The organism is Sphingopyxis indica (assembly GCF_900188185.1).
Classification (GTDB): Bacteria; Pseudomonadota; Alphaproteobacteria; order Sphingomonadales; family Sphingomonadaceae; genus Sphingopyxis; species Sphingopyxis indica.
Window position 1 is genome coordinate 57,672 of record NZ_FZPA01000005.1, and the last position, 113,245, is coordinate 170,916.

Here is a 113,245-nt window from a genome sequence, read left to right on the forward strand (position 1 = left end):
GCCGCTGAGCTGATAATTGGCCGAGGTCAGCGTCGCAGCAGTGGTGCCGTCATAGGTCTTGGTCGGATTGCCGATGATCGCCGCGGTGAGCAAGGCCTGCGCAATCGTGCCCAGCCCGGTGGCGCTCGTAGGCAGGATATAGTTGCTGAGCAACGTGCCGCTGCCCGCGGCGAAATCGCCGCTGTCGAGCGTCGCTGTGACAAGCCGCGGCCCGGCATTGGCCGCGGCATAGGTGCCCGCCGTCTCGGTCACGGTCGCGCTCTCGCCCGCCACGAAGCCGGTGAGGCGGTAATTGGCGCTGGTCAGCGTCGCGGCGGTCGTGCCGTCATAGGTCTTCGTCGGATTGCCGACGATCGCGGCGGTCAGTTGCGCCCGGTCGATCGTCCCGAGCCCGCTCGCGCTCGTCGGCAGAATGTAGTTCGAAAGCAGCGTGCCGCTGTCGGCGGTGAAATCGCCGCCCGTCAGCGTCGCGGTCACGGTGCGGGTGCCGGCGTTGGCGCTGCCGTAGAGGCCCATCGTTTCGGTCACGCTTGCGCCTTCGCCCGCGACGAAGCCGCTGAGCTGATAGTTGGCGCTCGTCAGCGTCGCGGCGGTCGTGCCGTCATAGGTCTTGGTCGGATTGCCGATGATCGCAGCGGTCAGCTCCGCCTGATCTATCGTCCCGAGCCCGCTCGCGCTCGTCGGCAGGACATAGTTGCTGAGCAAGGTGCCGCCGGTCGCCGTGAAATCACTGCCGGTCAGCGTTGCCGTGACCGTGCGGACGCCGGCGTTGGCGCTGCCATAGAGACCCGCCGTCTCGGTAACGGTCGCGCCTTCGCCCGCGACGAAGCCGGAGAGCTGATAGTTGGCGCTCGTCAGCATCGCGGCCGTGGTGCCGTCATAGGTTTTGGTCGGGTTGCCGATGATCGCCGCAGTGAGCAGCGCCTGCGCGATCGTCCCCGCGCCGCTGGCACTCGTCGGCAGGACATAGTTGGCGAGCAAGGTGCCGCTGTCGGCGGTGAAGTCGCCCGCCCCCAGCGTCGCTGTCACTGTCCGGCTTCCGGCATTGGCGCTGTCGTAGAGCCCCATCGTCTCGGTCACCGTCGCGCCCTCGCCCGCGACGAAGCCGCTGAGCTGATAGTTGGCGCCGGTGAGCGTCGCGGCGGCCGTCCCGTCATAGGTCTTGGTCGGATTGCCGATGATCGCTGCTGTCAGGGTCGCCTGCGTGATCGTTCCCGCGCCGGTTGCGCTGGTCGGGAGGATATAGTTGGTGAGCAAGGTGCCGCTGTCGGCGGTGAAATCGGCGCTGCCAAGGCTCGCGGTCACCGTGCGGCTTCCGGCATTGGCGCTGTCGTAGAGCCCCATCGTCTCGGTTACCGTCGCGCCCTGACCGGCGACGAAGCCGCTGAGGCTGTAATTGGCGCTGCCGAGCGTCGCCACGGTCGTCCCGTCATAGGTCTTCGTCGGGTTGCCGATGATCGCCGCGGTGAGCTGCGCGCGTTCGATCAGTCCGGCCCCGGTCGCTTCGGTCGGCAGCACATAGTTGGCGAGCAAAGTCCCGCTGTCGGCAGTGAAATCGCCCGCCGCGAGCATCGCGGTGATCTGACGGATGCCGGCGTTGGGATCGTCGAACAGGCCCGCGGTCTGGGTGATCGTCGCACCTTCGCCGCTGACGAAGCCGGTCAGCTGATAGTCGCCGGGCGCCAGCGTGATCGCGCTGTTGGCGTCATAGACTTTGGTCGGGATGCCGACAATGCTGGCGGTGAGCACGGCCTGGTCGATCGTCCCCGCGCCGCTGGCGCTCGTCGGCAGCACATAGTTGGCGAGCAGCGTGCCGCTGTCCGCGGTGAAGTCGCCGACCCCGAGCGCCGCGGTCACGGTGCGCGACCCGGCATTGGCGCTGTCGTAGAGCCCGGCGGTCTCGGTCACCGTCGCGCCCTCGCCCGCGACGAAGCCGGAAAGCTGATAATTGCCGCTGGTGAGCGTCGCCGCCGTCGTGCCGTCATAGGTCTTGGTCGGATCGCCAATGATCGCCGCGGTGAGCAGCGCCTGGTCGATCGTCCCCGCGCCGCTGGCGCTCGTCGGAAGAATATAGTTGCTGAGCAGCGTTCCACCATTGGCGGTGAAGTCGCCGCCCGTCAGCGTCGCGGTCACCGTGCGGCTGCCCGCATTGGCGCTGTCGTAAAGGCCCATCGTCTCGGTCACCGTCGCGCCTTCGCCCGCAACGAAGCCCGTCAGGCTGTAATTGGCGCTGGTCAGCGTCGCGGCGCTGTTTCCGTCATAGGTCTTCGTCGGGTCGCCGATGATCGCGATCGTCAGCGCCGCCTGGTCGATCGTGCCGGCGCCGCTGGCGGTGGTGGGGAGCACATAATTGGCGAGCAGGGTGCCGCTGTCGGCGGTGAAGTCGCCGCCGGTCAGCGTCGCGGTCACCGTGCGGCTGCCCGCATTGGCGCTGTCATAGAGGCCCGCCGTCTCGGTCACCGTCGCGCCTTCGCCCGCAACGAAACCCGTCAGCTGATAATTGGCGCTGGTTAGCGTCGCGGCGCTGTTTCCGTCATAGGTCTTGGTCGGATCGCCGATAATCGCCGCGGTGAGCAGCGCCTGGTCGATCATTCCCGCGCCGCTCGCGCTCGTCGGCAGCACATAGTTGGACAGCAACGTACCGCCATTGGCGGTAAAGTCCCCGCCGGTCAGCGTCGCGGTGACCGTGCGGCTGCCGGCGTTGGCACTGTCATAGACGCCCGCGGTCTCGGTCACGCTCGCGCCCTCGCCGGCGACGAAGCCGGTCAGGCTGTAGTTCGCGCCGGTCAGCGTCGCGGCGGTCGTCCCGTCATAGGTCTTGGTCGGATCGCCGACGATCGCCGCGGTCAGCGCCGCCGGGTCGATCGTCCCCGCGCCGGTGGCGCTCGTCGGCAGGATATAATTGTTGAGGTCGGTGCCGGAATCGGCGGTGAAATCGCCCGCGCCGAGCGTCGCGGTGACGCTGTTCGCCTCGACGACATTGGCCGAATTATACAGGCCCGCGGTCTGGCCGACGGTCGCGCCCTCGCTGAGCACGAAACCGCTGAGCTGATAATTGGCGCTGGTCAGTGTCGCGGCGGTGTTGCCGTCATAGGTCTTGGTGGGATCGCCGATGATCGTGGCGGTCAGCATCGCCGGAGTGATCGTCCCGATCGCCTCGTCGGTGATCGACGAAACGATCGAATAATTGCCCGCGTCCGCGCCGGTGAGCCCGAGATTGCCGATCGTGACGAGAATGCCCGTGCCCACATTCTTGTCGGCATAGCTGCCGCTTGCTGCCGCCGCCGCGGCATCGACCGTCACCGCATCGCCCGCAACGATCCCGCTCAGCGTATAGGCGGCCGCGTCGGTCGGCAGCGTCGTGAGGCCGTTATAGACGCGGCTGACCTCGGTCAGGGTCAGCAGCGCGGCGGTGATGTCGGCGCTGAGCCCCTGCGGCTGCTGGAGCACATAGTTGCCGAACGGATTGTTATCGAGCGTATAGCCCGACGCGGTGACCGCGATGTTCGTGCCGACGTCGGCCTGCGCGAAGACCCCCGTCGCGCCGCTGCTGTTGAGCGACACCGTATCGCCGGACACGACATTGTTGAGCGACGCGCCGGCGCTGTTCAGCGTCGCGGCGGTGGTGCCGTCATAGACCTTGTCGTTCGCGAGCACGCCCGACACGGTCAGCAACCGGGGGTCGATCGTCCCCGCGCCGCTCGCGCTCGTCGGCAGGACGTAATTGGCAAGGTCGGTGCCGCCATCGGCGACGATGAAGCCGGTGATGTCGGCGGTGACGCTGGCCGCATCGACGTTCGGCGAATCATAGGTGCCGGCAGTCTGCGTCACCGTCGCGCCCTCGCTCAGCACGAAGCCCGAAAGCTGGTAGTTCGCCGATGTCAGCGTCGCTGTGGCGTCGCCGTCATAGGTCTTGGTCGGATTGCCGATGATCGAGGCGGTGAGCGTCGCCTGCGTGATCGTGCCGATCGTGTCGGTGATGCTCGAGCTGATGAAATAATTGCCGCCCTGCGCGCCGGTGAGCGTCAGATTGTTCACCGTCACGGGCTTCGACGTGCCGACATTCTTGCTGTCGTCATACTGCCCGGTCACGCCCGCGGTCTGGGCGATCACCGTGTCTCCGCTCAGCACCCCGGTGAAGCTATAGCCGGTCGATGCGGTCGGCAGCGCAGTGGTGCCATCGTAAACCTTGGTCACCGAGGCGAGGAAAATCTCGAGCGGGTCGATCGTCGCGGTCAGCCCCTGCGGCTGGACGAGATTGTAATTGCCCGCATCGGCGCCCGAGACCGTGTATCCGGCAGTCTCGACGGTCCAGGTGCCGGCGTTGGCGGTCGGGTTGCCCGACCCGTCGACGAAGGTGCCGCTGCTTCCCGCCACCGACAGGGTGACGTCGTCGGTGCCGAGCGGCCCGGTCAGCACGCCGTCGAGCGCGGCGCCGCTGTTGTCGAGCGCCGCGACCGAGCTCTGGTCGTAGGTCTTGTCGAGCGCGAGCACGCCGAGGATGTTGAGCGTCGCCGGGGTGATGATGCCGATCGGCCCGTCGGTCACCGTCGCCGCGATCGTGTAATTGCTCGCGTCCGCCCCGGTGATCGCAACATTCTGGAGGTCGACGAGGATATTGCTGCCGACATTCTTGCTCGCATAGGCGCCGGTGATGCCCGACGCGTCGACACTCACCGTATCGCCCGCGACCACGCCCGACAGCGTGTAGGCGCTGCCGACCGTCGGCACGTCGAAATCGGCATTATAGACCTTGGTCACCGACGCGATCTGCAACGTCGCCTCGGTGATGTCGGCCATCAGCCCGAAGGGTTGCAGCACCGTGTAATTACCCGCGTCGGCACCCGAAATCGCATAGCCCGTCGCGGTCACCGGAATGTCGGTGCCGACATTCTTCGTCGCGAAAGCACCGCTCGCCCCGCCCGAAACGAGCGTCACCGTGTCGCCGCCGAATACGCCGGTCAGGCCGCCGCCACTGCTGTCGAGCGTCGCCGCGGTGGTGCCGTCATAGACCTTGTCGTTCGCGAGGATGCCGACGACCTGCACTTCGGCGGGGGTGATCGTGCCCGCGCCGCTCGCGCTCGTCGGCAACACATAGTTGGAAAGGTTGGTGCCGCCGCCGGCGGCGAAATCGCCCGCGCCCAGCGCCGCAGTCACGGTGCGGCTGCCGACATTCTTCTGGTCATAGGCGCCGACCGTCTCGGTGACCGTCGCGCTTTCGCCCGCGACGAAGCCCTGGAGCTGATAATTGGCGCTGGTCAGCGCTGCGGCGGTCGTGCTGTCATAGACCTTCGTCGGGTTGCCGACGATCGCGGCGATCAGCTGCGCCTGATTGATCGTCCCCGCGCCCGAGATCGACGTCGGCAGCACATAGTTCGACAGAAGCGTGCCCGGATCGGCGACGAAGTCCGACACCGCCAGATTCGCGGTCACCGTCCGCGCGCCGGCGTCAGGGCTGTCATAGGCGGCGCCCGCCGACTGGGTGATCGACCCGCCTTCGCCCGCGATGAAGCCGCCGAGCGAATAATTCGCGGCGGTCAGCGAGACGCTGGTCGTCCCGTCATAGGTCTTGGTCGGATTGCCGACGATCGCGCCGGTCAGCGCCAGCGGATTGATGTCGGCGGTGAGCCCGCCCGGCTGCGACAGCGAATAATTGCCCGCCTGCGCACCCGACAGCGCAAAACCGTCCGCCAGCACGCGCAGGTCGGTGCCGACATTCTTTTGCAGGAACTGCGCGCTCGATCCGCTGTCGTCGAGATCGACGTCGTCGCCCGCGAGCACGCCCGACAGGCTCGCGCTGCCGAGGTCGAGCGTCGCGGCGGTCGTGCCGTCGTAGAATTTGTCGAGCGCGAGGAGGTCGACGATGGTCAGCCCGCGCGGCGTGATGTTGGCGCTGAGGCCATCGGGCTGGAACAGCTGGTAATTGCCCGCGTCGGTGCCCGAAATATCATAGCCGGTCACCGTGACGGCAATGCCGTTTCCGACATCGGGCGTCGCGAAGGCGCCCGCGGCCGAACCGCCTTCGAGCACGACCGTGTCGCCCGCGACGACCCCGAACAGGCTAGCCGACCCCGTCAGCGTCGCGAGGGTGGTCTGGTCATAGACCTTGTTCTGCGCGCTGACCCCGAGCACGAGCAGCGGCGCGGGGGTGATCGTTCCCGGCCCGGTCGCGCTGGTCGGCAGCATATAATTCGACAGCAAGGTGCCGGTGCCCGCGACGAAGTTCGAATTGGCGGTGAAATTGGCGGTGACGATACGCGCGCCCGCGTCGGCGCTGCCATAGTTGGCGACCACACCCGGCGCGACGGTGATGCTCTCGCCTGCGATCACGCCCGTGATGCTGTAGTTCGCCGGCCCGGCCACCGCACGCGTCGTGCCATTATAGACCTTCGTCGGATTGCCGATGATCGCCGCGGTCAGCGCCTTCTGGAAGATGGTGCCGATCCCCGTCGCCTGTGTCGGAAGCGTATAATTGTCGAGGTTGGTGCCCGGATCGGGGTCGAAATCGGTCGGATCGAGCAGGACGAGCACGGCGCGCGAGCCCGCATCCTTCGAATCATATTCGCCGACCGTCTCGGTGATCGTCGCGCCTTCGCCCGGAATGAAGCCGCCCAGCGTATAGTCGTCGGGGGTCAGCGTCGCGACCGTGGTGCCGTCATAGGTTTTCGAGGGGTTGCCGGTAATGTCGACCGTCACCACGCCCGGTCCCAGCGGGATGCGCGTGATCGTTCCGGGGCCATAGACGGGCGTGGGGATGATGTAGTTCGACATCATCGTTCCGGGGTCGGTATCGAAATCGCCCTCGTCGAGCGAAGCGCTCACCGTCCAGGTGCCGGCATCGGACGAGGCATATTGGCCGCTCGTCTGCGTCACCGTAGCGCCTTCGCCCGCGACGAAGCCGTCGACGGCGAAATTGTTCGGCCCGAGCGAGGCATTGGCATTGCCGTCATAGGGCTTGGTCGGGTCGTTGACGATCACGATCGTCAGCGGCGCCGGGGTGATTTCGCCCTGCACCGTCACCGAGGTCGGCAGCACATAGTTGGCGAGCAAGGTGCCCGGCCCCGCCTGATAGTCGGCGGGCGTCAGCGTGCCGGTGATGTCCCAGATGCCGACATTCTTCGACGCATAGTCGATCCCCGCCGCCTGCGAGATGGTCACGCTCTCGCCCGCGACGACATTGTCGAGCGTCACGCCGCCGCCGGGAACCACCGCATTGGTCGTCCCGTCATAGACTTTGGTCGGCATCGCCGAGACGTCGATCGTCAACTGGCGCTGCAATATGTCGGCGACCAGCGCGCCCGAATAGGACAGATTATAATTGCCCGCGTCCGCGCCGGTCAGCGTTGCACCGCTGATCGTCACCGAAATGTCGGTGCCGGCATTCTTCGTTGCGAAATTCACTTCGGGATCGGCGCCGCCCAACGCCACATCGTCGCCCGCGATCAGACCGGTAAATTGCACGCCCGCGGAATTGAGTGCCGCCGTCGTGGTGCCGTCATAGATTTTGTCGTTCGCGACGAGGCCCGAGACGACCAGCGAGGCGGGGGTGATGTTCGCGGCGAGATCGGACGGCTGGCCCGCGACATAGTTGGCGGCGTCGGCGCCCGACAACACGAATCCGCTCGCGGTCACCGCGATCGCAGTCCCGACATTTTCGGTCGCGAAGCTGCCCGTCGCGCCGCTGGCATCGAGCGTCACCGTGTCGCCCCCGACCACGCCGAAGATCGACGCGCCCCCGGTGTTCAGCGTCGCGTCGGTGGTGCCGTCGTAAACCTTGTCGTTCGCGGTGATACCGTTGATGATCAGGGTCGCGGGGTTGATCAGCCCGGCGCCGCTCGCGCTCGTCGGCAGGATATAGTTGGTGAGCAATGTGCCCGACCCGGCGGTGAAGCTGGAGGTTTGCAGCGTCGCATCGACCGTGCGGCTCCCTGCATCGGCGCTGTCATAGGCCGATGTCGCGGCGCTATTGACGGTGATCGTCTCGCCTGCGGCGAGCCCGGTCAGCTGGAAATTCGCCGAGGTCAGCGCGACCGCGGTGGTCGCATTATAGGTCTTGGTCGGCGTGCCGACGATCGCCGCGGTCAGCGTCGCGCGGTTGATCGTCCCCACAGCATCGGTGACGCTCGGCGTCGTGACGTCATAGCCGAACACCGGAATGCCGCCGCGGTTCGCCTCGAAATTGGTCGCGGTCACGTCGATCCCGGTGCCGGCATCCTTCGTCGCATAGCTGCCGTCGAGCGTGAAATCGTCGCCGTTGATCAGCCCGCTGACATTGACGTTGCTGTCGTCGAGCAGCGCGTCGGTGGTGCCGTCATAATCCTTGACCACCGGCCCGAGCGTGAAGCTGGCGCTGGGCGCGGTGCGATAGGCGCGGCCGTTGCCCGCGGCGGGCGCTCCGCCGGCATTGTCATAATCATATTGATACCAGTCGGGGGTCAGTCCGCCGTCGCTGTCGTTCGCCGCGTCGTCGGAGGCGATCAACCACACGCCCCCCGACGAACTGACCGCGCCGGCGCCGCCCTGATTGGTGAAGATGCCGGTTTCGATCGTGACGTCGCCGGTGCCCGCGAGCGATCCCGCCGCGCCGATCGCCGTCGTGCCCACGGCCTGCGCCAGAAGCTGCGCGCCCGACACCGCCGCGTCGATCGCAATGTCGCCCTGGGCGGTGAGCGTGACGTTGCCGCCGCCCGAAATCTCCGCCTCGACCGCGATGTTGCGAAAGGCGTCGAGCGTCAGATCGCCCGCCGTGTTCGTCCAGACGATCGGCGCGGCGACGGTGATGTCGCCGACCCCGCCGGTGCCGCCGGCGGTGGTCTGCTGCGTGACGTCGGTGCCCGCATCGAGCGAGCCGGCGATCGTCGCCGCGGCGGCGCTGTCGATCAATATGTCGTCGGGGTCGAGCAGCCACGCGCCGCCCGCGCCCGCCGCGATCGTCGCTGCGCCGAGGTCGAACGTCCGGCCCGAGGTTTCGATCCGTCCGCCGCCGCCGGGGCCGCCGGCCGCAATCGCCGCGCCGCTGGCGATCGTCGTGCGGTCCGCCAGATCGGCGCCGGTCGCATAGCCGCTCGTGCCGATCAGCACTTCGCCGCCGCGTGTGCCCGTCGCCGAAATGACGGCGCTCGATGCCAGCGCGACATCGCGGCCGTTGACGGCGACGCGTCCGCCGCTGCCGTCGGCGTTGGTCGCGGCGAGCTTGCCCGCGACTTCGACCCTGCCCTCGGGCGCTGTCAGCCACAGTTCGCCGTCGATCACGGCGGTCCCCGTCGCCTGAACCAGCCCGTCGCGATTGCCCGCGAGCGCAAAGATATTGCCCTTCGCCGCGCGCAGCGCAACCGCCGCCGCCTCGATTTGCCCCGCCTGGATGATGTCGCCGCCGCCCGATCCCGGTGAGACATAGACCCGATCAGCCTTGCCGTCGGTGGTGGTCAGCAGGATTTCGTTCGCCGCCGCCGCGGTGACGCGCCCTTTCGGCGCGCGGATCGCGCCTCTGTTGGTCACCGAGCGCGCGAACAGCGCGACGCTGCCTTCGAGCGACTCGATGCGACCCGCATTGACGATGTCGCCCGCCGAACTTCCGCGGAAGGTCAGATCGCCGCCCGCCATGAACCGGTCGGGATCGACCGCGCGTGTCGAGGCGACGAAGTCGCCGCCGGTGACGACCGTCCCCTCGGCGCCGACCACGACGCCGTGCGGGTTGATCAGATAGACCGACCCGGTCGCGCTCAGCGATCCGTTGATCTGCGACATCAGACCGCCCATCACGCGGTTGAGCGTCGCTCCCGATCCGTTGTCGATCGTCACCTTATGGTCGAGGTCGATCGAAAAGCTGCGCCAGTCGATAACGCCGCGCGCAGAGGACTGCTCGATCGAGAGCGTCTTGCCGGCCGCGTCGCCGATCGTCCCCTTGCCGCTGACGAACACGCCGCCGCTCGGCAGCGGCGGCGCGGGCGCCGTCTGGGCATGGACGGGTGCGGCGGCGAACAACAGCAGGCCCGCCAGCAGCGCGGCCGCACCCGGAGTCCGGTTCGGCTCCGCCAGCGCGCTGCACGAAAGAAGCGACCGACGCATCGTCTTGCGCTGCATCATGCGACCTCCTGTTGCGGCGCGCGCTCAGCACGTTGGAACACGCCGCCCATAATGGAGTGCAGCGGTCGGCCAGCAATCGGGTGAAACCCTGAACCCGGCCGGGGCTCTGGATCAGGTCAGATCAATTCATCGTGTAAAAGGAACGACTTCGTAGCTGGACGGACCTTCCTCGGCGCCCGGATTCACCGGTCCGGCTGGAAAGGTTTCTCACCGTAGCGGCGAACCATAAATCCGACCCGTCTCGCCGTTCGTGCCGATCTAATGCACGCCGCTCTAAACGGGACGGACTCTATGGCTTGGCAGGATCGGCGGCGCAGGCTCCGCCGCCCGGCCAGCCGGTCCAGCCCGGACCGCGCACGACTTTTCCGGGTGTCGCGCCGGTGTGCTCGCCGTCCTTCAGAACCTGCACGCCGTTGACGAACAGGTCGCGCACGCCGGTGGCATAGCGATCGGGCGTTTCGAAAGTCGCGTGGTCCTGCACCGTCGCCGGGTCGAACAGCACGACATCGGCGAAATAGCCGGGCGCGAGCGTGCCGCGGTCGCGGATGCCAAGGTTGCCGGCGGGAAGGCTGGTCAAGCGGCGGATCGCGCTCTGCAGGCTCGTCGCCTTTTCGTCGCGGACATATTTGCCGAGGAGCCGCGCGACATTGCCATAGGCGCGCGGATGATGCTTGGCGTTGAGGAACAGCCCTTCGGGCGCAGCGGCTTCCTCGTCGGAACCAAAGGACATCCACGGCAGGTCGACCGCCTTGCGGACATTCTCCTCGCTCATCAAAAAATAGGCGGTGCCGACGCGGCTGCCGTCCTCGATCACCAGGTCGATCGCGGTTTCCTCGGGCGATGTGCCGCGCAGCTTTGCGACCTCGCCGAGCGTCTTGCCGGTATATTGGCGCAGCTCGGGGTTCTTGAACGCGAGCAGCAGCAGATTGTCGGGCGTCCCCGCGGCGTTGTAGAGATTCTCCCAATCCTTGCCCGGCGCCTTCATCTCGGCGACCACCCGCGCTCGGATCTTCGGGTCTTTCAGCCGCTCGGCCCATTTCTCGTAGCCGCCCGCCTGCACCCAGGTCGGCATCGCCGCATCGAGCCCGGTCGCACCGGCGGTGTAGGTGTACATGTCGGCGGTGATGCGCTGCCCCGCCTTGCGCGCGGCTTCGACCCTGGCGATGATCGCATCATATTTGCCCCAGTTTGCCTTGCCGGCAAATTTGAGGTGATAGATTTCGGCGGGCGCGCCGCTCTTGCGGCTGATCTCGATCAGCTCGTCGACCGCCTCCTCGATATGGTCGCCCTCGGACCGCATGTGGCTGATATACATGCCGCCGCATCGCGCGGCTTCGGTCGCGAGCGCGACGAGTTCGGGGGTCTCGGCATAGGCATTGGGGGCATAGATCAGCGACGAGCCGACCCCCATCGCACCTTCCTGCATCGCCTGATGAACGAGCGCGCGCATTTTTCCGAGCTGCGCCGCGTCGGGATCGACGTCGCCTTCGCCCAGCACATGGACGCGCACCGTGCCCGCGCCGACGAAGGAGGCGACGTTCGGCGAAATCCCCTTTTCGGTCAGATAGTCGAGATAATTGCCGAGCGTCGTCCAGGGGATGTCATATTTGAAATCGCCCTGTCGCTGGATGGCGAGCGCCTTCATCGCGGGGGTCATCGGTCCCATCGACCAGCCCTCGCCCATCACCTCGAGCGTCACGCCCTGCTTGATGTCCGACATGCCGCGCCCGTCGAGCAGCAAAGATTCGGTCGCCCAGCTGAGCATATTGATGAAGCCCGGCGCGACCGCGAGTCCCTTGGCGTCGACGATCGTCTCCGCCCTGGCGCCCGACGCGCCGTGGGTAACGGCGACGATCCGGTCGCCCTTGATCAGCACATCGCCGACATAGGGGTCGCCGCCGCTGCCGTCATAGATCGACCCGCCGCGGATCAGCACGTCGGCGGACGGCGCAGTCTGCGCCGTGGCTGCGGCCGCGGACAGCGTGACGATCGCGGTTCCAAGGACGAACGAGCGGGCGAGGCGGTGCAAAGGACGGGTCATGGCAGGCTCCCCGGTTTTCGCTCTTGGCTTCTTCGGACGGCAGGGGCGGCAGTTCGAGGGCGATCCGCCCGATCCGCTGCGCGACCATCCGCTCGCCGCGAATTTCATTGCCTGCACCCCCGCCTCCCCCAGCTTCCGGATCGCGCCGTCGAGCGACGGAAATTGCCGCCGAACAAACCCCAGACTGCGAGCGATGCCATCCCTCTTGATTGCCCGATTGTGGACATTCATATCGTCCTGTAAAGAAAATTATATCCCTAAGAGAGAATTATTTGCCCCAGACGACCCTCGCACGCTGGGCCTAAACATTTGGGCCTCGATATCGCGCTTATAGGTTTCGGGAAGGAAAAGGATTCCGACGACTGCTGTTACCGCCGCGACCACGACCGCATACCACAGCCCCTGATAGATATTCCCGGTCGCCGCGACCATCGCGAAGCCGATCGTCGGCATGAAGCCGCCGATCCAGCCATTGCCGATATGATAGGGCAGCGACAGCGAGCTGTAGCGGATGCGCGCGGGGAACAGCTCGACGAGCAGCGCGGCCAGCGGGCCGTAAACCATCGTCGCGAGCACGCCGAAGATGCAGAGGATGCCGATCACTTTCAGCTTGTCGACCTGCGCCGGGTCGGCATCCTTCGGATAGCCTGCGCGGGTCAGTCCCCCTTGCACTTCGCCCTGAAAGCGCGCGATCGCGGCCGCCCTTGCTTCGCCGTCGAGGGTCGCGGGATCGGGCGCGACATGCACGTCGTCGCCGATCCGCACCTCGGCGATCGTTCGGGACGCCGCGTCGATATTGATATAGTTGATGCCGCTGCGCGCAAGATAGGCCTTCACGATGTCGCAGCTGGTCGCGTCGAACCGGTTCTGCCCGATCGGGTCGAACTGGAACGAACATTCGCGCGCATCGGCGACGACGGTGACCGGCGCGCGCTCGATCGCGGCGGCCATCGCCGGGTTCGCCGCGGCGACGAGCGCCTGATAGAGCGGGAAATAGGCGAAGACCGCGACGACGCACGCGCTCATCATGATCGGCTTGCGGCCGATGCGATCGCTGAGCCAGCCGAAGAAGACGAAGCTGGGGATGATAAGGGTCAGTGCCGTCGCGACGAGAAAGTTGGCGGTCGCACCGTCGACGCGCGCGATCTTTTCGAGATAGAAGAGCGGATAGAGATGCGCGGCAAAGCCGATCACCGCCTGCCCTGCCACCGCGCCGAACAAGGCGATCAGCACGACCTTCAGGTTGCGCCACTCGCCGAACGCTTCCTTGAGCGGCGCTTTCGAGGTCGCGCCGGCCGCCTTCATCCGCTGGAACACCGGGCTTTCCTCGAGCTGGAGCCGGATCCACAGCGCGACTGAGAGCAGGACGATCGAGAAGAGGAACGGCAGGCGCCAGCCCCAGGCGTCGAAGCTGTCGGCGTCCATGAACAGCCGCAGCGACACGACGAAGCTCGACGCGATGATCAGCCCGAGCATCGCGGTGGTCTGGATGAAGCTGGTATAGAAGCCGCGTTTTCCCGGCGGGGCGTGCTCGGCGATATAGACCGCCGCGCCGCCATATTCGCCGCCGATCGCAAGGCCCTGCAAGAGCCGCAGCAGCATCAGAATGATCGGCGCCGCGATGCCGATGCTGTCGTAGCCGGGAAGAAATCCGACGGCGAAGGTCGACAGTCCCATGATCGCCATGGTGACGAGGAAGGTGTTCTTGCGCCCGACGATGTCGCCGACGCGGCCGAAAACGAGCGCGCCGAACGGCCGGATCGCAAAGCCCGCGGCAAAGGCCATCAGCGCGAGAATGAAGCCCGTGGTCGCGTTGACGCCCGAGAAGAAATGGACCGAAATCGAGCTGGCGAGCAGTCCGTAAAGGTAAAAGTCATACCATTCGAAGATCGTCCCCAGCGACGAGGCGGCGATCACGAGCTTTTCATTCTGCCCCTTCGCCCCTTCGGCGGGCAGGGCTTCGCTGTCGGTCGTCATGTCCTTCTCCCTTGCAGCCCGGCAGCGGCGGCGGGCTCTGCCGGCCCGTCCGCGCGCGCCCCCGGGGAATTTCAGCGCGCGAACGCCATCGTCGGCGCGGTGTATCCGGCACTCGCGAGTTCGCGTTCGGCTTGCCGGAAACCATAGGCGGGCACGATTTCGCCGCGCCGGTCGTCGATCCGGGTCCACTCGGCGGCGACGCGCCCGGCCGCATCGTCGCCGCGGCCGACGAAAACGCCTTCGGTGAGCGTGACGTGCGCGACGGCGAAATGGCCGGCGCCGGCGCAGAGGATCGCGCGCGTCGGCGCCGCGTCGCCGACGAGCGCGAGCAGCCCGGGGCTCACCGCCTCGGGCGCGAGATGCGCGAGCGCCTGCGCCGAGAGCACGCCTTCGGTCATTCCCGTAGCGGCGGTCGGCGCGAGGCAGTTGACGCGGATGCCATATTTCTCGCCCTCGAGCGCGAGCGTCTGCATCAGCCCGACGAGCGCCATTTTCGCGGCGCCGTAATTGGCCTGACCGAAATTGCCGTAGAGACCCGACGAAGAGGTCGTCATGACGATGCGCCCATAGCGGCGCTCGCGCATCTGATCCCACACCGCCTTCGAGCAGATCGCGGCGCCCATCAGATGCACATCGACGACCAATCTGAAATCGGCGAGGTCCATCTTGGCGAAGCTCTTGTCGCGCAGGATTCCGGCATTGTTGACCAATATGTCGACGCCGCCCCACGCCATCGTCGCGGCGTGGACCATCGCCGCGACCGCGGCTTCGTCGGTCACCGAGGCGGAGGCGGGCATCGCCTCTCCGCCGGCATTGGCGATCTCGGCCGCGACGCATTCGGCCGCCTCGCCGTCGCGGTCGTTGACGACGACGCGCGCGCCGTGACGCGCGAGCATCAGCGCATGAGCCCGCCCGAGCCCGCCGCCCGCACCGGTCACGATTGCCACCCGCCCCGCCAGTTCCATCGTCTTGTCCCCTTCAGCTTTCATAATAACTCTCTTGTGAGTGAATGAAATGACCGGCGCAATGCGCGCCAACCGATCGCCCCTCTCCGGCTGCGTCAGTCCGCTCGTTCGCTCCGTCGCTGTTCGCAGATGTCGCGGAAGCCCGCGGCCATGAAGCGCGCCATGCGCGCCTTCACCGCTTCATAATCGTCCGACCGGCAAAGGCCGTGCGACAATTTGTCGATGCGCCCGGTGCGCGCGAGCGTGAGCATCAGTGCGCCGGTGACGAAATGATAGCCCCAGAAAATATCTTCCTCGTCCGCCTCCGGCAGTGCCTTTTTCAATATCCCGATCAGCCGCAGCACCACGGGATCGAAATATTTGTCCATGAACTCGGCGCCTTCGGGGCTGTTCGACGCCTGCGCACCGAAGGCGCCGTAATTCTTCCATCCCTCGCCGCCCTGAATATAGAGGTCGAGGTCGGTGTCGAGGAAGGCGTGGAGCGCCCCTTCGACCGTAGGGCTGTCGCCCGCGGCGCGATCATAATCGTCGAGCGCCTTCATCCGTTTTTCGATCGTGACGACGGCGCGGCGCGCGAACACCGCCTCGAACAAGGTCTTCTTGTCGTCGAAATAATAGTTGAGCAGCGTGTGATGGACGCCGACCTGCTTGGCGACATCCTTCAGCGTGACGCCGTAGAATCCATGTTTCGAAAACAGCTGCTCGGCGGTGTCGAGTATCTGTTCCATCGTTTCGGCGCGCTGTTCGGCTTTCGTCGGCCGCTTCGTCCGGGTCTTTGCGTTGGACGCCAATTCACTTCCCTTTCGCAGCCGTCGAAGTCGCCGTTGCAGTCTCGCGGGGACTACACCTGTCCATATTCGGCCCGCAATTGCATTTTGTCGATCTTGCCGGTCGCCGCGAGCGGCATCGCATCGACGCGTACCACCGCGTCGGGCATCCACCACGAGGCGATCCGCCCGGCGAGCGGCGCAAGCAGGTCTTCGTCGCTGACCGCGCCGCCATGGGTTTCGACGAGCAGGATCGGCCGCTCGCCCCATTTGGGGTCGGGCCGCCCGATCACCGCCGCGAGCGAGACCTGCGGGAGCGCCCCGACCAGCGCCTCGATCTCGGCCGGGTTGATCCATTCGCCGCCCGATTTGATCAGATCCTTCGCGCGGCCGGTGATGGTCAGATTGCCGCCGCTGTCGATCCGCGCGAGGTCGCCGGTGTCGAACCAGCCGTCGGCGTCGGTCGCGGGCTCGCTCTGCCCGAAATAGCGTTCGACGACGGTGCCGCCGCGCACGCGCAAATGACCCTCGGCGCCGCGCTGTTCGGGCAGCGCGCGGCCCTCGGCATCGGTCAGGAGCAGGTCGATGCCGAGCGCGGGGCGCCCCGACAGCGACGCCTTGCGCTGCGGGTCGCCGGGCAGCGCCGCGGTGCCGAGCGGCGACAATTCGGTCATCCCCCAGCTCGTCTGCACCTCGGCCCCCAGCCGCGTCTCGATCCGCTCCATCAGCGCGGGCGGCATCGACGAGCCGCCGACGAGGATGCGCTGGAGCGTCGGCACCTCGCCGCCCTCCGCCTCGAGATGTTCGACGAGGCCGAGCCATACCGTCGGCACCCCGGCGGCCGCGGTCACGCCCTCCGACCGGATCAGCCGCGCGAGGCTCGCGCCGTCGGTATGGCGCCCGGGCAGCACGAGCTTCGCCCCCACCGCCGGCGCGGCGAAGGGCAGGCCCCAGGCGTTGGCGTGGAACATCGGCACCACCGCGAGGATCGCATCGCGGGGCGTCGGGCCGAGCACATCGGCCTGAAGCTGGCGCATCGTATGGAGATAGCAGCCGCGGTGCGTATAGGTGACGCCCTTTGGCGCGCCGGTGCTGCCCGAGGTGAAGCACAGGCCCGAGGGTGTGGTCTCGTCGAAGTCGCCCCACTCGCACCCGCGCGGCGCGGCATCGACGAGCGGCGCAAAGGCGTCGGCGCCCGCTTCGCCCGCGTCGGTGTCGAGCAGCAGGATGCGCCGCAAGGCGGGGAGGTTCGCGCTCGCCTCGCGCGCCAGCGGCAGCAGGTCGGCGCTTGCGAGCAGAATGCGCGCTTCGGACTGTGCGAGCATCGCGCCGATCTGCGCGGCGGTGAGGCGCGGGTTGAGCGTGTGGCAGATCGCGCCCATGCCCATGATGCCGTACCATGCCTCGACATGGCCCTGCGTGTTCCACGCGAGCGTCGCGACGCGGTCGCCGCGGCCGATGCCGAGTTCGCGCAAGGCCCCCGAAACGCCATGCGCGCGATCGTGGAGCGCGGCGTAGGAGATACGGCGAACACTCGCGCCCTCCCCGCCCGACACGACCTCGGCGTCGGGATGCCATTTGGCGGCGTGGGAGAGGAATTTGTCGAGCGTCAACCGATAGGATTGCATCGATCCGTCGATCATTGGCATCCCTCGGCCTTTGGCGGCAGCGGCGGCGATGCCAGGCCGACGTTCCAGTTCCACGGAATGTCCCCGGCGGCGCGGCGGCGGCAGACCACCGCTTCGTGCAGCGCGGCGGTGCCGGGGAAGAGATTGTGCGCGGCTTTCGGTTCGTCGGCAAAGTGCATGAAGCCGCGGTCGTCGGCATAGTCGGGCCAGGCGGGCGCGTCGCTTGCCTGCGGCCGGCCGCTTTTCGCAAAGCTCGCCCAATAATCGCCGATGACGCGGATCAGTTTGCGCTCCGCGAGCGTGTCGGGGATTTTCGGCCAAAGCTCGGGCGTCTTGCCCGTGGTGCCGAAGACATAGGGCAGCTCGGCGGCGTGGAAAGCGTGCAGCCCCCATTGCTCCATCGCCGGATAACCATGGTCGAAGATATAGAAATAGGCCGCCTGACCGAGCGCCGCCTGATTCGAGGCGAGCCGTTCGGCGGTCCAGCCGTACATCGCGTCGCGCGTCGCGGCGAGCATCGAATCCTCGATTGTCTCCGCCGGATAGCGCGCGAGGAAGGCCTCGGCGAATTCGCCGTAGTTCGCGCGGATCGTCGCTTCATATTCGGCCGCATCGGCGGGCGGCTTCGGCAGCAGGAAGCGCAGCGAGCGGATCTCGCCGCTGTTGAAGCCGGCGAGGATCGGCACCGGCGCCTGCTCGCCGCGGTCGAAACTTTCGACGAGCTGGCGCGCGACCGTCTTGCCGTCGATCGCCGGGAAAGGGAAATAGCCCGCTTTCGCCGCGTCCTCGGCAATGGCTTTGGCGGGGAGCGCGCGAAGCGCGGCAAGATCGCTGGCGCCGAGCTTCGCGGCAAGCGCGGCACCTTGCGCCTCGGCGGGAACCATGCCGTTAACCCTGTCGCGCAGCGCCGGCGCGGACACCATATAGCCGCTTTCGACAATCGCATTGGCGAACAGGCCGCGCGCCGCGGGCGCCGCCATCAGATACATGACGCTGAGCGCGCCCGCCGATTCCCCAGCAATCGTGACATTCGCCGCATCGCCGCCGAAAGCGCCGATGTTGCGCTTCACCCATTGAAGCGCCGCGATCTGGTCGAGCAGGCCGTAATTGCCCGATACATGATCGGGCGATTCGGCGCTGAGCGCGGGATGCGCGAGCCAGCCGAGCGCGCCGAGCCGGTAGTTGATCGACACGACGATCATCCCGCGCTTCGCGAGCGCGCTGCCGTCATAGAGCGGATCGCCGCCCGACCCGCTGACGAGCGCCCCGCCGTGGATCCACAGGAACACCGGCAGATCCTTCGCCCCCTCTGGCGCCCAGATATTGAGCGAGAGGCAATCCTCGCTCATCGCCGGCAGGTCCCAGCTGTAGATGCTCGCCGCGCGCGGCCCGGGCTGCATACACGCCGCGCCGAATTCGGTCGCGTCGCGCGTCCCCTGCCAGCTTGCCGCCGGCTGGGGCGGCGTCCAGCGCGCCGCGCCGACCGGCGGCGCGGCATAGGGTATGCCCTTGAAGCTGCGGATGCCATCGACCTCCACGCCCGCAACCGAACCCGCCAGCGCGTCGACCACCGGCCGCTCCGCCGCCGAAGCGGCCCCGGAGAGCAGGGCCGCAGCGATGAGAGCAAAGGCGCGCAGACGAACGTTCATCATTGGCTCTCCCCCGATCAGAAGCGATAATCAGCGCGCACACCGACCGTCCGCGGGCGCATCCGGGCATAGCGCCCATCGAGGAACGCCTCCGGATGGACATAGGTGATCGAGGTGTCGTCAAAGAGATTTTCGACATAGGCGGTGAGGCTCACCGCGCCGAGCTTCGTTCCGGCGGTCAGGTTCACATTCGTCCAGGCGTCGGTGAAATCATAGGTCGGGCTGACCGCCGCCGGATTCCCCGGCACATTGGGGAACTGGTTGGGGAAGGAATCGGCGTGCGAGACATTGACCGCGCCAAAAGCCGATTTGCCGTCTCCGATTCCGAAGTCATAGCGCAGCGTCGCCGATCCCTGGAAGTGCGGCGAGGCGAGCCGCGTGCCGAGTTCGGCGCCCGAAATCGCCGCCTCGGAATCGGTCAGCTTGTTGACCTTCGCATTGTTGAGCGATCCGTTGACCGACAGGCTGAGCCCCTCGACGGGCCGCGCGAGAAATTCGAATTCGACGCCATAGCTTTTCGCGCCGCCGATGTTGGTCGCGAACTGGATCGAGTCCGACACGCGGTTCGCCTGAACCTGAATGTCCTGCCAGTCGATATAATAGGCCGCGACATTGGCGGTCAGGTCGCCGCCGAGCCATCGCCCTTTCAGGCCGACCTCATAATTGGTGACGCTGTCCGACTGGGCGCCGTCGGGAATCACGAGGTCGTTGGGGTCGATCTGGCTGACCAGCCCGGCGCGCGCGTTGACGACGGGGGTACGGAAACCCGTCGAGACGGTGGCATAGGTCGTCAGGCTGTCGCTCGGCTTCCACGATGCACTCGCTTTCCACGACAGGCGATCGTCGGACACTTTCAGCCCTTCGGCATAGGGGATCGGCGTCATGCCGCTGAACGGCGGGACAAAGCCGCCGCAGAGCGCGGTGAATTCTGTACAATAGGCGACGGTCAGATAGTTGCTGTTATAGCCGCCCCCGCGGGTGAAGCTCTGCACCTTGGTATTGCCGTAACGCAGGCCGCCGGTGACCCAGAATTTGTCGCTGAGATGCCAGGTCAGCTCGCCGAATCCGGCGATTTCGCTCTGGTCGGTATAGCTGTTGAAGCGCTGATAATATTCGTCGGGCAGCCCGACGATGCCATGCGCGTCGAGATAGTCCTGCGTCGAGCGATAGGCGAAATCGACGGTGCGCCGCTTGTCGTAAAGAAAGAAACCCGCGACCCATTCGAACGGCCCGTCGCCGCGCGACACGAGCCGCGTTTCCTGCACGAACAGATCGTCATAGCCATAGGCGTCAAGCGCGAAGGGAAAGGCCTGGCCATAGGTTCCCGCAAGGTCGACATAGAAGGACGCGTCATAGTCCGACAGCGTCGTCGAGCTGATCAGCTCGGCGAAATCGAACTCGTAATTGACCGTGATATTATAGTTGGTGAGCTTGCCCTGAAACAGGTCGGGCCGGTCCGAATTGCGCACGAACGTCCCAAGGTTGGGATTGGTCAGCGACGAATCGGCGGGCTTGCTGTTCTCGTAGGAAACGAGCAGCTTGACCCGCATCCGGTCGCTCGGCTGCATCAGCAGCGCCGCGCGGCCGCCATAGGCTTCGAGGCTGTTCGAATCCTCGATGCCGGTGCCGATATTGTCGATCCAGCCGTCTTCGTTGCGATAATAGCCGGTCACGCGCAGCGCCACCGCGTCGGTCATAAGCGGCAGGTTGAGCATCGCATTGTAGCGCTGACGCACCGAGCTCGATCCGGTGAGGCCGAGATCGACATTGGCCGACGCCTCGAAATCGTCGAGGTCGGGACTTTTGGTGATGATCCGCATCGCACCGGCGAGCGAGTTCGATCCGAACAGCGTCCCTTGCGGACCGCGCAGAAATTCGACGCGCTCGACATCGTAGAGGTTGGGATCGAGGATCGTCGAATTGCCGTTCGCCGAAATCGGCAGTTCGTCGACATAGATGGCGACCGCGCTCTGAAGGCCCGCGCTATAGCCGTTGGTGTTGATGCCGCGGCTGGTGAAATTGTTGAAATTCTGCGTCGGCCGGTTGACGACGATGCCCGGCGTATTCTGCGCGATACCTTCATAGCCGACGATGCCCAGATCATCGAGATCGTCCTGATTGAAAGCAGTGACGCTGAGCGGCACGTCCTGCAGGCGGACGTCGCGCCGGGTGGCGGTGACGATGATTTCCTCGCGGTCTCCGCGCTCGCCGGCGGTGGCGGCCGCGGTGGCGTCGCCACCGGACTGCCCGTCGTCGGCCTGGGCCATTGCGGATGCGGGTAGTGCAAAAAGCGCGCCCGCGGCGGCGGACGCAAGAAGCTGAACCTTCATACAGACTCTCCCTCCGAACAGCGCTCTTCGTCGCTGCCTCGGCGCGCCTTATGCGGTCGATTCTCGCACGAGTCAATATTCACTATCTCGTGTGTGAATGTAATATGAAACCGATATAAAGAATTCTTTATATCCCTATTGACGAGATATGCCCTCCGCCTATCCTGAAGCGGTCGAGGTTCTTCGCGTCGCCCCGTGCGCCGCGAAGCTAAGACGGGAAGCCGGTGGAAAGCCGGCGCTGCCCCCGCAACTGTAAGCGGTGAGCGGCGGTCGAAAAGCGTCACTGGTCCGCAAGGGGCCGGGAAGGCCAGGCCGCCGCGGCGATCCGCGAGCCAGGAGACCTGCCTCGTCAGATACGTCCTCCGGCGGGGTGTCCGGTCAGGCCGCATGCATGGCTGCGCCCGACCCTTGCCTCGCGGGCGCATCGCGATGTGCATGTTCGTCCGGCTGTCGCCCTTGCCCCTTGCAAGGTGTTCGAACCATGACTGTCAGCGTTGCCACTTTGGGTTTTCCTCGCATCGGCCTGCGCCGCGAACTCAAATTCGCTCTCGAATCCTATTGGGCGGGCAAATCGGGCCTCGCAGAGCTGCGCGAGGCCGCCGCCGGGCTGCGCATCGCCAACTGGGCGCGGCAAAAGGCGCTGGGTGCCGACATATTGCCGTCGAACGATTTCTCGCTCTACGACCATGTGCTCGATACCAGCGCGCTGATCGGCGCGGTCCCTGCACGCTATGACTGGGACGGCGAGACGGTCGACAGCGACACCTATTTCGCCATGGCGCGCGGAACGCAGGGCTCGCGCGTCGGGGGCTGCCGGCACGGCCACGACGCGACCGCGCAGGAAATGACCAAATGGTTCGACACCAACTATCATTTCATGGTTCCCGAACTGACCGCCGGGCAGCGCTTCCGCATCGCCTCGACCAAGATTTTCGACGAGTTTGAGGAGGCGAAGGCGCTCGGCTATGCCACCCGTCCCGTCCTCCTCGGCCCGGTGAGCTATCTGATGCTGGCAAAGGGCAAGGCGGTCGAACCGCTTGCCCTGCTTCCCGCCCTGCTCGATGTCTATGCCGACATATTGGCGCGGCTGGCGAAGGCGGGGGCCGAATGGGTCCAGATCGACGAGCCCTGCCTCGTCCTCGACCTGACCGCCGGCCAGCGCACCGCGTTCGAGCGCGCCTATGCGCGTCTTGCCACCCGCGGCCCGCGCCTGATGCTCACCACCTATTTCGGCGGGCTCGGCGACAATCTCGATCTCGTCGCCGACCTGCCCGTGCATGGCGTCCATCTCGATCTGGTGCGCGCGCCCGGCCAGTTCGAAGCGGCACTCGCACGGCTGGCGCCGCATATCCTCCTCTCGCTCGGCGTCATCGACGGCCGCAACGTCTGGCGCGCCAATCTTCCCGACCTCTATTGGCGGCTCAAGGACCTGGCGGCCGGGCGCGACCTCATTCTCGCGCCCTCCTGTTCGCTTCTCCATGTGCCCGTCGATCTCGCCTCCGAAACCGCGCTCGACCCCGAAATCGCCCAATGGCTGAGTTTCGCGGCGCAAAAGATCGAGGAACTGGCGGCGCTCGCCAAGGCGCTGAACGAGGGCGAGGACGCGAGTTTCAGCGCCTTCTCCGCCTCGCGCATCGCGGCGGTCGCGCGCCGGACCTCGCCCAAGATTCACGATCCCGATGTCGCCGCGCGTCTCGCCGCGCTCGACGAGACGGCGACGCGCCGCGAGACGCCCTTCGCCATGCGCCGCGAAGCGCAGCAAAAGCGCCTCGCCCTGCCCGCCTATCCGACCACGACGATCGGCTCCTTTCCGCAAACGGCCGACGTGCGAAAGGCGCGCGCCGCGCATATCCGGGGCGAGATCGACGATGCCGCCTACGCCCGATACCTGCGCACCGAAACCCGCGCCGCGGTCAAATGGCAGGAGGAAATCGGTCTCGATGTGCTCGTCCACGGCGAGTTCGAGCGCAACGACATGGTGCAATATTTCGGCGAGCAGCTTTCGGGCTTCGCTTTCACCCGCAGCGGCTGGGTGCAAAGCTACGGCTCGCGCTGCGTTCGCCCGCCGATCCTCTATGGCGACGTTTCGCGCCCCGCCCCGATGACGGTCGAGTGGTGGCGCTATGCGCAGGACCAGACCGATCGCCCGGTGAAGGGCATGTTGACGGGGCCGGTCACCATACTCAACTGGTCCTTCGTCCGCGACGATCAGCCGCGCGCGACGAGCTGCCGCCAGATTGCGCTCGCGATCCGCGACGAGGTGCGCGATCTCGAAACCGCGGGCGCGGCGATCATCCAGATCGACGAAGCCGCGCTTCGCGAAGGCCTGCCGCTGCGCCGCGGTGAATGGCAGACCTATCTGGACTGGGCCGTCGAAGCCTTTCGCATCGCCTCGTCGGGGGTGCGCGACGACACGCAGATCCACACCCATATGTGCTATTCGGAATTCAACGACATCATCCGCGCAATCGGGAACATGGACGCCGACGTCATCTCGATCGAGACCGCCCGGTCGCAGATGGAGCTGCTCGACGCCTTTGCGTCCTATGCCTATCCGAACGATGTCGGTCCGGGCGTCTATGACATCCACAGCCCGCGCATTCCGGCGACAAGCGAAATGACCGGCCTTCTCACCCTGGCCGGCCGCCATGTGCCGGCGGCGCAGCTCTGGGTGAACCCCGATTGCGGGCTCAAGACGCGCAAATGGGACGAGGTGCGCCCCGCGCTCGTCGCGATGGTCGCGGCAGCCAAGGCGATGCGCGTGCGGGCGCATGTGCAGGAGGCCCATGATGCAAAGTGACGCCATGCCAGAGGGCCAGCCCGCGGTCCGCGTCACCGCCATGCCGGCGAACGCCAACGTCTATGGCGATATTTTCGGCGGCTGGCTGATGGCTCAAATGGACCTCGCCGCCTCGTCGGTCGCGTCGCTCCACGCGCGCGGCCGGGCGGTCACCATCTCGGTGGAGGGCATGTCCTTCCACCGTCCCGTCTTCGTCGGCGACGAACTTTCGGTGTTCGGCCGGCTGGTCAAGGTCGGCCGCAGCTCGATGCACGTCGAGGTCGAAACCTGGGCGCGCGACCGGCACTCCGAGGAAGGGCACAAGGTCACCCAGGCGGTCTTCATCTTCGTCGCGGTCGGCCCCGACCGCCGGCCGCGCGCGGTGCCGGCGCTGCCGGACTAGGTCAGCCCGCACCCGGCGCGAGCGTCGTCCATTTCGCGTCGCCGGCGCTGTTTTCGACCATCGCCTCGACGAACGCCATCGTTCGCAGGCCGTCGCGCGCGCCGGGGAACCAGCCCGCGTCGCCGCGTGCGGGCGGGGCGGCGGCGCCCGCGCGCACCGCGCGGCCGAAACTGCGATAGAGGTTGGCGAACGCCTCGATGTAGCCTTCGGGATGTCCCGCCGGCGTGCGCAGCTGCGCCATGGTCGCAGGATCGAGGCCGGGGCCGCCGGCGCGGACGATCTCGGCCGGGCGGTCGAGCCAGCGCAGCGTCAGCGTGTTCGGTTCCATCTGCGACCAGTCGAGCCCGCCCCGCTCGCCATGGATGCGCAGGCGCAGTCCGTTTTCGTCGCCCGCCGCGATCTGGCTCGCCTTGAGCACGCCGCGCGCACCGCCTGCGAAACGCAGCAGCGCCGCGACATCGTCGTCGAGGCGGCGGCCGGGGACATGGATGGTGAGGTCGGCGCTCAGCGCGTCGACCGCCAGCCCCGACACATGCTCGGCAAGCTGAAAGGCGTGGGTGCCGATATCGCCGAGGCAGCCGCCGAGGCCCGCGCGCGCGGGATCGGTGCGCCATTCGGCCTGCTTGTTGCCGTCGCGGTCGATCGGGGCGCTCAGCCAGCCCTGCGAATATTCGACCTGCACCAGCCGGATCGCGCCGAAATCGCCGCGCGCGACGCGCAGACGCGCCTCCTCGATCAACGGATAGCCGCTATAGGTGAAGGCGAGACCATAGAGCTTGCCGCCGCGCCGCGCCGCGGCGTCGATGGCGCGCGCCTCGGCGAGGCTCATCGCCATCGGCTTTTCGCACAGGACATGAAAGCCGGCATCGAGCGCGGCGATCGACATCGGCGCGTGCAGATGGTTCGGGGTCACAATGGCGAGCGCCTGCATTCGCCGCTCCTCGGGCAGCGCCGCTTCGCCGGCGAGCAGGGCATCGAAGGACGCATAAGCGCGCGCCGTATCGAGACCGAGCGCCTCGGCGCTGCGCCGGCTGCGTTCGGCATCGCCGCTGAACGCGCCGCACACCAATTCCCATTCGCCATCGAGCGCCGCAGCCATCCGGTGGACCGCTCCGATGAAGGCGCCCTCACCGCCGCCCGCCATTCCGTAGCGAAGTTTCGCCCGCGCTCCCATTCGTATTCTCCCGAGACATATTTCCGAAAAACGATTGCTTAACTCGATTCGCGATGGTTACATGTCTCGACCGGCTGTTGCCAGACAGGAGAGGATAATGAAATTTAGGGTCGTGCTGCCGGTGGTGGCAACACTTTTGGTTGCGCTAACATTTTTTGCGCCGCCAACAGCGCGTGCAGGTGCGGGTCAAAATGCCGGGGCGCAGGCCTTTGCCGCGTGCCGGGCCTGTCATACGCTCGAGGCCGGCGGCAAGAACGGCGTCGGGCCCAATCTCCACGGACTTTTCGGCCGCAAGGCGGCGTCGGCACCGGGCTTCAATTTCAGCCCCGCGCTCAAGGCCTCGAAAATCCAGTGGACCGACAAAACCCTCGATGCCTATCTGACCGCGCCGACCAAGCTGGTTCCGGGCACGCGCATGTTCGTGAGCGTCCCCGATCCCGCGCGGCGCGCGGCGCTGATCTCCTATCTCAAGACCGAAACGTCGAAATAATCGAAAGGGGCAGCGGCATGAAGGGACCGGCGATTTTCCTCGCGCAATTCATGGGCGACGCGGCGCCGTTCGATACGCTGCCGTCGGCCGCGCGCTGGATGGCCGATGCGGGCTATGCCGGCGTCCAGATTCCGACGTGGGACAGCCGCTGCATCGACCTTCGCCGGGCCGCCGAAAGCCAGGATTATTGCGACGAGCTTGCCGGCACCTGCCGCGAGGCGGGGGTCGAGATCACCGAGCTGTCGACGCATTTGCAGGGCCAGCTCGTCGCGGTCCACCCCGCCTATGACGTGGCGTTCGACGGTTTCGCGCCCGAGGCGCTGCGCGGCAAGCCCGCCGAGCGCCAGGCGTGGGCGGTCGAGCAATTGCACTTCGCCGCGCGCGCGAGCCGGCGGCTCGGCCTCGACGCCCATGCGACTTTCTCGGGTGCGCTCGCCTGGCCCTATCTCTACCCATGGCCGCAGCGCCCGGCGGGGCTGGTCGAGGAAGCCTTCACCGAGCTCGCGCGGCGCTGGCGCCCGATCCTCGACGCCTTCGACGAACAGGGCGTCGACCTCGCCTATGAAATCCATCCCGGCGAGGATCTGCACGACGGTGTGACGTTCGAGCGCTTCCTCGCCGGTGTCGGCGATCATCCGCGCGCCAACATCCTCTACGATCCCAGCCATTATGTGCTGCAAGCGCTCGACTATCTCGAGTTCATCGACATCTATCACGAGCGCATCCGCATGTTCCACGTCAAGGATGCGGAACTCAACCCGACGGGGCGCTCGGGCGTCTATGGCGGCTATCAGGACTGGGTGGACCGTCCGGGGCGCTTTCGCTCGCTCGGCGACGGGCAGGTCGACTTCGGCGGCATCTTCTCGCGCCTCACCCAATATGGCTATTCGGGCTGGGCGGTGCTCGAATGGGAATGCTGTCTGAAGCATCCCGAGGACGGCGCGCGCGAAGGTGCGCCCTTCATCGCGGCGCACATGATCCGCCGCGCCGACAAGGCGTTCGACGATTTCGCCGGCGGCAGCGATCCGGCGCTCAATCGCAAGCTGCTGGGGCTCGACTGACGCCAACGCGGCGCACGATCAAAACGATAAAGGGGAGAGTGCAGGATGGCGGGGACAGTACACAAGGGACGATTATTCTGGCTCGGCGTGCTCGCGCTGTTCACCGCGGCCGCGAGCCTCGCGATCCGCGGTGCGATCGCGAGCGGGCTCAAGGGCGAATGGATCGACCCGATCGCGCCGCTGCACGCCGGCGAACTCGTCGCCGCCGCGCTCGGCGCCGCCTTCCTCAGCTTTTCGATCACCCTGTTCGTTGCGAGCGCGCTGCTCGACCAGCTCGGCATGAAGCGGTGCCTGATCGGCGCCGGCCTCTGCTTCATCGCCGGCCCGCTGCTGATCGTCACTGCGGGCCATGTCGCGAGCGGAATGGGCATCTATACGCTGGTATGGCTCGGCATGCTGCTGAGCGGCATTGGCTGGGGGCTCACCGAAGCGACGATCAATCCGCTGACCGCACAGCTTTATCCCGAGGATACGACGCACCGGCTCAACGTGCTCCACGCCTGGTTTCCCGGCGGGATCATCGTCGGCGGGCTGACCGGATTCTTCTTCTCGGACGCGCTGCCGTGGCAGGGGATCATGGCACTGGTGATGATCCCCGCCGCCGCGACGGTGCTGATCGCCGCGACGACCGCCTTTCCGCCGCCGCTTCGTGAACAAAGCGGCGTCAGCTTCGGCGAAATGCTGAGCGAGGTGTTCCGCCGTCCGAGCTTCTTCATCTGGTTCGGCGCGATGTTCCTGACCGCGGCATCCGAACTCGCGCCCGGCCAGTGGATCGACGTCGCGCTGTCGAACCGCGTCGGGATGCGCGGCATATTGCTGCTCGTCTATGTCAACGCACTGATGTTCATATTCCGCCACTTCGCGGGGCGGCTCGCGAACCGCATCTCGAACCCGGGGCTGCTCTGGGTGTCGAGCCTGCTCGCGGCGATCGGGCTGTTCATGCTCAGCCAGGCGCAGTCGCCGGTTACGGCGATCCTTGCCTCGACCGTCTGGGGTCTTGGCGTGTGCGTGATGTGGCCGACGATGCTCGCTTCGGTCGCCGAACGCTATCCGCGCGGCGGATCGTGGGCGATGGGGCTGGTCGGATCGGCGGGCGCGCTCGCCAGCTTCTTCGTCCTGCCGCAGCTCGGCGCGATGTATGACGCGGCGAAGGTCGAGTTCGCCGGCGGACCCGAAGCCTTCGCCGCCCTGACCGGCGCAGCGAAGCTGGCGGTCGAGGATGCCGCGGCGTCGCTGTCCTTCCAGCGCCTCGCGATCCTGCCGCTGATCCTGCTCGCGGTGTTCGGCTTCGTCTGGCTGCGCGAGCGCGGCAAGTCGCGCGCGGCGCTCGCGGGTGAGGCCGCATGAGGCTGTCACGGCGTTCGGTGCTGGCGGGAAGCGTCGCCGCGGCGGGAGCGGCGGCGGTTGCCCACGCCGCCCCGGCGAGCAACGCTCCGCGCTTCTCGCTCGGCTACGCCCCGCACGAAGGCAGTTTCGCGAGCCGCGGCGACCGGCTCGAACAGATCGCTTTCGCCGCCGATCAGGGCTTCACCGCGTGGGAGGATAATGAGGCGGCGGGGCGCCCGGTCGCCGAGCAGACGGCGATGGCGCGGGCATTGCAACAGCGCGGGATGGCGATGGGCGTCTTCGTCGCGAGTATGCCGCGATGGGGCGATTTCCGCCCCCAGCTCGGCGGCGGCGACGATACCGACCGCGAGGCCTTTCTGTCCGACATCCGCGCCTCGATCGAGGTCGCGAAGCGGCTCGACGCGAAATGGGCGACGGTCGTTCCGGGCTTCCTCGACCGCCGGATTCCGGCCGATATCCAGACCGCCCGGATCGTCGACACGATGCGCCGCGCCGCCGAGATCGTCGAACCGCACGGGCTCACGCTGGTGATGGAGCCGCTCAACACGCTGGTGAACCATCCCGGTGTTTTTCTGCAAACGATCCCGCAGGGCTTCGCGGTCGCGCGGGGCGTGAACAGCCCCGCGGTGAAGATATTGGCGGACCTCTATCACGAGCAGATCCAGGCAGGGAATCTGATCAACACGCTCGACGCTTGCTGGAACGAGATCGGCTATATCCAGTTCGGCGACAATCCGGGGCGCAACGAGCCGGGCACCGGCGAAATCAACTATCGCAACATCGTCCGCCGGCTTCGCGCGAAGCGCTACGCCGGCGTGATCGGCATGGAACATGGCAATTCGGTCGAGGGCCGCGCGGGCGAGGAGCGGCTGGTCGCCGCCTATCGCGCGATCGACGCGGCATGAGGAGGAAAAGCGTGAGACGGATCGGTTGGGCCGCCGCGATGGTCGCCGCGGCGCTGGCGGGAAGCGGCGGCATGGCGCAGGACAGGCCGGGGTTCAAGGATACCCCGATGCTGCCGGGCGGCGATTGGCATGTCCACGATTCCGACCGCCCCTATCCCGAGGTGGTGACGCCGGGCGCCGAGCCCGGTGCCGCGCCGTCCGACGCGATCCGGCTTTCGCCCGATGCCTGGACCGCGACGGGCAAGCCGTGGGTCGTCGAAAAGGACGTGATGACCGTGCCGGCACGCGGCGAGGGCGAGGCCGAAAGCCTGCTTGTCAGCAAGCAGAGCTTCGGCGACGTTCAGCTCCACCTCGAATTCCGTTCGCCGAGCCCGCCGCAGCACAGTTCGCAGGACCGCGGCAACAGCGGCATCTGGTTCATGCAGCGCTACGAAATCCAGATCCTCGACGGCTATCAGAACGCGACCTATGCCGACGGGACGGTCGGCGCCATCTATGGCTGGAAGCCGCCGCTGGTGAACCCCTCGCGTCCGCCCGGTGCGTGGCAAAGCTATGACATCATCTTCGAACGCCCGCATTTCGCCGCCGACGGCACGCTCGAACGTCCCGCCTACATCACCGCCTTTCTGAACGGCGTGCTGGTGCAGAACCGCCAGCCGTGGCTCGGCACGACCATCTGGCGACAGGTCGGCCATTATGAAGCGCATGGCGACGCCGCGCCGCTCCAGCTTCAGGATCACGGTTCGCCGGTATCGTTCCGCAACATCTGGGTCCGCCCGCTTCCGGCGGCCGCGAAAAGTCACGACGAAGGAGACCCCCGGTGATCGACCGCAGAGACGCCCTTGCCGGCATCGTCACGATGTTCGGTGCCGCGCTGTTCGCGCCGATCGCGCGCGCCGCGTCGGGCAAGATACCGGTGATCGACACCGGCCCGCCGAGCAGCGCCGTGTTCACGGCAGGACAGCGCGCGCTGGTGACTGCGCTCAGCGAGCGGGTGATCCCCACCACCGACACGCCCGGCGCGATCGCGGCGGAGGTGCCCGCTTTCATCGAAAAGCTGCTCGCCGACTGGGCCATGCCCGAAGACAAGGCGCCGATCCTCGCCGGCCTCGATGCGATCGAGGCGCGCAGCCGGCGCGATTACAAGGTCGCCGCGGCCGAGGCGACGCCCGAACAGCAGGATGCGCTGCTGACGCTCGCGATGAACGGCGCGCTGCCCGGCGGCGCCGACTTCTTCGACAAATTCCGCCAGCTCGTCATCACCGGCTATTACACGTCAGAGATCGGCATCACGCAGGAGCGCGAATATCTGCCCGTGCCGGGCGAATATGACGGCGCTTTCCCCTATTCCAACGTCAACAAGGTCTATTCGTCATGAGCATGAACCGACGTCAGCTGCTCGCGGGCGGCACGCTTTTGGCGGCGGCCTTCGCCGCAGGACCGCTCGCCGCAACGGCGGCAAACGCATTGCGAAAGATCGGGCTTCAACTCTACACGGTGCGCGAAATCTTTGCGGCGGACCCGATCGGCACGCTCGAGAAGGTGGCGAAGATCGGCTATCGCGAAGTGGAATTCGGCGGCGGCGGTTATGATGCGATGGACCATGCCGCGCTGCGCGGGGCGATGGACCGGCTCGGGCTGACCGCGCCGTCGATCCACGTCGGCTATGACGCGCTCGCGGGGCAGTTCGACGCGGCCGTGGCGATGGCGCGCACGCTCGGTGCCGACACGATTGTCCTGCCGTGGATGGATTCCAAATATCGCGAACCCGCGGCGTGGCGCACCGCGCTCGCCGATTTCAACCGCTTCGCCGCGCGGCTGAAGGATGCCGGGCTCGGCTTCGCCTATCACAATCATGATTTCGAATTTCTGGTGAAGGATGGCGAGACGAGCCTGTTCGACATGCTGCTCGCCGAACGCGATCCGGCGCTGGTGCAGATCGAGCTCGACCTGTTCTGGGCGGTGAAGGCGGGGCAGGATCCCAAGGCGCTGATCCGCCGCCTGCCGGGCCAGATTTACGCCTATCACGTCAAGGACATGACGGCGGGCGGCGATATGACCAGCGTTGGCAAGGGCGTGATCGACTTCGCCGACATCTTCACGCTCAACGACGTCGCGGGCGTGCGGCACTTCTATGTCGAGAACGACCAGGCGCCGGCGCCCTATCTGCCCGACATCACCGCCAGCTTCACGACGCTCAGCCGCCTTCGCGCCTGATCCGACCACCGGAGGATATGCATATGACTGCGACGAACCAATATGACGCGATCGTCGTCGGCTCGGGGGTCAGCGGCGGCTGGGCGGCGAAGGAGCTGACCGAAAAGGGGCTGCGCGTGCTGATGCTCGACCGCGGCGTGATGGTCGAGCATGGCGCCGACTATAGCTATGACGGCAAGCCCGCCTATGAGATTCCGGCGCGCAACATCATGCCCGAGCCGCTGATCGAGAGCGACTATTTCATCGCCACCCACGGCTATGTCTCCCCCGCGAGCCAGAAATTCTACAACAACGACCGGCTCAACCCCTATGCCTATGACGAGGGGGAGAAATTCTACTGGATCCGCCCCGGCGCGGTCGGCGGCAAGTCGCTGATCTGGGGGCGCTGGAGTTTCCGCTGGAGCCCCGAAGATTTCGAGGCGAACAAGCGCGAGAATGTCGGGATCGATTGGCCGATCCGCTACGACGACCTCGCGCCCTGGTACAGCTATGTCGAAAAATATGCCGGCGTGTCGGGCAGCCGCGAGAATCTGCCGCAGCTCCCCGACAGCGAATTCCAGCCGCCGATGCCGATGAACATCGCGGAGAAATGGCTCAAGGAGCGGCTCGAGGCGACCTCGCCGGGACGCAAGCTCATCCACGCGCGCTTGTCGAACATGACCGAGGACAAGCCCGACCAGGGCCGCAGCCGCTGCCAGTTCCGCAACCAGTGCGGGCGCGGCTGCTCGTTCGGCGCCTATTTTTCGACGCAGGCGGTCACATTGCCCGCCGCGCGCGCGACCGGGCGCCTGACGCTGCGCGCCGACGCTGTCGTCTCGAACCTCGAATATGATCCGAAGGCCAGGCGCGTGACCGGCGTGCGCGTCGTCGATGCAAAGACCGGGGTTGCCGAGATCATCCCGGCGCGCCTCGTCTTCCTCTGCGCCTCGGCGATGGCCTCGACGCAGATCCTGATGAACTCGCGCATCCCCGGCACCGGCAAGAGCCATTTCGATACAAGCGGCACCCTCGGCCGCTATGTGATGGACCATATCTTCCGCGTCGGCATCTCGGGCGAGATCCCGGGCATGACCGACTATATCGAATATGGCCGGCGTCCCGGCGCGGTCTATATCCCGCGTTTCCGCAACGTCGGCGGCGAAGAAGGCGTCGGCTTCCGCCGCGGCTATGGCTATCAGGGGTCCGCCTATCGCAACCCCGCCTGGCCGCAGGGCTTCGGTGCCGCGATGAAGCACGGGATGCGCCGATATGACTCGTGGAAATTCGGCATGGGTGCGTTCGGCGAATGCCTGCCCTATGAGGATAATCGCGTCAGCCTGCACCCCGACAAGGTCGATCGCTTCGGCGTCCCGCTGATGCGCTTTGACGTCACCTTCCGCGAGAATGAGCTCAAGATGATGAGCGACGCGCGCACCGAAGGCGAAAAGATGCTGCGCGCCGCGGGCCTCATCAATGTGCAGAGCGAGCGCAAGGAGCATGTTCCGGGCGACGCGATCCACGAAATGGGCGGCGCGCGCATGGGCGCAGACCCGCGCGAATCGGTGCTGAACAAGTGGAGCCAGGCGCACGACGCGAGCAATTTGTTCGTCACCGACGGCGCGCAGATGGCCTCGATTTCGTGCGTGAACCCGTCGCTGACCTTCATGGCGCTGACCGCGCGCGCGGCCGACCATGCGGTGAAGCAATTGCAGGCGGGCGCGATCTGAAACAAAGAGACGCCCGGCTGCCGCCGAATATCCCGCAAATCGGGCAGACGCCCGTGCCAGCGTGGCCGCGACGGTTCGAGGATATACGGGATTTTGGTAGCGGAGGAGGGACTTGAACCCCCGACACGCGGATTATGATTGCTCGCGCCAGCTTCTCGCCTCGCGGCGAAAACGGCAGTTTTCTGCCGTCTAGGCTTTCCTATCGCAGTGTCTTAATGAAATCAATCACTTAAAATCTCGCGGAAATTGCGTAAAATGTTCAAGCGAGACCAGAAGTTCGATCTCAAGCACCCTTCCCGGCCCGCTGCAGACGCCTTCGCTCGTTTGCGCCAGTCGGGAGAGGCCGAGCCGAAGCTTCTGTTGACGATGGCCAGCACGGCTTCTGCTTCGAACACGCGGTTGCGGCGATAGCCCGTGCGTTCGCCCAATATTCCCGCCTCGACGAACTGATTGATCGCTGCAAGAGCCTGAGGCGCAGATACGTCGAGCTTGTTAGCCAATCACCTCAAGGTGATCACGGGATAATCGATGAAGAGATCTAGCGTACCGGTTACAGACTCAGACGTCTGCGCTGTCTTGGCTCAAACCGACCGCCGATGCGCTGCCAACTACAAATTTTGATCCTAATTGCACATTAGTCCCGGCAATTCGCGCGCCAGGACATCGGTCGCGACGCGCACCTTGGGCAGAATGGCGTGCGTAGATGGCCACAGAGCGTAGACGTCGTATGGAAGCCCCGACTGCCCCGCCAAGAGTTCGACAAGCTGCCCTGCTTCGAGCCGATCGCGAATGAGCCACGAAGGAAGCCATGCGAGGCCGGCCCCCTCCGTCGCCGCATCCGCGATGGCTGCCAAATCGTCCATGCTGATGCGAAACGCGGGCACGACCTCGACGGGCGCACCGTCGGCCCCGTGAAACCGCCACGGAGGAATCAGGCCGGAGCGACGGTAGACAATGCCGATGTGACGCTCCAAATCCCCGATACGTTCGGGGCGCCCATTTCTTTCGATATAGGTCGGTGCCCCGCACACAAGCATCCGTTGGCTGGCAACCCGGCGCCCCGCTACTCCGCCCAGATTTCCCAATATCCCTGTTCGCACGGCCAGGTCATACCCATCCTCATTCAGGTCGGCGAGGCGATCACTGAACGAAAGATCCAGTTCCAGGTCGGGAAACCTGGCCGCGAGCTCCATCATGGCCGGCAGCACGCAGCGACGCCCGAAATGGACCGGGGCGGTAACGCGAAGCTTGCCGCGTGGCTCGGCCAGCCGCGACGCCGCCAGCGCATCGGCCGCCGCCGTTTCGGCAAGGATCATTCGGCACCGCTCATAATATTCGCCGCCGAACTCGGTCAGGCTTTGCCGCCGCGTCGTTCGATTGATCAGCCGCACGCCAAGGCGATCCTCCAGAAAGCGGACATGCTTGCCGACCATCGGTCCGGACAGGCCAAGCGCGTCGGCGGCCGCGGCGAAGGAACCCAGATCCGCCGCTTTGACGAAGACGGCCATGCTCGTGAGGCGATCCATATTAGAAACCTTTGGTTACTTATTCCGTATCGAACGACGGATATATCGCCGAGGCCTGTCATGATACCACAAATTAGAAATCAAACATGATGGATAAGGCCATGCTGACAGTTCGTTTTGATCGCCACGGAGGCCCTGAAGTATTGCGCTTTGAGACAGCGGAAATACCTGCTCCTCGCCCCGGAGCGGTGCGGATCAGGGTCAAGGCGCTGGGTCTCAATCGCGCCGAGGCTTTGATGCGATCGGGCGCCTATATCGAGACGCCCTCGCTCCCATCGGGACTCGGGCTGGAAGCAGCCGGTATCGTCGACGCGCTGGGGGATGGCGTCGTGGGCTTCGAGCCCGGCGATGCAGTGAGTGTCATCCCGGCGATCTCGATGGCCGCGTCGCCGACATATGCTGAATATATCAGTGTGCCGGCGAACCGCGTCGTCAAACATCCGGCCGATTTGACCTGGAACCAGGCCGCGGCCGCCTGGATGCAATATCTGACAGCCTTTGGTGCGCTTGTCGAAACCGCGAGACTGCGCCGCGACGATAAGGTGGTCATCACCGCCGCGTCCAGCAGCGTGGGCCTCGCCGCGATCGAGATCGCCAATATCGTCGGGGCAATGCCCATCGCCGTTACGCGCGGCAGCGCCAAGCGGCAGGCCCTGCTCGATGCCGGTGCGGCCCATGTGATCGCCACCGAGACCGAAGATTTGGGGCTGCGACTGCGGCAGATCGCCGGACCGGCCGGGGTGCGGGTCGTGTTCGATCCTATTGGCGGACCGATCTTCGAACCGCTGACCGATGCGATGGCGCGCGGCGGCATGCTCATCGAATATGGCGGGTTGAGCGGGCTGCCGACACCTTTCCCGCTTCCTTCGGTGCTGGGCAAGAGCCTGACGCTGCGCGGCTATCTGGTCCACGAGATCACGGGGGTCCCCGAGCGCCTGGAAACGGCGAAGCAGTTCATCCTCGACGGGCTGGCCAGCGGAAAGCTGCAACCGACCATCTCGAAATGCTTTCCCTTCGACCGGATCGTCGACGCGCATCGCTATCTGGAATCGGGGGCGCAATTCGGGAAGATCGTCGTCACGATGTGAAGCGCGGCGGACAATCCGAACATCCTCTGATTTTCAGAAGATTTTCGACCCGGCATCGCGAATGAACCTGCTTGCGGGCGCATGCACCCAGCGTATCGGCCAATAGGTCCATGCGAGCAGGAAAAGCTGCAATGGACCGCGGATCCACAGATAGGCCGGTCCAGGCAGGCTCGCGAGCGTGCCGATATTATTGATCGCCGCATAGACATTGGCCGGAAAGAAGAGAATCAGAACCGCAGCTGCCGCCATCCCTCCCCATTTGCGCCATTTCGAGGTGAAGAGCGCGGCGGCGATCCCAAGTTCCAACAGTCCTGTCCCATAGATGATGAGAGGGCGATAGGGTACCCAGGGCGGGAGCATGGCGATGAGCTCGTCCGGCACCGCAATGCGTCCGGCCGCAAAGAAGCAGAAAGCGAACCCCAATCCCAAAGCGCCGAAGCGCGCGCGCGAGCGTGCGCTGGATTTGCCCGGCCAGGCCAGGTGGAGCATGAGCGGCACGATGCAGAGCATGACGATTACGACGTCGGTCACCGGCGATTCCCTCGTATCAAACCCGAAAGGCAATGGGCGCACTACACGTCCGGCGATCGCGAATCGGGGACCAGGTAGCGCCGCCGCTTTATTTCCACTATGGAAGCAAATCGGCAAGATATTTCCGGAGTGGAACGAAATGGGCGCTCGTAACGACCAAATCCCCGCCTCGAGCGACTATGACAGGATCATCGATGCGTTCCAGCGCATGATCCCCTCACTCGTCCTGATGAACGACAGGGTGGCCAAGAAATTCGATCTGCTCGCCGTCGATATGCAGGTCCTGCATATCATCGCGCTGAGTTCGTCCCCGGTCACGCCATCCGCCATCGCCGAGACGAGTGACATTCCGCCCAGCTCGATCACCCGTATCCTCGACCGGTTGGAGACCCGCGGTTTCATCCGTCGCGCCGCCGATGGCTTCGACCAGCGGCGGACGAGGATTGAGGCTGTGCGAGAAGCGATTGCGCCGGTGAAAGACGAGTTCGAAACCTTCGCACATGACATGCGCAGCATGACACGCGGATTCGATGACCGATCGCTGGCGGCGATCGCGCGGTTCATGACAGCACTCGCCGCTCTCCTGTGATCGGGGCTCGCCAGCCAGCCCGGCTTGCAACGATCGGTCGACGTCTAGGCCGCCGCCTTAGCCGATGGCGACAGCTCATCCCGAACCGCGGAAGCGAGGCCGGCCATGGTTTCCATGTAGGGGATCGGCCCATAGCTGATCCGCGCGACACCAAGAGCGGCGAGCCGGTCGGCAGGCGACACACCGTCCATGACCATGACATTGATCGGCAGGGTGCTCGCCGCACAAATTTCGGCGATCAGGCCGTCGTCGGACAGCCCCGGCACAAAGAAGCCCGAGGCCCCGGCGGCAGCATAGGCGTCCGCCCGACGCTTCGCCTCGTCCATCAGGGACGCATGGCCGCCGTCGGTGCCGAGGAACAGATCGGTGCGAGCGTTGATGAACAACGGAATGGCGCGAGCGGTCGTCATCGCTCGAATGGCGGCGATACGTGCGGCCTGTCGTTCGACACCATAAAGACCCGTACCAGCGACGATGCGATCCTCGAAGTTGATGCCCACGACGCCCGCATCAAGAAAGCGCGAGATATTTCCCGCGAGCACCGGATCCTCGTCGCTGTATCCGCCTTCGACGTCCACAGTCACCGGCAAATCGGTCGTTGCGGCGATCCGGCCGACAATCATTTGGGCAAGCTCGAGGGGTATTGCCTCGCCATCCTCGTAACCATGCGCAGCGGCGACGGCCCAGCTGCTTGTCGCAATCGCCTTGCCGCCGGCTCCGGCGATCGCCTTCGCACTGCCCGCGTCCCAGGCATTTTGCAGCAAAAGCGGGTTGCCCGCGACATGCAAAGAGGCGAAATATTCGGCTTTCTGAAACTGACTCATGTTCATATGGCGCTCCATTCGTCGGACTGGGGTCAAGTTCGGCACGTCACCGCTGGATGATGCGGAAGTCGGAATCGGCAGATTCCAGCGCGGCGAGAAATTCGATCGGTTCGAACATCGCGCCCGGCGCCATCGCGCCGCCGGTCTCTGCGCGATGGTCCAGAAGTCGCGCCGCCGCTTCGCAGACCAGCGGCGCGGAGAAGGCGTAGATGTCGCGCCCACGAACCGCCACGCGGCGCACGATTCCGCCCTTGCTGGCGACCGCCTCGACGAGAAAGCGTTGCGCAGATCGCCCCGTCTCATCAGTAGGTTTCGGCGCAGGCGTCGCATCGCTGCGCACATCCTCAAGCGCGTTACGGCTGAGATAATTGTGCAGTTCCGCCGCGCGCAGATGACTGGAAATCGTCACGATCTCCGAAAACGGGACTTCGACGACCGGACGGACCAGAACCGGGGCGGGAAATTCCCAGTCCATTTCGCGAGGCGGCAACGTTACCGGGACAAGGCTGCCTTGCGACACCACTTGCCGGCGCGCCTGATTGCGTTCGCCCGTAATGCGCGTCCCCGCCGTCGGGTGCCAGCTGTCGAGCGCGATGCCGATCCGGATTTCGTCGGCCGCGTCCCAATCACCCATTGCCGCAGTGGCAAGCAGATCGCCCAGGCCGCCATAGAATCCCATCGCGGGCATGACGACCAGCCCGGCTTCGCCGGCAATCGCGCCGAAGGTGTCGATCGTCGCGCGCGCGCTCGGTTGTTCCGCCGTTACATCCAGATAATGCGCTCCCACGCGCAACGCCGCGGACGCGACCGGCCCGGCTGTGTCGAGGAAGGGGCCGGCGCAATTGATCACGACCGTCACCCCGTCGAATGCCCGGTCGAGCGAACCGCCATCGTCGACTGTCGCCGCGCGAACCGCGACGCGGTCGGATGATTGCAAAAGCGGATCGAGCTTCGCGGCATCGCGCGCGACCGCCACGACGTCGAGCCCGCGACGCAGCAACTCTGCGACGACAAAGCGCCCGGTATGCCCGCCAGCGCCATAGACAGCGACCCGCTTCGAGCTGCCGTTCGCCTCATTCGATGTCATCTTCGACCTCCCTTCTACGATACAGACCTGTCTGTTTGATTAGTTAAACAAACAGGTCTGTATCGTCAAGCCGATTCCTGCTAGAGCGTTGATCGAGCGACCACCGGATCAAGGGCGATGCGATGAACACAAATGAAAACAACGAGGTACGCGATCGCATCCTCGCAACAGCGTCAGAGCTTTTTTATCGACGGGGCGTTCGCGCGGTCGGCGTCGATCTGATTGTCGCCGATGCGGGTGTCGCCAAGACCAGCCTCTATCGGCATTTTCGCACAAAGGATGACCTGATCGCCGCCTTTCTGGAGCGCGAAGACGAGCTGTTCTGGAAAGAGTGGGACGCCGCCACCCACGCGCACGCGAACGATCCGCACGCCGAGCTCGACGCGCTGCTCGCATGGATCGGGCCGCGCGTCGGTCGTCCCTCCTATCGCGGCTGTCCGCAAAATAATGTCGCGGCCGAGTTTCCCGATGGGGATCACCCGGCCCGCAAGGTCGCGACGGCGCATAAACGGGAAATGCGGCGGCGTCTCACCGCGATCGCGGAAAGGCTGGGCGTCTCGAATCCGACCGAACTCGGCGGTCAGCTTGCCGTGCTCTTCAACGGAGCGTTCATCAGCGCGCCCATGTTCCGCGAAGACGAAGCGACGGACCTGCTGCAACGCGCGAGCCGCGCGCTAGTGGCAGGCAGCACATCGCCGGGCTAGTCTCACCGCGTGCCGAAGGGCGCGTCGGGAGTCGGGCCGAAAGGCTCAATTCACCATCCGCTCATAGCCTTCCCAATAGGGTGCGCGCAGGTCCTTGCGCAGTATCTTGCCCGACGCATTTCGCGGCAGCGCTTCGATCACGTCGACGCTGCGCGGCGCCTTGAAGGCGGCGATGCGCTCGCGCGCCCAGGCGATGATGTCCTCGGCCTCGACCGTCATGCCGGGTTTGGGCACCACGACCGCCTTCACCGTCTCGCCCCATTTGGGGTCGGGGATACCGATCACCGCGACCTCCTGCACCGCGGGGTGGCCATAGATCGCGCTTTCGACCTCGGCCGGATAGACATTCTCGCCGCCCGAGATGATCATGTCCTTCATCCGGTCGTGGATATAGAGATAGCCGTCCTCGTCGAGGTAGCCGGCATCGCCGGTATGGATCCAGCCGTCGTCGGTCATCGTCCGCGCCGTCGCCTCGGGCAGGTTCCAATAGCCCAGCATGTTGTTGGTCGAGCGCACGCTGATTTCGCCGACTTCGCCCGTCGCAAGTTCGTTGCCATCCGGTCCGACAATCCGCAATTCGACGCCCTTGACCGCCAATCCCGCCGATCGCATCCGCGGATTTCCTTCGGGATCGTGATCCTTTGGCGGCAGCATGACGATACCGCCGGTGGTTTCCGTCATTCCATAGGCCTGGATGAATTGGGCCTGGAACACACTGATGCACCGGCGCAGCAGCTCGAGCGGGATCGGCGCCGCGCCATACAGAATATATTTGATGCACGAGAAGTCCGTCGCCGTGCATCGCGGATTTTCCAGTAAAAGCTGCAGCGCCGCGGGAACCAGAAAGAAGCGCGTCACACCGCCTTTCTCGACCCGATCGAGAACCTCGTCCGAATTGAACTCCGCCAGATTGTGGATTGTTGCGCCCGCCGCGAGCGTCCGCACATACAGGCCGCTCCCCCCGATATGCGCGCAGGGCATGCTGCAAAGCATCCCTTCGCCTGTATCCCAGTGCATCCAGGGCGCATCGGGATCGACGCGCGGTATCTGAAGGCCAAACAGGTTACGGTTCGACAGCACGGCCCCCTTCGGCCGGCCCGTCGTGCCGCTCGTGTAGAGTTGCAGCGCGGCATCGTCGGCATCCGCCGGCTCGAAAGCGCCGGGCGACGTCGCCTCGATCCGGGTCCACGCTTCCACCGCCGAGACGATATGATCGAGTCCTTTCGGCGTGGACGCGATCGCCGCGACACGATCCTCGAATCCCGCGCCCACGAACAATATCCGGGCCTGGGCGTCGTTGACGATATAGCTCCATTCTTCGGCGGAAAGCCGCCAGCCCACGGGAGTCATGACCACGCCGAGACGCGCCGCGCCGAACAGAAGGATGACATAGAGATCGGCGTTCTTGCCCAGCCAGGCGATGCGATCACCCTTGCGCAACCCCAGGTTCAGGAGCAGCGATGCCACCCGTGCGGTAAGATCGTCGAGCATCGCATAGTCATATTCGCGTCCCTCATCGGTAAGCGCCGTGACGTGCGGCCTGTGCTGTGCCCAATGTCGCAAGCACTGATCGAAGGTCAGATAGGGCGGCACGTCGGACGGCATTATACTCTCCTCGATATTCGTTGGTCGGATTGTTCGGACAAGACTGCGGCGCAGCGCGGCGGCCCGCTGCAAGGGCGTTCGATCGTCGCGGCGCCGATCGGACGGTTGCGCTATTCCGCCGGGGCGGGCGCGGGCCGGCGACGATAATTGGCTTCGTCGGTGGTGAAATGCGCGTGCCCAAAGCGAGCGAGGCGGCGCTCGATCCGGCGGGTCAATCGTCGATCGGCATAATCCCGCAAGCCCGGAACGCGGCCGGCCAAGGCGTAGAGGGCGACGCGCGCGCCAAGAAACAACTGGCCGACGATCGCGGCGAGTGCGTCGCTGCCGCGCAGCGTCACGCCTATCGCAGCGGCCCGTTTTCTATCGCCGGCCATAAATTGGCGGACGAAGAAGGTCTTGGAGATCCGCCGCTCGAAGAAAGCGTGAATATTCTCGACCAGCCCGCCCCCGGCGCGAATGTCGGCATCCATCGTCGCACGCAAAAGCGCGCCGCACGTCTTGTCGTCAAACTGCTGGCGCAGCGTCGCGTTGCGCGTGGCCATCAGGTCGACGATGCCGCGCGGCGTGTCGGCGAGCAGGTCCTCGGGCAAGCCGAGCAGGAAGCAGCGATAGCGAGCGAGCTCGAGGCGGGCGCGCTCTCGCCGCGTGAACTCCGTCCGCCCAGAAGCAAGCACGCGGGCCGACATCAGCACCATCGGAATGAGCCCCGCCGGCATCTGGTCGACCTGCGGGATCGGGACGCCATAGACGCGAAGGTCCCAGTCGGCCGGGCGGCGAAGGACATTGGCGCGCACCATCGAATGCATCAACCGAACCATGGCAGCCGCCTTGAAACCGGGGCCGAAGCGTTCGAGCGCGCCGGGCAGCACCGAGGTCCAGAAGAAGGTTGCCGTTTCCTTGACGCGGCGCGCCGCCGTGTCGCTGGACAAGGTGTTGGTGATCGCCATCGGCAGCGCCGAATACTTGTTCATGAAGGTCGCGATGAAGGCACCGCGGATGAAGAAGGGGCTAAGGTTTGCCGATATGTTCCGGTCGAACCGCGCCCCTTCCTCAACCAACTCCATGTCGAGCCATTCGGGAGTGCGCTCCATGTCCCTGATGAAGGCGACCAGTTCGGGCGGTGCGTCCGCGACCTGCTCGACCCCCTTGTCACAAGCCTCGCCGATCATCTCGACAAGCCTTCGAAAGCCATATTGCGGCATCAAGGCGGCATAGGCATCGGATACCAGATCGCCCATCATCGAATAGCCACGGATGAGTTCGACCCGGTCGCGATTTGCCAGAATCGCCGGGCGAAGCGCGGCATGGCTCGCCGGCAGCTGGGTTTCGACCGCAATGTCGGTCGTGAATCGCTCGGGCACGATCGAAAAGTCGACTGCCCCGTACATGTCGGGGATGTGGGCCTTCTGGGATTCGACTTTATCCCAAAGCCTGTCCAGTGCTTCCTGCGTGATCATCTCGGCCTCATCGTTTAATTTGCTTGTTATCGAATCAATATATGGATTCGGTCGCGCTGTCGAACCGCAATTTCGCGGGCAGGGTCATGGGCGACTCACGGTGGCGCGGCTCGATTTGCTCCGACGGCCTGTGCATTACGAATTTCCCCGATAGCGCCCCCATCGGACGGCGGAAATGAGCGGGCACCGCCCGTGGGCGGCGGCTCCAAAGCCAGTCTCGCGCACCTTCCCGTCATAACATTTGTTGACGACCAAACTTATTTATGAAAGCAATCGCCAAGGCCGCGAGCGACGGCGTGCACTGCTGAGAGGATGTCTAGGGTTCCCGCGGAGGCACTACTGCTCCGGGCACCAGGAGCAAATGCGGGAACCGGCCTTCGCAGCGCAGCGGCCGGAAGGCGTCGTCTCCACCTCCCCCCAGATCTTGCGCCGCCGTCGCTGCCGCAGACATGAGAGGCAAGGCGAGATGGTTGAAGTGAGAAGGCGTCCCTGGTTCACGGTGATCATGCTGAGCGCCGTTTACGCTTGCAGCCAGCTCGACCGGCAAATCATGGGAATCCTGCTGGAACCCATCAAGCGGGATCTGGGGGCAAGCGATGCGCAAATGGGCTTCCTCGTCGGCCTCGCTTTTGCTGTATTCTATACATTTCTGGCCATCCCCATCGCCATGTTGGCCGACAAGGGACATCGAAAGAATATCATCGCCGCATCGATCATCCTCTGGAGTGCGATGACCGCCGTGTGCGGGATGGCCACCACCTATCTTCATATGGCGCTTGCCCGGATCGGCGTTGCGGTTGGCGAATCCGGTTCGTCGCCGGCCTCGGTGTCGATGATCGCCAACCTGTTCGACGCGGAGACGCGCGCGACGGCAATGAGCGTGTTCGTTTTCGGCGCGAATGTCGGGATGCTGATGGCCTTCCTCGGCGGCGGATGGCTGCTCGATACCGTCGGATGGCGCGAAACGTTCCTGATCATTGGGATTCCGGGCATCATACTCGGACTGATGGTGCTGCTGCTCGTGCCGGAGCCGCCCACGGCGCCGGAAGCCGCGACGGATGCCGAGAAGGCATCGCTCGCGAGCACGATTCGCCACATGGCGGCGAACGCGCCGATGCGACATATACTGATCGGCAAGTCGCTCGGCGGCTTTGTGGGCTATGGCATGGTCCTGTGGATCCCGACCTTTCTTGTCCGCAGCCATGGGCTGAGCGGAACCGAGATCGGGCTGACGCTGGCACTCTTTGTCGGGCTGGCGGGCGGCATCGGCACCCTGATGTCGGGCCGGATCGCCGACTTCCTCGGGAAGCGGGACGGACGCTGGCGGTCCTGGTCGATCGCGATATCGAAGGTCGTCACGATCCCTTTCCTGCTCGGCTTCTTTCTCGTCGAAAGCTACGAGCTCGCCCTCGCGCTCTATGTCATCCCGGCCACCATCGGCGCCTATTATCTTGCCCCGTCATCGGCGCTGATCCAGCAGCTGGTGGACGATCGGATGCGCGCCGTCGCCGCCGCGGTCAGCTTTTTTCTGCTGAACATGGTCGGGATGGGGCTCGGCCCGCAAGGCGTTGGCCTGCTCAGCGACCTGCTGGCCCCCGCTTACGGCAATCAATCCCTGCGCTACGCGCTCGCGGCATTTGTTTTCGTCAACCTGTGGGCCGCATTCCATTTCTGGCGCGCCGGATCGCTCTTGCCGCGCCGCGCGGTGCAACCCGCCTGACCCCGTCCGGCCCCGGCGCCGCGGGGGCGTGGAGAACGGCGCACGGTCGCTTTGGAGCGAAGTCCAGCAAGACGGCACAGGCTCGCGCGGGTGTCGCCTTTCGCGCGAAATGATGGTCGCCGTCCGCCCATCGGTAACCGCACGGCACAAGCGATATTGATGGATGAACAATACCCCCCGGGACTGGTCCCGGGGGGTTAGGGTCGGAATTTCCGGCCAGTCCAGCCGGCCGTATCTGGAGCAGTGAGGCGAGGCCTTCAGAAATCGAAGCGAAGGCTCACGCCATATTCGGCGGGGTTGCCAAGAAACCCATCCTTGCTGCCGCTCTGGGCCACCGAGTTGAAGTTGATCAGGGCATAGCCCTTGTCGGTACAGTTGCGGCAAAAGGCCGATATTTCGAACTTGTCGTCGATTCGGATACCCGCCGACAGGCCAAGCAGCGAGTATCCGGGCAGCATCACAGGCTCGCCGTCGGAGCCGACGCGCGTACCGCCGAAAAACTTGCTCGTGAAGTAGAAGTTGGGCTGAAAGAAGACATCGACGTTGCTCGAAACCGGGCGATCGATGCTTGCCGTCAGCGCGCCGCTCCAGCGCGAAGCACCGCCCAGCGGCTGTCCCGCCAACGGAGGTTCCCCGGACAGGACCGAAGGCACGTCCTTGCCATAGTCCGAATCGAGGAAATTCAGATTCCCGCCGACACGGATGCCGTCCGCGACCCGCAGCCCCGCTTCCAGCTCGACGCCGCGTGTTCGCGCCGATCCCGCGTTGGAAAGGAAGAAGCCGGTTCCGGTGAAGGTGTTGAGCTGCAGGTCGGTATAACGCGCCTGGAAAAGCGTAAGGTTCAGCGTCAACCGGCGATCGAACCATTGCGACCGCACGCCCAGTTCATAGGAGTTCACCGTTTCCGGCTTGAATCGCGGATCTTTGACATCGCATCGATAGATCGTGCCAAGGCCGGGGACGACCATCGCGACCTGTCCCGAGGCCGAGCAATCCGGGTTGCGCGAATAGACCGGGCCGGCCGCATCGCGTCCGAGAGCGAAGCCGCCGGCCTTGTACCCGCGCGAATAGCTGACATAGGTCATGACGTCGGGCGTCCAGCGATAATCGAGGACGGCGGTGCCGGAGAAGGCATCTTCGGACAGAGTCAGGTCATAGGGGTTGGACGGCGCGCCCACAGGGACGAAACCGGCATAGGGCAGGTTCGCTGTCGGGCCGTTGAAATAGGGATTTGCGACCGCGGCTTTGTCTTCCTTGGTCCAGCGAAGCCCGGCGGTGAAGTGCAGGCCGTCGGCGATTTCGAAGATATTGTGCGTGAAGAGCGCATAGCTTTTGGCATCTTGCTGAGCGCGGGTGCCATTGCTGTCCTGTAGCGCCGGATAGAGCCCGCGAAGCGCCGGATTCAAGAAGCCGAAATAGGGGTTGGCATCGACGCCCGTGTCGATGCTTTCGCCATAATCGATCTTCTCGGACGAGAAATAACCGCCGAACAGCCAGTCGAGCCTGTCGCCGAACGCACTCCCCTGAAGGCGCAGCTCCTGTGAAAAGACACGCAGCTTGAAGTCGATTTTCTGATTGAAAATTTCCGCGCCCGAGAAGTCGACGTCATTGTCGGTGAAATCGGTGAACTTGCGATAGGAGGAGATCGAGGTCAGCGTCGCGCCGCCAAGCCCCGCATTGAGCTGCAAATAGATGCCGCGGTCCTTGTTCGTGTTGACCACCGGCCCATTGACCGACGTCTCGTAGGAAAAGGGATCGGGCACCACCGGGTAGCTATTGCCGTGCATCGCTGCGAGGTCGGCCAGGAACGCGACGTAGGGCGCATTGGCGCCATTGACCTGGGCATTGGTCAACCGCACCGACTGGCAACAGCGTTCGTCGGATTCCGAATAGTCGAGACCGACCAGGGCCTCCACATCCTCGCCCAACTGAAAGAGCAGTTTGCCCGCGATGGTGAAACGGTCGCGATTGTTATAGGTCGTATCGGCCAGCGGGTCTTTGATAAAGCCGTCGCGCTTGTGATAGCCGAAGCTCAGGCGCATCCCGACTTTCTCGGGCGCGAGCGGCAAATTCACGGCGCCGCGGAAGCGCACGAGATTGCGATTGCCGACGGTCCCTTCGGCATAGCCCTCGATATCGGTGAGATCGGGTTTGCGCGTCGTCACTTCGATAACGCCGGCCGTGGTGTTCTTTCCGTAGAGCGTCCCTTGCGGTCCGCGCAACACCTCGACGCTTTCGACATCCACGAAGTCGCCAAGCCCGGCACCGGACCGGGAACGGTAGATGCCGTCGACCGAGAAGCCGACCGCCGCTTCGAGGCCCGCGTCATTGCCCGAAGTGCCGACTCCGCGCAGCTGGATCGACGTCGACGTCGCCGGACGGTTCGCGGTCTGCGTCCGCAAACCGGGTGTCGCGGTCTGAAGGTCGGTGACGCTGGTAATGCGGGCCTCTTCGAGCGATTCACCGCTGACCGCCGTCACCGCGAGCGGGACGTTCTGCAGCGATTGCGCGCGCCGCTGCGCCGTCACGATAATTTCCGAGTCACCATGGGTGCTGGCGGTGGATTCATCCGCATGTTCGGCGTCTTCCGCCGCCATCGCTACCATCGGAATCGCCAGAGCGGCCATCGCCGCAGACGTGAGAACAAGCCTCTTCATGTGATTTCCCCTTCGACATCCTCTCGGGGTGGCTCGCTCGCTCGGCATGGCCATCTCCCATGCGCAGAAGCAGCATATATTTGCCGATCAATCAAGATATATTTGTCGACTGATCAACATATTTGTTGTCAGCCAATTCCTCGAAAACACCCAAGAAAACCTCAGTATTGCGTTTCCTTTTGCAACCCCTTCGCCGACGTTTCCGCATCGCTTTCCGCACGCGATGACGCGGCGAATAAATATTTGTTTTATAATCAGTCAATTTATCTGACAAAAGAGCGGCCCCGCCAGAGAGGATGGCGGGGCCGCATTGGAGGAGCCAAAGGCTCCGCCCCCGGAGGCCAAAGAGGATTGCGATGTCGTCAGGACATCCCGCCCGACGCCCCTCCGCTCGCCGAAACAACCTGTCCGGTGACATAGTCGGAAAGCGGCGAGCACAGGAAATAGACGGCGCCGGCCGCTTCCGTGATGTGGCCTGCACGTCCGAGCGGAATTTGCTTGAACGGGCGAGGCTTATAGATCTCGTCGCGCGAATATTCGCGGCCAGGATCGACCGTCACGCCCCGCTTCGCGAGCGTCTTGTGCGGCACGCCCATCTGCACCTCTCGGCCGCCGACGGTAATGCGGTTCTGCTCGCCCTGAGGGAGTCCGAACCGGGTCTGGATGATCCCGAATGCGGCGGCGTTGACGTTGATCTTGTGCGGACCCCATTCCTTGGCGAGCGCCTTGGTCAGCCCGATTACGCCAGCCTTGGCGGCCGAATAGTTGGCGGCCCCGATATTGCCGAAGGATGCCGCCAGCGACGACACGTTGACGACCTTGCGCATCACTTCGACGCCGGCGGCGGCGTCGGCCGCGGCGGCGGCGAACAGGTGCGGCGCGGCGGCGCGCAGGATCCGGAACGGCACGGTGACGTGGATATCGAGCATGGCCTGCCACTGTTCGTCGGTCATCTTGTGCAACATCGAATCCCAGTGAAAACCGGCATTGTTCACGATGATGTCAAGTCCCCCGAACCCCTCCACCGCAGCGTCGACGGCGGCACCCGGGACCGCAGGGTCGAGGAGGTCGCCGGTAAAGGTGGTAACCGCATCGCCCAGCTCGCTCTTGACCGCCGCCGCGGCTGCCTCATCGAGATCAACGACCAATATTCTGGCGCCTTCGCTGGCCAGTTTCTGGACGACGGCATAGCCGATACCCTGCGCGCCGCCTGTAACCAGCGCCACCTTGTTGTCGAGCGTTCCCATATTATTTCCCCTGCCAAACCGGATCGCGCTTTTCCGCGAAGGCGCGCAATCCTTCCTGCATGTCTTCAGACCTTCGAAGCGGCGCCACGATTTCGGCTTGCTTCTCCCAAGCCTCGGCGTCGGTCCATTGTTCCGCGGCACTGCGCGCCGCGATGGTCTTCGATGCCTGAACGGCCAGCGGCGCGTTGCGAACGATCAGCGCCGCATATTCCAGAGCGGCCTCGAGCGCCTGTCCTGGCTCGACCAGGTGGTTCACATAGCCGAGCCGCGCCATATCCTCGGCGGGCCGGGGCTCGGCGGTGACGATCATCTCCATCGCGACCTGGTGGGGAATGCGCCGCGGCAGCCGGAAGCAGCCGCCGCCGACGGCGACTAGTCCGCGCTTGGCTTCGGAAAGCCCGAAAACGGCGGCGCGGGACGCAACGATGATGTCGCAACAGAGCGTGAGCTCCATTCCGCCTGCGAGCGCCTGCCCTTCGACCGCGGCGATAAGTGGCTTCAACGGCGGTTGGCCCATGATACCAAAGCCGCCACGCTTGCGCGTCACCGCCCGCTCCCCCTTTGCCGCGGCAATCAGGTCCTGCCCGGCCGAAAAGGTCGGCCCTTCGGCGACGATGATCGCAGCGCGCAAAGCGGGATTGGCGTCATAATCGTCGATGATCGATTCCATCTTCTCCGCCATCCCCTTGTTGAAGGCGTTGCGCGCTTCGGGGCGGTTGAGGCGGATGATGAGAATGTGCCCGCGCACCTCGGTCTGAATATATTCGGTCATATCGCCTTTCCTCTCTCGATCGCGGGGCCTAGCGGGTCAGAACGTGGACGTAACAAACGGCTCCGACGCCAACCATGTGCGCGAGCCCCGCCTTCGCCGCCGGCTGTTGGCGCGCGCCCGCTTCGCCGCGCAGTTGCCGGACGATCTCACCGATCTGTCCGATTCCGGTCGGGCCGATCGGATGCCCCATCGCGATGAGCCCGCCCGACGGGCTGATCGCGCACTGACCGCCGATGTTCCACGCACCCTCCTTGAGCATCGGGACGAACCGGCCCGGTGGGCATATGCCGGTGGCCTCCGCATAGAAGAGCTCCTCGATCGTGAAGGCGTCGTGGAGTTCGATGACGTCGAGGTCGCCGGGACCGAGCTGCGCCTCGCCGATCGCGCGCGCCATCGTTTCGATCGTTAGCGCGGTGTCGGGATTGAGATCATTGTCGGCCTTCTGGCTACCCGCAGCCGACGAAGCGACGCGGACGGCACGCCCCGGATCGAGGCCGAGCCGCTTGATGCCTGCTTCCGATACGACGATCACTGCGGCCGCGCCTTCGCCGACGGGAGTGCATTGGAGCGCCGTGAGATTGCCGGAAATCGCCTTGCCGCCGAGCACCTCTTCAAGCGTGCGCTCCTTCTGGCGCTGTGCATTGGGATTCTTGGCGCCATTGGCGTGATTCTTGACCGCGACGAGCGCGATGTCTTCGGGAGCGATTCGGTGCTTGCGCGAATATTCGTCGGTCAGCAGCGCGAAATGGGTAAAGGGCGCGATCGCATCCTCGGCAAGGTTCGGAATCCCGGTGGGCGAGCGGAAGATGCCTGACTTGGGCGGCTTGTCGACACCGACCGCCAGCGCGACGTCACTGATTCCCGATGCCACCTCGATGCAGGCGTGGCGGAACGCCGCCGACCCCGAAGCCGACGCATTTTCGATATGGATGATCGGCGATCCGAGCGCGCCCAGATGCCGCAGCATCGGACGGCCGACCGCCATTCCGAGCAGCGCGTTGGCGACATAAGAGGATTCAACGGCCTCCCAATCGATGCGGGCATCGGCGAGGGCTTCGCGAATGGCGCGCAGCCCCAGCGCGACATAGCTGGTGTCCGACGCATATTGATAGGGGTGAAAGCCGATCCCGACGACATAGACGGGGACGAGATCGCTGATGAGGCGGGCCATGATCAGGGCCTCCCCGTTTCCGGAGCGAAGCGGAGGTCGAACGGCCCCTTGTCGGGCCGGGTCTCTTCAACGAGGCGGCTGGTCATGACGGTCCCCGGCGCCAGATCGGCGTCTGCGGGGACTTCGAGGATCGAGCGCACGACGGCACCGTCGTCGGTTGCGATCGAACCCACGACATAGGGCGCCGGGCGACGTGGATTCATCGAGACATGAACCTCGGCGCTCGCCACCAACCGGCCGCGCCCGCCAATCAACCAGGGTTCGAGTTCCTCCGAGCCGCAGCGCTCGCAGCCATAATGCTGCATCGGGAAGAAGATATATCCGCAGGCCTTGCAGCGGCCGCCGTTCAGTGCGGGATGGTCCGGCAGCGCACCGGTGCCTTGCGCCGCAAAGAGCGCGGCGGCCTGATCGTCCATGGCATCCTCCATTATTTTGACGCCTGTCTTGCACCGGCCATACCCGCATGCAAGACATTTGTTGATCCGTTGACAAATATATTTCACACTGCCAAGACACGCCGCCTGAAACGTGCCTGCCAAAGAGGCACAGCGGGGAGGTCAGTTGGAGAGGAAGAACGCCATGTCGCAGGCCGCCGAGCAAGTGCCAGCCGCAGCTACAGCGCGCCCGGGTTCGGTCGAACATTGGGCGCTGACGCGACCATCGGTTGTCGCATTCGTCGAAGGCGATCGTTCGCTGACGTGGGGCGAACTCAACGATCACGCCGATCGGCTCGCAGCGGCCCTCTCCGAACGCGGGATCAAGGCGGGCGATGTCGTCGGGGTGCGAACCCAGATTCGAATCGAATGGCCCGTCATCGATGCCGCGCTGGCCAAGCTAGGCGCTGCCGTGCTCGGCATGAACTGGCGGCTGACCCCCGCCGAAGTCGAATATGTGCTCGGAAACAGCGGTGCGGCCGGATTGATATGCGACGATGCGGACCCTGCGCCGCTGCTGCCGGCGCTCGCGCGATGCCAACCCAAGGTCCAGATCAGCATCGATACCGCCGCTTCCGGTTTCACAAGCTGGCAGGACGCGCTCTCGCTCCCTGCTGAACCGCGCTTCTCGCGGCAGCCGGCCGGGCTCGTGATCTATACGTCGGGAACCACGGGCTTGCCGAAAGGCGTCGGTCAAAATCGCGTCGCGCCGGCCGACATGCAGCGCGTGGCCGAATATTATGCGAGCATCGCGGCTCGCTCGCCGCGCGGGATCGATGACGTCATCCTTTGCACCATGCCCTTTTCGCACGGCGCCGGTCCGGGGCTCGTCCGCGGCGGCGTGAACGCGGGTGCGACCATGATTCTGCAGCGGCGCTTCGATCCCGTCGAAGTGCTCGAACTGATCCAGACATATCGCGTCACCATCTGGACCGGCGTTCCGACGATGCTGAAGCGCATCGCCGCGCTCGGCGACGACGTGATGACGCATTATGACCTGTCGTCGATGCGCGCGCTCCACACGGGCGCCGCGCCGGTGCCGCCCTCGCTCAAGCAATGGGCGCGTGCGCATTTCGGCGAGACGCTTCACGAAGCCTATGGCGCGACCGAAGTCGGGATGATCGCGCACCTTACGCCGGACATGCAGAAGGTCCGTCCCGCCTCGTCGGGCTATCCCTATCGCCATGTCGAGGTGAGCGTGCGCGACGATAAAGGCAGGCCGCTCCCGACGGGCGAAGCGGGCGAGCTCTGGATCCGCACGCCGGTCACGATCAAAAACTATCTCAACGCGCCGGGCCTTGGCCCCGACACGCTAGACCCCGACGGTTTCTTCCGCGTCGGCGATGTCGGCTATGTCGATGAAGAAGGCTATATCTTCATCACCGACCGAATAAAGGACATGATCATTTCGGGCGGGGTCAACATCTATCCTGCCGAAATCGAAGCGGTGCTCATCCGGCACCCGGCGATCCAGGACGTCGCGGTTATCGGTATTCCCGACGATGAGTTCGGCGAGTCGGTGAAAGCGTTCGTCGAGCTCAAGCCCGGCGCGACGCTCGCCGACGGCGAACTTCGGGATTTCGCGCGCGGCGCGCTCGCATCCTACAAGCGGCCGAAATCGATCGACATCGTCGACGACCTGCCCCGCAACACGATGGGCAAGATATTGAAGCGCGAACTGCGCGAACCCTATTGGAAGGATCGCGACCGCCAGGTGTGATCGCGCCCCAGGTCGGCACCCGCCGCCCTAGTCGCCGGTGTCGGCGATCAGGCCCGCGCGCTCGATCGCGGCTTTGGCGCAGGCCTCGTCATTGTCCGACTGATCGCCGGTCACGCCGACCGCGCCGAGAAGCTTGCCGCCAGCGTCGCGGATGAGGACGCCGCCCGGCGCCGCGACGCATCCGTTCGGGAAAATGTCCGAAAGCGCGCCGATGAATGTCGGGCGTTCCTTAGCCATTCCGGCAAGGGTGCGGCCGCCGACGCCCAGCCCGATGCAGCCCGATGCCTTCGCCATTGCGATTTGGGGGCGGTGGATCGAGGCTCGCTCGTCGCGAACCAGGCAGAGAATATGCCCGCCGGCATCGAGCACGACGGCGCAAAGCGGCGCGAAGCCCCGACGGGCGCCTTCCGCCAGGACACCGTTGGCGATGCGGGTCGCGATTTCGAGAGTTATCATGCCAATCTCCTTGTCGCCGCTATGCGGCCAGTCCCTGCCCCGCGCCATGCTCCTGGCCGTGCGTCTCGCCGATGCGTTCCGCAACGATCTCTGCGGTAGCTGCCGAGAGGGTCCAGCCGAGGTGGCCGTGGCCCGTATTGTAAAAGACGCGGTCGCTTTTCCCTTTCGCCGCCCGCGGCATCATGTCGGGCATCATCGGCCGCAGACCGGCCCATGGCACCGAGCCCGAGGTATCGAGCCGCGGATGGTGCCGCTCGACCCACTGGACGAGAGGACGGATGCGGCACGCGCGAATATCCCTGTTCGCACCGTTGAATTCGGCGGTGCCCGCCACCCGATAGCGATGGGGGCCAAGTCTGCTCGTGACGATTTTCGCCTCTTCGTCGAGAAGGCTGACCCATGGGGCGGTGTCTCGGTCGGCGTCCGGCGCGACCGGCACGGTGATCGAATAGCCTTTGACCGGATAGATATTGACCCGGTCGCCGAACCATCCGGCAATGCGCCGACTGTCGACACCCGCACAAACAACCACAAGGTCGTGGCATCGCCTTTCGCGAAGCTCGCCTTCGAGCCTGATCTCGACCGCGTCGGCGCCCGCCTTGGCCGCGGCGATATCGCGGCCAAACTCCAGACGCCCCCCGTGCCGGACGCAGGCTTCGGCCAGGCCGCGCGTGAATTTGTGAATGTCGCCGGTGGAATCGCCCTTGGTGTAAAAGCCTCCTGCGAAGGCCCCCGTCAGGGCGGGCTCGATGTGGCGGATCGCGTCGCCGCTGACGGGAATCCGCTCGAGGCCGGCCTCGCACAGCATGCGATTGACAAGGTCGGCCGCGGCCAGGGCCTGTTTCGACGTGTAAAAATGCAATATGCCGCGCCGTTCGTGATCGAAATCGATCCCTTCGGCGCGGGCGATCGCGAACAGGCGCTCGCGGGCGAGAAGGGCCAGTCGCACGGTTTCCTGCGAATTGGCTCGATAGTGGCGCGCCGCGGCCAGGAATTCCGAAATCCAGCTATATTTATGCCAGCCAGGGCGAAGGTTGAAGAGCAGGGGAGCATCGTTGCGAAGCAGCCAGCGCATGCCTTTCGCGACGGTCGTCCAATTGTTCCAGACTTCGGCGTTGCTCGCGGAAAGCTGACCTCCGTTGGCAAAGGAGGTTTCCATCGCAGGATAGCGGTTGCGGTCATAAACGGTCACCTGATGGCCGCGCATGAGCAGCGCATAAGCCGTCGTGATCCCCGTGATCCCTGCCCCAATTATCGCAGCGTTCGCCATGACTCGTCTCCGACAGGGTGACCCGCAAGCCACCTGACAGCACGTCGACCAGACGGCCGCCGCGCCCCAGTCCCGCTGTCAGAAACCTGAGAGATTCACGCCGCGGCGCTTGCTCCTTCGGTGGACGGCGCGATGGCCGTCACTCTCCAGCTGCCTTGTGTCGAACGGTCCCCTTTGCCTGAGAGATTCCGGGACATTGCTCCTTCGGCGTCAGACGAATCGCTGAACTCTCCCGCTCGACCCCGCCCTCAATATAGTAATGACTATATTAATTCAAGACCGGTCGGAAACGCAAATTCGCCTCGGGTTTCATCTTCGCGTTTCAACGGAAGGAGGCGCCGGATACGGCTGGCAAGGCACGACATCGGCGTCGCGCGCGCACGACGGGCGCACCGCCCCCGACCCGGAACGTTGGACCATCATATGCCGACCGGCCGCGCCGGTCGCGGAAATTGCCTATTTGCGAGGCTTCAGACGCTCGCGCAGCGTCGCGATGAATTCTTCACCGACCGCAACCTCTTCCCAGCTTGGATCGAGCGTTGCAAAACCCATCTGTCCGCGCATGAACGCATAGATGACCGCGGCCTGATGCTCGACATGGACATCTTCGCGGATATTCCCGAGACGAATGCCGCGCTTGATTTCCTTCTGGATGGCGGCGAGCCCTTCGGCATTGAGCCGTTCGACCGTCTTGCGAAGATTGGGCCGCACAAGGGCCTGGGTCAGGATGATCTGCAAACAGCGAAGCGCGACGCCGCGCGTGCGGACATAGATGCGAATCAATTCTTCGATGCGGGGGAGGCCGCCCTCGGTTTCGGATATTTGGCCGAGTTGTCGATGATAGCTGTCGATCGTGAATTCCGCGACGCGGGCGAGGAGGTCTTCCTTCTTGCCGAAATAATGCGCTGGCAAACCACGGCTATATCCCGCTGCATCGGCAACGTCGGCCAAGGTAAAGCCATCATAGCCCCGCTCGGCGATCAGCTTGATCGCGAAATCTAGAAAGCGCGTTTCTGCCTTTTCCCGACGCTCCGCATGTGTCTGTCGACGTACCGTCTTTGCCAAAATTCAAACTCCCTTGCCCGTCTATGCAAAAAAGCCGCGCTCCTTTGCAAGGGGCAGTGGGAAGTCAGCCGAGAACATTTGCCTCGCGAAGCTCGTCGATCTGTGCGCCGGTCAGCCCCAGAACCTCCCGGAGGATCTCGTCGCCAGCGGCGCCGAGGATCGGTCCGGGGCACCTCGCCGGCCGGGGATCGGCGGACAGGCGCCACGATGGTGCCGGGATGACGATATCGCCGAGCAAGGGGTCGAACACCGGTTCATAGTGGCCGAGCGCTTCGAGGTTGGGGTCGTCGCCCAGATCCGCGTCGCTCGATACGACGTGGGCCGCGATGCCCTCGGCCTGGAGCATGGTCTCGATCTCCCGGGCCGAGCGATGCCGCGTCCATCCCGCAATCGCGGCGTCGAGGCTGGCGCGCGCCCGCAGCCGCCCGACGAGCGTGTCGAATTCCTTCGCGTCGAGCGCCGGTGCGAGACGCTTTCGCAGCGCGGACCAGGCCTTGTGGCCGACGGCATCGATCGCCACCCAGCAATCGTCACCCGCACAAGGATATAGGCCCGACGGAGCGTTCAGCGGCGCAATCGCGTCGCCCACGCGCCCGGCGATGTGCCCGTTTGCGGCATAATCATAATAGGCCGGCGCCAGAAATTGGAGGCCCGCCTCGGCCTGCGAAAGGTCGATATGGGTTCCGCACCCGGTTGCACGACGCCGATGCAGCGCGGCAAGGACGCTGACGGCCAGAAAGCGGGGCGCCACGGCGTCGGTCCAAGGCCCATATGGCCCTGCCGGCGCGCGGTCCGGCCACCCCACGAGATTGGTCGCGCCCGAATAGGCCGAGCCGGTAAGGCCGGTTCCGCTCATTCCCATTCCCATGCTGCCCTTGCGCCCGAGCAAGCCGCTCGACACCATGATCAGACCCGGATTTTTCTCGGCGAGCAGCGCATAGGACAGCCCCATCTTGTCGATCTGACCGGGCGTGAAGCTCTCCACGAACACGTCGGCCGTGGCGACGAGGCGCTTCACGAGCTCGACCCCCTCCTTCTGCTTGACGTCGACCGCGATGCTGCGCTTGCCGGCATTGGTCATATGATAGGAGAGCGACCGGTTCAGCCCCGGCTGGCCATCCTGATAGGGACCGAGGCCACGCAGCGGATCGAGCCGCTTGCCCGATTCGACCTTGATCACGTCGGCGCCCAGATCGGCGAGATAGCGGGCGCCATGGGGACCAGCCATCAGCCAGCCCATATCGATGACGCGAAGACCGGAAAGCGGGAGGTTCATCAGATGATCCCTTGGGAAAACAGCGCCTGCAGCTCGGTTTCGCCGAGGCCGGCATGAGCGGCGAGCAACTCGCAGCTGTGCTCGGAAAGCGCCGGTGCATGGCGGCGGACGCCAATTTCGTAATCGCTGAACTGAACGAAGCGAGCCGGCACTTCGACGCGTTCGCCGCCGATGTCCTGCACGGCGAACAAGCCGCGCTCGCGAAAATGGGGGAAGGCGGCAATGTCGGCCATCGTCATGATCGGCGCCGCCATGAAGCGATGGCGCTGCGACGCTTCGGCGATTTCGCTTTTCGTCTTTTGTGCGCAGGTCCGCGTGAGCGCGCCGATCAGGTCGTGGAGCGGCGCCGGATCGGCCTCGTCCCGGGCGAGCCGGCTGGTCAGCGCCAAAAAGTCGATTTCCATATGATCAGGCGGCAGGCTTCCTTCGTCGACCAGCCACGCGACGACCCCTCGGGTCAGCCCCATGAAGGCGGGCAGGAAGAGCAAGGTGACGGCGGCCCATCCGTCCGAACATTCGAACAGTCCGGGCACGGGCGGCAACCGTCCGATCGTCGTCGGGGCGCTGCGCCTGGCAAGTGGTCCGCCCGACCTCGCCGCCACAATCCGCCCGAGCGAGGCAAGCGTCGCCGCGGTGTGAGCACCGATCTCGATCGCCTGCCCCGCGCCGTCGCGATCGCGGGCCAGAAGGCCGCCGATCGCCGCGACGGCGGCGTCCGCCCCAGCCTCCATCATGGCCTGCGGGACCGGGAAGAACAGCGGCGACCTGTCGACGTCTCCGGCCAGCGCCGGGGCGCCGCCCGCCGCGGTCAGGATGAGCTCGGTCGATTTGTAGTGCGCCTTGGGTCCCGAAGGTGAGAATGGCGTAACGCGGCACCGGACGAGCCGCTCGGGGACGGCGATCGCGTCGGCGTCCGGCAGGCCCGCCGGGCCCTCGATCAGAATGTCGAACGCGGGAAGCAATTGCTCGAGCAGGGAGACACCGTCCGGTGTCGACAGGTTGAGCGTGATACCGCGCTTGTTGCGATTGAGCGCGTGCCAGGTCAGGCTGTTCTCCAACCCCGGCTTGCCGCCGATGAATGGTGCAAGTCGCCGCCCTGCCGCACCGGACGGCGGCTCCAGCGTCACCACATCGGCTCCCAGGTCGCCCAGTATCTGCCCGGCCAGCATCGTCGCGGGCTCCGACAGTTCCAGAACGCGCACATTTTCAAGCATCAACGCCACTCCTTCGGCACCTGCGGCTCAAACGGGTCGATCTTTCCATCGGGTCGGGTCAGGCGGGCGGTGCGGCTACCACCGCGCCGCCCGCCTCTTTCGCGCGGGCCGCCACGCGCAAGGCGCGCAATTGCTCCACATTCGCCTCGTGCCGCTGCCGCGTGATCGGATAGAAGAGCAGCAGCACACAGCCGCATGCCCAAAGACCGAAACTGACGGGCATGTAGTTGAGCAGAAGACCGTCGGTCATCGCCTCGGTCACCCGGTCGGGATCGACCTTCTTGGGAAAGCCCGAACCGACGAGAATTTGCGATGCGACAAGCGAGCCGAGCGCGGTCGAACATTGCTGCATGAAGCTGGATGCTGCGAAAAACACCCCTGCGCTGCGCTGTCCGGTCTCGACGGCGGAGTCCTCGACCACATCGGCCAGCATCGCCGTCGTGTTGATCAGCGAGATGGTGACCATCGTTCCGTAAACAGCGCCGATCACGAACAGGGCGGCGATCTGCCGCTTGTCGCCCGGCTCGAAGAACAGGTCGAAATAGATCAGCAGCAACGGGACGAGGCTGACCGCAACCCCGCCAAGGGCGAACAGCATCGAACTCGCCCGCTTGCCGATTCGGTTGGAGAAATAGGGCGCGAGCGGCGCGGCAAGCATCGCCGCCACCAGGCTGTCCAACACCAGAATCGCCATCTGGGCCGAAGTGAGTTTGAAGAGATAGGTCGCGAAATAAAGGGCCATCACGCTGTAGGCGCCGGTTGCGGTATATTTGCAGACGCCAAAGCCGAAGATCGCGAGGAAACCGCGATTGCGGAAGGCCGTTGCCATTTCCCTCGCATGCGCCCCGAGCCGCATGCGCTCCTGCTGGGGCTCGGCTTGGGGAAGATAGGGTATGCGGCTGTGAGTGCCGAGCGCGCATACCAGGATCGCGATGGCGATCAGCAAGGCACCGCAGAGCGCGAAGCCGCTATAGCTGTCGGGGTTGAGCTGACCCAGCGGATATTCGGGCGTCATTTTGAAGATCACGGACAGGGCGACCGCGCTGAAGCCATAGGCCCCGATGTAACCGAACAGATAGCGCAGCGAAAACAGCCGGGTCCGTTGGTTATAATCGTCCGATAACTCAACCGCCATGGCGGACGACGCGATCTCGAAGGCGCTGATCGACACGCGCGCGAGACCGGCAAGCGTAAAGACCCAAAGCCCCGTCGCGAAGTCGGACAGCCCCGCCGGCGGGAACCAGAGGAGATAGAAGAACAGCGCGGTCGGCAGCGCTGCGAAATACATGAAGGGGTGCCGCCGCCCCCAGCGCGACCGTGCCATATCCGTCCATCGGCCGAGCAGCGGGTCGGCTACGGCATCGACGATAAGCGTCGCCGCATAGGCGATCCCGATCACCGAGGCGTCGACTCCGACGACCTGGTTGAAATAGAAGGTGACGTAGGAGGCGAGGCTCGCATTCTTGACCCCGTTGGCAACCGCACCGAATCCGAAGGCCGCGCGCAGACGCCTTCCAAGCGGCGGCGGGTCATCCGAGATCCGACTGCCCGGTGCCCCCGAGCCCTCGTCCATTCGCGTTTCCGACGCATTGCCCGGCGCGACATTTGCCTTCGCGGCCATGGTGTTCGATCCTCTCTCCCGGCGCGCCCTCTTCGTCCGGGGCATGGCCAGAGCGCCATCCTCGACACAATAAGTTGATCAGTCAACAAATATTATCGAATGATCGAGATGCGGTGAGCGACCGGCAGCCGGCCGTCGGTAGCCGGCAGAATGACGGGGCCCTTCCTAAAGCGCGAGGGTCATCCCGCCATTGACCGGATAGGTCTGACCGCTGATCCAGGAACTGGCGTCCGATGCGAGGAACAGGACCATGTTCGCGATATCGACGGGCTCGCCGGGACGGCGGACGATATATTTGTCAAAGACTCGCTTCATCCGCTCGGGATCGTCCATCAGCCTTTCGGTCGCTGCCGTTCGCGTCGCGGCGATCGCGACGCAATTTACCGTGATGCCGAAGCGCGCGAGGCTGCGCGCCGCGCTTCTCGAAAAGCCGGCGGCGCCCGCCTTCGCCGCGGCATAGGCTTCGAGACCCGCGTCGCCATAGCGCCCGGCATCGGAGATGATCGTGACGATGCGCGCCGGCGCCTGTCGCGCGATCATGCCGGGGACGACGGTTGCGGCACAATTCATCACGCCATAGAGATTGACCCCGATCGACTGGTTCCAGACGTCCGGCCCGGTTTCCCAAAAAGGCTTGCGGACATCGGGGGACGGATTGGCGCCCATATTGCCGGCATTATTGACGAGGACGCCGACCGCCCCGAGCTCGGCCACGATCCGCTCGTTCATGTCCTTGACCGCCTCGAGGTCGGTCACGTCGGCTTGCACCGCGATCGCCTTGCCGCCGGCCGCTCTTATCTCGCTCGCGACCGCTTCCGCCCGGTCCAGATAATAATCATTGACCGCGACGCCGCCGCTATTGTGCCCGGAAAGGTGGAGAGCGATCTGACGGCCGATCCCCTGCCCCGCGCCGGTGACCAGGGCTACCCGCCCCGCGAGATCCAATATGTCGGCCATAGATTTCCCTCCCCGTTGATCGACCTGGTTTCCGGCGCGCTCAACCGGGCGGGTGGCGGCATCCGATGATCCTCGCCCCGCCGCCTGGCCGAAGCCCCGATAGAAGGGACCTCCTTCGCGTGTTCGCGCATGGCCCCTCCCCGGCGCGCGTCCTGTGCTGACATTCCAAGACGTCGGCCGCAACATTTATTTGTTGATTATTCAACATAGAAGAGATGCAGCTGATCAGCCCCGTTCAGCGGGACGGCACGCTCGACGCGGCAACCAGCCAATCGACGCTCGACGCGACATCGGCGAGCCGCGCTGTTCCCAGCCGCCCTTCCCAATAGGCTTCGGACCCTTCCGAGATGCGCCATTGGTGCAGGCGGCGGGTCAGAAGCTGGATATCGCACTCTTCGCTGATCCCGATCGCGCCATGCACCGCGTGCGCGGTCGCGGCGACGACCGGCGCGGCCGCTGAGGTCACGGCCTTGGCGATCGCGACGGCCTCAGGCCGCAGCGGCAGCGGCCCGGCAAAGCCGATCTCGCTGGCGACGCGCGCCGCGACACATTGTTCGGCCATCACCGCGAGCTGCTGCTGAACGGCCTGCTGCTTGCCGATCGCCCTTCCGAACTGGACGCGTTCGTTCGCATAACGGACCGTCCTATCGAGAAGCGCCCCGGCGGCCCCGGCGATCGAGGCAGCGCGGACGAGCGCTGCGAGCAGACGAAGGCCGCCTTCGGGTACCGGCCCGACATGCTCGACCGGCGTCTCGTCGGACAACCCTGCAAGGGCTGCCAGATAGAGCTCGCCGCCGTTTTCGAAGAGCCCGAGATCGGCGACTTCGGTAGGAGGGCGGCGGGTCAGCGCCGCGCGGGTCGATGCGAGCAGGATCGCATCGTGCGGAGCCGCTTTGCCCAGCATGGCGAAAAGCCAGCGGGCAATCATGGTGTCGCCGACGGGAAGCGGCAGCGCGTGGCGGCCGGCCGTCTGTATCAGCGGGCCGACCTGCGCGAGCGACAGGCCGGAACCGCCCGCACATTCGGGAACGAGCGCATCGAGAAAGCCGGACTTTTCGAATTGATCCCACAATGCCGCATGGCTTTCGCCCCGCTCGATCGCGCGCACCGTCGCGGGCGGACAAGCAGCGTCGACCATTCGGGCAAAGGGCGCGGCGAAATCCATGTCGGCCATCAGCGAAGTCCCATTCCGCGCGCGATAATGCCGCGCAAAATTTCGCGTGTGCCGCCACGCAATGAAAAGCTTGGTGCGACCTGTGTCACATAGGCGAGCGTTCGCAGCAATTCGCCGTCGACGGCATCGTCGGGACGCGATGCCAGATCATCGGCGATCGCTTGCGGAATGTCCTGCTCGAGGCTGGTCCCGAGATCCTTGACGAGCGATGCCTCGATGACGGGACTCTCGCCCCTCGCAAGCTGTCCGGTGCAGGCGATCGACATCGCCCGCAGCGTTGCAAGCCGGGCCGTAAAGCGGCCCGCGAGCCGCACTGTCGCCTCGGTCGCAACGCCCGACCGTCGCAGGTGCGTCAGCCAAGCGTCAAGCAGGACGATACTCGAATAGATGCGCTCGGGTCCGCTGCGCTCGAACGCCAGCTCGGCATTGACCTGCCGCCACCCTTCCCCCTCGACCCCGATCAGAGCTTCGGCGGGGAGGTCGACATCATCGAAAAACACCTCGGCGAAATGCGCGTCGCCGGCAAGGTCGACAATCGGACGAACGACAACGCCCGGCGCCTTCAGGTCGACAATGAGCTGCGACAGGCCGTCGTGACGATCCTCGGCACCGCCGGAGGTGCGCACCAGCGCGATCATATAGTCGGAATGTGGCGCGTTGGTCGTCCATATTTTCTGACCGTTGAGCCGCCACCCCCCCGCCGTGCGGTCGGCGCGTGTGCGTACACTCGCCAGATCCGACCCCGACCCCGGTTCGCTCATCCCGATGCAGAAACACAGCTCGCCGCGGCAAATGGGGGGCAGATAGTGCTGCCGCTGTTCCTCAGTGCCAAAGTTGAGGATCAGCGGCGCGCTCTGGCGATCGGCGATCCAATGCGCCGCGACCGGGGCGCCGACGCCGAGCAGCTCCTCGACGACGACAAAGCGTGCGAAGGGGCCGCGTTCGCTTCCCCCATAGCGCTTCGGAAGCGTCAGGCCGATGAAGCCCTCCGCCCCGAGCCTGCGACTGAATGCGCTGTCGAAGCCCTGCCACGAGCGCGCGCGGACGTCGGCAGCGACACCGTCGGCGACCTCTGCCGCGAGCGCCCGGATGATCGGGCGCAGCGCCTCATCTTCAGGCGGGATTGTTTGCAGCGACAGGGTCTCGAACATATCTCGGCATCCATGCGCCCCAGCCATGCTGCCGAAGCCCGCGCAGCCGATGCCGATACCGATGCGGCGGTTCCAATATTATTCCACGCCGACTTGATATCTAACCGTTATCGCCGTGACCTTCTGCCACGGCGATAAAATTGCGCGCGAGCGGTCCGGCGTCGGGCCGGCTCGCAACGCCCGTAGCGATCGCCACCGGTTCGCGCAGCGCCCGCAGGACGACGCCTTGGGGCACAGAGCGCGCCATCTTCGCAGGAACGAGCGAAACGCCAAGGCCGGACTCCACCAGGCTCAATATTGTCTGGATCTGCACCGCCTCCTGCGCAATCCGCGGCACGAAGCCGGCCGCCTGGCACGCGAGCAGCGTCACCGCGTGGAGAATGCTCACCGGACTGTGGACGATGAAAGGCTCCTCAGCGAGGCGGGAGAGCGGAATCGGCGTGTCGGTGCCCGAATCCGTCGCGCCGGGAAGCGCGGCGAAGAGGAGATCGCGTTCGATCACCGACAGGCGAAGGTCTCCGCCCCTGATCATTGGCAGGCGGACCAAACCGACGTCGAGCTCTCGCGCTTCGAGCGCCTGAGCGATTCCGAGACTTGTCATCTCGGCGAGTTCCAGCTCGACGCGCGGGAATTTGGCCCGAAAGGCGGGGATGATCCGCGGCAGCAGCCCGCTCACAGCCGAGCCGATGAAGCCGATGCGGAGGCGCCCACTTTCGCCCTTGGCCCCGAGACGGGCAAATTCCCTAACGGCGGCGGCATTCTCCAGGCTGGCGCGCGCGGCGGGAAGAACGGCGGCGCCGGCAGCGGTGAGCGACGCACCCCGGCTGCTCCGGTCGAAGAGCCGCACTCCGAGCTCCTCTTCGAGTTTCCGGATCGCGACAGTAAGCGGTGGCTGCGAGACATTCAGGCGCTCGGCGGCACGATTGAAGTTCTTCGTCTCGGCAATGGCGACGAAATAGCGAAGTTGGCGAAGATCCACGATAGCGTCCGTACATTGATGAGTGTCCATGCCATATCAGACACCCATCCGGCGCTGGGCGAAATCCGGTGAGATGGTGTCCGACGGTCAGGCGGAAACCGCAAACGTGTGCCAGCCGCCGGAGATGGCCGTGCCGTCGAACAGCGCGATGTCGCCGAACTGGAAGAAAAGCGCCTCGCTCTGGTTGGGGCGGAAAAAGACATAGTCGTCGGGCTTCAGCGCCACGCTCGTCGATCCGGTGAGCATTTCCTGGTTGCTCGACCGCCCGAACAGGGTGCTGAACTGAAGTCCGGGCGGCGAAACCGGGGTCGCAAGCCAATGCCCGCCATAGATGAAAAAGGCGCGCGCGGCATTGGGGTCCAGGAACGTCATCGGACCGGTCAGCCACTCGCTGCCCGGCAATTCCATCCGCTTCGCCTTGATCACCGGGGTCGCGATGAAACTCGCCGGAGCATGGCGCGCCAGCGTATCGAGGTCGAAATCGGCGGGCTTGACGAACGCCGAGCCGACCGACACCTCGTTCGCGGCGGTGCCGGCCGCGTGACGCGCATAGGTCGGGCTGCCGGCCCCGTTGAGCGTGAGCGTGCGGGGATCGAGCGCGAGCTTGTCGTGCAATACGCCGATGGCCGTGCGATATTGGCGCTGCGAGGCGGCATAGGCCTCGTCGGGGTCGCTCATCTTGGGGACATGCGCGTCATAGCCCATCAGCCCACTGACCGCGACGTGCGGGAAGGTTCGGGCAAGATCGAGCGTTTCGGCAAGCGCCCGGCCGTCGGGGAATCCGCCCCGGTGGAGCCCGACGTCGATCTCCATATTCGCGCGCAGCGGCGCGTTGCGGGCGGCTGCGATCGCGGCATATTGCCTGAGCCGCTCGGGCGTGTCGATCAGCCACTGGACGCGGCCGGCGACCTGGGCGCCCGCCTTGTCGACAAATTCGGCATATTGCATCGCGGGCAGCGGCTTGCCGAGCAACAGGTCGGCATCGGGACGCGCGGCCATCGTCTCGAGCATCGCGCCGTTGAAGACCATGAAGCGGTTCGTCGGCAGGCCGCTCGCGATCCGGTCGATCAGCCCGGTGGCGGGTAGCGATTTGACGACGATGCGCAGCGGCAGGCCCGAAGGCTTCAGCGTCGCGCGCGCCGCCGCGATGTTGCGGTCGAGCCGTCGCTGGTCGATGACGAGGACCGGATGCGCGATCCCGGCCTTGCGCAGCGCCGTCGACAGGGCGACGAAATAGGCGTCGTGCGCGCCGCCATGGTCGCCCTTGCGCGACGCGAGCACCCCGACGCCCCCCGCAAGCGCGAGCCCGCCGCCGGCAATGGCCGCCCGGCGCGTCCAGCGCCGCGGATTCTTTGCGTCAGCCATCGATGAAAAGTCCCTTCAGAAACGGGTTGAGCATCCGGCCCTGCGGGTCGAGTTCGCGGCGCACCTCGTTCGCGTCGCGCCAGCGCGGATAGATCTGCGCGAGATCGCGCGCCTTCAGGCTGTGCAGCTTGCCCCAGTGCGGACGGCCGCCGTGACGCCGGAAGATCGGCTCGACGATGCTGAAGAAGAAATCATAGTCTTCGCGGTAATAGGCATGCACCGCGACCGAGCCGCTCTCGCGCTGGTAGAAAGGCGAGAGCCATGCATCGTCGGCGGCGATCACGCGCGCTTCGAGCGGGAAAAAGACATCGCGGCGATGCGCCTCGATCGCCGCCAGCACCTCGCGCAACGCCGTCATCTGCGTCTCGATCGGCAGATGATATTCCATCTCGTTAAAGCGCACCGGCCGCTCGTTGGACAGTAGTTTCCAGCCTTCGTCGACCATGTCCTCGGGCGGCACCTTCGCCAGTTCCTCATCGGCATATTTGCGGCGGAGCGAGGGCGCGAACTCGAACCAGTCGCGCAGCTTCTTGATCCCCATCATCAACTCGACGTCGGTGTCGGGGCCGCGCGGCTTGAGCGGCCGATCGGTCACGTCGTGCGAGACGACCACCGAATAGCTGGTGAAGGGCAGCGGAAAGAATTCGACGTTGCGGTGCCGCTGTCGCAGCGCCGGCCAATCCTCGATCACCTCGTCGGTGGGCCGGATCTCGGTGCGCTTGAGGACACGCCGCAGCGGCTGGTTCTGAAGCGTCACCTGCGTGACGACGCCGAATGCCCCGACGCCGACGCGCGCGGCGTTGAATATTTCGGGCCGGGTCGTCGCGTCGCAGTCGATGACCTCCCCCGACGGAGTGGCCAGCCGCATCGCGATCACCGACCCGTGCACCGCCGGGATGCCGCGCCCGGTGCCGTGCGTGCCGGTCGACATGGCGCCCGCGACCGATTGCTTGTTGATGTCGGGCAGATTGTCCATTTCCTGCCCGATCGCCGCGAGCGCCGGGCCGAGGTCGACGAGCCGCGTTCCGGCGCGCACCGTCGCGCGGTTGGTCGCGGCGTCGTGGTCGACCAGCCCGGTCATGCCGTCGAGCGTCAACAGCGTGCCCTCGGTCGGAACGATGGCGGTGAAGCTGTGTCCCGAACCGACGGGGCGGATCGGCGCCGGCGCCTTCGTCAAAATGTCCAGCAGCTCGTCCTCGCTGCGCGGTGCCGCACGCTTTTGCGGATAGCTGTGCGCGATGCCCGACCAGTTGGTCCAGAGCAGGCGTCCGTTGGCATCCGCCGCCGGGAGAACCGGCGGCTCGCGGTCGCGGAGCCAGTTGCGTCCCGCGAGGCCGCCGACCCCGAGCGCGCCGGCGCCGATCACGCCGCCGCTGGCGAGCAATGCTCGCCGCGTTACCTTGTTCATTTGTCCCTCCCCGCCATGAAGCGTATCAGCGCCTTGTAATCGTCGGGGGTGCAGGCGAAACATTGTCCGCCCGCAGGCATCCCGTTGAAGCCGGCGATCGTATTCTTGAGCAGCCTGTCCTCACCCTTGGCCCAGCGCGGGTTCCATTGCGTGCGATCGCCGGCGAGCGGCGCGCCGGTGTCGCGCACGGTGTGACAGGATTTGCACGACTGTTCGTAAATGCCGGCGATGCGCGCATCGGCGGGCCGCAGCGCGTCGCTCTGTTCGGGCGTCAACGGCGTGGCGGGCGGTTCCTGCTGGCACGCCGCCAGCAGGAAGGCCGCACAGAGAAGAGGCGCCGCGCGCATCAGTAATTGACCCGCAACTCGACGCCGAACATCCGGGGCTCGCCGCGGAACTGTTCGATGAAGCCAAAGTCGGACAGGTCGATCGCGAAGTTGATATATTTCTTTCGCGTCAGATTGCGGCCGAACAGCGCTACTTCCCAGCGGCCGTCCTCATCCTTGACCGCGAGCCGTCCCCCGACCAGCCAATATCCATTCTGCTTCAAAAGCGGATTGTTGTCGGTCGAGAAGAACTGACTGCTGCGGTACGAGACCGAAGGCTGAATACCAAGCAGGACGCCGGGCGACAGCGGCACGTCGTAATTCACGATGCCGCTGAAGGTGACGGTCGGCGACAGGGGAATCCGGTTGCCCGAATAGTCGGTCCCGGCGCTCGAGAAATCCTTGATCTTGGTATCGAGGAGCCCGAGATTGAGCGTCATGTCGAGCCGGTCGGCCGGCTGCGCGATCACCTCGAACTCGGCGCCATAGATGCGCGCATCGGCCGCATTGTCGAGCAGCGAAAGCGGCAGCGCGCCGGTGTTGACCAGCGTGTAGAGCTGCAGGTCCTTATAGTCGTAATAGAAGCCCGCCGCATTGAGGCGCAGGCGCCGGTCGAGCAATGTGGACTTCAGGCCAATTTCATAGGCGGTGAGCGTTTCCTCGTCGAACGGCTGCGCCTGGACCGCCGCTTCGGCGGGGTCGAAACTCAGGAAGCCGCCGTTGAACCCGCCGCTCTTGAACCCGGTCGAAACGCTGGCATAGGCCATGACATCGTCGGCGACGTCATAGTCGAGGCCGGCGCGGAACGAGAAATTTTCATAGGTGTCGCTGTTGTCGAACGCATAGAGCGGGAGGACCCCGCCGGGGATCGGGAAGCCGTCGATCACCGCATCCTCGAACTGCGCCGAGGCCTCGAAACGCTTGCGCTCGTAATTGTAGCGCCCGCCGAGCGTTGCGCGCAGCGCAGGGGATATCTCGATCTCGACCTGGCCGAAACCGGCCGCCGCTTCGGTCGTCTGGCGATTGATGGTGCGCGAAAAGAGCACGGGGGCGCCGCCGGTCGTCGCGCCGGTCGGGTCGGCGCCGCCATCGGGCGTCAGCGGGCGCAGTTCGCGGAACAGATCGACGGTCTGGTTCTGCTTCAGCACCTCGTGAAGATAATAGCCCCCCGCGACCCAGGTGAGGATTCCAGTCGAACCGGCCAGGCGAAGCTCCTGCGTGAAAGTCTTGGACGCGACATGATAGTCGATGTGCAGAATGGCGAAGGGGCTGGCGTCGGAATCCTCGCGATGCGTCTTGTCATTGTCGTCATAGCTGGTGATCGAGGTCAGGGTGACGCCCCCCAGATCCCAATTGAAGCGCGCCGATGCGCCCAGATTTCCGACCTCGAGCGGTTCGCTCTTGTCGTAGTTGCCGTCATAGAAGCGCGGCGGGCTGACATAGCCGAGGACATTGCCGCATTGATTCGCCATTACCGCATCGGCCGCGCAGGGCGCCGTAAAGCCGGTATCGGGATCGAGCATGCCGAGGCTGCGATATTGCGGCGCGCGCACATCGACCTTGCCGCCGTGGACGTTGAGCAGCGCATCGAACGTGTCGCTGATGTCGAACGCCAGCTGGCCGCGCAGCGCGAAGCTATTTTGCCCATTCTCGCGCCGGCCGGTGAAAAGATTGTGGACATAGCCCTTTGCGTGGGTGCCCGTCCCCGCGATGCGAAAGCGCACGCCCTCGCTGATCGGGCCGCCGACCGCCGCCTCGCCGGTGACCGCATCGAACGACCCATAGGACAGCGAGGCGTGCGCCTCGAAATCACGGCTCGGTTTTGCCGTGATGAAGTTGATCGCGCCGCCGGTCGCATTGCGCCCATAGAGCGTCCCCTGCGGCCCCTTGAGCACCTCGACGCGGTCGAGATCGAAAAGCTGGAAGGTCTGGGCGCCAGGCGAGCTGACATAGACTTCGTCGACATAGACGCCGTTCGGCCCCGAATTGTTCGAATTGAAGTCGGCGAGCCCGACGCCGCGGATATAGATCAGCGGCTGATTGCCTTCGCCGCCGGGCAGGCCGATCTCGAGATTGGGAACGACTCCGCCGATATCCGCGCTCGACTGGATGCCGAGGTTCGCGATCGTGTCGCCCGAAAAGGCGGTGACGGCGACGGGCACATCCTGCAGATTCTGCTCGCGGCGCTGCGCGGTGACGACGATATCGCCGATGCCCTGTTGAACCGATTCGGCCTCGACCGCCTGTTGCGCGCCGGCCGTCACCGGGATCAGAGCTGCCGCGGTGACGAGCATCGCGGTCGAGATTCGCAATTTATCCCCTTTTTTCATGTCCCTGTTTCCCTCAATCCTGTTATAGCTTTCGCTACATTATAGTGACAGCTATATTAAATCAACGCTGAAAGGCGACGAGATGGAACGGTTCATGCTAGGCGCTGGGAACCGGAGCGACGCGCAGGGAGGTGCAAGCGGTGGCGAGGCCGAAGTTGAAGGATGCCGACAAGAATCGACAATCCACGCGCGAGCGCCTGCTCGACACCGCGGGCGCCCTGCTCGCCGAGGTCGGCATGGACCGGATTTCGACAAACATGATCTGCGAGCGCGCCGGGGTTACGCCCCCGGCGCTCTATTATTATTTCGGCGATAAATATGAGGTGATCGCGGCGCTCGGCGAACGGCTGATGGACCGCCAGAATCACGTCCTGACAAGCTGGCTCGCGCAGCATGCTCCGGGCGGGCTCGCGGCCTATATGGACAATTTCCGCGAGCTGCTCCGCCAGTCGATCGAAGTCACCGAACGCGAAGCGGGCGGGGTCTGGATCGAGCGCGCGCTTCACGCGACGCCGCGCCTCGAACATGTCCGGCTCGAATCGCACAATTATGCCACCGAACGGCTGGTCGAGGCCTATGCGCCGCTAATCCCCGGCCGGTCGCGCGAGGAGATTTGGCAGCATATGCGCATGATGGTCGAATTCGGCTATGCCGCGATGGAAATGTCGAACGCGGGAACCGGAATGACGCGCGATGCGATCCTCGATCATACGGCCAGCATGTTGAAAACCGCGACCGCTCAGCTGATCGACGGGAGCTGACGAGCCGGGATCAGAGGCGCGCGGTCCGGCGCTCCGCCGAACTCGCCCCGGCGATCCTCGACGATCGGCGCGAACGGGGCGTGACCGCCGCCGGTATTCAATCCGCGTCGGGTTCCTTTTCAGCATCCGACGGATCGCCGTCGCTGAACGGGCGCAGCCGCAGCCGGCTTTGATGCCCCTCGCCCGCGGGGCGCCCCGAGGGCATGATGCCGCGAAAGTAGTTTTTCTGCCACCGCTCGCGCGAGGCGTCCGAATCGGGCCGCGCGAGATCCGCGTTGAAGCTGCTGCGGCTTTCGGACCACAGCCGATATTCCTGTTCGAGCTCGGGTTTTTCGGACAGTTTCCGCACCGTCGGCGCCACGGTCTCGATCTCGCCCAGACGCACGGGAAAGATGTGGCAGATGGGCTCGCCCGTTTCGAACCGCACCGGATGGTGCGGGCGCGTGAACATCCAATTCATCGTGAAGGTATAGGGCGACCAGTCGGTTTCTATGATGCCGGAAAGCGGCGCGATGCCGTCCTTGGGCTGGTTGACGGGGCCGCCGACATAAAGATCGACGCCGGAGTCGGTTTGAAACAGGCACGGGACATGGAAGGTCAGGATCGCATTGCCGAAATGGCTGATCGCGGGTGTCGGCTTGTCCGATAGCGGCGTTATCGCGATCGCCTCGCGAGCCAGGGTGCCGTCCCAGACCGCCGAAAAGCCCGCCGGGCAAAGCAGCTCCCAGCCATAGGTGTTGGCGATGGTGATCGGCAGGCAGCGATAGGCGAAGCGCTGGTCGGTTGCGTCCATCCATCGCCGGTCGGTGCGCGCCGGCCGGATATGCAGGTCATGGCCGTCGATCACATAGGCGGTCAGTTCCTTCACGATGTTACCAGCGGATGCGGAGGCCGGCCGTGCCGCTCAGGCTGCTATTCTTCTCGTCCGCCAGGCTCGCCGTGTACCCGACCGAACCGAAGAGCGAGAGGCTGGGCGCCAACCGGACCGCGACGCCCCCGCGCAGCTCGAGAGAGGTATTGCCGAGCGCGGTCTCCATATATTGGTCGTTGAACTGCACCTTCACCGTTTGCGAGAAATTGTGCCACAGATCAACGCTGCCGAAATATTGCCACGGCCTGTTCGCCGTGATCGTGTCCCCTTCGATCCGGAACCCCAGCCTGCCCGTGAAGGCGTCGAAACGGGGATAGCCGATCGTCGAAAATGGATCGACCCTGTCGTCCAGCCGCACGCGCTGCCAGATGATCTGGCCCTGCGGCTCGATCGACCAGCCATCGCCGATCGGGAAAGGCGCGCCCGCTTCGAGCGACGCGGCCATGGCCTCGCCCTTGGCATCCATCGCGATCCCGGTATCGGCCAGAACCTCGCCGTCGATCCAGCTGTAAAGCAGAACGGCATCGAGATACCGGCCGCTCTCGCCGATGTGCGTCCAATAGGCGCCGGCGCTGTCGCTATCGAGCGACAGATGGCCCGAGCGACTGTCGCGCGTCGCCAGCGTGTTGCCATAGATCGTCCCATTTGCCTCGCCATGGGAATAGAATAACCCGATCCGTCCGTCGGCGTCCTCGCCCCCATAGCCGATCAGGTCGAGACCGAACTGGAACCCCCACATCTTCCCGTCGACGCGCGGGGCAATGTCGAATCCCGCCTGGCCCAGGGTCGATGTCCAACCCTGATCCTGGTCTTCGCCCAAAATCCGCATCCAGATCGCCTGGGGCTTCCCGTCGCTGATCACCAGCGACTGATCCCCGCGCCGCTCGTGAAAAGTGCCCAGCGACGCGACACCCAGCTGCTGCACCATCGCCGGAACGACCACATATCCCGGAATTTCGGGCCGGATGATCGGCGTTGGCGGCGGTGGCGGCGGCGGTGGCGGCGATGGTGCGACCGGCGGCGGCGATACGGGCGGCGGTGACACCGGCGGAGGCGATACCGGCGGAGGCGATACCGGCGGTGGCGACACGGGCGGTGGCGATACCGGCGGAGGCGACACCGGCGGAGGCGACACGGGCGGCGGTGACACCGGCGGAGGTGACACCGGCGGCGGCGACACCGGCGGCGGTGACACCGGCGGCGGTGACACCGGCGGAGGCGACACCGGCGGCGGTGACACCGGCGGAGGCGATACCGGCGGAGGCGACACCGGCGGCGGTGACACCGGCGGTGGCGACACGGGCGGTGGCGATACCGGCGGAGGCGACACCGGCGGCGGTGACACCGGCGGTGGCGACACGGGCGGCGGCGACACGGGCGGCGGCGACACGGGCGGCGGCGACACCGGCGGTGGCGATACCGGCGGAGGCGATACCGGCGGCGGTGACACCGGCGGTGGCGATACCGGCGGTGGCGGCTCCACGGGCGGCGGCGGGGGCGGTGGTGGCGGCGGCGGCGGCGGGGGCGGTGGCGGTGGCGGTGGCGGTGGGGGCGGTGGGAGCGGCGGCGGCTCTATCGGCGGCGGCGGCGGCGGCGACACAGGCGGCGGCGGGGGCGATACGGGCACGGTCGGCATCGGCGACAAAAGGACGCTCGACCGCAGGAACCAGTCATCATCGGTCGCCGGGTCCTGCGTCACGCCGCCGCGAAACAGCTGATATTCGAACACGCCGGCCGCAACCCTGTCGCCGAGCACAAAGGCCTGCGCCGTCGTCGCGGCCCCATTGACGGCATCGACGACCCTGATCCCGTTGGCGAGCGTCTGGTCGCCCGGCCCGCCGAGATTGGTGATGCGGATCCGGGTGACGCCCGACGCCGTCGGCGTTTCGGTGGCGTTCGAATCGCGCTGGATGACCAGCTGATCGGACGGCGAATCGTCGCCGGCCAGCACCGTCTGCAAACCGAGCCGCCCGTTCCGCCCGGAATAATTGCCGTAAATAACGAACCGGTCGGTCGCGACCGCCGGGCCATTGGTCAGATCGATGATACCGGCATTGACCACCGAAGCGAGCGCGGCCGGGTCCCACGGCCGAACGACATGCGTGCCGCCACCGGCCTGCACCGAGCTTATGTTGCTGATCCCCAGATTGCCGGTCTGGGTCCCGGGGTCGCCGAGCGTCAGCGTGCTGTAATTCTTGAATGTGAGGACCGAATTGAAGGTCAGGTCGATCCGTTCCCAATAAGTGATCGAGCCGACGTCGATGCCGGTGCCGTTCTGCGTATTCTCCCAGATCAGGCGATCGTTGCCGAGCCCGCCATCGACGGCCAGCCCGACGGGGAGATTGCTGGAGGTGAGCCCGGAAAATTGCGCGACATCGTCGCCCTCGCCCATGCGCACGCCGGCGACGATCGAGCCGCCTTGCCAGAATAGATGATCGTTCCCGGCGCCCGCCTGGATATCCGAACTGATCACGCCGTCGAAAACGAAGGCGTCATCGTCGCCGTTGCCGAGCGCGACGGTGCAGCACATCGTGCCCGCGGAGAGGACGAACAGATCGTTACCGTCGCCTAGGTCGACACCGCCGCTCGTTTGTGCGCGGTTCACATAGCGGTCGTCGCCCGCGCCGAGGTTGATCGCGCCGTTGATCGTCCCGCTGTTGTCGACGCTGTCGAACGATCCGCCGCTACTGCTGATGCCGTTGATCACCCCGCCAGTGCGGTTGGTGACGATGTTGTCGGCATTGTCGGGGCGATCAGAATCGGTATGGCCATTTCCAAAGCTGATGCCCTGGTTGAACAGTCCGCTGTTGTCCACCGTATTGAAGGGTCCGATCAGGTTGACCTGGTTGACCGCGGCGCCCGCGCGATTGACGATCGTGTTGAGAAGGGTCGCGTCGAGCGTCAGGCTGGTGTTCAGAACGCCGAAATTCTCGACCTCATTCTGCTCGCCGGTCAGGCTGATGTTGTTGACCGAACGCCCCGCGCGAACGAGCAGAAGGTTCGATCCGGAGCCGGTGACCGAAACCGCCGTTCCGCCGAAGGTCCCGTTCTGATCGAGCAGGAAATCGCCGTTGTTGGTGACCGTGATGTTCCCGTTGACCTGCCCATTGTTGTTGACGATCAACGACGACAGGCCATCGACCACGATGGGGCCGTTGACGGTCGCGCCGGGGGGTGACCGTGAGCTCAACATCGGGGCCGGGCGGCGGCGGGGGCGATATGGTGACGCCGTCGGGATCGGTTCCGGAACAGGTCACGCTGGCGTCGTCGACCGTGCATTGCGCAAAGGCCGGCTCCTCCGCCAGGCAAAGCAGCGCGATCGACGCCGCCGAGGTCAGCAGCAATCGCGACAGGGCCGGTATGCGCGCGCGCCGATTGTCGTGGCGCGGCCGCACCGACAAGAAAAAGCCGGCGCCTTGCGGCTCCGGCATGTAACGGGTGGTGGGCGGCGCGCCCCCCGCAGCATCCGCGAAGCGGTCGGGCGGACTGAATGCCCGTGACGGGCCATCCGGGGGGGAAAATCGCATCGCCATGCGTGGGCCTCCTAGCCGCGGCGGCAGCATATGTTATTTTGCGATCCCCAGCAACGGCGTGCGCCGGCCTTAGGATCGAAAAAATGGACATTATTATAGGCGCCATTCGGTCGCGCGAAGAATCTCGCTGCGGATGTGCCCGGCCGGGGGCTTCGTTCGGGGGGGCATACATCCGCCGTCGGCTTCCCCGCCTCATGCTCCTTCAATCTCGCGATGATCTGCTCTTCGTTGAACCTGCTTCGCTTCATTACGTCCGACTCCTTCGCGTCGGACTCTACTCAAAATCGGTCACATTTCAGGGGAGCACGTCAGGGCACGCGCCGCGATATCGCTGAGGAAGCGGATATGACAATGATCGCGCAGCTCTGTTCCATCGGTTTTCTTTCTTTCGCGGCAGCGCCTGGCGGCGGTTATGGCTTCTGGCGCAAAGACGTCATTCATAGTTTTGCGACGCGAAAACTGAGATACTGCCCTTCGACGAACGAAGTGGTTCGACTCCAAGCAGAACGCGGATGATGAATCCGCGTGCCCGACGATTGGTTAGCCGGGAAAAGCTGAGAACTTTGCGGTTCACAGTACGTCGGCAAACTGGCTTATTCGAGCACCTCACCTCAATCGTCGCGCCTACCAGAGCGCCCGCGTCTCCATCCAAGCAAGGACATCTGCCAGCTTGAACCGCGGCCGCGGCACCCTGCCCCGGCTCACGTCATACTCCTTGGGGAAGCCAACAGGGCGGTCGCGCCGGTAGCGGTCGATCGTCCGGCGCGAGAGCCGGGCTACGCGAGCAAAATCCTCCACAGTGATGAAGCGCTCGCTTGGCGCCGGGGGCTGGGCAGTACGGCGCGGAGCGCGATCGCCGCGCATCTACGATTCCCTGCGCCGCTGTTTGCCGAACTCCCGATCGCTTGCAATGAAGCGCTCGATCATTGGACCAATCAGTCGCTCGGGGGGCAGCGGCGTCACCAGACCGGTCAGCTTGGCGTGTAGCGCCACGAAACCGCCGCCATATAGGTCGAAGGCGTCGCGCGCAGCTCGATGTGATATGTCCGACGGCTCGTGTTGATGATCAAATTCGTGACGATGTCGGGCCGGGTTGGTTTCACGAGGATATGAACGCGTCGCGTCGCGCCCTCGCCGCTCAGCGTGTCACCAATAATCCACCGTACCGTATCGCCCGCGGCGACGGGACCCGGGCCGACCAGCTCCTCGCCTTCCTGCAGGGCGATATCGGTAACCTGGCCCGGCGCTGTATAGACTTGGAACAGTGCGCCCTCGGCCCAGGCATAACCCCGGTCGATGCGGATCGAACCGTCGCGCTCGAGCGACACGAACACGCCGGCGATCGCGATCTCCTCCGGCGCGAAGGTCAGCGGCCGCTTCGCGATCTCCGCATATTCGGCATTGATCGCGTCGACGCGCGCGTGGATGTCGTCGGGCACTTCCTCGGCTTCCGACCATAAGCGATCGATTTCTTCGCCCTCGGCTTCGAGCTCGGCAATCCGCGTCTCCTCCTCGGCCGTCATCGGTATCTCGTCGCGGTCGATCTCGCGGTGGTCACGCAGCGCGTCCCACGGCAGGTCGACCGAAGTCGCCACCCATTTCCAGCCTTCCCCGAGCAGAGCCTCGCCCTCGGCCTTCAGCTTCTCGTCGACGAGCCGGTCGAGTAGCGCGGGATCGGTGAGCCAGCCGCCGCCATCGGCCTCGAAAAGGTCGCGCACGATCCCGCCGCCGGCTTCGACATAAGCGTCGGGCGTCACGAAGCGCGCCCGCTTGTCGGCGGCGCGGACGACATTCTCGGTCAGCTTCTGGCGGATGAGATGAGGCGCGAGACTACGGCTTTCGGTCAACAGTTCGAAGACCTGGACCTGCCGCTCGAAATCATCCGAGATCGTGAAGGCCATCAGCTGTTCGAGGCCGATCCGGTCGTCGGCATAGGCATCGTGCAGCACCGGCGACACTGAGGCGAGCTTGAGCCGCTGCCGCACCACCGCGGGCGTCACGAAGAAATTGGCCGCGACGGCCTCGATATCCTGGCCCTTTTCGACCATGGCGTGCATCGCCCGAAACTGGTCGAGCGGATGGAGCGCTTCGCGCATCGCGTTCTCGGCGAGGCTGTCGTCTTCAGCGAGGATGTCGTCGTTCGCCGCTTTCACAATGCACGGGACCGGCGTGTCCTTAGCGAGCAGCTTTCGCTTCACGAGCAGCTCGAGCGCACGGTAGCGGCGTCCGCCGGCCGGTACCTCGTACCGGCCAGTTTCCTGGCCCGTGTCATCGAGAATGGGCCGGACGTTGAGGCTCTGGAGCAATTTCCGCCTGGCGATGTCGTCGGCCAAGGCATCGATCGAGACGCCGGCTTTCACGCGCCGCACATTGGACTGGGACAGGACGAGCCTGTCGAGCGGAATGTCGCGTGAAGAATTGAGGGTGAGTTTGGGTGCCGATTTGGCCATGCCATTTCTCCATGGCGGGCCGCCGGAAGCCTCTCTCCCGGCTTGCTACCCGCCACGAGAATCGTTCACCCTCTCCCTCTTCGGGCCGCCGAAGGCGGCCGCTTGTGAAAGACCACCGCCGCACCGCACCGCGAGCTGGCGATCGTGGACGTGTTTTATGTCATTAGGAGCATAGAGTTTGCTTATGCTCTTTTATGCATATTTTTTCTTTATGTTAAAAATAGCATATTGACACTTTATGCGATTTAGAGCATAGGGTCTTCCAAGGAGACCATCATGACTCAAGTCGCACGCTCACCAAAGCAATTGGGGAATCTGATTCAGAGAGCACGCCGGCAAAAAGGGCTCACCCAGACCGAATTGGCCGGTCTGTCCGGACTCCGCCAGGAACTGATATCGAAGATCGAGGGCGGCCATGACGGCACAAAGCTCTCTTCAATATACACATTGTTTGCCGCGCTCGGTCTGGACCTGCTGGTCGATAGCCGATCGCATGGCGCAGCAGTCGAAATCGAAGACATTTTCTGATGCCTCGTCACCGCGCCCATGTCCCTCTCGATGTCCTCGTCAACAACCGCCCTGTCGGGCAACTCATCAAGGAGCGGAGTGGAGCAACGAGCTTCCGATACGTCCAAAGCTGGCTGGACTGGCAGCATGCGTTCGCGATCTCATTATCGCTGCCGCTACGCGAACCCGCCTACAGCGGCGCCCCCGTCACCGCGGTTTTCGAAAATCTCCTTCCCGACAATCCGAATGTTCGCAAAACGGTCGCTGAGCGAACCGGAGCCGAAGGCGCCGATTATTACAGCCTGCTCGAACGCATTGGCCGCGATTGTGTGGGCGCGATGCAGTTCCTGCCCGAGGGGACGGCGGTCGAAGCGCTTCCGGAAATCGAAGGCGAGGTCGTCGATGAAGGCGAGATAGAGGCGATGCTCGCCAATCTGGCGCGAACGCCGCTCGGCATCGATCTTGACCATGAATTCCGCATCTCCGTCGCCGGCGCTCAGGAAAAGACCGCTCTTCTCTTCAGCGAAGGGCGCTGGATGCGTCCCCTCGGCACGACCCCGACGACCCATATCTTGAAGCCCCAGCTCGGGGAAATACCGACGGCCTTTGGTATCATCGACATGCAGAACAGCGTGGACAATGAGCATTATTGCCTGCATCTGCTGGCTGCCTTCGGCCTGCCGGTCGCGCCCAGCCATATCGAAACCTTCGGAAAACGCCGGGTACTCGTGGTAGAGCGCTTCGATCGCCAGCGACGCGGAAACCGTATTCTGCGCTTGCCGCAAGAAGATTGCTGCCAGGCGCTCACGGTTCCTCCGGCCCAGAAGTATCAGAACAATGGTGGGCCGAGCGCGACCGACATCCTCAAATTGCTCCGCGGGGCGGATGAGCCGCTCCGCGATCAGGCCGCCTTCTTCAAGAGCCAATTGCTTTTCTGGCTGATCGGCGCGACCGATGGCCATGGAAAGAATTTCAGCATCTTCCTCCGTCCGGGGGGACGCTACGGCTTGACCCCTTTCTATGACGTCCTCTCTGCGCAAGGCGCTTTCGATCTCAAACAAATCCCGAACAACAAGTATAAACTCGCCATGTCGGTAGGCGCGAGCGGCAAATACCGGATCCTCGAAATCGTCGGTCGCCATTTCATCGAGACCGCCCAAGAGGCGGGACTCGGCGCGACGACGATAAAGGCGGTCCTGACGGAAATATTGGAGGCAGCACCCAAAGCCGCGGCAACCGCACTGTCCGAAATGCCCGCTGACTTTCATCCGGCGATCCACGACAGCGTCGCAAAAGCGATCGACGCGCGGTTACCACGGCTGGAAACCGCGCTCGCGTCGATCCGATAGAGACCAGGCGCCGAAAAAGGGGACCGTCAGCCGGCGCTCGTCTGAGCGGCCGGCATATAAATACCCACAATCGGCCCGAGCAGCATGTCGCCCCGGCATCCGTTTATATAGGGACCTTCAGGAACGGCATAACGGCGCACCCCGCGGATCACTTTGGATTTCAGGGAAATATATTCCCAGCAATCCTTTATCTTGGGATGATCCCGCGCATAGACGACCTCGCGCTCGACGATGCGCGGGCTCTCGGGAAACGGCGAACTTGCGACCGGTCGCTGCCGCTCGATACAATAAAGGCCCGGAATGAGGTCCCGCGGCGTCTCCTCCTTATAGACTGCGACTTCCCCCGGCCGAAAATAGCTGCATCCCTCTTCGAACACCGGGACAACGCCATAGCCCTTTTCCACTACGGGTATCAAAAACAGCCGGAGTTTAAGCGCTTCCAGTTCGCGCCCCATGTCACCGCAGCTTTCATGCGGCATCGCATTCATCACGTCCAACGACATGTCGGTCTCCCTCCAGGGGAGCGATCGACGGCGAAGACCCCGCCCGCTCCGGAACTTGAGACTAGCTCGCCCGACATCGTTGGCACGCACGGAAAAGCGAGCCGTGCCTCTCTTGCGGCAGGCCCCGCCCAACCTCTTTCTTTCGGCGATCGACCTCCCCCACAAAGTCGGTTCGCCGATCCCTGCTAACCGGGGTCCGGTTCGCACGGTGGCGCGAGCAGGCTCTCCGCGGCGTCTGCGCTATGCGCCAGGCCAACGAGATGCCGCTCCCATGCAGCGAACCCCTCGGCGCGCAATTCGAGTTCCTGGTTCCTGTTATAGATACCTTCAATGCCCTTGCGCTTGTGATTGAGCATCAGTTCGGCGATTTCATTGTCGATACCGACCCGCCGTGCGTGCGATCGGAAGGTGCGCCTCAGATCATGAAAGTGCCACCGTGAGATGATGCGGCCGGCGAAGGCTTCCATCCGCGCATGAATCCGATCGCGCGCCTTGAACCATCCCGCGCGCTGCGGACCGTCGATGCACGGCGATGGAAACAGCCATTCATAGTTGGTCTGCGCAAGGCGCTGACCCCAAGGTCCGAGCGCCACGACATTCTCCTCATTGTTCTTCGATCGCCCGGGCGGCAGTGTCCAGATACCCGCCACGACCTCGTCCGAGGGCGCTTCGAAGAGTTCGCTACGGCGAGCGGCCGTCAGCAACAGGAGGATGAACCCGCGTCGATAGGTCAGTTCCTCATCGACGAGCGCACGAAACAACCACTCGATTTCCTCGTCCGACAGGAAGCGCTTGTTGGCCTTTGGCCCGGTATCGAACCAGTTCGAGTTGAGGGTGGTTGCCGGATGCTCTTTCAGCATGATGCCCGCCATCCGGCCTTCACGACCCGCACACCATTTCAGGAAGCAGCTGAGTTCTCCCGCCATCTTGTTCGCACGATGCTTGGAGGCCTTGGCTTTGTCATAGACCGCATCCCAGCAGTCGTCTTCGGTGAGTTGGGCCAGCACCTTCGATCCGATCCTCGGTCCGATGTCGCGCGTATACATCTTGTCCTTGTCGGAGATTGTCCGCGGTTTCAGCTTCTTTCGGTCGCCGCGACGCATTGCAGCCATGTAAATTATATGCGCATCGGCAACCGACATCGCCAACGCCTCTTCGGCGCGCTTGATCGTCCGCGGATCTTCCCCGCGGGACACGGCCTTGCTGAGCGGCCCGGCCCATTCGCGAGCTTCGTCGATCGAAAAGGCCGGGTAGACCCCAAGGATCAGTTCGACGGTCTTCTTTGTGCCGGCGACAACGCGCTTGAAGCGCCACTGCTTTTTTGCAGCGCCAGCGACGATGATGGAAAGGCCCGGGACTTCGCGGTCGGCTAGCGCGCCACTCTTCAACCGCTCGATATGGGCGGGGGTCAATATTACTGCTTTGCTCATGATAACCTCGAGGGGATCGAGGCCATGAAACACTCGCGAAAATTCTCGCGAAACCTGTGTCCAAACGGGTCCAAATCTGACGTGAGTTGTCCAAATAACTCACTTCTGGACAGCTATTTGTCACCATTGGAACGACCTCGATGAATGGCAGAAAACTGCCGGAAATGCGAGGTTTGAAGGTGATTCGCGAGTGGTAGCGGAGGAGGGACTCGAACCCCCGACACGCGGATTATGATTCCGCTGCTCTAACCAGCTGAGCTACTCCGCCCCGAAAGGCCGCCGCTGCGGGCGAGCAGCGCCTATAGGCATGGCGGCGGCGGCGGTCAATATCGTGCGTGCGGTCCGCGAAAATTCCGCGCGAAGGCGAACTCCCACGGGCCGCCGCGATAGAAATGCGCGGCGAGCCCCGTGACAGCGAGAGGGCGCGCGCGGAAATCCTGCGCCAGCTCGGCGAGCAGCGCGCGCGCCGCCTCGGGCGTCACCTTGTTCTGCACCGTGATGTGGAGCCGCGGCGTGCCGCGATCCTGCGCCGGCAGCATCCCGGCAAAGCGCTCGGCCATGCGCGCGCGGATGTCGAGCAGGTCGGGGCTCTCGATCCGAAAGGCGACGCCGCGGCCGAGCGAATAGACCTCGCGCAGCATCGCGCGCGGCGGCGGCGTGTCGGCGGCGATCGTGCGGATCAGCCGCTCGAGCTCGGCGCGCGCCGACGGCGGCAGCTGATGAAAGAGCGTGATATGCGCGGCGAGATAGTTACGTTCGGGCGGAAAATGCGCGGCGCGCAATGCGTCGAAATGGCGCTGGTCCGCCGCACCCATCGTTCCAGTGACGACGATGGGCGCGGCGCCAGCGGCGCGGTCGGGAGGGGGGATGGCCGCGCCGGCTATTTCGGGGTTCTCGCGCAGGGGCGGCGGGGTGCCGGCCCCGATTGTCGGGAACGGAGGCGCAAATGGTCGCTCGCGGCGCCGAAAGCCAATCGATAAATTGGCTCACAATGATCGATTGAGCCGTTCAATCGCGCGCCTCCCTATCGAGTCCGTCCCAAAAGGCGCGTAGCGCCGCCGCGACCGTAAGGGGACGCTCGGCGATCGCCCAATGCCCCGCGTCCTCGATCATCGTGAGCGGAAAGCCCCGCGCCGCGGCAAAACGACTGGCGACGGACCGGTCGACATAGGGATCGTCGGCGCCCCAGATCAGCGCGCCGCGACGCGGCAAGCGGTCGAGGTCGCGCGCCCAGTCGCGCGAAAAATCGAGCCCGTGCGCCGAGCGATAGAGCCTCAGGATCGCGCGGCGCTTGTCCTTGTTCGCCCATTGGCGGGCTTCTTCGGCAGCGAGCGCGGCGGGCACACCCTGCTCGGCGAGCCCCCTGGCGAGCGCGGCGGGCCGGCTCAGCGCCATGAAGATCTCGCCGAGCAGCGGCGTGTTCCAGATGCGCGCGATGCGATGGCCGCGATAGTCGGGATCGATCACGGCGTTCGACACCGCCCAGCTGCGGATGAGGTCGGGGCGCAACGTCGCGGCGCGCTGCGCGATCAGCGCGCCCCAGTCGTGGCCGACGATGTCGATCGGACCGTGCGCCGCTGCGAGCGCCTCGGCCTCGCCCACCGCCCAGTCGGCATAGGCCTCCTTGGTGGCAGCGAAGCCCGCGGGCAGCGGACCGGTGAAACCGGGCAGCGCGGGCAACGCGACGGGCGTGTCGTCAAGCTCGAGCGCGTCGATCAAGGGTCGCCAGATCGCCGGGCTGTCGGGAACGCCGTGGAGGAACAGCTTCGCGGTGGTCATGCTCCCTCCCATCTTCCGTCGCCCCAGCGAAAGCTGGGGCCGCGATCGGCGCAGCGCAGGGCTTCCAGCGGCCCCAGCTTCCGCTGGGGCGACGTTTTTCTACATCTCTCCCCGCGCGCGCCGGATCTCATACCATTTCTGCACATTGGCGCTGTGCTCGGCGAGCGTGCGCGCAAAGACGTGGCCGCCGTCGCCCTTGGCGACGAAATAGAGATAGTCGTTCGGCGCGGGGTCGAGCACCGCGGCGATCGACGCCTTGCCGGGATTGGCGATCGGCCCCTTGGGCAGCCCCGCCATGCTATAGGTGTTATAGTCGTTCACCGCCTCGATCTCCGACCGCTTGATGCGGCGGCCGAGCGGCTTGCCCCTGGTGATCGGATAGATGATCGTCGGATCGGCCTGCAGCCGCATCCCGACCGCGAGCCGATTGGTATAGACCCCCGCGACCGCACGGCGCTCGGCGGGCACCGCGGTCTCTTTTTCGACGATCGAGGCGAGCGTCAGCGCCTCGTTGCGGTTCTTCGCCGCGGTGCGCGGGCTGCGTTTCGCCCACAATTCCGCAAAGGCCTTGTCCATCGCCGCCTGCATCCGCTTGAGCACCGCGGCGCGCGTCTCGCCGCGCGTATAGGCATAGGTGTCGGGCAGCACGCTGCCTTCGGCCGGCACCGCGACCTTGCCGGTCAACCGCTTTTCGGCCATCAGCCGCTCCCACACCATGATCGAGGGCATGCCTTCGGGAATGGTGACGAAGCGCTGGACGGTCCTGCCCGCCTGCATCAGCGCAAGGATGTCGCCCGCGCTCATCCCCTTTTTCACTTCATATTCACCGGGCTTGATGGGCGCGTCGCCGCCGAAGAAGCGCGCGTGGTTGACGAAGGCCGAGGCCGAAGTCGCCCCCGCCTCCTCCAATATCTCGCCCGCCTTTGCGATGCTCGCGCCCGGCGGGATGACGACCACCGTGTCGCGCGGCGCGCCGCCCGAACAGGCGGTCAGCGCCATGGCGAGCAAGGCTGCAAGCAGCCAGCGCATCGCGTCAGGCTTCGACCGCCTTGACGATCAGGCTCGCATTGGTGCCGCCGAAACCGAAGCTGTTGTTGAGCGCGGCCTTGACGGGGCGTGCCTTCGCCTTGTGCGGGACCAGGTCGACGCCTTCGGTGCCTTCGTCGGGGTTGTCGAGATTGAGTGTCGGCGGAACGATCTGGTCGCGGATCGCGAGGATGCAGAAGATCGTCTCGACCGCGCCGGCGCCGCCGAGCAGGTGGCCGATCGCCGATTTGGTCGAACTCATCGACACGGTGCCGATCGCATCGCCGAACAGCCGCTTGACCGCGCCGAGCTCGATCGTGTCGGCCATGGTCGAGGTGCCGTGTGCGTTGATATAGTCGATGTCGGCGGGGGTCATGCCCGCCTTTTTCAGCGCCATCTCCATCGAACGATAGGCGCCGAAACCTTCGGGGTGCGGCGCGGTGACGTGATAGGCGTCGCCCGACAGGCCATAGCCGACGACCTCGGCATAGATTTTGGCGCCGCGCGCCTTGGCATGTTCATATTCCTCGAGCACGACGACGCCCGCGCCCTCGCCCATCACGAAACCGTCGCGGTCCTTGTCATAGGGACGGCTCGCCTTTTCGGGGGCGTCGTTGCTGCTCATGTTGAGCGCGCGCGCCTGCGCGAAGCCCGCGATGCCGATCGGGCAGATCGTCGATTCGGACCCGCCCGCGAGCATGATGTCGGCGTCGCCGTCCTTGATCATCCGCGCCGCGTCGCCGATCGAATGCGCGCCGGTCGAACAGGCGGTGACGACCGCATGGTTCGGGCCCATCAGGCCGTATTTGATACTGACCTGCCCCGAGATGAGGTTGATGAGGCGGCCGTGGACGAAGTGCGGGCTGACGCGCCCCGGCCCCTTTTCGGCGAGCAGCAGGCTTTCGCTCTCGATCCCCGGCAGCCCGCCGATCCCCGAGCCGATCGAGCAGCCGGTACGCAGCCGGTCCTCTTCGCTCATCTCGGTCAGCCCGGCGTCCTCGATCGCCTGGCCCGCGGCGTCGATGCCATAGATGATGAAGGGATCGACCTGGCGCTGCACCTTATGATCGACGCGCTTGTTCGGGTCGAAACCATAGTCATGGTCGGCGGGCTTCACCTCGCACGCGATCGTGCATTTCTGGTCCGACGCGTCGAAGCGGGTGATGGTTCCCGCGCCCGATTTTCCGGCAAGCAGATTGGCCCAGCTGGTTTCGACGTCTCCGCCCAGCGGCGTCACCAATCCCAAACCCGTCACCACAACGCGGCGCATAGTCGTTCCTTTCGTCGGTCCCCGGTCCCGCGGGGACGCGTTTCATATAGCCGTCGGCGCGCAGCCTTCAAAACACCGGCGCATAAAAAAAGCTTCCCGGCCGCAGCGCCGAAACGCCCTGGACCGGGAAGCCGGAAACGCGTGGGCAGCGTCGCCGCCGCGTCCGGCCGCGCCGGACCGGGCAGCCTTAGCCCTTGTTCGCTTCGATATAGTCGATCGCATCCTTGACGGTCGCGATCTTTTCCGCCGCATCGTCGGGGATTTCGACGCCGAATTCTTCCTCGAACGCCATCACCAGTTCGACGATATCGAGGCTGTCGGCGCCCAGATCGTCGATGAAGCTCGCTTCTTCGGTGACCTTGTCGGCTTCGACACCCAGATGTTCGACGACGATCTTTTTAACCTTTTCAGCCGAATCGCTCATGCACAGTTCCTTTTTCTGGCTATGTCGTGAATGTTGGGATTTGCCCTAGAGCCCAGCGGCGGGGCTGGCAAGAGGGCTGGCGCGATCCGGGCGCTGCCCCGCCGTCGCCTTCGAAGATGCAAGCCGGTCAATCGGGGGGCTCCGCGGACACCACGCCGGAAGCCCGGAGCACCTCCGCCGCGCGGGCGATCACCGCCGGGGTGATCATGAACTGGCGCAGCACCTCTTCGGGCGGCGTGCCCACGGGTTTGCGGGTGTAATCGAGCAACTGCCGCCAGAGCCGCCGCGCTTGCGCCATATCGCCCTTGCGCGCGAAGACGATCGCGCGAACCATCAGATATTGCGGCTCGAGATTGCTCGGCGCCGGCATCCGGTCGAGCAGCGCGAGCGCCCCGTCGGCGTCGCCGCTTTGCGCGAGCATGAAGGCGAGCGTGACCGCGGGAACCCCGGCATAGCTCGGGTCGAGTTCGACCGACCGCTTGAGCAGCGGCAGCGCGGCGGCCGCGTCGCCGCATGCCGCCTTGAACAGCCCCAGAAAGCCCGCGATGTCGGCGTCATAGGGATTGAGCAGGCGCGCCGCATCGCCCATCGCCACGCCCGACTGGCAGTCGCCGGCATAGAAATGGGCGCGCGCCATCGCGAACAGCCCGACCGTGCTGTTCGGGGCATTTTCATAGGCGGCCCTCGCCAGCCGTCGCGCTTCGGCGAACGCCGCCTTGCCTTCCGGGGTCTCGCGCCGCGGCTGCCAGTCGCCGAAGCGCAGCCACGACAGCGCGCCGAGAAGCGCCGCGTCGCGCGGTTTGTCCTCGATCGAGGCGCGCAGACACGCCTCGACCTGCCGCGCATTGGTCATGCTCCGCATCTGCCGCATGCGGTTGAACTGCGCGAGACAGGGGTAGCCGGGTGCAAAATTTTCGGGCTCGCGCTGCACCTGATCGCGGACGATGATCCCGTAATCGCCGGCAATCTGCGCGATCGCGGGGGCCAGCGTGCCGAATTCGGGGATCTGGTCGTCGGTGACGCGAAGCTGCGTCGACCAGATCGCGCGCTGGTCGGAAACGCGATTGAGCACGAGGGTGACGTCGACGGGACCCTCAGAGGTCCGTACGATCGACGAATCGAGCCGGTAGTCGGCGCCGCGCGCCGAGACGCCGGTGCCGGGCCGCCGCGCGCTCAGCAGGTCGACGAGATCGAAACGGCGCAATCCGTCGCGCAACTTGCCGTCGAGCGCCCGCGCGATCGCGCGCGATACCGGTGTGTCGCCCGCCGAGGGTGCGCTGACCTCGAGGATCGGCAGAGGTTCGGGACCGCGCAGGTCTTCGCGGCCGTCGAACCACCACCAGGCAGCGAGGGCGGCAAGCAGCGCGGCCGCCGCCGCAATACCCCATGCCCGCCAGCGCCGGCGCTGCCTTGACGTCACGCCGGCGCCGGTGGCCGGATCGGCAACAGGCGCCGCCGCTGTTACGTCATCTTCCTCAGCCGCGACACGCGCGGGCGGTGAGGCCCGGTGCTGGACGACCAGTTCGTAACTACCCTGTGGAACGCGCAGACGATGGACCCACGCGGTGTCGGCATAATAGCGATCGAGCAGGCTGCGCAGCCGGCCGACCATGACGCGCGGATAGCTGTCGACCGCGGGATCGAAATCGGCGCTGCGACCCAGCGCCTCGGTCGCAATCGCATAGGCCTTGGGCACGCCGCGGCCGCCGCGAAGCTGATGTTCGGCCAGAAACTGGAGCAGCCGCGACAGGACCGGCGAGCGCACGAAAAGCGGCGATGCGAGGAGCCGTTCGAGCTCCTCGCCAATGATCCGCTCGGCGTCGGCGGCGGCATCAATGTCATTAGCCTTGGTGCGGTCCATTTCCACCCTATAGCGTCCCCCGCGTTGCCGAGCGCGGTAGATACGACAATCTTCGTCCCCTACCAGCCATTGTCGCCCTCATGTAACGGTAACAAGCGACCGGAAACGCGCTTTCCGGCCATTTGTTCCGGCAAACTCTTCCCAAAAAACCAGCAAAAAAAGTTAATATAATCCAAACATCCGGCTACACGCCGATACGTGACCCCTTGTAACTGCTCCGACGAGCACTCCTCTGCCAGATTTGCATCGTCGCGACGCCCCCCACAGCGCCGCGGTCTGGTCTGAGATTTTTCTCAGGTGGACGAATTGGAACCGGTGGGTCGAAGGATGCGAGCTGGTCCCTGGCGTCCTTCGCCGGACTTGCCGGTTCCATACACTGAGACTTCGCCGGTCGGCAACGTAGCCCCACCTACCTGCCGGCCGGCAAGTCCGCTCCTGCCCCTGCCTCCCCTCTCATTCCCGGCGCCCGTTCGGGCAGCCCGCGCGATCAGCTTTCGCCGGCCTTGCATTCGCCGACCCGCCGCGCCGACATTTCCATATCCATCGACATCGCGGCGGGGCCGGCCCCGTCGCCGCGGGCCGACATCTTCATGTCATAGCTGTCGCGGCTATAGGTGCCGTTCATCGTCATCACGCGTTTCGCACCGCCGGCGTTGCACGTCATCTTTGCGTCGATAACGCCATTCGCCATCTCGAAATGATCATAGGTGCATTGGCCACCCTGATTCTCGGCCAGATTCTTGCGCGGATCACGCGCTTCCTCGGGGGTCAGGCAATTTTCGAAACTATGCCCTTTCGCCATCTGCGCCTTCATCTGGTCGCGCATCGCCGCGGGCAATTTCTCCTCTTCGGGAAAGGACAGGTTGGTGACCTTCATCGCCCCCTTCCACTGGCCGGGCGCCATGAATTCGCCCGACCTTGCAGCGGCCGCGACCTTTTCCTGAACCTCGTCGACCGATGCGTTCTTCGCCGATACGCCTTCGTCCGATTTTCCACACGCCGCCAGCACCAGAATCGATATCGCTGCCGCGATCACAGGCTTGCTCATCGTCGGTCTCCCGTCATTGCCGAAGCCCTTCATCCTCCCCATATTGACCGCGATGGCAATTCAGATTCGCACGTCGCTCGACGAAATCGAAACGGCGGAGGATTATGTCCCCCACCGCCCCGCGCGTCCCGACAAGGTCGAGGGCGGCAAGGCCTTCGAGCTGGTCAGCGACTATCAGCCCGCGGGCGATCAGCCGGCCGCGATCCGCGAACTGGTCGACACCGCGCGCGCGGGCGAGCGCGATCAGGTGCTGCTCGGCGTCACCGGATCGGGCAAGACCTTCACCATGGCAAAGGTGATCGAGGAATTGCAGCGCCCCGCGCTGATTCTCGCCCCCAACAAGATCCTCGCGGCACAGCTCTATGGCGAGTTCAAGAGCTTCTTTCCGAACAATGCGGTCGAATATTTCGTCAGCTATTACGACTATTATCAGCCCGAGGCCTATGTGCCGCGCAGCGACACCTATATCGAGAAGGAGTCGAGCGTAAACGAGGCGATCGACCGCATGCGCCACTCGGCGACGCGCGCGCTGCTCGAACGCGACGACGTCATCATCGTCGCCTCGGTGTCGTGCCTCTATGGCATCGGCTCGGTCGAGACTTACTCCGCGATGATCTTCGATCTCAAGAAAGGCCAGGTCGCCGACAATCGCGAGATCATCCGCAAGCTCGTCGCACTGCAGTACAAGCGCAACGACCAGGCGTTCGCGCGCGGCAATTTCCGCGTGCGCGGCGACAGCCTCGAAATCTTCCCCTCGCACTATGAGGATATGGCGTGGCGCGTCAGCTTCTTCGGCGACGAGATCGAGGAGATCACCGAGTTCGATCCGCTGACCGGCAAGAAGATCGCCAATCTCAATTCGATCCGCATCTATGCGAACAGCCACTATGTGACCCCCGGCCCGACGCTGAAGCAGGCGACCGAGGCGATCCGCCATGAACTCGCCGAGCGGCTCAAGGAACTCGAGGCCGAAGGGCGGTTGCTCGAGGCGCAACGGCTCGAACAGCGCACCAATTTCGACCTCGAAATGATCGCCGCGACCGGAAGCTGCGCGGGGATCGAGAACTACAGCCGCTTCCTGACCGGCCGCCTGCCCGGCGAGCCGCCGCCGACCCTGTTCGAATATCTTCCCGACAACGCGCTGCTCTTCGTCGACGAAAGCCACCAGACGATCCCGCAGATCGGCGCGATGTCGAAGGGCGACCATCGCCGCAAGATCACCCTCGCCGAATATGGCTTCCGCCTGCCGAGCTGTATCGACAACCGGCCGCTGCGTTTTGCCGAGTGGGATCTGATGCGCCCGCAGACGGTCAGCGTCTCGGCGACGCCGGGGACGTGGGAAATGGACCGCACGCAGGGCGTCTTCGCCGAACAGGTGATCCGCCCCACCGGCCTCATCGACCCGCCGGTCGAGATCAAGCCGGTCGAGGAGCAGGTCGATGACCTCATAGCCGAGGCGAAAAAGACCGCCGCGGCGGGCTACCGCACGCTCGTCACCACGCTCACCAAGCGCATGGCCGAGGACCTCACCGAATTCCTCCACGAAGCCGGGCTCAAGGTCCGCTACATGCACTCGGACGTCGAGACGCTGGAGCGCATCGAGATCATCCGCGACCTCAGGCTCGGCGTGTTCGATGTGCTCGTCGGCATCAACCTGCTGCGCGAGGGCCTCGACATTCCCGAATGCGGTCTCGTCGCGATCCTCGACGCCGACAAGGAAGGCTTTCTGCGCAGCGAAACATCGCTGGTGCAAACCATCGGCCGCGCCGCGCGCAACGTCGACGGCCGCGTCATCCTCTACGCCGACCGCATCACCGGCAGCATGGAGCGCGCGCTGCGCGAAACCGACCGCCGCCGCGAAAAGCAGCAGGCGTATAACGAAGAGCATGGCATCACGCCGCAGACGATCAAGCGCAACATCGGCGACATCATCGCGCATGTCGCATCAAAGGATGGCGTCGTCATCGACATCGGCGAGGATAAGCCCGCGCACATGGTCGGCCACAACCTGCGCGCCTATATCCAGGAGCTCGAAAAGAAGATGCGCGACGCCGCAGCGGACCTGGAATTCGAGGAAGCCGGGCGGCTGCGCGACGAAATCCGCAAGCTGGAGGCGGATGAGCTAGGCCTGCCGCCGGACGAGCAGGTGGCGCCGCGCGTGGGGCGCTCGAACGAGGGCAAGCCGGGGACAAGGAAGGGCCGGTTCGGGAAGTCGAGCAGGACGAAGTGGGGGCGAGGAACCTGATTGACATACCACTTTTTCTCTCGTAGATTCTCCGGGAGAAAAGGTGGCGCCATGCAGATCGAAGTTGATTTTGACGTATATAAAGCCTTGACCCTCCTCAGGCGAAACGAGGAGGACAGTTACAACGACGTAGTTCGCCGGTTGCTCAACATAGCGGAAGAAGCCCCCAACCTTCTCGATTGTGATGAAAACCTCAAGCCCGTTGGGATAATCCCTGAAGATCAGATTGCTCGACTCTTGGCCGGCCTGGACGCTCCCGGAGTCTGGATGGGCAACGTATTCTTGCCTGACGGAACGAAGTTTCGAGCAACTTATAAGGGCCAAACTTTTCGCGCCGAGATAAAGGATCAGCGCTGGCAGGATGAAGAAGGGAATGTTCGCCATAGTCCTTCAGACGCCGCCGGAGCAATTTCCGGTACTAAAGTTAATGGATGGCGCTTCTGGTATGTAAAGCGCCCCAATGATGACGATTGGCTCCGCTTGGACGACCTTCGCAGATGATCCACTCCTTCGCCGATCCCGAAACCGAAAAAATCTGGAACGGCGAACGCAGCCGGAAGCTGCCTCATGACATCCAGAAGCGCGCCTTGGACAAGCTCAAACTACTCAATCGCGCCCGGACACTCGACGACCTGCGCAATCCGCCGTCGAACCGCCTTCACGCACTGGAGCGCGATCGGGCCGGGCAACATTCGATTTCCATTAATATGAAATGGCGTATATGCTTCGTCTGGAAAGACGAACATGCCGAGCAGGTCGAAATCACGGACTACCACTAATCCCGACTGGCTGCACAACAGCCACGCCGGTGAATTGCTGCTGTCCGAGTTCATGGAACCGCTTGGCATGGACGCGGCGGCGCTCGGCAGGGCACTCGGGGTCTCGGCAGGGCAAATACAGGCCGTGATCGATGGCGATGCCGATATGGATGCGGAGCTTGATCTGCGCCTCGCCCGATATTTCCGTATGTCGGAAGGTTTTTTCCTTGGCTTGCAACTCGACCACGAGTTGCTCGAAGCCAAGCGAGCGCTGAATGGCGAGCTTGACCGGATCGTCCCGCGCGCCGCCTGACACCTTCGACCAAAACCCTATTGTAACCGACGAGCACCCTTGCCCCCTCCCCGCGCGCGGCTTAGCGTTCGCGCCTCAAACGGGGAGACAAGTTTATGAAATCGGGTCTGTCGCTGATCGCGCTGGCGCTTGCCGTTGCGGTTCCTGCCATCGTCCATGCCGCGGACCAGAATGACAAGGCAAAGGCCGAAAAGCCCGCCGCCGATGTCGAACCCCAAATCCATACCACCAAACTCAGCGGCACCTTCGGCGGCCAGCGCATCGACTATGCCGCGACGATCGGCGAGACGATCCTGAAGAACAAGGATGGCGTGCCCGAAGCCGCGGTCGTCACCACCTCCTATGTCAAGGAACCGCGCGATCCGTCGCGCCCCGTCACCTTCCTGTTCAACGGCGGCCCCGGATCGGGCACCGTCTGGCTGATGATGGGCGCGTTCGGGCCGAAGCGGGTCGCGATTCCCGGCGACGGCACCGACGATGGCGCGCCGCCCTATCCCATTGTCGACAATCCCGACTCGCTGCTCGACGCCACCGACATCGTCTTCATCGACCCGCCGGGAACGGGCTTCTCGCACCTGATCGGCAAGGCCGACCCCAAGGACTATTACGGCGTGACGCAGGATGCAAAGCTCGTCGCCGAGGTGATCCGCCGCTGGCTGAACGAGAATGGCCGCTGGAACAGCCCCAAATATCTCGGCGGCGAAAGCTATGGCACGACGCGGTCGGCCGCGGTCGCGAACCAGTTGATGAACGAGACATATAATGACGTCGCGCTCAACGGCATCATCCTGATCTCGACCGTGCTCGATTTTGCGGCGGGCGCCGACACGCCGGGTAACGAACTCTCATACATCACCAACCTGCCGTCGATGGCGGTAACCGCGCTCTATCACGGCAAGGCGACCGCCGCCTCGCCCGAGGCCTTTGCCGAAGAAGCGCGGCAATGGGCGATCGGCCCCTATGCCGCTGCGCTGCTCAAGGGCCAGAAATTGCAGGGCGAGGAGCGCGCGAAGATCCGCCGCGAGCTGGCGCGCTTCACCGGTCTTTCGGAAACCTATCTCGAAAGCGCCGACCTGCGCGTGACGCCCGGCCGCTTCTACAAGGAATTGCTGCGCGATCGCGGGCTGACGATCGGCCGCCTCGACAGCCGCTATACCGGCAAGGACTATGACAATGCCGGCGAAACGCCCGACAACGACCCCAGCTTCTATGGCATCGACGCGGGCTATACCGCCGCGATCAACAGCTGGGCGCGCGATACGCTGGGATTCAAGACGGATCGCGAATATCAGTCGATCGGCTCCATCGGCAGCCAGTGGGACTGGCGCCTCGGCGGCCGCGACACCAACGCCTATCTGAACGTCGCGCCCTATATCGGCCAGGCGCTGCGCGAAAATTCGGGGCTGCGCGTGCTCGTCGCGCAGGGCTATTATGATTTCGCGACGCCCTTTTTCGCCGCTGAATATGCGCTGTCGCGCACCGGCATCCCGCAGGACCGGATCGAGTATGAATATTATGACGCGGGGCACATGATGTATATCCGCGACGAGGACCGGCACAAATTATCGGCCGACATCCGCGCCTTCATCCGCGCGCGATAGGACAGGCGGGGGCGCCGTTAACGGCGCGTGCCGCCTTTCGTCAGCGCAAGACCCCGCTCGCTGCCTGGCGCCGCGCGTAAAGGAACAGCGCAATCGCGACGATCCAGATGATCGCGGTAAAGATCATCGGAAAGGCCCCGAACATGTGCATCAGCTCGCCCCAGTGCAGGCCGAACTGATAGACGCTGCTGATCGCGAGGCCGAGCAGCGACACCGCGAAGGCGGTGACCGCGTGACGGCTGCGCGCGAGCAGCAGCAGCGAGCCGAGCACCGCCCCCCACACGCCGAGCGCCCAGCCGGTGTTGGCCCAGAGCGGAAAGCTTTGAAAATAGGCGATCTGTTCGGGCGTGAACCCCGCTAGATAGGCCGCGTTGTCCATCTTGGTCATCGTATAATCGAACGCGCCGATCGCGTTCCACAGCAGCGAAAGCCCGCCGACCACCCACAGATGCCACGGCGTTTTGACAGTCGTATTCATGGCGAACCCCTCCCCATTGAACGCGCACAATCTATCATCATTTGCGGGCACGGGGAACTGTATTATTTTGCCATGACAGCATCGCCCCCTTGGCAATCGCGCGCCCAGCGGCGATAGCGCGCGCATGTGCGTCGTCGCCCTCGCCTGGCGGGTCCATCGGGACTGGCCCTTGATCCTCGTCGGCAACCGCGACGAATTCCACGACCGGCCGAGCGCGCCGCTCGCCGCGTGGGACGACGGCAGCGGCATCGTCGCGGGCCGCGACCTTCAGGCGGGCGGCACGTGGATGGGCCTCCATGCGCCGAGCGGGCGCGCCGTCGTCGTCACCAACGTCCGCGGCGCGATGCCCGATCCGGCGAAGGAGTCGCGCGGTGCGCTCGTCACCGACCTGCTGCGCGGCGGCGGACGCTTCGCCGCGCCGGTCGAGGCCGACCTCGATCGTTTCAACGCCTTCAACCTGTTCGCGGCCGATGGCACGGCAAGGCTGATGACCAACCGCCCAAAGCCGCGCATTGCCTCGCTCGCCCCCGGCGTCCATGCGATCGCCAACGAACCCGTCGATCGCCCCTGCCCCCGCGCCGAGCGGCTCCGCGCCGCGCTCGAAGCGGTGGTCGAGGCAGCAAGCGATCCCGCCGGCCTGCTCGACACGCTGGCCGCGACCGGCGACCCCGCGCTCTTCCTGCACGGTGATGTCTATGGCACGCGCGCGTCGACGCTGATCGCGATCGACGGCAAGGGCACGGCGCACATGGTCGAGCGGCGCTACGAAAAGGGCGGCCGTCCCGCCGGAACGACCGCCCTTCAAATTCGTATCGGCTGACGCTGCACCTTACTTCGGCGCGAGCACCATCAGCATCTGGCGGCCTTCGGTGCGCGGGTGCGCTTCGATTTTCGCGATTTCGGCGGTCATCTCGGCGACGCGTTGGAGCACGTTGAGGCCAAGCTGCGTATGGCTCATCTCGCGGCCGCGGAAGCGCATCGTCATCTTGACCTTGTCGCCTTCCTCGAGGAAGTGAAAGACCTTCTTCATCTTCACGTCGAAATCGTGATCGTCGATGTTCGGACGCATCTTGATCTCCTTGATCTCCTGCGTCTTCTGGGTCTTGCGCGCGGCGTTGGCCTTTTTCTGGGCCTCATATTTATATTTGCCGACGTCGAGGAACTTGCACACCGGCGGATCGGCGTTCGGAGAGACTTCGACCAGATCGAGCCCGACTTCGGCCGCCTGTTCGATCGCTTCGGCAGTCAGCATTACGCCCAGATTTTCGCCTTCCTCGTCGATCACGCGGACCTTGGGCGAGGCGATGAACTCATTGTATCGCGGGCCGTTCTTCGGTGGCATCGGGGCCAGCGGGCGGCGGGTCATGGGCGGGCGTATAGCTGTATCTCCTCAGATCGTTTCAAATGCGCGCACGGCACCCCACGCCGATGCGCCTCGTGGTCATATAGTGAACGCGCGGCCGGCGTAAAGGCCGCGCGTGTCGGCGCGCCCACGCTTTTCGCCGGACTGTGGCGGCTTTGCCACGCCCCGGGGGTCAGCGAATTACCCGCATCCTACCATTTTGCGGGCGCCGGGTCGATCACCCGGAAGCCGCCGGCGCCGACCTCGCTGACCTCGAGCGCGCGGATCGCGATGCCCTGATTGTCGAAGCGGAAGATGCCGTCGATCCCGCCGAAGCCGTCGGCCGCGAGCAGCCGCGTGACCGGGAAATTGGTCCCCGGCTTCCAGTCGCGCGCGATGCGCACCGTCAGCAGCACCGAATCATAGCCGAGGCTCGCGAGCCGATAGGGCGCCTTGCCATAGCGCTGGCGATATTTGGTCGCGAGCTGGCCATAGAGACCGTCCGAGACGCTGGCGAACCAGGCGCCGCGCATCGCCGGGCTGGTGCCGAGCGACGCGTCGGTGTTCCACAGCTCGGGGCCGAGGATCTGCCGGTCGCCAGCCTCGCGCAGCACGGGCACCGCGCGGACCGCGTTGCCGCCGACGTCGGCGATCAGCACGGCGTCCATCTCGCCCGCATTGGCGAGCCGCCGCGCCGCCCCCGACAGCGCGGTCGCGCTGCGGTCATAGCTTTCGACCGCGACAAGCGTGCCGCCGGCCTGCTTGACCGCGGCGCGGAACGCCGCGACCGAGCGATCGCCATAGACATTTTTGGGGACCAGCGCGCCGAAGCGCGTGTGCCCTTTACCGCGGGCGAAAGCGACGACGCGCTCGACCGACTGGCCGGGGACGAAGCCCATGATGAAGACACCATTGCCCGCCACCGCACTGTCGTTCGAGAAGCTCAGCACCGGAACCTTCGCGGCGCGCGCGATCGGCGCGACCGCCGCGACATCTTCGCTGAGCAGCGGGCCGAGGATCAGCTTGTTGCCGTCGGCGACCGCCTGCCGCGCCGCCGCCGCCGCGCCGAGCGCGGTGTCATAGGTGGTGATGCGCAGCTTCTCGGTCCTGGTATCGAGCAGCGCCATCGTCGTCGCATTGGCGATCGCGGTGCCGACGTCGGCGTTCCGTCCCGTCTCGGGCACGAGCAGCGCGACGCGGTGGCGGTCGGTGTCGGTCGGCAGGCCGGGTTCGATCGTCTCGCCCCCGTTCGGCGGCGGCGGCGGCGGACCCGCGGTTTTCGGCACGACCTGGCACGCCGCGAGCAGCCCGCCGAGCGCCAGCGTCGCCAGCCCGCGCAGCATGCGGCGGCGGGGCGACGCAATCTCTTGGCGCTCTGCCCCAGTTTCTGCCATTTTCGGCGTCATGCCGGATTCGACCATATCCAATACTCCCTTGCCCGGTCTCTATATCGTGGCGACGCCCATCGGCAACCTCGGCGACATCGGCGCGCGCGCCGCGGCGGTCCTCGCCCGCGCCGACCTGATCGCCGCCGAAGACACGCGCGTGACGGCGAAGCTGCTGTCACACCTCGGCTTGCGGATAAAGATGACCCCCTATCACGACCATAGCGACGAACGCGCGCGCGCCGATCTGGTTGCGCGCATGGAAAATCAGGTCGTCGTGCTGGTGTCGGATGCGGGAACGCCGCTGATTTCGGACCCCGGCTACAAGCTGGTGCGCGATGCGCGCGCGGCGGGGCGGCACGTCACCACCCTGCCCGGCCCGTGCGCCGCGATCGCCGCGATCACCCTGTCGGGGCTGCCGAGCGATCGCTTCCTTTTCGCGGGTTTCCTGCCGAACAAGGCCAAGGCGCGCGCCGACACGATCGCCGAATTTGCGGGACTGCGCGCGAGCTTGGTCTTCTACGAAAGCGGCCCGCGCCTCGCCGCAACGCTGGCGGCGCTCGCCGAAGGGCTCGGCAACCGCGAGGCCGCGGTCGCGCGCGAGATCACCAAACTCTATGAGGAATGCGTGACCGGCCCGCTCGCCGAGCTTGCTACGCGCTATGCCGACGCGCCGCCGAAGGGCGAAATCGTCATCGTCGTCGCGCCGCCCGCCGACGATATGACCGAAGAGGCCGACGAGGCGACCGTCGATGCCGCGCTCCGCGAAGCGCTCGCCGACGAGCCGGTTGCAAAGGCCGCAAAGGCGGTCGCCAAACGCTTCGGCCGCGACCGCCACGCGGTCTATGCCCGCGCGCTCGAGCTGAAGGCCGAGGCTTGAGCCGCGCCGCGGCCGAAGCGCGCGGACGCAAGGCCGAGCGCCGCGCGGCGTGGTGGCTGCGCCTCCACGGCTGGCGCATCCTGGGACAGCGGCTGCGCGTCCCCGCGGGCGAGGTCGACCTCGTCGCGCGGCGCGGGCGCACCGTCGCCTTCGTCGAAGTGAAGTGGCGCGACCGCGCGGCGGACCTCGACCATGCGATCGACCAATATCGGCTGCGCCGCGTCGCCGCGGCCGCCGAAATGCTGAGCGCGCGCTTCGCCGGCCCCCGCGACGACATCAGGATCGACGTGATGCTCCTTGCACCGCGCCGCCTGCCACGCCATCTGGTCCACGTCTGGCAACCGTGAGGCGGTGAAGCCGCAAACCCCTCCTCCGAAGAGGAGGGGTTGAATATGGAGAAACAATATGACCCTGCGCGCCGCCGTGCAAATGGACCCGCTGGACCAGATCAACATCGGGGGCGACAGCAGCTTCGCCCTGATGCTCAAGGCGCTCGAACGCGGCTACAGCCTCTTTCACTACGACGTCCGCGGCCTGACATGGGAGGCCGGGCGGCTGACGACGCGCGCGCACCCTGTCCTCGACGTCAAGCGCGAGGCGGGCGATCATTATCGCTTCGGCGAGGCGCTGACGCTCGATCTCGGCCGCGATGTCGATGTCGTGCTGATGCGGCAGGACCCGCCCTTCGACCTCGGCTATCTGACCGGCACCTGGCTGCTCGAGCGCATCCGCGGCGAAACGCTGGTGGTCAACGATCCGGTCTCGGTCCGCAACGCGCCCGAAAAGGTCTTCGTGCTCGACTTCCCGCAGTTCATGCCGCCGACGATGGTGACGCGCGATCTGGACGCGGTGAAGGATTTCCATAAGCGTCACGGCGCGATCGTCGTCAAGCCGCTCCACGGCAACGGCGGCAAGGCGGTGTTCCGCATCGACGAAGACGGCAGCAATCTCGGCGCGCTCGTCGAGCTGTTCGGTCAGGTGTGGCCCGAACCCTTCATGGTCCAGCAGTTCCTGCCCAGCGTATCGGCGGGCGACAAGCGCATCGTCCTTGTCGACGGCGAGGTCGCGGGGGCGATCAACCGCAAGCCCGGCGAGGGCGAATTCCGATCGAACCTCGCGGTCGGCGGCTTTGCCGAAGCCGCCGAACTCAGCCCGCGCGAGCAGGAAATCTGCGCCGCGCTCGGCCCTGCGCTCAAGGAACGCGGGCTGATCTTCGTCGGCATCGACGTGATCGGCGGCGAATGGCTGACCGAGATCAACGTCACCTCGCCCACCGGCATCGTCGCGATCGACCGCTTCAACAACAGCGACACGGCGGGGATGATCTGGGACGCGATCGCGCGCCGGATCGTTTGACGCACGCGCTGCGTTAGCCTCCCCATGACCGGCTTCATTCTCGACCTGATCCAGGGCTGGGGTTATTTCGGCATCTTCGTGCTGATGGTGCTCGAAAACGTCTTTCCGCCGATCCCCAGCGAGGTGATCATGGCGCTCGGCGGCATCGCAGCGGCGCAGGGGCGCTTCGATTTCTGGACGCTGATCGCGGTCGCGGTCGTGGGCACGACGCTCGGCAACTGGGTCTGGTACGGCATCGGCCGCTGGATCGGCTATCGACGCCTCAAGCCCTTCATCGACCGCCACGGCCGCTGGTTGACGCTCGACTGGCGCGAGGTCGAGCGGCTGCACGAGGGCTTCCTGCGCTTCGGCCCCGGCATCGTCTTCGCCGCGCGTTTCATGCCCGTGGCGCGCACCATGGTGTCGCTGCCCGCGGGCATGGTGCATATGAACCAGGCGAAATTTCTGATCTGGACCGCGGCGGGATCGACGATCTGGATCACCGCGCTCGCCGGGGCGGGAAGCTGGTTCGGCAAGCGCTTCGCCAACCTCGACGCCGTCGTCGGTCCGGTGGCGGTCGCGGCGATCGGGGCGCTGATTCTGCTCTATCTCTGGCGCGTCATCACGTGGAGGCCAAAGACCAAGAACGAATGATCGGTCTTTATCGTCACGCTGCGCCGACGACCGCTATCGACCGATTGCTGCCCCATTGATCATCGTCACCCCGGACTTGATCCGGGGTCCATGACTTCGGCGCTGCTGTGGATCCCGGATCAAGTCCGGGATGACGAAAGAGAGCAGGCGAACGTCCGCTCCCCACCCCAAAACCGCCATCGCAAAAAAACCGCTGTCCTACATTGTCCGGCTGTGCCAGCCTTCGTCTCGGCTCTTTCGAGATGTGGATAAAAGCGGTCACGGCCCGGCTTGCGGATGCGGGGAACCGGCGCGGCATGGTCGCCGAACGCGGCCTATCGGCGGCCGCACAAGGCTGAACTTCACTGAACTTTGAAACGACGGCGCGGACCCAGCCCGCGATTACCATAGACGGCGATGGCAACTGGCCACCCCATAGCCGCCGTCACGCCCGCGGATGGGCATTCCGATAGATGTCGAGCAAATGCGCCGCGTCGACCGCGGTATAAACCTGCGTCGAGGCAAGGCTCGCGTGACCGAGCAGTTCCTGCAGGCTCCGGAGGTCGGCGCCCCCCGCGAGCAGATGCGTCGCAAAGCTGTGCCGCAGCGCGTGCGGCGTCGTGCGTTCGGGCAATCCCAGCGCGCGGCGCGCCGACCGCACGCTCGCACGCACCACGCCGGGCTGGAGCGGCCCGCCGCGCGCGCCGAGGAACAGCGGGCTGTCTTTCGCGATCGGCCAGGGGCAGGCCGCGACATAGCGCTCCACCGCCGCCGCGACCGCGGGCAGGATCGGCACGATCCGGGTCTTGGCGCGCTTGCCCGTGACGCGCAGCGTCTCGCCGAGCGGCAGCGCCGCGCCGGTCAGCGACAGTGCTTCGCCGATGCGCAGCCCCGCGCCATAGAGCAAAAGCAGCAGCGCGAAGTCGCGCGCGCCGACCCAGCCCTCGCGCGCATTGTCCTCGACATCCTGCGCAAGCTGCATCGCCTCGTGCGGCGCGACGGGGCGCGGCAGCCCCTTTTTGACGCGCGGCCCGCGCATCTGCGGCACGGCGGCGTTCGACCCGCCGACGAAGCGCAGAAAGCTGCGCAGCGCCGACAATTCGCGCGCCGCCGACGCATTGCCCAGCCCCTCGCCGCGGCGCGCCGCAAGGTAAGCACGCAAATCATTAGGGGTCAGCGCCCTCAGCATCGCGCCATCGACCGCGCCGCCCTGATGCCGCGACAGAAAGGCGCAAAACCGCTCCGCCGTTGCGACATAGGCGCGGCGCGTGTGATCGGACCGGCGCTTTTCGTTCGCCAGATGCGCGTCCCATTCGCGGATCAAGTCCAAAGCCACCCTTGCCCTTCCCTTTCCGTTCGTGTCGAGCGAAGTCGAGACACCCATCGGGCCGGCGTAAAGCTGAGGGGCACCTCGACTTCGCTCGATGCGAACGGGTCTGGGGAGACTAGTGGGTTTTCACCACCTCCGAAAGGATCGAGTCGAGCAACAATATCCCCGCGTCGGTGACCGCCAACCGGTCGCGCTCCTGCACCATCAGCCCCTGCACCGCCAACCGCGCTACCGCACCCGCATCGACGAAATCCTCGCGCGCCAGCCCGCTCCGCGCCTCGACGCGGCTCAGGTCGACGCCCTCGGTCAGCCGCAGCCCCATCAGCATCGCCTCGGTCGCACGCTCCTGCGGCGGCAAGTCGGCCTCGACCTTCAGTCCTTGCCCGTTGCGCACGACCGCGGAGAGAAAATTTTCGGGCTTCTTGTGCCGCTCGGTCGCCTGCGTGAGCCGCCGCCCGTGCGCACCGGGGCCAATGCCGGCATAGTCGCCATAGCGCCAATAGGTCAGATTGTGCCGGCTCTCCTCGCCGGGGCGCGCATGGTTCGATACCTCGTAGCGCGGCAGGCCCGCCGCGCGCGTCAGCGCCTGCGTCGCGTCGAACAGGTCGGCGGCGGCGTCGCCGTCGGGAATGGTCAGCGCGCCCTTCGCCGCGAGCGTGGCGAAGCGCGTCCCCGGCTCGATCGTCAACTGATAGAGCGACAGGTGCCCGGTCCCGAACGCCAGCGCCTCGGCCAGTTCGGCCTCCCACGCGCCCACCGGCTGCCCCGGCCGGGCATAGATCAAATCGAAGCTCACGCGCGCGAAATGCGCCTGCGCCGCCGCGATCGCGCGCCGCGCCTCGTCGTCGCTATGCGCGCGGCCCAGAAAGCCGAGTGCCTCGGCATCGAAGCTCTGCACGCCGATCGACACGCGGTTGACGCCCGCCGATGCGAGCGCCGCGAAATTCGCGACCTCGACCGAATTGGGGTTCGCCTCGAGCGTGATTTCACAGTCCTCGGCCAGTCCCCAAAGCGCATCGGCCTCGGTAATCACCGCCGCCACCGTCGCGGGCGGCATCAGGCTCGGCGTGCCGCCGCCGAAGAAGATCGACGACACGGCCCGCCCCGGCAACTGCGCCGCCTCGTGCCGCAAGTCGGCGAGCAGCGCTTCGCGCCACGCCGCCTGATCGACGCTCTCGCGCACATGGCTGTTAAAGTCGCAATAGGGGCATTTCGACACGCAGAACGGCCAATGGACATAAAGGGCGAGCGGTTCGGCCATGCGCAGCCCTATAGCGACTTTGCGGGCAAAGTCAGCGGGCGCGCTTGACGGCTCCCTCTGTCTTAGGCATGCAATACAGCATGAAGTGCGCCGCCGTCGGTCTTGTTGCCTTGCTTGGCGGGTCGTTCGTCGCTCCGTCGACGATGGCCGCGGAGCAGGGGGCGCCGACCTGCCTGCCCATCGAAGCCGGCGACGACGGCACGCCGATCATCCGCGCGAACATCAATGGAGCCGGCCCTTTCGCCTTCGTGCTCGACACCGCCGCCAGCGGGACGACGATCGATCCCGCGCGCGCCGACGCGCTGGCGCTGCCATACGATCCCGAAAGCGACGAAGCGCAGGGCCTGGGCGGCGCGATCACCGTCTCCTTCCGCCGGGTCGCCGCGTTCGAGGCCGGCCCCGTCCGCCTGCGCGGCATCGTCGTTCCGTCGTTGCCCGCCCCCGATTTCGACAGCCACGACGTCGCGGGCCTCGCGGGCGTCGATCTGTTCGAGAAGCGGCTCGCCGTCTGGTCGCCCGGCGGGCGCTGCGTCGATTTGAAAAGCAGCGGATCGGCGCTTCCCGGCGACGGATGGCGGGCGGTCGACGCCCGCTGGCTTCGGCCGTGGAAAATCATGCTGCCGATGCGGATCGGCGGCGTATCGGGGTGGGCTCTACTCGACACCGGCGCGCAATATACGACACTGAACCCTGCTTTCGCCGAACGGATCGGACTGACAGGCGCGGCGGTGCAGCCGGGCGGGTCGATCGCGGGTATCGACGGACGCGACCTGCCGCTCGGCGAAGGCGAGGTTCGCAATGTCGCGATCGGGCCATGGCATTGGAACAAGCGCCGCATTCGCGTCGGCGCGCTGCCGGTCTTCGGCCGTCTCGACGCCGCGGGCAACCATCTCGCCATCCTCGGCATTGATTGGCTGGCCGCCGAGGGCTTCGCGATCGACTATGGCCGTCAATCGCTGTGGCTGCGCGCCCGGCCCGCGCGCTGACGCGTCAAAACACCCCCGCCACCAGCTTGGCAAAGGCATCGGCGCGGTGGCTGATCGCATGTTTTTCGGCCGGGTCGATTTCGGCGAAGGTCTGCGCCCTTCCCGCAGGCACGAACACCGGATCATAACCGAAGCCCAGCGTGCCGCGCGGCGGCCAGGTCAGGCTGCCCGACGCGCGCCCCTCGAAAACCTCGGTATGGCCGTCGGGCCAGGCAAGCGCGAGGGTGCAGACGAAGGCGGCGCTGCGATCGACGTCCGGCCCTTGCGCGGCGAGCAGCCCCTCGACCTTGCCCATCGCCATATACCAGTCGCGGCCCTTTTCCCCCTCGAACCACTGCCGTTCGGCCCAGTCGGCGGTATAGACCCCCGGCCGCCCGCCGAGCGCCGCGACCTCGAGCCCGCTGTCGTCGGCGAGCGCGGGAAGGCCCGCCGCCGACGCGCTCGCGTGCGCCTTGAGCAGAGCATTCTCGCGGAACGTCGTCCCCGTCTCCTCGGGCTCGGGCAGGCCGAGATCGCCCGCCGACACCGGCTCGATCCCATAGGGTTCGAGCAGCGCCCGAATCTCGCGCACTTTGCCCGCATTGTGACTCGCGATGACGAGCCGCCCGGGGGCGAGTTTGCGAAAGGCCGTCACAACAACTCCTCGATCCATTCGGACAGGCTGATCAGCATGTCCCGTCGCAGCCGCGCCTGACGGTCGGCATATTGGTTGCGCAGCAGCACGCCGAACGACACCGCGCTGACGGCCCATGAAAATGGGACGCTGACAAAGGCGGCCAACCCCAAGCCGACATCGACGCGGCCGCGCCAGCGCGACTTTCGCTGGTCCTGACGCAATGCGCGCGCATAGTCGCGAAACAGGACAAGAAGGTCGTTCCGTTCGTGTGGCAACAGTGCAGCAACCGGCGGAATGCGCGAAAAATAGCGCGGCGCCCGCTCGAAAAAGGCATCAATGCTCCATGCATTTCGGGCCGGCAGCAAAGGGACGAGCGCGAGCCAGTGGCGCCATTCTTCGTCGCCCACGGGATATTGCCGAAGCCGAATATCCGGCATGTCAGTCGGAATGCAGCCGTGCATTTATCCTGTCGTCGAGCGCGATAAAGCGCTCTTCGATCAGGTCCATTTCGCGCTCGCGGCGTATGACCGAGCGACTGACCCACAGATAGACCAGGCCCGAAAAAATGAAGGCCGCAATCTCGATCGGCTTGCTCACGTCGAGCGTCAGGCCCGGCACATAGTGGAACACCGCAAACAACAGCGCCCCTCCCACGGCGATTGCCATTGCCCACTGCGCCAGATGCACGAAACCTTCCGACAAGGCGGCCGCGCTCTCGGCCGCCTCGCGCCGCGCCGCGGTGGCTGCGATTTCCCGCAGCACTTCCATATCGACATGACGCAGATCGCTCATGGTCCTCAGGATAGTCCCTTTGCGGCCCGATGGAAAGCCTATCGCCCCACCGCCTTCGCCTGCGCCGCGAAAATCTCACCGCAGCCGATGCGCGCGAGGCGGAGCAGGCGCAAGAGGCCTTCCTCGTCGTAGGTCGCGCCCTCGGCGCTCGCCTGCACCTCGACGATCCGGCCCTTGCCGGTCAGCACGAAATTGCCGTCGGCCTCCGCGACCGAATCCTCGTCATAATCGAGGTCGAGCACCGCGGTGCCCTGATAATTGCCGCACGAGATCGCCGCGACCTGGTCGGCGATCGGATCTTCGGCGATCGCCTTCGCTTCCAGCAACTTGTCGACCGCGAGCCGCAGCGCGACCCACGCGCCCGAAATCGAGGCAGTGCGCGTGCCGCCGTCGGCCTGAATCACGTCGCAGTCGATCAATATCTGCCGCTCGCTGAGCTTTTCCATGTCGACGACGGCGCGCAAGGACCGGCCGATCAGCCGCTGGATTTCCTGCGTGCGCCCCGACTGCTTGCCGCGCGCCGCCTCGCGGCTGCCGCGCGTGTGCGTCGCGCGGGGCAACATGCCATATTCGGCGGTCACCCAGCCCTGCCCCTTGCCGCGCAGGAAGGGCGGCACCTTTTCCTCGACGCTCGCGGTCACCAGCACCTTGGTGTTGCCGAAGCCGACGAGCACGCTGCCCTCGGCGTGCATGGTGAAGTTGGTTTCGATGGCGATGGGGCGCATCTGGTCGGGCGCGCGGCCGGAGGGTCGCATGGGGATCCTTTCGATTGAAGATTGCCGCGGCTCTTAGGCGTGCGCCGTCAATCGCTCAACCGCATCTTGAAGAAATCCAGGATTTTCGTCATTGCGAGCGAAGCGAAGCAATCCAGAGCGGTTTACGCACACTCTGGATTGCTTCGCTTCGCTCGCAATGACGGGGTAAACTATGCGAAAGGTCGGCACGCACGACGTCTTCGCGGCGTCGTGGCTTCGTGCGAGCCTATTCCAGCGATGCTTGCCCCATCCCCCCGCCATCCCTAAATCCATGCTATGACGACCCCGCCGATCACCGAACTGACGACGCGCGCGCGCGACGTGTTCCGGCTCGTCGTCGATGCCTATCTCGAAACCGGCCATCCGGTCGGGTCGCGCACCCTGTCGAAGCTCGCCACGCTCAACCTGTCGCCCGCGTCGATCCGCAACGTCATGCAGGATCTGGAAGAACTCGGCCTTCTCGCGAGTCCGCATACCAGCGCCGGGCGGCTGCCCACCGAACAGGGGCTGCGCCTGTTCGTCGACGGCATGATGCAGGTCGCCGAACCGTCGGCAGAGGATCGCGCGCAGATCGAGGCGAGCCTGGCCGACGGCGGCCCGATCGAAAGCGCACTCGCGCAGGCGACCTCGGCGCTCTCGGGCCTCTCGGCCTGCGCCGGGCTCGTCCTCGTGCCGAAGCACGAGCGCGTGCTCAAACAGCTCGCCTTCGTGCCGATGTCGGACGCCCAGGCGCTCGTCATCCTCGTCGCCGGCGACGGCACGGTCGAAAATCGCGTCATCGACATTCCCGCCGGCGTCACCCCGTCGGCGCTGGTCGAGGCGGGCAATTACATCTCGTCGATGCTCGGCGGCCTGACGCTCGCCGAGGCTCAGGCGCGCGTGCGGCGCGAGATCGAGGCCGAGCGCATCGCGATCGACCGCGCCGCGCAGGACCTCGTTTCGCGCGGCCTCGCGCTCTGGTCGACCGACGGCGCCGACCGCCCGGTGCTGATCGTGCGCGGGCAGGCGAACCTGCTCGACGACAGCGCGGTCGGCGACCTCGACCGCGTCCGCCTTCTCCTCGACGAGCTCGAAACCAAGCAGGACATCGCACAATTGCTCGACAGCGCGCGCGAAGGCAGCGCGACGCGCATTTTCATCGGGTCGGAGAATAAGCTCTTCTCGCTGTCGGGATCGTCGGTTATCGCCGCGCCCTATCATGGCAGCGACGGCCGCGTGGTCGGCGTGGTCGGGGTGATTGGCCCGACGCGCTTGAACTATGCGCGCATCGTTCCCATGGTGGATTTCACCGCACAATCGCTTTCAAGACTGATACGATAGGCCCATGACTGACATCGAAAACGAGACCCCCGTCGACAACGGCACGCCCCCCGAAGCCGAAGCGCCCGAAACCGAAGGCGAGACCGCGACCGTCGAAGCGGCGCCCCAGGACGAGGCGGCCAGGCTCGCCGAGCAGCTCGCCGCGGTGCAGCAGGACCTGCTCTATGCGCGCGCCGAGACGCAGAATGTCCGCCGCCGCGCCGAAAAGGAGGTCGCCGACGCGCACGCCTATGCCGCGACCAAATTCGCGCGCGACATCCTCTCGGTCGCCGACAATCTGGGCCGCGCGCTCGCCTCGCTCAGCGAGGAGCAGCGCGCCGACGAGGCGATCAAGCCGCTGCTCACCGGGCTCGAGGCCACCGAGCGCGAACTGATGAGCGTGTTCGAACGCCACGGCATCACCCGCATCGCCGCGGTCGGCCTGCCGCTCGACCCGAACCAGCACCAGGCGATGCTCGAAATCCCGAGCGAAAAGGACCCCGGCACGATCGTGCAGGAAATGCAGGCCGGCTATATGATGAAGGACCGTCTGCTGCGCCCCGCGATGGTGGGGGTCGCCAAGAAGGCGGAGTAGGACGCGCCGCAACGATTAGGTGTATCCCCGCGAAGGCGGGGATCCATCTCCCGATGGCGGGATTCCGAAGCGACCGGCGATGGGTCCCCGCCTTCGCGGGGACACATGCAATTTCAATGTCGGCTTAGAGTGCGTTCGATTTTGATAGAATCAAAACCGGCACTCTAGATACCTGTTTTGCCGTGATTTCCGAGCCGTGAAATGTTCCATTTCACTCGAAATCACTCTAAGCCGCCTTGCGCAGCTTCGCGAGCTTCTTCAGCACCATGTCGCGCTTCAGCCGCGACAGATGGTCGATGAAGAGTATGCCCTCCAGATGGTCGTGCTCGTGCTGGATGCACGTCGCCATCAGCCCGGTCATGCGTTCCTGATGATGCTTGCCGTCCTCGTCCTGCCAATCGACCGTGACCTCGGCGGGACGTGATACCTCGGCATATTGTTCGGGGACCGACAGGCAGCCTTCCTGATAGACGCTATGCTCCTCCGAAAAGTCGGAGAAGACGGGGTTGATGAACACCCGCGGCTCGCGGATCACGCGCTTGCCCTCGGGGTCCTCGGGATCGCTCTCCTGCAGATCGATCACCAGGATACGTTGCGGCACCCCGACCTGGATCGCGGCGAGGCCGATGCCGGGCGCGTCGTACATCGTCTCGAACATGTCGGCGACGAGCCGCTTCAGCTCGGCGTCGAACGTCTCGACGGGTTTCGAAATGACGCGCAGCCGCGGATCGGGCGTCTCTATGATGGGTAGCAGGGCCATGGATGCCATTTAGGTATGCACGACCGGGCGGTCAATGATCGGCGCGATGCAGCCTCACCCCACCGGCCGCCGCGCCCGCAGTGCCTGCGCCAGCGTCCCCTCATCCAGATAATCGAGTTCGCCCCCGACCGGCAAACCATGCGCAAGCTGGGTCAGCCGCACCGGATAGCCCTCAAGCCGCTCGGCGAGGTAATGCGCGGTTGTCTGCCCTTCGAGGGTCGCGTTCATCGCCAGCACCACCTCGTCGATCCCGCCCGCCGACACGCGCGCGACCAGCGCGTCGATGCTCAGGTCCTGCGGCCGCACGCCTTCGAGCGCCGACAGCCGGCCGCCGAGGACATGATATTTACCGGGGAAGAGCCGCGACTTGTCGAGCGCCCACAGGTCCGACACTTCCTCGACGACGCACAAGGACCGCGCGTCGCGGCGCGGGTCGGCGCAGATCGCGCACGGGTCCTGCGTGTCGACATTGCCGCAGATGCCGCAGGTCACCAGCCGTTCGGACACCGTCTGCAGCGCCGCGAGCAGCGGCGCGAAGGCACTCTCGCGTTTCTTCATCAGATGCAGCACCGCACGCCGCGCCGACCGCGGGCCGAGCCCCGGCAGGCGGGCGAGTTGCTGGACGAGCGCTTCGATTTCGGTGGACGCCATGGCGGGGTGGTAGTGACCTCCGCCCTCGCCCGCAATATCCCTTCCCTGCAACTTCCTCGTCACCCCGGCCCTTCGACAAGCTCAGGAGATCCGGGGTCCATGACAGCGGCGCCGCAATGGATGCCGGATCAAGTCCGGCATGACGAAGAAGGGGAGCATCAATCTTGCACTCCCCTCCATCCTCCGCCAAAGCGCGCAGCCATGCGCATCGCCTTCATGGGAACCCCGCCCTTTGCGGTACCGACGCTCGCCGCGCTGCACGCCGCGGGGCATGACATAGCGGCGGTCTATACCCAGCCGCCGCGCCCCGCGCAGCGCGGCAAGAAGCTGCAGAAGAGCGCGGTCCACCTCTGGGCCGAGGCGCATGGCCTGCCTGTCCGCACGCCGAAGAGCCTGAAAGACGCCGAGGCGCAGGCCGAATTCGCCGCCCTCGACCTCGACGTCGCGGTGGTCGCGGCATACGGCCTGATCCTGCCGCGGCCGATCCTCGATGCCCCGCGCGACGGCTGCCTCAACGTCCACGGCTCGATCCTGCCGCGCTGGCGCGGTGCGGCGCCGGTGCAGCGCGCGATCCTCGCCGGCGATACCGAGACCGGCGTGACGATCATGCAGATGGACGCGGGGCTCGACACCGGCGGCATGCGGCGCGTCGGCCGCACGCCGGTGGACGGCAAGAGCGCGGGCGACCTGACCGATGAACTCGCCGACATGGGCGCGGCATTGATGGTCGAGGTGCTCGGCGATCTGCCCGCCTTCCCACCCGAACCGCAGCCCGAGGCGGGCGTCACCTATGCCGCGAAGATCGACAAGAGCGAGGCGCGGCTCGATTTCCTGGTGAGCGCGGTGCAGGTCGAACGCCAGATCCGCGCCTTCAACCCGGCGCCCGGTGCCTTCTTCGAACTCGAGGGCGAGCGGTTCAAGCTGCTCGCCGCCGAGGTCATCCATCCAGCGGACACCACCCCCGGCGCCGCCCCGGGCGTCACCCTCGACGACGCGCTGACCATCGCCTGCAACCCCGGCGCGATCCGCGCCACCCGTGTCCAGCGTGCGGGCAAGCCCGCGATGGATGCCGTCGACCTGCTGCGCGGGCGGGCGATCGCGAAGGGCACGCGGCTCGCATGACCCGCTTCGCGCTCACCATCGAATATGACGGCCGCCCCTTCATGGGCTGGCAGCGCCAGTCGCACGGCCCCAGCGTCCAGCAGGCGATCGAGGAAGCGATCGCGCGCATCACCGGCGGGGAGGCCGCGGTGCATGGCGCGGGGCGCACCGACGCCGGCGTCCATGCGATCGCGATGCGCGCGCATGTCGACATCGAGAAACCGCTCACCCCCTTCCGGCTGATGGAGGCGCTCAACGCGCAGCTGCGTCCCGCGCCGGTCGCGATTCTCGCCTGTGAAACCGTCGCGGGTGACTGGCATGCGCGCTTTTCGTGCATCGGGCGCGCCTATGAATATCGCATCGTCAACCGCCGCGCGCCGCTGACGTGGGACAAGGGGCTGTCGTGGCAGGTCGCAAAGCCTCTGGATGCCGAAGCGATGCACGGCGCGGCGCAGGCGCTCGTCGGACGGCACGACTTCACGACCTTCCGCTCGGCGCATTGCCAGTCGCAAAGCCCGGTGAAGACGCTCGACCGGCTGAGCGTCAGCCGCCACGGCGACGAAATCATCGTCGAAACCGCGGCGCGCAGCTTCCTGCACCATCAGGTACGCTCGATGGTCGGCTGCCTCACCCTCGTCGGCCAGGGCAAATGGTCGGCGCGCGACCTGAAGGCCGCACTCGACGCGGCGGACAGAAACGCCCTCGGCCTCAACGCCCCGCCCGACGGGCTTTATTTCGTGGGCGCGACCTATCCCTGATCCCTCGTCGGAAAACGGGGCCGGCATGGCCGTATTCCAGCTGCCGGCCAGCGTGCCATTCTCATTTCGCGCAGAGATCGCAGAGGATTTGATTCACGCGGAGACGCGGAGACGCGGAGCGGGTCGGGGCCGACAGGCCCTCCTTTTCGATCAACGCTGCGCCATACCGCAGTGCCGAAGGGACAAAGCCGCTTCGCGGCGAACGCTACATCTCCGCGCCTCCGCGTCTCCGCGTGAGCATTCTTCTTCTCTGCGATCTCTGCGCGAATCCCGAATAGCGCCCAACCCATTTCCGGGCGTGCGGTCGCGGCCCAAAAAAAAAGAAAAGGGCGGCCCCGCAGGACCGCCCTTTCATGTTTCACCGGGCTCGGCGCTTACGCCTTCTCGGTGTAATATTTCGGCGCGTGCTCGTTGAGGATCTCGAGGATCTTCGCCTGCGCGGTCTTTTCGTCGCTTTCCTCCATCGCGCCGAGTTCGCGCGCGAGGCGGCTCGACGCCGCTTCGAAAATCTGGCGCTCCGAATAGCTCTGTTCGGGCTGGTCGTCGGCGCGGAACAGGTCGCGCGTCACCTCGGCGATCGACACGAGGTCGCCCGAGTTGATCTTCGCTTCATATTCCTGTGCGCGGCGCGACCACATGGTGCGCTTCACCTTGGGCTTGGTCGTCAGCACCTGCAGCGCTTCCTTCAGCGTCTTGTCCGACGACAGCTTGCGCATCCCCACGCCTTCGGCCTTGTTGGTCGGGACGCGAAGGGTCATTTTTTCCTTTTCGAAGCGGAGGACATAGAGTTCCAGCTGCATGCCCGCGATCTCGGACTTTTGCAGCTCGATGACGCGCCCCACGCCATGCTTTGGATAAACGACATAATCCCCGACTTCAAAGACGAGCGAGTTTGCGGACATGCAGCTTCCTTTCATTGGCCTTGTCGGGACGGGAAAGCGCGTGAACACCGGTGTATCCGGCCCTCGCGGGAGGGGGATCAGGGCAGTTCGGGCGGCGCTCGCCAGTCTATCGTGACAAGGGATTTGGCTCCATCGGATGCGCCGAATGTGCCTCGGCCCGGCGGCGGGAAGAGGCGGATTGGCGGCGCGTTGATATTTCCTATAGCGGATTCGCAACAAAATTGCCACCCCCCGCACGGAAATCCGTGCCTCTGCGCCTTGACGCCCCGGCAAACGCGTTTCACCTTGAGACGAAATCATGGATGGGGATGCCGAAATGCATGAGCAAATCTGGTGGGTTACGGGCGCATCGTCGGGAATCGGCGCGGCGCTGGCGCGCGGGCTGGCGGCGCGCGGCGCGCGGCTGATCCTGTCGGGCCGCAACGTCGCCGCGCTCGAAGCGGTGGCAAAGGATTGCGGCGCCGGAACGATGATCCTGCCCTTCGAGGCGACCGACTATGCGGCGATCCCGCAGATGGTGCAGGAAGCGTGGGACTGGTGCGGGCGAATCGACGGGCTCGTCAACAACGCCGGCATTTCGCAGCGCAGCCTGGCGATCGAAACCGGCTTTTCGGTCTATCAGAAGATCATCGACGTCGACCTGCTCGCGCCGATCGCACTGACGCAGGCGCTCTTGCCGCGTATGATCGCGGCGGGCGGCGGCCGGATCGTCGCCATATCGAGCGTCGCGGGCATGGCGGGCATTCCCGTCCGCAGCGCCTATTGCGCCGCCAAGCACGGGCTGATCGGCTATCACGACGCGGTGCGCGCCGAAAATGAGCATCTCGGCCTGAAGGTGCTCGTGGTCGCGCCCGGGTCGGTGCGCACCAACGTCAGCCGCAACGCGCTGAATGCCGATGGCAGCGTGCGCGGGACGAGCGACAAGGCGATCGACAACGGCCTTCCCGCCGAGGTCGCGGCGGCGCAGATCCTGGACGCCGTCGAGAACGGCAAGCGCGAAATCGTCGTCGCCGAGGGCGCCGAAGCCGAAATCCCCGCGCTCCGCCGCAGCGATCCCGACGCGCTTTTCGACCGGATGAGCGCGATGGTGCAGGCGGGCTATGCACAGCAGATGGGTGCGAAGCGGTAGGCGCGCTCGTTCGGATGAAGCCATAGCCCTGAGCTTGTCGAAGGGCGCTTCCCGTCGATAGTCGCCCTTCGACAAGCTCAGGGCTACGGTTCGATCTGACGTTCTAGAGCCGCGCCTCGAGCTGCGCGAGCAGCGCCTGAACCGGGCGCGGGGCTTCGGGGCGGGCCCAGCCCGCTTCGATCCGCGCGATGCGGTCGAACAGCCGTTCGCTCGCCGCCACGATGTCGCGGATCGGCGCGTCGAAACGCGCGCAGACCGACCAGTCGGCAGCGATGGGCTCCCCGAGGCACGCAGCCTTGTCGCGCTTGCCGACGCCGGGCTCGCGCGCGATCATCGCGCGGCGGTGGAGCAGCCAGGCGATGATATGCATCAGCCGCGTCGTCGTCTTCAGCGATTCGCACGCCAGGCTGATCTGGAGCAGCGCGTCGCGCGGGACGCCGCCGAAATCGCGCGCCGCGGCAAAGGCCGCATGCGCCTCGTCGGCGAGCAGCATCGCCTCGACATAGAGCGCCTCGACCTGCGCCCGGTGGACGGGCGAGGTCAGCTCGGGCGGAACGGACGGTCCCCTGTTCATCACGGGGGGATGCCACGGGGCGGGCCGCGGCCGCAATGCCGCTAACCATCTTTCCTTGTCGCGTCCCGTTTTGAATCAGGCTCTCAGCCGCTCAGGCGATGATGTCGGGAAGCAGCTGATCCTCGCACCAGGCGATCTCGTCGCGCAGCTTGAGCTTCTTTTTCTTGAGCCGTGCGAGCTGAAGCTGGTCGGGAACCGCCCCTTCCCCCAGCGCGATGATCGCGGCGTCGAGGTCGCGATGTTCGATGCGAAGCAGTTCGAGGCGCTGGGCGATATCTTCGGGGTTCACGCGGCTGTTTCTGCCACGTTCACGTCCCGTCCGCAACGGGCACCGGGTGGCCGAATCGGCACGACATCGCCGCCGATTCGTGATTTAATCGGCGGTCCCCATCGAGTCGAAAAGGAGAATGGTCCATGAGCACATCGCACCTTTCCGCCCTGAGGTCCCGCCACGCGGATCTCGACGCGAAAATTGCGAATGAAGAGCGCCGGCCTGCCCCCGATACGGCCCGGCTGGCGCAGATGAAGAAGCAGAAGCTCAAGCTCAAGGAAGAGATGCTGACGACGGGCTGAACCGGCCCGACGCGACATGCCGCCGGCTGGCGCCTCCTTGCGAGCGTCAGCCCCGGGGGCGGAAGGGCGCGCGTTCGAGTCCCGTCCGCCGCAGATGCGGCGGCAGATCCGATTCGGCCTTCACCTGACGCC

General features: G+C 65.4%; 100 protein-coding genes, 1 tRNA gene, 3 pseudogenes and 3 riboswitches (2 of these 107 only partly in view). Of the genes and pseudogenes, 38 read left to right on the plus strand and 66 right to left on the minus strand.

What is annotated here, in order from left to right; translation table 11 throughout:
• From CHB69_RS08570 to CHB69_RS08605, 8 genes are all read right to left on the minus strand, one after another.
• Positions 1–10,086 carry the 5' portion of a YDG domain-containing protein gene (locus CHB69_RS08570; protein ID WP_089215599.1) on the minus strand. It extends 2,400 nt beyond the left edge of the window, so only the first 10,086 of its 12,486 coding nucleotides appear in the window; the start codon lies at positions 10,084–10,086; its stop codon lies beyond the left edge, outside the window.
• A 289-nt stretch (positions 10,087–10,375) separates the two neighbouring features.
• Positions 10,376–12,127, minus strand: a complete 1,752-nt coding sequence (locus CHB69_RS08575; protein WP_089215735.1) for an N-acyl-D-amino-acid deacylase family protein — start codon at positions 12,125–12,127, stop codon at positions 10,376–10,378.
• Between the two features lie 249 nt (positions 12,128–12,376).
• Positions 12,377–14,104, minus strand: a complete 1,728-nt coding sequence (locus CHB69_RS08580; RefSeq protein WP_089215600.1) for an MFS transporter — start codon at positions 14,102–14,104, stop codon at positions 12,377–12,379.
• 71 nt (positions 14,105–14,175) lie between these two features.
• On the minus strand, positions 14,176–15,093 hold the full coding sequence (locus tag CHB69_RS08585) for an SDR family NAD(P)-dependent oxidoreductase (protein ID WP_245836640.1): 918 nt from the start codon (positions 15,091–15,093) through the stop codon (positions 14,176–14,178).
• A gap of 71 nt (positions 15,094–15,164) precedes the next feature.
• Positions 15,165–15,860: a TetR/AcrR family transcriptional regulator gene (locus CHB69_RS08590; RefSeq protein WP_245836641.1), complete on the minus strand. Its 696-nt coding sequence runs from the start codon at positions 15,858–15,860 to the stop codon at positions 15,165–15,167.
• 50 nt (positions 15,861–15,910) lie between these two features.
• The gene (locus CHB69_RS08595) at positions 15,911–17,479 is read right to left on the minus strand and encodes an AMP-binding protein (protein ID WP_089215601.1); all 1,569 of its coding nucleotides are present in this window, start codon (positions 17,477–17,479) and stop codon (positions 15,911–15,913) included.
• A complete protein-coding gene (locus tag CHB69_RS08600) occupies positions 17,476–19,116 on the minus strand; it encodes a carboxylesterase/lipase family protein (protein ID WP_089215602.1) in 1,641 nt (546 codons plus the stop codon). Before CHB69_RS08600 ends, CHB69_RS08595 begins: the two co-directional genes overlap by 4 nt.
• Before the next feature lie 14 nt (positions 19,117–19,130).
• On the minus strand, positions 19,131–21,380 hold the full coding sequence (locus CHB69_RS08605; RefSeq protein ID WP_245836643.1) for a TonB-dependent receptor: 2,250 nt from the start codon (positions 21,378–21,380) through the stop codon (positions 19,131–19,133).
• A 222-nt stretch (positions 21,381–21,602) separates the two neighbouring features.
• Positions 21,603–21,806: riboswitch (cobalamin riboswitch) on the plus strand.
• Between the two features lie 118 nt (positions 21,807–21,924).
• Between CHB69_RS08605 and metE the strand changes: the two genes are divergently transcribed.
• Both metE and CHB69_RS08615 read left to right on the plus strand, forming a co-directional pair.
• Entirely contained in the window at positions 21,925–24,243 is a 2,319-nt protein-coding gene (gene metE / locus CHB69_RS08610; RefSeq protein WP_089215604.1) for a 5-methyltetrahydropteroyltriglutamate--homocysteine S-methyltransferase, read from the plus strand.
• On the plus strand, positions 24,230–24,625 hold the full coding sequence (locus CHB69_RS08615) for an acyl-CoA thioesterase (RefSeq protein ID WP_089215605.1): 396 nt from the start codon (positions 24,230–24,232) through the stop codon (positions 24,623–24,625). Before metE ends, CHB69_RS08615 begins: the two co-directional genes overlap by 14 nt.
• A gap of 1 nt (position 24,626) precedes the next feature.
• Here the strand turns inward: CHB69_RS08615 and CHB69_RS08620 are convergent, their stop codons facing one another.
• Positions 24,627–25,799 (minus strand): Gfo/Idh/MocA family protein, encoded by a 1,173-nt coding sequence (locus tag CHB69_RS08620; RefSeq protein WP_089215606.1) that lies wholly within the window; start codon positions 25,797–25,799, stop codon positions 24,627–24,629.
• Between the two features lie 112 nt (positions 25,800–25,911).
• On the opposite strand from CHB69_RS08620, the gene CHB69_RS08625 reads away from it, so the two are divergent.
• From CHB69_RS08625 to CHB69_RS08660, 8 genes are read left to right on the plus strand one after another with little or no spacing between them, the layout of a single operon-like run.
• Positions 25,912–26,289: a c-type cytochrome gene (locus tag CHB69_RS08625; RefSeq protein ID WP_245836645.1), complete on the plus strand. Its 378-nt coding sequence runs from the start codon at positions 25,912–25,914 to the stop codon at positions 26,287–26,289.
• Between the two features lie 17 nt (positions 26,290–26,306).
• Entirely contained in the window at positions 26,307–27,350 is a 1,044-nt protein-coding gene (locus CHB69_RS08630) for a sugar phosphate isomerase/epimerase family protein (RefSeq protein WP_089215608.1), read from the plus strand.
• 45 nt (positions 27,351–27,395) lie between these two features.
• Complete coding sequence (locus CHB69_RS08635; RefSeq protein ID WP_089215609.1) at positions 27,396–28,697, plus strand: MFS transporter; 1,302 nt, start codon at positions 27,396–27,398, stop codon at positions 28,695–28,697.
• Positions 28,694–29,602: a hydroxypyruvate isomerase family protein gene (locus CHB69_RS08640; protein ID WP_089215610.1), complete on the plus strand. Its 909-nt coding sequence runs from the start codon at positions 28,694–28,696 to the stop codon at positions 29,600–29,602. The genes CHB69_RS08635 and CHB69_RS08640 overlap by 4 nt, the downstream gene beginning before the upstream one ends.
• A gap of 11 nt (positions 29,603–29,613) precedes the next feature.
• On the plus strand, positions 29,614–30,426 hold the full coding sequence (locus CHB69_RS08645) for a 3-keto-disaccharide hydrolase (protein ID WP_245836647.1): 813 nt from the start codon (positions 29,614–29,616) through the stop codon (positions 30,424–30,426).
• Positions 30,423–30,980 (plus strand): gluconate 2-dehydrogenase subunit 3 family protein, encoded by a 558-nt coding sequence (locus tag CHB69_RS08650; protein ID WP_089215612.1) that lies wholly within the window; start codon positions 30,423–30,425, stop codon positions 30,978–30,980. The genes CHB69_RS08645 and CHB69_RS08650 overlap by 4 nt, the downstream gene beginning before the upstream one ends.
• Positions 30,977–31,819, plus strand: a complete 843-nt coding sequence (locus CHB69_RS08655) for a sugar phosphate isomerase/epimerase family protein (protein ID WP_089215613.1) — start codon at positions 30,977–30,979, stop codon at positions 31,817–31,819. The genes CHB69_RS08650 and CHB69_RS08655 overlap by 4 nt, the downstream gene beginning before the upstream one ends.
• A gap of 23 nt (positions 31,820–31,842) precedes the next feature.
• Positions 31,843–33,525, plus strand: a complete 1,683-nt coding sequence (locus CHB69_RS08660) for a GMC family oxidoreductase (RefSeq protein ID WP_089215738.1) — start codon at positions 31,843–31,845, stop codon at positions 33,523–33,525.
• A gap of 221 nt (positions 33,526–33,746) precedes the next feature.
• Here CHB69_RS08660 and CHB69_RS20395 read toward each other — a convergent pair whose 3' ends face one another.
• Positions 33,747–34,025 (minus strand): hypothetical protein, encoded by a 279-nt coding sequence (locus CHB69_RS20395; RefSeq protein WP_212541906.1) that lies wholly within the window; start codon positions 34,023–34,025, stop codon positions 33,747–33,749.
• Positions 34,026–34,148: 123 nt separating this feature from the next.
• Complete coding sequence (locus CHB69_RS08670) at positions 34,149–35,051, minus strand: LysR family transcriptional regulator (protein WP_089215614.1); 903 nt, start codon at positions 35,049–35,051, stop codon at positions 34,149–34,151.
• Between the two features lie 86 nt (positions 35,052–35,137).
• Between CHB69_RS08670 and CHB69_RS08675 the strand changes: the two genes are divergently transcribed.
• Positions 35,138–36,139 carry a zinc-dependent alcohol dehydrogenase family protein gene (locus CHB69_RS08675; RefSeq protein WP_245836649.1) on the plus strand — a complete coding sequence of 334 codons (1,002 nt, stop codon included), beginning with the start codon at positions 35,138–35,140 and terminating at the stop codon, positions 36,137–36,139.
• 33 nt (positions 36,140–36,172) lie between these two features.
• On the opposite strand, the gene CHB69_RS08680 is transcribed toward CHB69_RS08675, so the two are convergent.
• Complete coding sequence (locus CHB69_RS08680) at positions 36,173–36,445, minus strand: DoxX family protein (protein ID WP_141133948.1); 273 nt, start codon at positions 36,443–36,445, stop codon at positions 36,173–36,175.
• A gap of 58 nt (positions 36,446–36,503) precedes the next feature.
• Here CHB69_RS08680 and CHB69_RS08685 point away from each other — a divergent pair, with 58 nt between their 5' ends.
• Positions 36,504–37,259, plus strand: coding sequence for a MarR family winged helix-turn-helix transcriptional regulator (locus CHB69_RS08685; RefSeq protein ID WP_170935490.1), 756 nt, complete (start codon positions 36,504–36,506; stop codon positions 37,257–37,259).
• A gap of 44 nt (positions 37,260–37,303) precedes the next feature.
• On the opposite strand, the gene CHB69_RS08690 is transcribed toward CHB69_RS08685, so the two are convergent.
• Both CHB69_RS08690 and CHB69_RS08695 read right to left on the minus strand, forming a co-directional pair.
• Entirely contained in the window at positions 37,304–38,089 is a 786-nt protein-coding gene (locus tag CHB69_RS08690; protein WP_245836651.1) for an isocitrate lyase/PEP mutase family protein, read from the minus strand.
• A gap of 40 nt (positions 38,090–38,129) precedes the next feature.
• On the minus strand, positions 38,130–39,170 hold the full coding sequence (locus CHB69_RS08695; RefSeq protein ID WP_089215618.1) for a saccharopine dehydrogenase family protein: 1,041 nt from the start codon (positions 39,168–39,170) through the stop codon (positions 38,130–38,132).
• A 122-nt stretch (positions 39,171–39,292) separates the two neighbouring features.
• Here CHB69_RS08695 and CHB69_RS08700 point away from each other — a divergent pair, with 122 nt between their 5' ends.
• Complete coding sequence (locus tag CHB69_RS08700; RefSeq protein ID WP_089215619.1) at positions 39,293–39,874, plus strand: TetR/AcrR family transcriptional regulator; 582 nt, start codon at positions 39,293–39,295, stop codon at positions 39,872–39,874.
• Between the two features lie 45 nt (positions 39,875–39,919).
• Here CHB69_RS08700 and CHB69_RS08705 read toward each other — a convergent pair whose 3' ends face one another.
• Positions 39,920–41,479, minus strand: a complete 1,560-nt coding sequence (locus CHB69_RS08705; protein WP_089215620.1) for a fatty acid--CoA ligase — start codon at positions 41,477–41,479, stop codon at positions 39,920–39,922.
• A gap of 110 nt (positions 41,480–41,589) precedes the next feature.
• A complete protein-coding gene (locus tag CHB69_RS08710; RefSeq protein ID WP_089215621.1) occupies positions 41,590–42,936 on the minus strand; it encodes an oxygenase MpaB family protein in 1,347 nt (448 codons plus the stop codon).
• A 361-nt stretch (positions 42,937–43,297) separates the two neighbouring features.
• On the opposite strand from CHB69_RS08710, the gene CHB69_RS08715 reads away from it, so the two are divergent.
• Positions 43,298–44,656, plus strand: coding sequence for a spinster family MFS transporter (locus CHB69_RS08715; RefSeq protein ID WP_089215622.1), 1,359 nt, complete (start codon positions 43,298–43,300; stop codon positions 44,654–44,656).
• A gap of 257 nt (positions 44,657–44,913) precedes the next feature.
• On the opposite strand, the gene CHB69_RS08720 is transcribed toward CHB69_RS08715, so the two are convergent.
• Positions 44,914–47,313, minus strand: a complete 2,400-nt coding sequence (locus tag CHB69_RS08720; protein WP_170935491.1) for a TonB-dependent receptor — start codon at positions 47,311–47,313, stop codon at positions 44,914–44,916.
• A 28-nt stretch (positions 47,314–47,341) separates the two neighbouring features.
• Here CHB69_RS08720 and CHB69_RS19690 point away from each other — a divergent pair, with 28 nt between their 5' ends.
• Entirely contained in the window at positions 47,342–47,584 is a 243-nt protein-coding gene (locus tag CHB69_RS19690; RefSeq protein WP_212541907.1) for a hypothetical protein, read from the plus strand.
• Between the two features lie 91 nt (positions 47,585–47,675).
• Here the strand turns inward: CHB69_RS19690 and CHB69_RS08725 are convergent, their stop codons facing one another.
• The 4 genes from CHB69_RS08725 to CHB69_RS08740 are packed head-to-tail and all read right to left on the minus strand — an operon-like array spanning position 47,676 to position 50,919.
• Positions 47,676–48,560 carry an SDR family NAD(P)-dependent oxidoreductase gene (locus CHB69_RS08725; RefSeq protein ID WP_089215624.1) on the minus strand — a complete coding sequence of 295 codons (885 nt, stop codon included), beginning with the start codon at positions 48,558–48,560 and terminating at the stop codon, positions 47,676–47,678.
• Between the two features lies 1 nt (position 48,561).
• Positions 48,562–49,332, minus strand: coding sequence for a crotonase/enoyl-CoA hydratase family protein (locus CHB69_RS08730; RefSeq protein WP_089215625.1), 771 nt, complete (start codon positions 49,330–49,332; stop codon positions 48,562–48,564).
• Positions 49,333–49,360: 28 nt separating this feature from the next.
• Positions 49,361–50,503, minus strand: coding sequence for a thiolase family protein (locus CHB69_RS08735; protein ID WP_089215626.1), 1,143 nt, complete (start codon positions 50,501–50,503; stop codon positions 49,361–49,363).
• Positions 50,504–50,505: 2 nt separating this feature from the next.
• Complete coding sequence (locus tag CHB69_RS08740) at positions 50,506–50,919, minus strand: Zn-ribbon domain-containing OB-fold protein (protein ID WP_089215740.1); 414 nt, start codon at positions 50,917–50,919, stop codon at positions 50,506–50,508.
• 163 nt (positions 50,920–51,082) lie between these two features.
• On the opposite strand from CHB69_RS08740, the gene CHB69_RS08745 reads away from it, so the two are divergent.
• A complete protein-coding gene (locus tag CHB69_RS08745; protein WP_089215627.1) occupies positions 51,083–52,657 on the plus strand; it encodes a class I adenylate-forming enzyme family protein in 1,575 nt (524 codons plus the stop codon).
• Between the two features lie 27 nt (positions 52,658–52,684).
• On the opposite strand, the gene CHB69_RS08750 is transcribed toward CHB69_RS08745, so the two are convergent.
• The 14 genes from CHB69_RS08750 to CHB69_RS08815 form a co-directional block, all read right to left on the minus strand.
• The gene (locus CHB69_RS08750) at positions 52,685–53,113 is read right to left on the minus strand and encodes a GlcG/HbpS family heme-binding protein (protein WP_212541908.1); all 429 of its coding nucleotides are present in this window, start codon (positions 53,111–53,113) and stop codon (positions 52,685–52,687) included.
• A gap of 19 nt (positions 53,114–53,132) precedes the next feature.
• On the minus strand, positions 53,133–54,383 hold the full coding sequence (locus CHB69_RS08755; protein ID WP_089215628.1) for a D-amino acid dehydrogenase: 1,251 nt from the start codon (positions 54,381–54,383) through the stop codon (positions 53,133–53,135).
• 72 nt (positions 54,384–54,455) lie between these two features.
• A riboswitch (glycine riboswitch) is annotated at positions 54,456–54,536 on the minus strand.
• A gap of 2 nt (positions 54,537–54,538) precedes the next feature.
• Positions 54,539–54,628: riboswitch (glycine riboswitch) on the minus strand.
• 211 nt (positions 54,629–54,839) lie between these two features.
• The gene (locus CHB69_RS20770; RefSeq protein WP_170935492.1) at positions 54,840–55,448 is read right to left on the minus strand and encodes a TetR/AcrR family transcriptional regulator; all 609 of its coding nucleotides are present in this window, start codon (positions 55,446–55,448) and stop codon (positions 54,840–54,842) included.
• A 64-nt stretch (positions 55,449–55,512) separates the two neighbouring features.
• Positions 55,513–56,724, minus strand: coding sequence for a CaiB/BaiF CoA transferase family protein (locus tag CHB69_RS08765; RefSeq protein ID WP_089215630.1), 1,212 nt, complete (start codon positions 56,722–56,724; stop codon positions 55,513–55,515).
• Positions 56,724–57,938, minus strand: coding sequence for a CoA transferase (locus tag CHB69_RS08770; protein WP_089215631.1), 1,215 nt, complete (start codon positions 57,936–57,938; stop codon positions 56,724–56,726). Before CHB69_RS08770 ends, CHB69_RS08765 begins: the two co-directional genes overlap by 1 nt.
• A gap of 58 nt (positions 57,939–57,996) precedes the next feature.
• Complete coding sequence (locus tag CHB69_RS08775; RefSeq protein WP_170935494.1) at positions 57,997–59,559, minus strand: MFS transporter; 1,563 nt, start codon at positions 59,557–59,559, stop codon at positions 57,997–57,999.
• Positions 59,560–59,724: 165 nt separating this feature from the next.
• Entirely contained in the window at positions 59,725–60,516 is a 792-nt protein-coding gene (locus CHB69_RS08780; protein WP_089215633.1) for an SDR family NAD(P)-dependent oxidoreductase, read from the minus strand.
• 235 nt (positions 60,517–60,751) lie between these two features.
• On the minus strand, positions 60,752–61,690 hold the full coding sequence (locus CHB69_RS08785; RefSeq protein ID WP_089215634.1) for an acyl-CoA dehydrogenase family protein: 939 nt from the start codon (positions 61,688–61,690) through the stop codon (positions 60,752–60,754).
• On the minus strand, positions 61,690–62,841 hold the full coding sequence (locus CHB69_RS08790; RefSeq protein ID WP_089215635.1) for an acyl-CoA dehydrogenase family protein: 1,152 nt from the start codon (positions 62,839–62,841) through the stop codon (positions 61,690–61,692). Before CHB69_RS08790 ends, CHB69_RS08785 begins: the two co-directional genes overlap by 1 nt.
• Positions 62,842–62,941: 100 nt before the next feature.
• Positions 62,942–63,820, minus strand: a complete 879-nt coding sequence (locus CHB69_RS08795) for a LysR family transcriptional regulator (protein WP_089215742.1) — start codon at positions 63,818–63,820, stop codon at positions 62,942–62,944.
• Positions 63,821–63,907: 87 nt separating this feature from the next.
• Positions 63,908–65,185 (minus strand): alanine racemase, encoded by a 1,278-nt coding sequence (locus CHB69_RS08800; RefSeq protein ID WP_089215636.1) that lies wholly within the window; start codon positions 65,183–65,185, stop codon positions 63,908–63,910.
• On the minus strand, positions 65,178–66,593 hold the full coding sequence (locus tag CHB69_RS08805) for a D-arabinono-1,4-lactone oxidase (RefSeq protein ID WP_089215637.1): 1,416 nt from the start codon (positions 66,591–66,593) through the stop codon (positions 65,178–65,180). Before CHB69_RS08805 ends, CHB69_RS08800 begins: the two co-directional genes overlap by 8 nt.
• Entirely contained in the window at positions 66,590–66,940 is a 351-nt protein-coding gene (locus CHB69_RS08810) for a c-type cytochrome (RefSeq protein ID WP_089215638.1), read from the minus strand. The genes CHB69_RS08805 and CHB69_RS08810 overlap by 4 nt, the downstream gene beginning before the upstream one ends.
• Complete coding sequence (locus tag CHB69_RS08815) at positions 66,940–69,231, minus strand: TonB-dependent receptor (protein ID WP_212541910.1); 2,292 nt, start codon at positions 69,229–69,231, stop codon at positions 66,940–66,942. Before CHB69_RS08815 ends, CHB69_RS08810 begins: the two co-directional genes overlap by 1 nt.
• A gap of 158 nt (positions 69,232–69,389) precedes the next feature.
• Between CHB69_RS08815 and CHB69_RS08820 the strand changes: the two genes are divergently transcribed.
• Positions 69,390–70,010, plus strand: a complete 621-nt coding sequence (locus tag CHB69_RS08820) for a TetR/AcrR family transcriptional regulator (protein WP_141133950.1) — start codon at positions 69,390–69,392, stop codon at positions 70,008–70,010.
• A 97-nt stretch (positions 70,011–70,107) separates the two neighbouring features.
• Here CHB69_RS08820 and CHB69_RS08825 read toward each other — a convergent pair whose 3' ends face one another.
• Both CHB69_RS08825 and CHB69_RS08830 read right to left on the minus strand, forming a co-directional pair.
• A complete protein-coding gene (locus CHB69_RS08825; RefSeq protein WP_089215641.1) occupies positions 70,108–70,878 on the minus strand; it encodes a DUF6065 family protein in 771 nt (256 codons plus the stop codon).
• Between the two features lie 4 nt (positions 70,879–70,882).
• Positions 70,883–74,074 (minus strand): autotransporter domain-containing protein, encoded by a 3,192-nt coding sequence (locus tag CHB69_RS08830; protein WP_089215642.1) that lies wholly within the window; start codon positions 74,072–74,074, stop codon positions 70,883–70,885.
• A 26-nt stretch (positions 74,075–74,100) separates the two neighbouring features.
• Between CHB69_RS08830 and CHB69_RS08835 the strand changes: the two genes are divergently transcribed.
• Positions 74,101–74,316, plus strand: a complete 216-nt coding sequence (locus tag CHB69_RS08835; protein ID WP_089215643.1) for a hypothetical protein — start codon at positions 74,101–74,103, stop codon at positions 74,314–74,316.
• A 386-nt stretch (positions 74,317–74,702) separates the two neighbouring features.
• Here CHB69_RS08835 and CHB69_RS20095 read toward each other — a convergent pair whose 3' ends face one another.
• From CHB69_RS20095 to CHB69_RS20780, 4 genes and pseudogenes are all read right to left on the minus strand, one after another.
• Positions 74,703–74,855 carry a hypothetical protein gene (locus CHB69_RS20095; RefSeq protein WP_170935495.1) on the minus strand — a complete coding sequence of 51 codons (153 nt, stop codon included), beginning with the start codon at positions 74,853–74,855 and terminating at the stop codon, positions 74,703–74,705.
• 423 nt (positions 74,856–75,278) lie between these two features.
• The gene (locus CHB69_RS20515) at positions 75,279–75,407 is read right to left on the minus strand and encodes a DUF2274 domain-containing protein (RefSeq protein ID WP_342746767.1); all 129 of its coding nucleotides are present in this window, start codon (positions 75,405–75,407) and stop codon (positions 75,279–75,281) included.
• Positions 75,398–75,760, minus strand: a pseudogene (locus tag CHB69_RS20775) (TrbG/VirB9 family P-type conjugative transfer protein); the annotation flags it as partial. The gene CHB69_RS20515 and the pseudogene CHB69_RS20775, both read right to left, overlap by 10 nt.
• A 792-nt stretch (positions 75,761–76,552) precedes the next feature.
• Positions 76,553–76,864, minus strand: a pseudogene (locus CHB69_RS20780) (ParB/Srx family N-terminal domain-containing protein); the annotation flags it as partial.
• A 276-nt stretch (positions 76,865–77,140) separates the two neighbouring features.
• Between CHB69_RS20780 and CHB69_RS08855 the strand changes: the two are divergent.
• The 3 genes and pseudogenes from CHB69_RS08855 (at position 77,141) to CHB69_RS08860 (ending at position 78,720) form a co-directional block, all read left to right on the plus strand.
• Positions 77,141–77,392, plus strand: a complete 252-nt coding sequence (locus tag CHB69_RS08855; protein WP_089215647.1) for a helix-turn-helix domain-containing protein — start codon at positions 77,141–77,143, stop codon at positions 77,390–77,392.
• Positions 77,392–77,706, plus strand: a pseudogene (locus CHB69_RS20785) (HipA N-terminal domain-containing protein); the annotation flags it as partial. The gene CHB69_RS08855 and the pseudogene CHB69_RS20785, both read left to right, overlap by 1 nt.
• A 3-nt stretch (positions 77,707–77,709) precedes the next feature.
• Entirely contained in the window at positions 77,710–78,720 is a 1,011-nt protein-coding gene (locus CHB69_RS08860; protein WP_245836655.1) for a HipA domain-containing protein, read from the plus strand.
• 26 nt (positions 78,721–78,746) lie between these two features.
• Here CHB69_RS08860 and CHB69_RS08865 read toward each other — a convergent pair whose 3' ends face one another.
• The 10 genes from CHB69_RS08865 to CHB69_RS08910 all read right to left on the minus strand — a co-directional run bounded on the left by CHB69_RS08865 (position 78,747) and on the right by CHB69_RS08910 (position 88,061).
• Positions 78,747–79,223, minus strand: a complete 477-nt coding sequence (locus CHB69_RS08865; protein WP_089215649.1) for a hypothetical protein — start codon at positions 79,221–79,223, stop codon at positions 78,747–78,749.
• 185 nt (positions 79,224–79,408) lie between these two features.
• On the minus strand, positions 79,409–80,686 hold the full coding sequence (locus CHB69_RS08870) for a tyrosine-type recombinase/integrase (RefSeq protein ID WP_089215650.1): 1,278 nt from the start codon (positions 80,684–80,686) through the stop codon (positions 79,409–79,411).
• A gap of 158 nt (positions 80,687–80,844) precedes the next feature.
• Positions 80,845–80,921 (minus strand) — tRNA-Met (locus tag CHB69_RS08875).
• Positions 80,922–80,976: 55 nt separating this feature from the next.
• Positions 80,977–81,468: a 2'-5' RNA ligase family protein gene (locus CHB69_RS08880; RefSeq protein WP_089215651.1), complete on the minus strand. Its 492-nt coding sequence runs from the start codon at positions 81,466–81,468 to the stop codon at positions 80,977–80,979.
• 193 nt (positions 81,469–81,661) lie between these two features.
• The gene (locus CHB69_RS08885) at positions 81,662–82,432 is read right to left on the minus strand and encodes an alpha/beta fold hydrolase (protein WP_245836657.1); all 771 of its coding nucleotides are present in this window, start codon (positions 82,430–82,432) and stop codon (positions 81,662–81,664) included.
• Between the two features lie 99 nt (positions 82,433–82,531).
• On the minus strand, positions 82,532–83,461 hold the full coding sequence (gene mltG, locus CHB69_RS08890; protein ID WP_089215653.1) for an endolytic transglycosylase MltG: 930 nt from the start codon (positions 83,459–83,461) through the stop codon (positions 82,532–82,534).
• A gap of 4 nt (positions 83,462–83,465) precedes the next feature.
• Entirely contained in the window at positions 83,466–84,728 is a 1,263-nt protein-coding gene (gene fabF, locus CHB69_RS08895; RefSeq protein WP_089215654.1) for a beta-ketoacyl-ACP synthase II, read from the minus strand.
• A gap of 187 nt (positions 84,729–84,915) precedes the next feature.
• Positions 84,916–85,152, minus strand: a complete 237-nt coding sequence (locus CHB69_RS08900) for an acyl carrier protein (protein WP_003039428.1) — start codon at positions 85,150–85,152, stop codon at positions 84,916–84,918.
• Positions 85,153–85,279: 127 nt separating this feature from the next.
• On the minus strand, positions 85,280–87,013 hold the full coding sequence (locus tag CHB69_RS08905) for a tetratricopeptide repeat protein (protein WP_089215655.1): 1,734 nt from the start codon (positions 87,011–87,013) through the stop codon (positions 85,280–85,282).
• Positions 87,014–87,500: 487 nt separating this feature from the next.
• Positions 87,501–88,061 (minus strand): DUF3617 domain-containing protein, encoded by a 561-nt coding sequence (locus tag CHB69_RS08910; protein WP_170935496.1) that lies wholly within the window; start codon positions 88,059–88,061, stop codon positions 87,501–87,503.
• Between the two features lie 52 nt (positions 88,062–88,113).
• Here CHB69_RS08910 and uvrB point away from each other — a divergent pair, with 52 nt between their 5' ends.
• The 5 genes from uvrB (at position 88,114) to CHB69_RS08935 (ending at position 92,978) form a co-directional block, all read left to right on the plus strand.
• On the plus strand, positions 88,114–90,306 hold the full coding sequence (uvrB, locus tag CHB69_RS08915) for an excinuclease ABC subunit UvrB (protein ID WP_089215743.1): 2,193 nt from the start codon (positions 88,114–88,116) through the stop codon (positions 90,304–90,306).
• 51 nt (positions 90,307–90,357) lie between these two features.
• Entirely contained in the window at positions 90,358–90,807 is a 450-nt protein-coding gene (locus CHB69_RS08920; RefSeq protein ID WP_089215657.1) for a DUF2924 domain-containing protein, read from the plus strand.
• The gene (locus tag CHB69_RS08925; protein WP_089215658.1) at positions 90,804–91,085 is read left to right on the plus strand and encodes a type II toxin-antitoxin system RelE/ParE family toxin; all 282 of its coding nucleotides are present in this window, start codon (positions 90,804–90,806) and stop codon (positions 91,083–91,085) included. Before CHB69_RS08920 ends, CHB69_RS08925 begins: the two co-directional genes overlap by 4 nt.
• Complete coding sequence (locus tag CHB69_RS08930) at positions 91,051–91,377, plus strand: HigA family addiction module antitoxin (RefSeq protein ID WP_089215659.1); 327 nt, start codon at positions 91,051–91,053, stop codon at positions 91,375–91,377. Before CHB69_RS08925 ends, CHB69_RS08930 begins: the two co-directional genes overlap by 35 nt.
• A gap of 95 nt (positions 91,378–91,472) precedes the next feature.
• Positions 91,473–92,978, plus strand: a complete 1,506-nt coding sequence (locus CHB69_RS08935) for a S10 family peptidase (RefSeq protein ID WP_089215660.1) — start codon at positions 91,473–91,475, stop codon at positions 92,976–92,978.
• Between the two features lie 40 nt (positions 92,979–93,018).
• Here the strand turns inward: CHB69_RS08935 and CHB69_RS08940 are convergent, their stop codons facing one another.
• Positions 93,019–93,456, minus strand: coding sequence for a hypothetical protein (locus tag CHB69_RS08940; protein ID WP_089215661.1), 438 nt, complete (start codon positions 93,454–93,456; stop codon positions 93,019–93,021).
• Positions 93,457–93,580: 124 nt separating this feature from the next.
• Between CHB69_RS08940 and CHB69_RS08945 the strand changes: the two genes are divergently transcribed.
• Positions 93,581–94,276 carry an NRDE family protein gene (locus CHB69_RS08945; RefSeq protein WP_089215662.1) on the plus strand — a complete coding sequence of 232 codons (696 nt, stop codon included), beginning with the start codon at positions 93,581–93,583 and terminating at the stop codon, positions 94,274–94,276.
• Positions 94,277–94,285: 9 nt separating this feature from the next.
• Here CHB69_RS08945 and infC read toward each other — a convergent pair whose 3' ends face one another.
• Positions 94,286–94,822: a translation initiation factor IF-3 gene (gene infC / locus CHB69_RS08950; RefSeq protein ID WP_089215663.1), complete on the minus strand. Its 537-nt coding sequence runs from the start codon at positions 94,820–94,822 to the stop codon at positions 94,286–94,288.
• A 188-nt stretch (positions 94,823–95,010) separates the two neighbouring features.
• A complete protein-coding gene (locus CHB69_RS08955; protein WP_089215664.1) occupies positions 95,011–96,141 on the minus strand; it encodes a penicillin-binding protein activator in 1,131 nt (376 codons plus the stop codon).
• Between the two features lie 61 nt (positions 96,142–96,202).
• Between CHB69_RS08955 and rsmI the strand changes: the two genes are divergently transcribed.
• Genes rsmI through CHB69_RS08975 form a run of 4 tightly spaced genes read left to right on the plus strand, consistent with a single transcriptional unit; the run spans position 96,203 to position 99,052 of the window.
• Positions 96,203–97,063, plus strand: coding sequence for a 16S rRNA (cytidine(1402)-2'-O)-methyltransferase (rsmI, locus tag CHB69_RS08960; RefSeq protein WP_089215665.1), 861 nt, complete (start codon positions 96,203–96,205; stop codon positions 97,061–97,063).
• Entirely contained in the window at positions 97,060–97,410 is a 351-nt protein-coding gene (locus CHB69_RS08965) for a YraN family protein (protein ID WP_089215666.1), read from the plus strand. The genes rsmI and CHB69_RS08965 overlap by 4 nt, the downstream gene beginning before the upstream one ends.
• A 58-nt stretch (positions 97,411–97,468) precedes the next feature.
• Positions 97,469–98,419, plus strand: a complete 951-nt coding sequence (gene gshB / locus CHB69_RS08970; RefSeq protein WP_089215667.1) for a glutathione synthase — start codon at positions 97,469–97,471, stop codon at positions 98,417–98,419.
• A 24-nt stretch (positions 98,420–98,443) separates the two neighbouring features.
• On the plus strand, positions 98,444–99,052 hold the full coding sequence (locus CHB69_RS08975) for a DedA family protein (protein ID WP_089215668.1): 609 nt from the start codon (positions 98,444–98,446) through the stop codon (positions 99,050–99,052).
• Positions 99,053–99,476: 424 nt separating this feature from the next.
• On the opposite strand, the gene CHB69_RS08980 is transcribed toward CHB69_RS08975, so the two are convergent.
• The gene (locus tag CHB69_RS08980) at positions 99,477–100,415 is read right to left on the minus strand and encodes a tyrosine recombinase XerC (protein ID WP_089215669.1); all 939 of its coding nucleotides are present in this window, start codon (positions 100,413–100,415) and stop codon (positions 99,477–99,479) included.
• 61 nt (positions 100,416–100,476) lie between these two features.
• Positions 100,477–101,622 carry a radical SAM family heme chaperone HemW gene (gene hemW / locus CHB69_RS08985; RefSeq protein ID WP_089215670.1) on the minus strand — a complete coding sequence of 382 codons (1,146 nt, stop codon included), beginning with the start codon at positions 101,620–101,622 and terminating at the stop codon, positions 100,477–100,479.
• An 80-nt stretch (positions 101,623–101,702) separates the two neighbouring features.
• Between hemW and CHB69_RS08990 the strand changes: the two genes are divergently transcribed.
• Positions 101,703–102,608 (plus strand): retroviral-like aspartic protease family protein, encoded by a 906-nt coding sequence (locus CHB69_RS08990; protein ID WP_170935497.1) that lies wholly within the window; start codon positions 101,703–101,705, stop codon positions 102,606–102,608.
• A gap of 4 nt (positions 102,609–102,612) precedes the next feature.
• On the opposite strand, the gene rdgB is transcribed toward CHB69_RS08990, so the two are convergent.
• The 4 genes from rdgB to rph all read right to left on the minus strand — a co-directional run bounded on the left by rdgB (position 102,613) and on the right by rph (position 104,771).
• Complete coding sequence (rdgB, locus tag CHB69_RS08995) at positions 102,613–103,242, minus strand: RdgB/HAM1 family non-canonical purine NTP pyrophosphatase (protein WP_245836660.1); 630 nt, start codon at positions 103,240–103,242, stop codon at positions 102,613–102,615.
• On the minus strand, positions 103,239–103,589 hold the full coding sequence (locus CHB69_RS09000) for a hypothetical protein (protein ID WP_170935498.1): 351 nt from the start codon (positions 103,587–103,589) through the stop codon (positions 103,239–103,241). The genes rdgB and CHB69_RS09000 overlap by 4 nt, the downstream gene beginning before the upstream one ends.
• 73 nt (positions 103,590–103,662) lie before the next feature.
• Complete coding sequence (locus tag CHB69_RS09005; protein ID WP_089215674.1) at positions 103,663–104,016, minus strand: hypothetical protein; 354 nt, start codon at positions 104,014–104,016, stop codon at positions 103,663–103,665.
• Between the two features lie 38 nt (positions 104,017–104,054).
• The gene (gene rph / locus CHB69_RS09010; RefSeq protein WP_089215675.1) at positions 104,055–104,771 is read right to left on the minus strand and encodes a ribonuclease PH; all 717 of its coding nucleotides are present in this window, start codon (positions 104,769–104,771) and stop codon (positions 104,055–104,057) included.
• 276 nt (positions 104,772–105,047) lie between these two features.
• Here rph and hrcA point away from each other — a divergent pair, with 276 nt between their 5' ends.
• Positions 105,048–106,091: a heat-inducible transcriptional repressor HrcA gene (hrcA, locus tag CHB69_RS09015; protein WP_089215676.1), complete on the plus strand. Its 1,044-nt coding sequence runs from the start codon at positions 105,048–105,050 to the stop codon at positions 106,089–106,091.
• A 4-nt stretch (positions 106,092–106,095) separates the two neighbouring features.
• A complete protein-coding gene (gene grpE, locus CHB69_RS09020; RefSeq protein WP_089215677.1) occupies positions 106,096–106,665 on the plus strand; it encodes a nucleotide exchange factor GrpE in 570 nt (189 codons plus the stop codon).
• A 226-nt stretch (positions 106,666–106,891) separates the two neighbouring features.
• Here grpE and def read toward each other — a convergent pair whose 3' ends face one another.
• Entirely contained in the window at positions 106,892–107,425 is a 534-nt protein-coding gene (gene def, locus CHB69_RS09025; RefSeq protein ID WP_089215678.1) for a peptide deformylase, read from the minus strand.
• Positions 107,426–107,479: 54 nt separating this feature from the next.
• On the minus strand, positions 107,480–108,076 hold the full coding sequence (recR, locus tag CHB69_RS09030) for a recombination mediator RecR (protein WP_089215679.1): 597 nt from the start codon (positions 108,074–108,076) through the stop codon (positions 107,480–107,482).
• A 201-nt stretch (positions 108,077–108,277) separates the two neighbouring features.
• On the opposite strand from recR, the gene fmt reads away from it, so the two are divergent.
• Both fmt and truA read left to right on the plus strand, forming a co-directional pair.
• Positions 108,278–109,198 carry a methionyl-tRNA formyltransferase gene (gene fmt / locus CHB69_RS09035; protein WP_089215680.1) on the plus strand — a complete coding sequence of 307 codons (921 nt, stop codon included), beginning with the start codon at positions 108,278–108,280 and terminating at the stop codon, positions 109,196–109,198.
• The gene (gene truA / locus CHB69_RS09040; protein ID WP_089215681.1) at positions 109,195–109,935 is read left to right on the plus strand and encodes a tRNA pseudouridine(38-40) synthase TruA; all 741 of its coding nucleotides are present in this window, start codon (positions 109,195–109,197) and stop codon (positions 109,933–109,935) included. Before fmt ends, truA begins: the two co-directional genes overlap by 4 nt.
• 374 nt (positions 109,936–110,309) lie before the next feature.
• Here the strand turns inward: truA and CHB69_RS09045 are convergent, their stop codons facing one another.
• On the minus strand, positions 110,310–110,837 hold the full coding sequence (locus tag CHB69_RS09045) for a CarD family transcriptional regulator (protein ID WP_089215682.1): 528 nt from the start codon (positions 110,835–110,837) through the stop codon (positions 110,310–110,312).
• A 316-nt stretch (positions 110,838–111,153) separates the two neighbouring features.
• Between CHB69_RS09045 and CHB69_RS09050 the strand changes: the two genes are divergently transcribed.
• Positions 111,154–111,966, plus strand: a complete 813-nt coding sequence (locus tag CHB69_RS09050; RefSeq protein WP_089215744.1) for an SDR family NAD(P)-dependent oxidoreductase — start codon at positions 111,154–111,156, stop codon at positions 111,964–111,966.
• A 103-nt stretch (positions 111,967–112,069) separates the two neighbouring features.
• Here the strand turns inward: CHB69_RS09050 and CHB69_RS09055 are convergent, their stop codons facing one another.
• Complete coding sequence (locus CHB69_RS09055) at positions 112,070–112,540, minus strand: DUF1465 family protein (RefSeq protein WP_089215683.1); 471 nt, start codon at positions 112,538–112,540, stop codon at positions 112,070–112,072.
• A 91-nt stretch (positions 112,541–112,631) separates the two neighbouring features.
• A complete protein-coding gene (locus tag CHB69_RS09060; RefSeq protein ID WP_089215684.1) occupies positions 112,632–112,829 on the minus strand; it encodes a YdcH family protein in 198 nt (65 codons plus the stop codon).
• Positions 112,830–112,954: 125 nt separating this feature from the next.
• Here CHB69_RS09060 and CHB69_RS09065 point away from each other — a divergent pair, with 125 nt between their 5' ends.
• A complete protein-coding gene (locus CHB69_RS09065) occupies positions 112,955–113,113 on the plus strand; it encodes a DUF465 domain-containing protein (RefSeq protein ID WP_089215685.1) in 159 nt (52 codons plus the stop codon).
• A gap of 46 nt (positions 113,114–113,159) precedes the next feature.
• Here CHB69_RS09065 and CHB69_RS09070 read toward each other — a convergent pair whose 3' ends face one another.
• On the minus strand, positions 113,160–113,245 hold the final stretch of the coding sequence (locus CHB69_RS09070) for a PilZ domain-containing protein (RefSeq protein WP_089215686.1). Its footprint extends 304 nt past the window's final position; the window shows 86 of its 390 coding nt (coding positions 305–390); the start codon falls outside the window, past its right edge; its stop codon occupies positions 113,160–113,162.

What these genes read in the sequence shown, in the direction of transcription:
- CHB69_RS08575 (WP_089215735.1), bottom strand. Translation starts at nt 12,127, where the DNA reads ATGACCCGTCCTTTGCACCGCCTCGCCCGCTCGTTCGTCCTTGGAACC.
- CHB69_RS08580 (WP_089215600.1), bottom strand. Translation starts at nt 14,104, where the DNA reads ATGACGACCGACAGCGAAGCCCTGCCCGCCGAAGGGGCGAAGGGGCAG.
- CHB69_RS08585 (WP_245836640.1), bottom strand. Translation starts at nt 15,093, where the DNA reads ATGAAAGCTGAAGGGGACAAGACGATGGAACTGGCGGGGCGGGTGGCA.
- CHB69_RS08595 (WP_089215601.1), bottom strand. Translation starts at nt 17,479, where the DNA reads ATGATCGACGGATCGATGCAATCCTATCGGTTGACGCTCGACAAATTC.
- CHB69_RS08600 (WP_089215602.1), bottom strand. Translation starts at nt 19,116, where the DNA reads ATGATGAACGTTCGTCTGCGCGCCTTTGCTCTCATCGCTGCGGCCCTG.
- CHB69_RS08605 (WP_245836643.1), bottom strand. Translation starts at nt 21,380, where the DNA reads ATGGCCCAGGCCGACGACGGGCAGTCCGGTGGCGACGCCACCGCGGCC.
- metE (WP_089215604.1), top strand. Translation starts at nt 21,925, where the DNA reads ATGACTGTCAGCGTTGCCACTTTGGGTTTTCCTCGCATCGGCCTGCGC.
- CHB69_RS08615 (WP_089215605.1), top strand. Translation starts at nt 24,230, where the DNA reads ATGATGCAAAGTGACGCCATGCCAGAGGGCCAGCCCGCGGTCCGCGTC.
- CHB69_RS08620 (WP_089215606.1), bottom strand. Translation starts at nt 25,799, where the DNA reads ATGGGAGCGCGGGCGAAACTTCGCTACGGAATGGCGGGCGGCGGTGAG.
- CHB69_RS08630 (WP_089215608.1), top strand. Translation starts at nt 26,307, where the DNA reads ATGAAGGGACCGGCGATTTTCCTCGCGCAATTCATGGGCGACGCGGCG.
- CHB69_RS08635 (WP_089215609.1), top strand. Translation starts at nt 27,396, where the DNA reads ATGGCGGGGACAGTACACAAGGGACGATTATTCTGGCTCGGCGTGCTC.
- CHB69_RS08640 (WP_089215610.1), top strand. Translation starts at nt 28,694, where the DNA reads ATGAGGCTGTCACGGCGTTCGGTGCTGGCGGGAAGCGTCGCCGCGGCG.
- CHB69_RS08655 (WP_089215613.1), top strand. Translation starts at nt 30,977, where the DNA reads ATGAGCATGAACCGACGTCAGCTGCTCGCGGGCGGCACGCTTTTGGCG.
- CHB69_RS08660 (WP_089215738.1), top strand. Translation starts at nt 31,843, where the DNA reads ATGACTGCGACGAACCAATATGACGCGATCGTCGTCGGCTCGGGGGTC.
- CHB69_RS08670 (WP_089215614.1), bottom strand. Translation starts at nt 35,051, where the DNA reads ATGGATCGCCTCACGAGCATGGCCGTCTTCGTCAAAGCGGCGGATCTG.
- CHB69_RS08675 (WP_245836649.1), top strand. Translation starts at nt 35,138, where the DNA reads ATGATGGATAAGGCCATGCTGACAGTTCGTTTTGATCGCCACGGAGGC.
- CHB69_RS08685 (WP_170935490.1), top strand. Translation starts at nt 36,504, where the DNA reads ATGAGCTCGTCCGGCACCGCAATGCGTCCGGCCGCAAAGAAGCAGAAA.
- CHB69_RS08690 (WP_245836651.1), bottom strand. Translation starts at nt 38,089, where the DNA reads ATGAACATGAGTCAGTTTCAGAAAGCCGAATATTTCGCCTCTTTGCAT.
- CHB69_RS08695 (WP_089215618.1), bottom strand. Translation starts at nt 39,170, where the DNA reads ATGACATCGAATGAGGCGAACGGCAGCTCGAAGCGGGTCGCTGTCTAT.
- CHB69_RS08700 (WP_089215619.1), top strand. Translation starts at nt 39,293, where the DNA reads ATGAACACAAATGAAAACAACGAGGTACGCGATCGCATCCTCGCAACA.
- CHB69_RS08705 (WP_089215620.1), bottom strand. Translation starts at nt 41,479, where the DNA reads ATGCCGTCCGACGTGCCGCCCTATCTGACCTTCGATCAGTGCTTGCGA.
- CHB69_RS08710 (WP_089215621.1), bottom strand. Translation starts at nt 42,936, where the DNA reads ATGATCACGCAGGAAGCACTGGACAGGCTTTGGGATAAAGTCGAATCC.
- CHB69_RS08715 (WP_089215622.1), top strand. Translation starts at nt 43,298, where the DNA reads ATGCGGGAACCGGCCTTCGCAGCGCAGCGGCCGGAAGGCGTCGTCTCC.
- CHB69_RS08720 (WP_170935491.1), bottom strand. Translation starts at nt 47,313, where the DNA reads ATGAAGAGGCTTGTTCTCACGTCTGCGGCGATGGCCGCTCTGGCGATT.
- CHB69_RS08725 (WP_089215624.1), bottom strand. Translation starts at nt 48,560, where the DNA reads ATGGGAACGCTCGACAACAAGGTGGCGCTGGTTACAGGCGGCGCGCAG.
- CHB69_RS08730 (WP_089215625.1), bottom strand. Translation starts at nt 49,332, where the DNA reads ATGACCGAATATATTCAGACCGAGGTGCGCGGGCACATTCTCATCATC.
- CHB69_RS08735 (WP_089215626.1), bottom strand. Translation starts at nt 50,503, where the DNA reads ATGGCCCGCCTCATCAGCGATCTCGTCCCCGTCTATGTCGTCGGGATC.
- CHB69_RS08740 (WP_089215740.1), bottom strand. Translation starts at nt 50,919, where the DNA reads ATGGACGATCAGGCCGCCGCGCTCTTTGCGGCGCAAGGCACCGGTGCG.
- CHB69_RS08745 (WP_089215627.1), top strand. Translation starts at nt 51,083, where the DNA reads ATGTCGCAGGCCGCCGAGCAAGTGCCAGCCGCAGCTACAGCGCGCCCG.
- CHB69_RS08750 (WP_212541908.1), bottom strand. Translation starts at nt 53,113, where the DNA reads ATGATAACTCTCGAAATCGCGACCCGCATCGCCAACGGTGTCCTGGCG.
- CHB69_RS08755 (WP_089215628.1), bottom strand. Translation starts at nt 54,383, where the DNA reads ATGGCGAACGCTGCGATAATTGGGGCAGGGATCACGGGGATCACGACG.
- CHB69_RS08765 (WP_089215630.1), bottom strand. Translation starts at nt 56,724, where the DNA reads ATGAACCTCCCGCTTTCCGGTCTTCGCGTCATCGATATGGGCTGGCTG.
- CHB69_RS08770 (WP_089215631.1), bottom strand. Translation starts at nt 57,938, where the DNA reads ATGCTTGAAAATGTGCGCGTTCTGGAACTGTCGGAGCCCGCGACGATG.
- CHB69_RS08775 (WP_170935494.1), bottom strand. Translation starts at nt 59,559, where the DNA reads ATGGCCGCGAAGGCAAATGTCGCGCCGGGCAATGCGTCGGAAACGCGA.
- CHB69_RS08780 (WP_089215633.1), bottom strand. Translation starts at nt 60,516, where the DNA reads ATGGCCGACATATTGGATCTCGCGGGGCGGGTAGCCCTGGTCACCGGC.
- CHB69_RS08785 (WP_089215634.1), bottom strand. Translation starts at nt 61,690, where the DNA reads ATGGCCGACATGGATTTCGCCGCGCCCTTTGCCCGAATGGTCGACGCT.
- CHB69_RS08790 (WP_089215635.1), bottom strand. Translation starts at nt 62,841, where the DNA reads ATGTTCGAGACCCTGTCGCTGCAAACAATCCCGCCTGAAGATGAGGCG.
- CHB69_RS08800 (WP_089215636.1), bottom strand. Translation starts at nt 65,185, where the DNA reads ATGGCTGACGCAAAGAATCCGCGGCGCTGGACGCGCCGGGCGGCCATT.
- CHB69_RS08805 (WP_089215637.1), bottom strand. Translation starts at nt 66,593, where the DNA reads ATGAACAAGGTAACGCGGCGAGCATTGCTCGCCAGCGGCGGCGTGATC.
- CHB69_RS08810 (WP_089215638.1), bottom strand. Translation starts at nt 66,940, where the DNA reads ATGCGCGCGGCGCCTCTTCTCTGTGCGGCCTTCCTGCTGGCGGCGTGC.
- CHB69_RS08830 (WP_089215642.1), bottom strand. Translation starts at nt 74,074, where the DNA reads ATGTTGAGCTCACGGTCACCCCCCGGCGCGACCGTCAACGGCCCCATC.
- CHB69_RS08835 (WP_089215643.1), top strand. Translation starts at nt 74,101, where the DNA reads ATGGTGACGCCGTCGGGATCGGTTCCGGAACAGGTCACGCTGGCGTCG.
- CHB69_RS20095 (WP_170935495.1), bottom strand. Translation starts at nt 74,855, where the DNA reads ATGAATGACGTCTTTGCGCCAGAAGCCATAACCGCCGCCAGGCGCTGC.
- CHB69_RS08855 (WP_089215647.1), top strand. Translation starts at nt 77,141, where the DNA reads ATGACTCAAGTCGCACGCTCACCAAAGCAATTGGGGAATCTGATTCAG.
- CHB69_RS08860 (WP_245836655.1), top strand. Translation starts at nt 77,710, where the DNA reads ATGCAGTTCCTGCCCGAGGGGACGGCGGTCGAAGCGCTTCCGGAAATC.
- CHB69_RS08865 (WP_089215649.1), bottom strand. Translation starts at nt 79,223, where the DNA reads ATGTCGTTGGACGTGATGAATGCGATGCCGCATGAAAGCTGCGGTGAC.
- CHB69_RS08880 (WP_089215651.1), bottom strand. Translation starts at nt 81,468, where the DNA reads ATGGGTGCGGCGGACCAGCGCCATTTCGACGCATTGCGCGCCGCGCAT.
- CHB69_RS08885 (WP_245836657.1), bottom strand. Translation starts at nt 82,432, where the DNA reads ATGACCACCGCGAAGCTGTTCCTCCACGGCGTTCCCGACAGCCCGGCG.
- mltG (WP_089215653.1), bottom strand. Translation starts at nt 83,461, where the DNA reads ATGCGCTGGCTGCTTGCAGCCTTGCTCGCCATGGCGCTGACCGCCTGT.
- fabF (WP_089215654.1), bottom strand. Translation starts at nt 84,728, where the DNA reads ATGCGCCGCGTTGTGGTGACGGGTTTGGGATTGGTGACGCCGCTGGGC.
- CHB69_RS08900 (WP_003039428.1), bottom strand. Translation starts at nt 85,152, where the DNA reads ATGAGCGATTCGGCTGAAAAGGTTAAAAAGATCGTCGTCGAACATCTG.
- CHB69_RS08905 (WP_089215655.1), bottom strand. Translation starts at nt 87,013, where the DNA reads ATGGACCGCACCAAGGCTAATGACATTGATGCCGCCGCCGACGCCGAG.
- CHB69_RS08910 (WP_170935496.1), bottom strand. Translation starts at nt 88,061, where the DNA reads ATGAGCAAGCCTGTGATCGCGGCAGCGATATCGATTCTGGTGCTGGCG.
- uvrB (WP_089215743.1), top strand. Translation starts at nt 88,114, where the DNA reads ATGGCAATTCAGATTCGCACGTCGCTCGACGAAATCGAAACGGCGGAG.
- CHB69_RS08920 (WP_089215657.1), top strand. Translation starts at nt 90,358, where the DNA reads ATGCAGATCGAAGTTGATTTTGACGTATATAAAGCCTTGACCCTCCTC.
- CHB69_RS08925 (WP_089215658.1), top strand. Translation starts at nt 90,804, where the DNA reads ATGATCCACTCCTTCGCCGATCCCGAAACCGAAAAAATCTGGAACGGC.
- CHB69_RS08930 (WP_089215659.1), top strand. Translation starts at nt 91,051, where the DNA reads ATGCCGAGCAGGTCGAAATCACGGACTACCACTAATCCCGACTGGCTG.
- CHB69_RS08935 (WP_089215660.1), top strand. Translation starts at nt 91,473, where the DNA reads ATGAAATCGGGTCTGTCGCTGATCGCGCTGGCGCTTGCCGTTGCGGTT.
- CHB69_RS08940 (WP_089215661.1), bottom strand. Translation starts at nt 93,456, where the DNA reads ATGAATACGACTGTCAAAACGCCGTGGCATCTGTGGGTGGTCGGCGGG.
- CHB69_RS08945 (WP_089215662.1), top strand. Translation starts at nt 93,581, where the DNA reads ATGTGCGTCGTCGCCCTCGCCTGGCGGGTCCATCGGGACTGGCCCTTG.
- infC (WP_089215663.1), bottom strand. Translation starts at nt 94,822, where the DNA reads ATGACCCGCCGCCCGCTGGCCCCGATGCCACCGAAGAACGGCCCGCGA.
- CHB69_RS08955 (WP_089215664.1), bottom strand. Translation starts at nt 96,141, where the DNA reads ATGCTGCGCGGGCTGGCGACGCTGGCGCTCGGCGGGCTGCTCGCGGCG.
- rsmI (WP_089215665.1), top strand. Translation starts at nt 96,203, where the DNA reads ATGCCGGATTCGACCATATCCAATACTCCCTTGCCCGGTCTCTATATC.
- gshB (WP_089215667.1), top strand. Translation starts at nt 97,469, where the DNA reads ATGACCCTGCGCGCCGCCGTGCAAATGGACCCGCTGGACCAGATCAAC.
- CHB69_RS08975 (WP_089215668.1), top strand. Translation starts at nt 98,444, where the DNA reads ATGACCGGCTTCATTCTCGACCTGATCCAGGGCTGGGGTTATTTCGGC.
- CHB69_RS08980 (WP_089215669.1), bottom strand. Translation starts at nt 100,415, where the DNA reads ATGGGTGTCTCGACTTCGCTCGACACGAACGGAAAGGGAAGGGCAAGG.
- hemW (WP_089215670.1), bottom strand. Translation starts at nt 101,622, where the DNA reads ATGGCCGAACCGCTCGCCCTTTATGTCCATTGGCCGTTCTGCGTGTCG.
- CHB69_RS08990 (WP_170935497.1), top strand. Translation starts at nt 101,703, where the DNA reads ATGAAGTGCGCCGCCGTCGGTCTTGTTGCCTTGCTTGGCGGGTCGTTC.
- CHB69_RS09005 (WP_089215674.1), bottom strand. Translation starts at nt 104,016, where the DNA reads ATGAGCGATCTGCGTCATGTCGATATGGAAGTGCTGCGGGAAATCGCA.
- rph (WP_089215675.1), bottom strand. Translation starts at nt 104,771, where the DNA reads ATGCGACCCTCCGGCCGCGCGCCCGACCAGATGCGCCCCATCGCCATC.
- hrcA (WP_089215676.1), top strand. Translation starts at nt 105,048, where the DNA reads ATGACGACCCCGCCGATCACCGAACTGACGACGCGCGCGCGCGACGTG.
- grpE (WP_089215677.1), top strand. Translation starts at nt 106,096, where the DNA reads ATGACTGACATCGAAAACGAGACCCCCGTCGACAACGGCACGCCCCCC.
- def (WP_089215678.1), bottom strand. Translation starts at nt 107,425, where the DNA reads ATGGCCCTGCTACCCATCATAGAGACGCCCGATCCGCGGCTGCGCGTC.
- recR (WP_089215679.1), bottom strand. Translation starts at nt 108,076, where the DNA reads ATGGCGTCCACCGAAATCGAAGCGCTCGTCCAGCAACTCGCCCGCCTG.
- fmt (WP_089215680.1), top strand. Translation starts at nt 108,278, where the DNA reads ATGCGCATCGCCTTCATGGGAACCCCGCCCTTTGCGGTACCGACGCTC.
- truA (WP_089215681.1), top strand. Translation starts at nt 109,195, where the DNA reads ATGACCCGCTTCGCGCTCACCATCGAATATGACGGCCGCCCCTTCATG.
- CHB69_RS09045 (WP_089215682.1), bottom strand. Translation starts at nt 110,837, where the DNA reads ATGTCCGCAAACTCGCTCGTCTTTGAAGTCGGGGATTATGTCGTTTAT.
- CHB69_RS09050 (WP_089215744.1), top strand. Translation starts at nt 111,154, where the DNA reads ATGCATGAGCAAATCTGGTGGGTTACGGGCGCATCGTCGGGAATCGGC.
- CHB69_RS09055 (WP_089215683.1), bottom strand. Translation starts at nt 112,540, where the DNA reads ATGAACAGGGGACCGTCCGTTCCGCCCGAGCTGACCTCGCCCGTCCAC.
- CHB69_RS09065 (WP_089215685.1), top strand. Translation starts at nt 112,955, where the DNA reads ATGAGCACATCGCACCTTTCCGCCCTGAGGTCCCGCCACGCGGATCTC.